The following is a 114,224-nucleotide window of genomic DNA, read 5'->3' as shown; positions in this document are numbered from 1 at the left end:
GAGGCTACGGCGGGCGCGGCCATCAGTTTTGAGTCTGCATTTGCGGACGTGAAAAAGGTTGTCGAAGCCAATGACGAACAGTTTGAAAACATGCGCCGCAGCATCCGGCGCATGTCCGGCGAAATCCCGCTGGCTGCAAACGATATTGCCGCTCTATTCGCTGCTGCTGGCGAAAGCGGCATTGCGACCGAAGACTTGCAGAGCTTTGCAGAAATGGCCGCGCGTGTCGGCATCGCCTTCGATCTCGGGGCGGGCAGGCGGGCGAAAGCCTTGCCAAGCTGAAAACGCAGCTTGGTTTGACAGTGGCCGAAACCGGCGACATGGCCGATGCCATCAACCACCTGTCGAACAACATGGCGTCCAAGGCAAAGGACGTGACCGAATTCATGTTGCGGGTCGGCTCCTTCGGTGAAATGGGCGGCTTCGCAAAAGAAGAACTTGCGGCCATGGGTAGCGCCATGATCTCCGCCGGTTCGGATGCCAGCACGGCGGGAACCGCCATGTTGAACGTCATCCGCAGGCTGACGAAAGGCGAGTTTGCTCAGAAGTCGCAGCGGGACGCCGCCAAGGCGCTCGGGCTGCACCTGCCGTCCATCGCCAAGGATATGCAGAAAGACGCGAAAGGCACCATGCGCAAGGTGCTGACGGCGATTGCGAAAGCGCCGAAGGATAAGCAGGTTTCTTTGCTGTCCGAATTTTTCGGCGACGAAGCCCGCGCCTTCATGCCGCTGGTCGGCAATATCAAGCTGCTGGATCAAGCGTTGGATAGCGTCGCCGACCGCACGAAATATGCAGGCTCGGCGTTCAACGAGTACATCCAGCGCGCCAGCACCACGCAAAACGTTCTGGACCTTCTCGGGAACAAGATTTCCAATGTCTTTGCGGAAATCGGTGACAGCATGTTGCCGACCATCCGCGAGGGCGCGCAGGGTATTGGCGAGGTGCTGGACACGCTCGGCAACCGCGTGACGATCTTCGACCAGATGACGAATTTCACGAAGGGGTTTGCGCAGGGCTTCGGGTATACGGGCGGCATGAAGGAATTCATGAACGATCTCGGTGACCTGTTGCTTGGTCCTGTCGATCCGAATGCCGCCGACCGTATTGGCGCAATCTTCATGCGGGCGAAGGAATGGGGCGCTTCCATCCGCGAGTTGAACGATGCGATAAAGGATAATCCAATCGCCAAGTTTTTTGCGGAAATGTCCGGTTATGGCTTCCAGCTTTTTGCGTGGGGAATGGGTATTTCCATGTTGGCTGGCACCATTCGCAAGCTCGCGGCGGCATTGTTCGTTTTGTCTGGTGCAAGCACCCTGATCGGCGCGCTCAAAGTCGCCGGGGCATCGCTGCTATTGTCGGCGGAAGTACCCCCGCTGCTGCCGCTGGAACCGGGGCAGCAACCGCAGCAACCGCCGCCGCCGCTGGCGGCGCTGCCGGTGGATGGTCCTCAATCCTCTTGGGCCTTGCCCGCATGGGTATTTACGGTGGGGCTGGTGCTGGCGCGTACGAACTAGGAAAAGCTGCCTATACGGGCGATACGCCATACAGCCAAGGGAAGGCGTGGTTGCCGGGCGTTGAGGATGCCCTTCACAGTATCGGCAAGTTTTTTTCATCTATTCCCAGCGATCCAGCGCCGCCATCGGTCTCCAGTCAATTTGCGTTGGATGCGGCGAGGACGGCAAGGGCTAACGGCTTCGGTGGAAGCACCGACAATCTCCCCGGCAAGACCGCTGATGATCTCGGTATCAAGTCTGTGAGGATTGATGCAGCGTCTCTTTCGGAAATGACTAGGCCGACAGCTACTCAGGATGTCCGGGTGGTGAACCCGCAGCCGCCGAATGTCACGGTGTATGCCACCGCGACAATAACAGGTGTCGCCGACTCCAAGGAAGCCGTCGCGGCTGCGGCTACCGATCTCGGCAACCAGATTGCGGCAGGCACGGAAGGGCTGTTTAGCGACTAGACAGACGGCATTAGGAAATAGAGGAACTGCCCATCTCTCTCTTCTATTGTGAAGGTGACGCCATACGTCTCGCCATTATCTGCCAGAACTTTTGCTGTACATGTTCGCTTCGCGTTCTCATTCGCCGTCTCCTTTACTTCGTTGACGGCGAGTGCATTCATCTTGCTAAAGTTCATCGGGAGTCGCGGGAATATTTCTTTCACTTGCGCAGTCGACGTCCGGGAGTCGCAGGCCGGAATTCCAGCGCCCAAATAGATGTCTGATCCGACCCAGCTGCTGCTGATCGCGATTGTCGCCGCCAATGAGGCGACAGAGGCGATGGTCAATGTATAGGACTTTTGAAGCCGCCTATCCCGCACTAGGTTGTACGCGATTGGCGTTAGTAAAATCCACGGGCCAAGTGTTCCCGTCTGTCTTTTTCTTCCGCCAAGCTCAATTACACGAAGGTCGAGCGTGACGAAAATCACATAAAGAACGAAGGAAATTATCGCAACGCCGCCGCCCATAGACTTTCCTGTGGTGTCTAGAATGAGCGCATCGACGATAGTTACCAGCAAAGGTGTCAGCGCCAGCAAAAATGCCCATTGGTCACCGATAGCAGATGCAGGGAGCGGGGCGGCTCGCTCCCGTTTGAACTCTTGAACTCTGTAATCGTGTCGAATCTTGCCCATTGATTCCCGAGTTGTTGATTCCAAAGCAACGTGTCGTCTGAAATCTCGCCTCGTTTGTGAAGGTCAATGATTGTGGCTCCGTCTACCGGGCCGTTTCGTTTGCCGTTCGAATTGTAGTGCCACACGGAAAACCCCTTTCCCCTAAACTCCCGTTTAACGGGTACACGTATTCTCACGCGGAGTCTTTATGTCTGGTTACACATCAATGATGCTAGGCGGATTTGCCTTTGAGGGGCTAGGGTTTGGATATCAAGGCGTGAAGCGCAAGGTGAATACGCCTTGGGTGGAAATTCCGGTCGGCCAAACTCTTAACCAGCAGCAATGGACCGGCCCCACTTCCGACGAAGTTACAATCTCGGGGTTCTTTTCCCCGAAGAATTCGGCGGGCAATCGCAGCTTGACGGTATTATCGCTGCGTCCATGGCCGGAACCGAGATGATGCTTGTAACCGGTGACGCGGCGCAAGGGGTCATCCAAGGTACGTTTACGGTCCAAAGCGTCGAAGAGGACCGCAGTTACATTAACCGCCGGGGCGAGGCAGGGCGCAACGCCTATTCCATCACGCTCAAGCGCTCTGGCTCCGCCACACTGCCAAGTGCGGGAGGTCTGGTGGATCGGGCCGCATCCTTCCTTTCCGAACTTTTCCGGTGACCCTATGGCGACAATTTACACTACACGGCAGGGCGAGACGGTTGATCTCGCCTGCCTTGCTTTCTATGGGCGAACGGCCAAAGTGGTCGAAGCCGTTATTGATGCCAATCCGGGTCTAGCTGCGCTCGGTCCTGTCCTTCCGCTCGGCACGAAAATCACCATGCCGGATATTCCTTCCACCAGCACGGCCAAGCCGTTGACCAGCCTTTGGGACTGACCATGAAGCCGCGCGTGGAGGTGAGTATCGACGGCGTGCCGGTGGCAGGCCATTTCTATGAGCGCTTGATCTCTCTGACCGTCACTGACGAAGAGGGCATGAAGTCCGATACGGTGGATATCGAACTTAATGACGGACCGCCGAACTTTCTGGCGATCCCGCGTAAGGGTGCCATCATCTCGGTCAAGATGGGTTTCGGTGATGATCTGGTGCCGAAAGGTGTCTTCACCGCCGACAAAGTCAACGTTGATTGCCTGCCCTATAAAATGTCTATCTCTGGCAAAGCTGCGGACCTGCGCAGCGGAAAGCTGAAAGAGCGGCAGGAACGGTCATGGGATAAAGCGAAGCTCGGCGATATCCTGTCTCGCATCGCCAGCGAAAGCGGGCTGACGCCTGCCATTGATGACGATCTTGCGGACTTCGAATATGAATGGCTGGCGCAACAGGACGAAAGCAATATCAATTTCCTGCGGCGGCTTGCGGAGCGGCATAACGGCCTCTTCGCCGTCAAGCAAAAGCGCCTGATTTTCACGCGGCTCGGTTCTGGTTTGTCTGCGTCCGGCGCGCCGCTCGGCTCCATCATCCTGACGCCTGAGAAAATCAAGGTCGGGAGCCTGAAAGTCGAAATCAACGACCGCACGAAATATAGCAAGGTCGTGGCCTACTATCAGGATTCCGACAAGGCTGAACGGGTGGAAATCGACGCCGATGCGGATGCTGACGGCGACAGCGTTTATCGTTTGCCGGAACCTTATGCATCGCCCGCCGAAGCCGATAAGGCGGCGCAGGCCAAGGCCAAGGAATTGCAGCGCGGCGAAGGTTCGGTGTCTGTCACCGTGATCGGCGATGCAGGTATTGATGCAGGCTTGCCATTGTTGTTCGCCGATGTTCGGCCCGGCGTTGACGGCGTGCCGTACATTATCAAGACGGCCAAAACGGCCTACACCAAAACCGGCGCTCTTGAAGTGGCGGTTTCGGGCAGGCTCTACGATGGCAAATCAGCAACCGAGAAATCGGCCGGCACGGAAAGCAGCAGTTCCAGCGCCGCCCCGGATGCTGCGAAAGCGACCGGTAAGGTTGCCCCGAACAGTGCGCCCGGCACCCCGGCCACGCCTTCCTCTTTCCTGACCCCGCGCCGCTTCGGGCGGACAGACGAGAACTAGAGCGCGGTCGCGCTCCCATCATTCTTCCACTAAAATCTCAAGGAGATATCCATGTCCGTTGTGACCACGTCACCGCGTGGGCGTACCTTTATGGACGCTCATGAAGGCAACCCCCTTACCTGTTATCTTGACCCTGTCCGCATTCCGACCATCGGGCGCGGCTTCACGATGCGAAGCCGGGCTGTTCGCCGCGAACTGGAAAAGATCGGTATTACAAAGCTGGTGCCGGGCAAAACGAAACTCACGTCAGCACAATCGGACTCCATTTTCGCGGCGGTGCTTCGCGATGAATTCGAGCCTGCCGTGGTCGCCAAGTCGCCGGATGCGCGCAAACAGCATGAAATGGATGCGGCAGTGTCGGCGATATTCAATCTCGGCACTGGCGCTATGGATTGGCAGTGGGCGAAGCTGTGGCGCGCAGGAAAACCCAAGCAGGCTGCGGATTACCTCGGCAGTCATCATAATACTGCTGGTGGCAAGAAGCTGCCCGGTCTCGTTCGCAGGCGCAAGGAAGAGGCCCTTTTGTTCGAAAAGGGTATCTATACGGGCGTCGGTGAAGGCGTACCGCGCTCCGCCCAAGAGAATGCGCCGACGCAGCCCGATCCGGTGGTGAAGGAAGCGCAGGCTATCCTTTCTGCGAAGGGCTTCAATCCCGGCGCAATTGATGGGTGGATGGGCGAAAAGACTGCCGCCGCAGTCAAGGCATATCAGTCTGCGCACCCGCACCTTGTTGCCGATGGCATCATTGGTCCCGCCACCTTGTCGCAGTTGCGTCGTGACGCTGCCGCCACGAAAGAGGCGGTGCAGGGCGGTGCAGGCTCGCTCTTCGGTTCCGGCTTTGCTGCATGGTCGCTCGGTTTGCCCTGGGGGTGGATCGCGCTGCTTACGGCGGCGGTGGTGCTCGGCGTCATCGCCTACCGCAAACGCGATGTCCTTTCCCGGCGGATCAACAGTTTGTTCGGTCGCGAGGTCGCGGTGTGATGGCGAAAACCGGATTTTATCTTTTGCTCGGGCTGGCGGCGGTGTCTCTCATCGCCACCGGCATCCTCTACATCGACCGCAACGCGACGTACCGCGCGGTCACCAAAACTGAAAGGCAGAATAATGCGGCTGGGGATCGGGCGGATGGTGCTCGTGGGCGTTTTGACGATTGCGCTGGCGGGGTGTGGGATTTCGGGGCCGGGCGATGTATCCGGCCTGCGCCGGGTGGTCGGGACTGACCTCATCGGCGCGCGTGGTGCAACGCCGGAAGATCAAAGAAAAATCGACAGGACTGTTGTGGGCCTTTGCGGCGGCGACGTCTGGAACCGGGACGAATGCGCCCGGCATGGCAAAGGGCGCTGATATGCCGGAAAAGTACACTTCTTTCATCGAACTGATGAATGCTTGGGTTGGCGGTGCCTTCACCACCATTATCGCCGCCTTGCTTGGGCGGTTCATGTGGCACGGCAACGAGGCCCGGAAGGGTCGCCGCAAGTTCTTCGGCATCGAACTGTTTTGGGAACTGCCGGTCGCGCTCGGCATGGCAGTCATCGGAGAAAGTGCAGCCGCCTACGCCGATCTTGGTCAGCCTGCATCAACCGGGTTGATTGCGCTTCTGGCCTATCTCGGGCCGCGCGGTGTCGAAGCGCTGTTCCATAAGTGGTTTGACAGGCGCATGGCCGGTTGATCAATCCCTACCATTGTCAAAAGCCGTCTGGTTCGCCGGGCGGCTTTTTGCGTTTGAGGGCCATCCGCTGGGTCAGCGCCTCCTTGCGGCGCGCCCTCTCGATTTCAAGCGCTTTGGCGGCGGGTGAGTCTCGCGGCGAATGATCCGGGCTTAAATTAGCTTGCCCTAACCCGTGGCAATACTGGCACCTCCAGCGCCTGTTGATGTAGCTTTGCTCGGGTGGCATCATCTCTAGATCGACTTTGACGACGCGGCTACACGGCGTGCAGTAGGCCGTCACGGTGTAGCAGTTGACCCACAAATAACCATAGGTGCCGGGCTGCGGCTCATAGTTCATGGCCAGTCCCTCTTTGCGCGCGCCAGAACGAAACTGTTTTTCTCGCGATTGCCGCAGCCAAGACACCTCAAGAGCGGTTCCATGGATATGATGGGCCGGAATTTTCCATAACGACGCTGTAGCGCCCACCTGTCCAACATACCGACGCGTTTGCAGCGCCAGCATTGCGCGCCGACGACATACCATTGCGGCAGATCGGCCAAGGTCGCCGAGTGATCGCGCTGCGGTACAAAAATGCCTGTCGGCTTTGGTGGCATGTTGTCATTATTGCCGCCGGTTAGATCGATGCCGCGACGATGGCGCATGTCATTCTCGTTCGGCGCTCGGCTTCCATCCGCGTGTATATCCCCGGCCCATCGCTGCGACGGCGATGGATAGCTGGTTTTGCAGATGGTGGATTTCGTCTAGCAAGGTTTCCACGGCGGCAACAGCATTGCCGTCATGGCACTGAATGACATAGGCCGCGATATCGTCCGGCTGTTTGATTGCGTTCGGGCGCACGTTTCCAATCTCCTGTTTCAGAGCCGCAAAGTTTCCCCTGTCATGAAAAGGCGCGCGCCCCCGCGCCGGTAAATCAGTCTGGCATAAGGTCGGCAATTTGGCCGTGCTGGACCAGCAGGCGAGGGTTAGCCATGCTGCCGCTTTCTTCGTCCACGGTAACGGCGTATGCCGCAACGCCGATATGACGCGGTGCCATGGCGCTAGCAATTTTTTCAGCGGATGCTTGGCTGGTTGCGGGTCGCATGTCGCCCGGCACAATGCCTCCGCGTCCCTTTTTGAACTGTACTACGATGATCTTTTCGGCGTCTGACATATCTCTTGCTCTCTCGTTTGTTCTATAAATGTTCTCATTTTAGAAGAGAGTCAATATGGAGTGGCTCCGCCATGTTTTAGGACTGGCAAAGTTTTACAGCGCTATTGAAAACATTGAGAGAATTTTGACGCGAGAAAACGAGTTTTACCCGCAAGTGCTTGAAATTCCTGACATAGATCGAGCTTCCCAAGCTGAATACGAGGGTTCGATTCCCTTCACCCGCTCCAGCTATCTTTCTTTACTCCAGCATGCGTCGCACTGAAGGTCATGCGTTCAGGTAGGACAAAATCGCAGCAGCGACGTCTGGCGACTGTTGAGACGTCGCCTGCGTCGTCGACGTGTCGGCTACGGTGGATGAGGCGATGGTTTGGGCGGAGCTGCTGACTGGATCGTCGCTGTTCAAAGCCACGACCTGCGCTGAACTCATGGCGGCGATCTGACCCGGTGTGAAGGCCGCCGCCTGCGAGGCCGTCAATGCGGCGAGCGCGCTGGTGCTCAATCCCGAGATCGCGTTTGAACTCAAGCTGATGATTTGCTCGGTGGACAATGCGGCGAGATCGTCTCCGCCAAATGCGGCTGTCTGCAGCGATTTAAGGGCGCCGACCTGCGTCAATGTCAGGGCTCCGATTTGCGCGGAACCCATTGCCGCCACCTGGCCGTAGCTCAGCGAAGCCACCTGGCTTGTCGTCAGTGCGCCTACACCCTGAGAGGAAAGGGACGCTATGACGCCGGTGGAAAGCCCCCTGATCGCCGACGAGTTGATCGCGGCGAGTTCCTCGGTGGTAAAGGTTGCCAGACCTTCCGCCGTCAACCCTGCTAGTGCGGCTGAACTCAACGCGGCGATCTGGCCGGTGGTGAGTGCCCGGATCTGCTCCTTGCCGAAAGCGCCGATCTGGTCGCTGGTCAATCCGGCGACGCCGGCTGTACTCAAGGCCGCAACGTCAGTGGAAGACAATGTGGCGATGAAGTCGGTAGACAATCCCCTTATCGCGTTCGAGCCAATCGCAGCGAGTTCCGCCGGCGAGAAGGTTTTCAGCATGGCCGGAGACAGGCCCGTGAGCGCCTCCGAACTCAACGATGCGATGTGGCGGGTGGAGAGCGCTTCGATCTGCCCACCACTCAGGGCGCCGATCTGTGCGCCGCTGAAGCCGGATGCAGCCAGAGCATCGAGAGCCGCTATCTGGGTTGCCGAGAATGAGGCGATGTGGGCGGGGCTGAGGACGGCAATCTGTCTGGAGGTGAGGGCACTAACCTGGGCATTGCTCAGGGTGTTCAACTGGCTACTGGTCAAGACGGCCACCTGCCCGGTGCTCAGCCCACTGATGGCATCCGGGCTCAATGCTGCGATCTGCGCTGCCGTCAGCGACGCTATGGTCTCCGTTGAAAGACCCGCGATCGCATTCATGCCGATTGCAGCCAGCTCGGAATTGGTAAATGTGACCAGATCATCGGCGCTGAGGGCCACGATCTGTTTCGAGTCGAGCGCGCCGATCTGAGCGCCGGTCAGAGCCTCGACCTGATCGTTGCTCAACGCCACAATCTGATCGCTGGTCAGGCCTGTTATGCCCGCCGTGCTGAGAGCGGCGATCTGGGCTGTTGAAAGCGAGGCGATGTCATTCGTGCCTAGCGCTGCAATCTGTTTGGAGGTGAAGGCGCCGATTTGGGCGTTGCTCATGGCCTCTACCTGGCTGGTGCCGAGCGCGCCAATTTGGTCGATGGTCAGGCTGGCTATCGCCGCCGTGCCGAAGGCGGCGATCTGTGCGGTCGTCAACGAAGCGATCGTGGTCGTCGACAAGCCGGGGATCGCATTCAGGCTGATTGCGGCCAGCTCCGCGGTCGTGAAAGTGCTGAGGTCATCAGCACCGAGGGCGGCAAGCTGTTTGGAGCTGAGAGCGCCGATCTGGGCACTGGTCAGGGCCTCGACCTGATCGGCGCTGAGCGCCGCGACCTGATCGGTGGTCAGGCCAGTCACACCCGCTGTGCCGAGAGCGGCGATCTGGTTTGCCGAAAGCGAGGCGATGTCGTCTGTACCCAGCGCTGCAATCTGTCTGGAGGTGAGGGCGCTGACCTGGGCGCTGGTCAGGGCGCCCACCTGATTGGTCCCGAGGGCTGCAACCTGGTCGGTGGTCATGCCCGATATTGCCGTGCCCAGCGCTGCGATCTGAGCCGTCGTCAGCAAAGCGACCGTTGCTGTCGACAGACCCCGGATCGCTGTGGAGCTGATTGCAGCCAGCTCGGCGGCGGTGAAGGTGTTGAGATCATCAGGACTGAGGGCGGCAATCTGTTTCGAGTTAAGCGCGCCGATCTGAGCGCTGTTCAGAGCCGCGACCTGATCGGTGGTGAGGGCGTCAATCTGATCAGGGGTGAGGCCCATAATCCCCGCAGCGCTGAGAGCGGCTATCTGGCTTGCTGAAAGCGAGACGATATCGTCCGGGCGCAACGCCGCAATCTGTCTGGAGGCGAGGGCACGGATTTGGGCATTGGTCAGCGCGTTCACCTGACCGCTGGTCAAGGCGGCCACCTGCCCGGTGCTCAGTCCACCAATGCCAGCGGAACTCAGGGCGGCAATCTGCATCGTCGTCAAGGAGGCTATGGTCTCCGTTGACAGGCCGGGGATGGCGCTGGCGCTGATCGCGGCAATATCCCTGGCGGAGAATGTTGCAATGTCCTCCGTGCTCAAGACGGCGATCTGTTTCGAGGTGAGAGCGCCGACCTGTGCGGTGGTCAAAGCCTCCACCTGTGCCGTCGTCAAGGCGGCAATCTGCGCGGTGGTCAGCGCGCCGATGCTTTGTGCGTTGAGAGCCGAAATCTGACCCGTTGTCATGGAGGCTAGGGTCTCGGTCGACAGACCTTGGATCGCGTTTAAGCTGATCGCGGCAATATCCTTGGTCGAGAATGTTGCAATGTCATCCGTGCTCAAGACGGCGATCTGCTTCAAGGAGAGCGCGCTGACCTGTGCAGGGGTCAGGGCAGCCACCTGAGCGGTGGTCAGGGCGGCGATCTGCGCCGTGCTCAGTGCACTGATGCTTTGCGTATTCAGGGCGGCGATCTGCGCCGTCGTCAGGGACACCATCGTTTCGGTCGACAAGCCCGGGATCGCCGTCGAACCGATGGCGGCAATCTCCCTGGGTGTGAATGTCGCGAGATCATCCGTGCCCAGTGCCGAAATCTGCGTGGAATCGAGATTGACAATCTGCGCGCCCGTCAGGGCGCTGGCCTGACCGGTGCTGAAGGTCGCCAGCTGCTCGGCGCTCAGTCCCATAATGCCTGCGGCACTTATGGAAGCGATCTGGTTTTTTGAAAGAGCAGCTATGTCGTCTGTGCCCAGACCGGCAATTTGCGCCGAGCTTAAGCTTGCCATCTGCCGGGTGGTCAGACGTGAAATCTGATCGGTGCTCAAAGCGGTGATCTGACTGGTTGAAAGTCCCGCGATGCCTGCGGCGCTTATGGCCGCGATCTGGACCGGCGAAAGTGATTTTATGGTGTCCTCGCTCACGGCCGCGATCTGCGCCGCGCTGAGCGCGCTGATCTGGACTGCGGTCAAGGCCGAAAACTGACCGACGCTCATGGCGGCAATCTGATCGGCGCTCAGGCCCCTGACACCCGCTGCACCCAACATTGCGGTTTGGCTGGTGGAGAGGACCGTCACATCGCTGCCAAGGGCAGCGACCTGCGCCGAACTCAACGCTTTAAGCTGCGCGGCGGAGAGAAGGCCGACCTGATCGCGACTGAGGGCTTCGACCTGATCGGTGGTCAGGCCCGTGACTGCGCTGGCGCTTAGAGCAGCGATCTGATCTCTGGTCAGCGCGGCGATAGCATCCACGCTCAGGCCCGGCAGGGCCTTGTTCGTGATTGCCGCGACATCAGCGGTCGAGAATGTCATCAGCTGCTCCAGACGCAGGGCCGCGAGTTGCGTCGAACTCAGCGACCTCACCTGCGCGGAGGACAGGGCCTCGACCTGACTGGTGCTCAAGATGTCGATCTGATCTGCTGTCAGGCTTGCGATCACGCCGGCGTTCAGGGCGGCAATCTGGGCGGTCGACAGGAGTTCGATCTGAGTGGCGTTCAGGACTTGAAACTGCGCTGCGCTGAGGGCGTTGAGCTGGGCTGTCGTCAAGGCTGCGATCTGATCATCGCTAAGCGAAGCGATCGCCTCCGTACCCAGGCGGAAGATTGCTTTGCTGTTGATCGCCGCGATATCAGCGGTGGAGAAGGTTGCTATATCCTCGGCGCCGAGGGCGGTGAGTTGCGCCGCACTCAACGCCTTCACCTGCGCCGGTGACAGGGCCTCGATCTGGCTCGTGCTGAAAGCCGAAATCTGTTTCGTCCCGAGTGCGGCAATCTGAGCCGTCGTCAAGGCTGCGATCTGATCGGTACTCAAGACTTCGATCTGATCGGTCGTCAGGCTTGCAATTACGCCCGTGCTGAGGGCAGCGGTCTGATCGGGGGTAAAGCCTGATAGCGCCTGCGTGCTCAGGCCCGGCACGGCTCTGGCCGTCACCGCCGCGAGGTCGGCGAGGGAGAAGGCCGCTATGGCATCCGTGCTGAGCACCGCGAGTTGCGCCGAACTCAGCGCCATCACCTGCGCCGGCGACAGGGCTTCGATCTGGCCGACGCTGAAGGCCGCGACCTGTGTCGTTTTGAGTGCGGCAACCTGAGCTGCCGTCAATGCGGCGATCTGATCGAGGGACAGGGCGGCGACACTATCCGTGGTCATGCCCGGCAGGGCCTTGGCGTTGATCGCCGCAATATCGGCGGTCGAGAAGGTTGCTATATCCTCCACGCTGAAGGCCGCGAGTTGCGCCGAATTCAGCATCCTGATCTGTGCGGGCGACAGGGCTTCGATCTGACCTGGACTCAAAACCGCGATCTGATCGGTCGTCAGGCTCGCAATGGCGCTTATGTTCAGAGCCGCGATCTGATCTGGGGTAAGCGCTGCGATCGCCTCCGTGCTCAAGCCGGGCATGGCTCTCGCGGCTATCGCCGCAATATCGGCGGTCGAGAAGGTCGCTAATTCCTCCGCGCTGAAGGCCGCAAGTTGCGTTGCTTTGAGGGCGCTCACCTGGGGCGCGGTCAACGCCTCCGCTTGATCGACCGTCAGCGCATCGATCTGCGTGGTGGTGAGCGCAGAAATCTGACCCGCACTCAGGCTCTTGATGGCGTATTGATCGAGGATGTTCAGCTGATCCAACGTCAAACCGATGATGGCGCCCTGTGAGATGGCGCTTAACTGTCGGGAGTTGAGGACTTTGACATCCTCTGCATCCAGTGCCGCGACTTGATCGGAAGAAAGCGCTTTAATCTGAGCCGTGGAAAGCGTCGCCACCTCATCGGTTGTCCAGGCTGCAACTGCTGCTGTCGAAAGATATTTGATCTGATTGACATTCAGGGAAGAAATGATCGAAGTCATGTCCGGAAAATCCTAAAGGCTAAGGCCAAATTCTCAACAGCAACAAATGATTTATTTGCCAATACCCCGAAGAGCGTCCGTTCAAGTCCATCACTTTGCAAAGGCTCATTACGCAATCGGGCTTGCCTGAGCCTGAAGTTGCTAAGCGTCAGCCGATCTCACCCTGCGTTGTCTTTTTGAAACGCTTCAGGCGCTGGTGTGCGAGCAGAGGCAGAGGAACGCTGTGTCGTGCGGGAGCGCATTGACGCCCTGGCAGTCGCGTGAATATGCGATTTAGCTTGACTACTATTAAATTGCACGTAATAGTTGATGCAGTCGTAACATGATGGGGAAATGTTATGAGTCGCAAGCTTCTTTCGGAATTTCTGGGTACCTTTTGGCTCGTGTTCGGAGGCTGCGGCAGTGCGGTTTTTGCCGCTGCTTTTCCTGAACTCGGCATTGGTTTTCTTGGTGTCGCTTTCGCTTTCGGCCTGACGGTTTTGACCATGGCCTATGCGGTTGGCGGCATTTCGGGCGGTCATTTCAATCCGGCCGTTTCCGTCGGCCTGTCGGTTGCCGGTAAATTTCCGGCAGCGAACCTCCTGCCCTATATAGTGGCGCAGGTTCTGGGGGCGATTGTCGCGGCCGCGGCGCTTTATGTCATCCTTACAGGCAAGGCAGGGGCGGACATTGGCGGTTTTGCCGCCAATGGTTATGGTGAACATTCGCCGGGTGGTTATTCTCTCGTCTCGGCGCTGCTGATCGAGGTCATCCTGACGGCCTTTTTCCTGATCGTCATTCTGGGATCGACGCATGGCAGGGTTCCATCCGGCTTCGCGCCGATCGCCATCGGTCTTGCCCTCACCCTTATTCATCTGATTTCCATTCCGGTCACCAACACATCCGTCAATCCGGCCCGCTCCACGGGGCAGGCCTTGTTCGTCGGTGGATGGGCGGTGCAACAGCTCTGGCTGTTCTGGCTCGCTCCGATCCTCGGCGGCGTCATTGGCGCCGTGGTCTGGAAAATCTTTGGCGAGGAAGAGAAGGCCGGCCACGCCGGTACCGTCCAGCCTGCGCAGACATGAATAAGAGGCTTTGTTTCCCCGAATGGTCGGGGAAACAAGTGAGGAGGATGACATGGATCTTACTTCGATATTGGCCCAAATCGTTGGTGGTGCGGTTGGCGGCACGGCAGGCGGAAAGATACTGAAGGATTCCGATCTCGGTTCGCTCGGAAACCTGATCGCCGGCGCCATCGGTGGCATCGGCGGCGGAACGGTTCTCGGATCGCTGCTCGGGACTGCAGGCACGGCGGCAGCCGGCGGCGTGGATATCGCCGCTCTTGCCGGCCAGCTCGTTGGTGGCGGTGTGGGCGGTCTGATCGTCCAGGTCATTGTCGGCCTGATCAAGAACAAGCTCGTCGCCAAATAAAGTTTTCAGCCGCTTCGGTGGCGAAGTGAAAGACCTTGCCGGGAGACAAGCCTCGTTCGGCAAGGCATTTTAAGTATTGCCGCTGCTATAGCGGCATCGCCGTCGAAGCCGGAATGGTTTTCCGATTGCGGAAGCGCGGACTGAAAGTATTCCATGTATCGTGAGAAAGCGCGAAGTAAGCGCTTCCCCCGGCTATGTCTCGTCACGCCGCATCTTTGACGACAGGCACATGCGGCGTCTTGTTCCAGACGAAAGGTCTGGTTTTCAGCTCCACCACGGCGCGCCAGGCGGCAACAGACATCATCAGCCAATAGAGCGGGATTGCCATCCAGCGACGTCCGATCTGTTGTTTTTCGTAGGCTATCATCCTGTTTCGGCCCATCAGCACGAAGATGGCGTAGCTGCCGAAAATATTCAGCGTATCGATGAGAAATAGAGCCCCCTGCCAGGAAAGTAGCATATCCGCGCCATTTTCACGGATCGCCACGACCATGAAAGCGAAGGAAACGAACAGCAGGGGATGCGTTAGCGACGACAGGAGCATCCCGCCGATCAGTAACTGAAAGACCGTATAGGCACCCCATCCCATGTGGCGTGCGGTCGTGAAGGGCGCGCGGGTCATCACCAGCCAGCTTTGCAGCCAGCCCTTGTACCATCGCGCACGCTGGTTCAGCCACACGGGAAGCGAGGTCGGCGCATCCTCCAGCGTCTGTCGCCGGATGACACCGCAGCGATAACCGAGCCTGTGCAGCCTGAGGCCCATATCGGCGTCTTCCGTCACATTGTACGGGTCCCAGGCGCCGACCCGGCGCAAGACGGCGGTGCGGAAATGGTTGGAGGTGCCGCCAAGCGGCAACGGCAGCCTGTGCGCGGCGAGAACGGGCAACATGCAGCGAAAGAGACCGGAATATTCCAGTGCGAAACAGGCGCTGAGCCAGGAGGAGCGCGCATTGCTGATGATAAGCGGCGCCTGCAGGCAGGCCACCTCTTCCGGCTGGTCGTGAAAGGCGGCATGGGCTTCGCGCAATTGCTGCGGATGCGGTCGGTCTTCGGCATCGTAAACGGCAACGAATGTGCCGCGTGCGCCGGAGAGTGCATAGGTCAGCGCCTTGGGTTTGGTGCGCGGCAGGGACGGCGGAACCCTTATGATCTCCACATGCGAACCCGGATTTGTCCGCTGGATAGCCTTAATCGTCGCGGCGTCGTCCGCCTCGCAGACGAGCTTGATGTCGAGCCGGGATTTGGGCCAGTCCAGCCGATCCAGCGCACCGACAAGCTGCTCGACGACCGCTTCTTCGCGATAAAGCGCCACGAGAATGGTGTAGACCGGCAGATCTCCGTCCTGCGGGAGCGGGACGATGGTTTTTGCATCGTTTTCTCTGGGCGCATGGACGAGCGCAAAAAGCCTGAAAAGCAGGGTGGAAAGATAAAGCATTGTCAGCGTGACGTGAATATAGACCAGGGTCGCCTGCGTATAAAACAGCAGCGACAGAACGAGCAGGGTAACGAGGACACCGCTTGTAAAACCCTGCTGCCCTTGCAGCGTGATTCTGGCCGAATGCTGCGGCGCCGCGTTGAAAAGCCGATGTCGCGTGTCCTGGCAGCGGCGCGCCTCGCCCGCCTTCCAGATTGCGCCGCGCATCGCCTTCGGTGTGGTCACAGCCAGTTCGTCGAAAAGCTGCGGACGCTGATCGAGCATGCTTTTCAGCAATTCCATCCGTGCCAGTTCCGGCACGATCAGCAGCATCGGTTTGCCGTTCAGTGATGCCAGCCGCAGAAGCCGTGGTTCGGCAAGTTGCACGTCCAGATGTTTGATGTCTGATACCCGGCCGGGATCGATTTCCGCAAGAAAAGGCAATCGCAAAAATCTGGCAAAGGCGCCGTAATAGGCATCCGCATCGACAAGACCGCTTGCCAGCAATTCGTCTTCCACGGTCGAGCCGTTTTTCAGGGCCCGTTCTTCGAATGTGCTGATATAGGGCTTGCCAAACCCCAGCGAAGAGAGAAAGCGCGTTGGTCCGGGCTCGTCCTGTTGGGGAGCCATCCAGAGCGGATTGTCACCAATGAGCGAAAACGCAATTTTTCGTCCCGCCGGCGTCGTGCGAAACGATTCTCGTGTATACTGCCTAAAATAATCCATGCATCGCCGCCGCTGTCATGGTAACGCGCCAATTCCTGCTACGGACAGTATAGATGAGAATGACGAATGTAACGCGGAATGTAAGTCTTGTTTTTACTTTAGTTGTCGCTTTACAATTTGTTGGCTTTTTTAGCAAAGTTCATGCGGAAGGTCTGTCGGACGGAAACCGCATGCCGGTGCTGTTTGATGCGCAGGAGCGGTTTCCGGGCGGCGATCTTTCTTCCGTTCCCCGCATCAGGTTTCTGATGTCGGTCGATTTCCCACCCTTCAATTTTACCGATCAGGAAGGCCGGCTTGCGGGTTTTCATGTCGATCTCGTGCGTGAAATCTGTGCCCAGCTGAAGGTTGAAAGCAAATGCCAGGTGCAGGCGCTGCCGTTTGACGAGCTGGAAGCGGCCCTCGAGATGGGGGAGGGGGAAGCGGTGATTTCCGGTCTCGCCACCACCGCCGATCTACGCAAGAGTTTCACCTTCTCACGCCCCTATCTGCTATTGCCCGCCCGCCTGGCCGTCAACAAGGCGGGGAAATTCACCGGTTCCGGCGCTGAAGCCCTCTCGGGAAAAAAGGTAGGCGTTGTCACGGGTTCGCGGCACGAGCAGATGCTGAAGGCATTTTTTCCAAAGGCCGCGGCTGAAGGTTTCGAGGGCTATGAACCCATGTACGACGCGTTGAAGACGGGCAAGGTGGACGCCGTTTTCGCCGATGGTCTGCGCCTGCCTTTCTGGGTTTCAGGAAGCGCGTCCGAAGGCTGCTGCTCGCTCTTCGGCGGGCCTTACATGTCCGACAGATTTCTTGGTGAAGGCCTGTCCATCATGGCTGTCGATCCGGACAATGTGCTTGTGCCGGCCTTTGATCAGGCGCTTGCCGCACTTTCCCGCAACGGCCGGCTGGAAGAAATCTACCGGCGTTATTTCCCCTATGGGCTTTATTAAAGAAAGCGCCGTCTATTTGGCAGGTGCAAAGGCCTCATCGTTGCGCCGCAGGCGCAGAAGCGCGATCCAGACGGCCGCGGCAATAGCGGATTCCACCAGGAAATAGCTGCCGATCGTTCCCGAAATGCTGAAGAACCAGGTGAAGACGGCGACGACAACGGAGCCGATAAGGTTGCCGCTGTTCCAGATCTTGGCGCGAATATCCTGCCGCCCGGATGCACCGAGTGCTTCAAGCGCCGTCGCCGCCACCGCCATCGGTAAAACGACCCAGCAAAGGACACGGGTAATGATGGGCAGCGAGACATATTCGTCGCCGAACAACAGGGGCAGGAAAGGCGCGATGATGAAGATCGCCAGCGCGCTGCCAACTGCGATAACGAGCGCCGCCTTCAGCACATTATAGGCGCGTTCTATGGTCTTTCCGATGCCCTGCAGAGCGGCCGAGGCCGAACCCGGATAGATCAGGCGGTTAAGGGCCTCCACCGAGAGGTAGGAGCTGTCGAGAATCCGCCGGGCGATGGAATAGCTGCCCAGGACCTCGGCGCTGGCAATGGCGCCGAGAACGAGAATATCGGCATTGCCGCGCACGGCCTTGAACAGGAACTGGGTGGAGAACAGAATGCCGATGCGGATTTCATCGCGAACGATCCGGAAAACCGGCTTGCCAAGCCTGCCGATCGCCTTGACCGAGATCACCGTCGCAATGGCGTGGGCGGCAAGGTTCCACAAGGCCCAGGCCTCGACCGTTTCTATCTTGAAGATGAGGCAGGCAACCACGGCGGCAATCGTGCGTGCGACGGCGAACATCACTTCCAGCTTGTTGGCTGAAGCGAAGTCGGAATGGGCGATGAAGCTCTGCGTGGAAAGCGAAATGACTTTCAGAAGAACGAGGTTCGTTATCAGGATCAGGAAGGTGGTGATGAGTGTATGCAGCAATGTTTCCGACGTCGGGAAAAACACCGGGATCGTCACCATGCCGATGAAGGTCAGTACCACGCCTGTCGCCGCACTGAGAAGATAGCTGTGGCCGAGCATGACGGGAAACATGCTGCGATCCTGCGCGACGCGGCGGATCAGAGATTCCTGCGAACCGATGCCGCAGATCTGCACGCCAAGATTGGTGACGGCCGTGATCGACGCATAGAGCGCGAATTGTTCGACGCCGAGATGACGGGCAAGCAGGGCGAATGTCAAAAGCTGGGCGGCGCTGGACATCAGCAGAGCCCCGCCGGACGCCATATAGGTCAATCCCAGTCTGACTAGATGGCCGAGCCGCGGCGTATTGAACGACACCTCATTCTCCATGTTTTCCGACATTGCCGGACGCATTCAAAAAATGACTGCCCTGCTTTGTAATATTTGGCGAACTGAAAGCCGGCGTCCGGCCAGTAATCTGAATGCCGGTGAACCGATGAATGACAGTTTCTTCTGTCTTAGCCTTCTTTGAGGTAAGAGAGGGTTAAAGCAATTACACAATAATGATGATAATGACTGTTTATGGTTGTTTGGACAGGGCCTGGTTTCAAAAAAAGGGTTTCGTCGTTCGTCCCAGAGCAGACCATAGATGATCCGATTATCCGTTCTCCGTACAGGCGACCATGCCGCGTTTTGCTGATACCCAGCCCATTTCTGCGCCAAGCAATGCCATGTCGCTTACGGGCAGCCGTCGTGACGCGATTTTTTTCGTCGGCACGATGCTTTATATCTGGATTTCCGTTGCCCCATTTGAAAATCTCGCGGCTGCGCCGGTGCCACATGCGGCCGCAAACCAGCTCACCGGGCTTGTCATTGCTTTGATTTTGGGTGTTTTTGCCCTGCGCCACCGGCTGACAGGACTTTTGCTGCGGCCGCGTCTGCCCATCCTCCTGTTGTTTTTCTGGCTGGTGATCTGCTCGGTGCTTGGCGAGCAGCCGGGGACCTCGCTGCAACGCCTGATCTTTACGGCCCTTCTCTGTTTCATCACCAGCGTCCTCGTCGTCATGCCCCGGGACCGGCGTCAATTTGACCGGATGATGGCCATCTTCGCCATCATCCTGCTGGCGCTCTGCTATTTCGGGGTGCTCTTTCTGAGCTCGCGCTCGATCCATCAGCCCTACGATCTCGATGAAACGTCGCTTGCGGGCGATTGGCGCGGCATCTTCAACCACAAGAACGCGGCTGCTCCGGCCATGATCATTCTTTTCATGGTCGGGCTTTACCTGCGTAATGCCTGGTCGACGGTTGGCGGTATCGCAATCACGCTCCTGGCAGGTTTCTTCCTCTGGAAAACCAATGGAAAAACCGCGGCGATGCTGTTGCCAGTCACCATCGCGCTGATCTGGATTCTGGAAAGACATGCAGGCCGCACATTGCTGATGATCGGCGGCCTTCTGGCCTTCTTCAACATCCTCGCAGTCGGCTCCACCTATTTTCCGAGCATACAGAATCTGGTCGAAAGTCTGGGGATCGATTCCACCTTTACCGGCCGAACGGACATATGGCGTCTGTCCTTCGACACCTTTGCGCAATCGCCGATTTTCGGGCAGGGTTTCCAGGCATTCTGGACGAGCAGCGCGCTCCTGTCGCAGGCCGATATCTCCGAAACCTGGGCGGTCACGGCCTCCCATGCCCATAACGGCTATGTAGAAAGCCTGCTGAATGGCGGCCTGCCGGCCTTTATTCTCATAGTCATATGGCTCGTCATCATACCTGCAAATGATTTTCGTATAGCGGTGGAAAGGGGAACCGATCCGGGATTGACGCGGCTTTTTGCCCGAATTTGGGTGTATGCACTGCTTTCTTCGTGTATTGAGAGTAATTTCTTTACTGGAACTGGGCCTATCTGGTCTTCTCTTCTGATCGCAATCTATTGTTTGAGGCATCAGGCTTACGACATACTTGAACAAGGGCAGTAATTTGCAGAAAGGCCGGGGGCTATGCATGGCGCAAAAAATCGGGACATTTGCGGACCGGATCAATAATCGGCTCGTACGCTATTTTCCGGGACCGGCGGCTCGGATCGAGACATCCGAACCGATCGTCTCCTTCACATTCGACGATGTACCCGCAACCGCCTGGACAAAGGGCGCACGCATACTGGAAAACGAGGGTGTTTGCGGGACGTTTTACATTGCGGGCGTTTTCATCGACACGCATGATGAGCAGCAGGAGATGATCTCCACGCAGGGCTGTTCGGAACTGGCAGCGGCCGGCCACGAGCTAGCCTGCCACACCTATTCTCACCGCAAACTCTCAAGCTTTTCGCGGCGCGGGCTTGAGGAGGATCTCGATCGCAACGAAAGCGTGCTCGGATCATTCAACCAAAATGGGCATAAACGGAATTTTTCCGTTCCCTTCGGCATGGCCTCACCCCTCATGCAACCATTGTTGCGGCGCAGGTTCAGGACGGCCCGTGGCATCACGGCCGGCATCAACCGGGGCAGCATCGATCCCTATAATCTGGCTGCGGTGGAATTGCGGCCCGATCAGAACTATCTCAACGCTGCCGATCGCTGGCTTGAGGATGTTTTGCAAAATGGCGGCTGGCTCATCATTTTCACGCATGATGTCTCGCCTGCGCCGAGCTTTTACGGTTGCCCGGAAGACAGGTTGCAAGGCCTTGTCCGCAGGGCGGTGTCCGGCGGTGCGAAGGTCATGCCGGTTGATGCCGCTGTCAGCGCACTCAGCCTGTAAAGGGATATTGGAGGCAGGGTGCGGAGAGGGTAGCGATGTAAGCGGGAGGCCCGCACGCTCATTGCCTATTGGCTGGCCCAGATGATGCGGGCGATCCATTCCACCTCGGCCATGTCGAAGCTGCGGTTCGGATGTTCGGGGTTGAGCGAAAGAAGCTCGATATTCTTGGGGCTTTGCCGCGCCAGCACCTTGGCCATCACTTCGCCGTCGCGGCTTTTCAGCACCACGCGGTCGCCGCGCCGCACCTGCGCGCCCGGCTCCACGATCAGGATGTCACCATCGCGGTAAAGCGGCATCATGCTTTCGCCCTGTACCTCCAGCGCATAGACGCCCTGCTTGCGTTCGGGAGAAGAGGGGAATTCCACCACATCCCAGCCCTGACCGGCCGGAAAACCACCATCATCGAAGAAGCCGCCGGAACCCGCCTGCGCAAAACCGAGCAGGGGTATGGCATTGTCCGCGCCGGAAGGCTGCATCGTCTGGGCGGCCTTGCCAAAAGCATAGCCGAAAAACTGGTCGACGCTTGCCCCCGTCGCCTCCAGCACCTTGGAGACGGATTCCGTCGAAGGCCAGCGTTTGCGGCCATCCGGGCCGAAGCGCTTCGATTTGTTGAATGAGGTCGGATCGAGACCGGCGCGCTTCGCCAATGCCGAGGGCGTCAGCTCATGGCGTTTGGCAAGCGTATCGATGGCGCCCCAGATCGTCTCGTGTGACAGCATGGTAAGAAAGCCCGCAGGTGGAGCCGAAAGCGGAAAAGCTCCTGTCATTTACTCCCGGAATCTAGACCATATCCGGCCCGGAGTAAAGAAAGGAAAGGAATAAAATCCTTGATCACGCCACCATGGCCGATGTGTTTATCTTGGCGAGCTGGATCACCGCCTGCGTGCGGCTGTCGACCTTGAGTTTCAGCAGGATCGCGGAGACATGCGCCTTGATGGTGGCTTCCGAAACATTCAGCTCATAGGCGATCTGCTTGTTCAGCAATCCTTCGGCCAGCATGCCCAGAACCCGGCTTTGCTGCGGCGTCAGCGTTCTGAGCCGGCCTATGAGATCAGCCACATCCGGGTCGTTTTCCTTGTCACCGTGGCTGCTCGCCGGTATCCAGACGTCCCCTTCCAGAACGGCGCGAATACCATCGCGAATATCGTCGATGCCGGAGGATTTGGAAATGAAACCGGAAGCGCCGAGTTCGATGGACCGGCGAACGGTGGTCGCATCATCCGTTGCCGAAACGATGACGATCGGCAGGCTCGAAAATTCCGCCCGGAGCGCCATCAGGCCTGAAAATCCGCTCACCCCCGGCATGGCGAGGTCGAGAAGCATCAGATCGGCGTCGTTACGCGCCGTCGCGGCACTTCGGGCGGCCTCGAAATCCCCGGCTTCTATGATGGTCTGCTGCCCGTCAAGACCGGATACGGCTTGTTTGAGGGCGCCGCGAAAAAGCGGGTGGTCGTCTGCTATGATAATGACAAGTTCCGACATTCTGGCCCCCTCCCAAGGGCGTTATGCGGTTCTTTCGCTGGTCTGATGCACTCCCATTTGCCGGCGGTCGAAACGCTACCGGCTCCTCCGCTCAAAGGTTGCTCCAATCGGTTACGCATTACAAGAAAAAGCTTGTGGACAGGCAGCCTTTGACGGCTTCAGCAATAAAAATGCGGTGGAAACTGTGGACAATCGACCCGCTTTGCGGCAAACCGCCCAGACTGAAAAGCCTTGGAAAGCCTTCGGAGAGCCCCATGCAGGAAACGCCCGCGATCATCTATAAAATCGTGCCGGAGACGTTGTGGAATGCGGCCAAAGCGAAGGGCGTCTTCGAAGGCGCCGCCATCGATCTGACCGACGGCTTCATTCATTTCTCGACGGCAAAGCAGGTGGCCGAGACCGCCGCAAGGCACTTTTCCGGCCAGGTTGACCTGCTTCTGATCGCGGTCGACGGGGGCGGGCTTGGCGACAAGCTGGTCTATGAACCCTCGAGAGGCGGCGATCTTTTCCCCCATCTTTATGCGTCTCTTCCCCTGACCGCCGTGCTTTGGGAAACGCCGCTTTCACTTGGCCATGATGGCCAGCACCAGTTTCCGGAGATTTTGTGATGAGCGGATTATTTTCCTCGATCGGCCGCAGGGGTCTGTTTCTGGTCGATGCGGAAAAGGCGCATGGCCTCTCCGTGGCGGCGCTGAAAAGCGGCTTCCTGCCGACCTGCATGGTGCCGCACGATCCGCGTCTGCAGCAGACCGTGGCAGGCCTCGTTTTTCCCAATCCGCTCGGCATGGCTGCGGGTTACGACAAGAATGCGGAAGTGCCGGGACCACTTCTGCGGCTCGGTTTCGGCTTTACCGAAATCGGTACCGTCACGCCGCGTGCGCAATCGGGCAATCCCAGGCCGCGTATCTTCCGTCTGGTCGAGGATGAGGGCGTCATCAATCGCCTCGGCTTCAACAATGAAGGCCATGCGGCCGCCCTGGAACGTCTGAAGCAGGCAAGGCTGCGCGGTATCGTCGGCGTCAATATCGGCGCCAACAAGGATAGCGAAGACCGCATCGCCGATTATGTGCAGGGCATCGAGGCCTTTTATTCGGTTGCATCCTATTTCACCGTCAATATCTCCTCGCCCAACACGCCGGGCCTGCGCGACCTGCAGGCGCGAGAAAGCCTCGCAGCACTTCTCGCCGCCGTGCTGGAACGCCGGAAAGTGGAGGCAGAACGCTTTGGCAAACGCATTCCGATCTTCCTCAAGATCGCGCCCGATCTGACCGAGGAAGGGCTGGATGATGTTGCAGAAGAGGCCTTGGCCCATGATCTCGATGGCCTGATCGTATCGAACACCACTCTTTCGCGCGAAGGCCTGCGGCCCGGTCCGCACAAGGGTGAGGCCGGCGGGTTGTCCGGCAAGCCGCTATTCGAGCTTTCGACCACGGTTCTCGCCAAGATGCGCCGTCGCGTGGGCGGCAATCTGCCCATCATCGGCGTGGGTGGGGTTTCTTCGCCGGAAACGGCATTGGAAAAGGTAAGGGCAGGGGCCGATCTGGTTCAGCTCTATTCCTGCATGGTCTATGAAGGCCCCGGCCTGCCGTCGTCAATCGTCAAGGGCCTGTCGAAGCTGGTCGCCCGCGAAGGCGTGGAGTCGATCCGCGACTTGCGCGACAGCGCGGTGGACCGCTGGGCCGACCGTAAGCTTGGCTGAGCATGATCTAAAGGTCGAGACGGTGCCGTCAGTTAAGAGGAGTGCTTCTTGTGGTGCGCCCTCCTCCTCATTCCTGTGACAGGCACAGGAATGAGGGTGGAGGGGTTTTAGCCCCCGCCCCATTATCTCACGCGCAGAGCACCATCGCCCAATAGGGCCGGTTGCGGCTGGCGGCATCATAGGCAACCGCGACGCCGAGGCCATTATAAGGCCCAAGCATGTTTTCGAGATGATGTTTAGAGCCGATCCAGGCCTTGACGACCCGCTCGACGCTGTCCTGACCTGCGGCCACGTTCTCCGCCGCTGGTAGCGGCACATTGCCGTCCTTCATGCGGATGAGGAAACTGTCGGTCAGGCCGATCAGATGCGCCATCTTCTGCGCCTTGACCATGCGGCCGGCCTGATAAGCGGCAGCACCGCTTGCTGCGCCATTAATGGCGAGTGGCGAAAGGCCCTTCGAGCGGCGCAACTCGTTAACCATCGGAAGCGCTGCCGCGGTCTCATCGCGGGTGCCGGACGGCATGCCCTTGTTGGTGGGCACGGAAACGCAGGCGGAAAGAACGGAGCCGGCGGAAATCAGCACGAAGCCGCGCCGGGTGAGCGTCTGGAATGATGTGTCGGTCATGTCAGCGGCGATAGCTCAGGAGACGCAGGATGATGAAAACGGGAATGACGATCGTAGCGCCGAGGATCAGATAGTCGCCGATTGCGCCCAGCGCATGGAAACCGCTGCGCCAGAGATCGACCACGAAATCGCGCGCGCCATAGATGATGTTCCACGGCGTCAATCCGAAGATCGCCATCAGAAAGCCGACGAGCAATGAAACCACCAGCAGCTTCACCACGGTACGGGCCACCGTATCACCCAGCATTTTGTTGACCTCACCGGCCATCAGCAAGTCTCCTGTTTTGTCCTGACATATGGGGCGCACCGCTTCGATGCAAGTTTTCGCGCACTATATCGCGCCATATTCGCCGCTGCCATGAAATAGGACTTGAGTTTTTTTATGGCTTGATAAATGACAGCCCGCATCTTCTCAGGAATCTTGAATGGCCCCAAACCAGTTTTCTTCCGGTGACGTCATTGCCGACCGCCGGGCGGACTATGCCCGCATGTTGGCGGAGAGCGGTGATTATCCCGCCGCCGCCGAACTCATGGAACAGGCGCTTGAACTTGCGCCACGGTGGACGGCGGGCTGGTTTCGCTTCGGGGAATATCACGAAAAGGCCCAGGAGACTGCAAAAGCCGTGGCGGCTTACGAGAAAGTCGCCACACTGGATACGGAAGGGCTGTTCGCAGCCGAACTGAAACTCGCGGTTCTCGGTGCCGCGGAAACACCCGAGCAGCCGCCGAGCCGTTATGTGGAAGGGCTGTTCGACGATTATGCCGACCGTTTCGAAACGTCGCTCGTCGAGAAACTGGATTACAGCGTACCGCAGAAACTGGCGGAGCTGATCGGCAGGGCGGCGGATGGCGGCGTCTTCGACACCATTGTCGACATTGGCTGCGGCACAGGCCTTCTCGGCATCGAAATCCGCTCCCTGGCAAAGCGGCTGGAAGGTTTCGATATCTCCCAGAACATGCTTGCCAAGGCCGAGGAAAAGGGTCTTTACGACCATCTCGGCCAGGCCGATCTTTCGCTGGACGCCGCCACCTCGGGCTGTTCAGCCCGGAAAGTGTGGAACACCGCGCCGGCCTTGTCGCCGCTGCCGATGTGATGATGTATCTCGGCAGTCTCGAAACCGTCATGCCGATCGTTTCAGCCCTGCTTGCGCCCTCCGGCTTCTTTGCCTTTTCGGTAGAGGATGCGGGGGATGAGGAGGGTTTCGTTCTGCGGGAATCTCTTCGTTACGCGCATTCGAAAAGCTACGTGACCGGCCTTCTGGAGCGGACGGGCTTTTCTCTCATCGAAATCCGCAAAACCACCATTCGCAAGGATGCCGGAAAACCCCTTTCCGGCATTCTTTTTCTTGCACGCGCCAAAGCCTGAACATCTCGTTTCTTGCCTTTTTCACGATAGGTCAGCCTTCCTTACGCATCCATCTTGATCGGCTGTTTTTTGCAGTGCAAAATACGCCGGAACCTGAGGGAAAAAAGCGTGAGCAGAACGAGAAGCGTTTACAGCATGTGGAGTTCGGACCCGGCGAAACATGCGCCGGTGGAAGACGTGCAGGGCATCGTCACCGGAGCCATCGTGTCGGCACTCGGCTTTTATCTGCTGAACAAGGTCGGCCTTCTGACCGGCGGCACCGCCGGCGTCGCCTTCCTCATTCATTATGCCTTCGGCATCAGCTTCGGCCTCCTGTTCTTTCTCGTCAATCTGCCGTTCTACTATCTTTCCTTCCGCCGCCTCGGTCTTGCCTTTTCCTTCAAGACCTTCATTGCCATCGGTCTCGTTTCGGTGCTGACGGAAGTGGAAGCGCGCTGGATGGTCATTGACAGCATCAACCCGCTCTGGGCGGCGCTGCTGGGCGGCTTGCTTTTGGGTTACGGATTGCTGGCGCTTTATCGCCACCGCGCCAGCCTAGGCGGTATCGGCATTCTGGCCATCTATATTCAGGATCGCTTCGGCATCCGTGCCGGTCTGATCCAGCTCGCCTTCGACGCTTTTGTGATGCTCTGCGCCTTCCTCGTCATCGATCCGGCCACCGTCGTCTATTCGATTGTCGGCGCTTTCGTGCTCAACATGTTTCTCGCCATTAATCACCGTTCGGACAGATACATCGTCGTGCGCTGAGTAAAGCCGCTTGAAATCCATCGCGCTTTTGCGCAATAGCTCGATCAAGGCCGGAAAATCAGGGGAACGGACATGGGCGATACGACTGTGCGCAAGCGCGTGAATATCTGGGCTTCCGCGCCCGATCGTCATTCGCTGCTCGAGGATGCCCAGGGCGTTCTGGCTGGCAGCATGCTCGTCTCGCTGGGTGTGACGCTGCTGTCCACCGCGGGCCTGCTCACCGGCGGCACGGTGGGCCTTGCCTTTCTGGCGCATTATTCCACCGGCTTCAGCTTCGGCGCGGTGTTCTTCCTCGTCAATCTGCCGTTCTATTATCTCGCCTTCCGCCGTCTCGGCCTTGCCTTCACGGTCAAGACCTTCTGCGCCATCGCCATGACTGCGCTTCTTTCCGAATATATGCCCGGCTTTTTCGCCTTTCAGAGCATCAATCCGGTTGCTGCCGCTCTCTTTGGCGGATTAACGGTCGCGGCCGGAATGCTGGCGCTGTTCCGTCATCGCACCAGTCTCGGCGGTTTCGGCATCCTCGCGCTTTATCTTCAGGATCGTTTCGGCTGGCGCGCCGGCCTCGTCCAGCTCGCCTTTGACGGCATGGTGCTGGCCTGCTCGTTCTTCGTGGCCACGCCTTTCGTCATCGTCTGCTCCATTCTCGGGCGCTGGTCATGAACCTGACGCTTGCCATCAATCATAGAAACGACCGCTACATCGCCATGTAGCGGCCGCCCATTTTGGGTTTAAGAGGTCACGCCGCCTTCGCAGCCGCATCGACCGGATGCTGCGAGCGGAAACCGACGGCGATGCGGTTCCAGGTGTTGATGGCGCCGATGGCGACCGTGATCTTCACGATATCCTCATCGGAAAAATGTGCTTTCAGCGTCTCGAAGGCGTCATCCGGGGCGCCGGTTTCGGCAATTTTCGTCACCGCATCCACCCAGCCGAGCAGCGCCCGTTCCTGCTGGGTATAAACGGGGGATTCCCGCCACACGCTCATCAGGTTGATCCATTGTTCGGAAAGCCCGTCATGGCGGCTCTCCTTCACATGCATGTCCACACAGAAGGCGCAGCCGTTGATGATCGAGGCGCGCAGCTTGATGAGATGAACGAAGCGACGCTCTAGCCCGCTGCCCTGAACGTAATTTTCCAGAGCCATGACGGCCTTGAAGGCTTCGGGCGATGCTTTGGCATAGTTGATACGGGTTTTCATGGGTCTCTCCATTGGTTGGGTCTGTTTGAAGTCATGCGTCATCGGTCCGGAAAGTGGCGAAGCTCTCCGGTGCAGGTCGATCTTTTTTTGGGGGCCTGTTTTCGGGTCTCAGCGCGTCATCGTCTTGCGCTCGTTCAGCTCCAGAAAGGCGCAGCCACGCGCGGCAATCCCGCCATCATCATTGGCGGCGAGATCGTCCAGAATATCGGCGATGGTAGTCTTGGCGAGTTCGGCCCGATAGGCCTTTTCCGCTTTCAGCATCGCGGCATTGATGCCGCAGGGCTTGGTGAAATAACGCCCCGGCAAGGGGTTTGGCCCGCGCTGGCGGATTTCTGCGCAGCGGAAGGCAGGCTGCGGCCCTTCGACGGCCAGCACGATATCGAGCAGGGTGATCCTGTCGGTCGCCCGAGCCAGACGGTAACCGCCCTTCGGCCCCGGCACGGTAGCAACAATCCCCGCACTGGACAGCGACTGGAGATGCTTGAGAAGATAGCTTGTGGAAACGCCGTGAAATTCCGCCAGCGCCGCTGCAGACAGCACGCCGCCTTCGGAAAGCCCCGCCAGCATGCCCACGCTGTGAATGGCCTGTTCCACGCCGTCGCCGAGTTTCATCCGACTTGTCCCTGTGCGGTTTGTTTCAGTATCGTGGATAAAATTTATCCGTGATTATGCTTTCTGTCAAGCGACCCCGTTCCGCCCTTCTTTTTTGCAGCTTTTTCACTACCTTGAAGACGTGAAACACACCGAGTCTCCCATTTCCGGCACCCATGTCGGCGCTTTGCCCCTTCCATTCCAGAAATGGTTTGCCGAAAAGGGGTGGTCTCCGCGCGCTTATCAATTGGAGCTGATGGCGCGGGCGCGCGGCGGCGAGAACATGCTGCTGATCGCGCCCACCGGCGCCGGCAAGACGCTGGGCGGCTTCATGGCCTCGCTCACCGATCTGGCAGAGCGCGGCAAGGTGCCGGCGGGCTCCGGCTTCGTCGGCGTGCACACGCTCTATATCTCGCCGCTTAAGGCGTTGGCGGTGGATATCGAACGCAACCTCACCAGGCCTGTCTCCGAAATGGGCCTGCCGATTTCCATCGAGACGCGCACCGGCGATACGCCGCAGGGAAAACGCCAGCGCCAGAAGGTCAACCCGCCGGATATTCTGCTGACGACACCCGAACAGGTCTCGCTGCTGCTCGCCAACAAGGAGGCCGAGCGCTTTTTCCGTGGCCTGAAATATGTGGTGCTCGACGAGCTGCATTCGCTCGTCACCTCCAAACGCGGCCATCTGCTGTCGCTGGCGCTCGCCCGGGTGCGCCGGCACGCACCCGATGTGCGCTTTATCGGCCTTTCGGCCACGGTGGCGGAGCCGATGGATTTGCGCCGTTATCTCGCGCCGCAGGGACAGGCTGAGCCGCCCGCCGGTCTCATCACCGTCGAAGGCGGGGCAAAGCCGGATATCTCCATCCTGAGCACGGAAGAGCGCATCCCTTGGTCCGGCCATTCGGCGCGTTACGCGATGAAGGATTTGTACGCCGCGCTGAAGGACCACCAGACGACGCTGATCTTCGTCAACACCCGCTCGCAGGCGGAGCTGATCTTCCAGGAACTCTGGACCATCAATGACGATAATCTGCCGATTGCCCTGCATCACGGCTCACTGGATGCCGGCCAGCGCCGAAGGGTGGAGGCGGCCATGGCCGAAAACCGGCTGCGCGCCGTCGTCGCCACCTCCACGCTCGATCTCGGCATAGACTGGGGCGATGTCGATCTTGTCATGCATGTCGGAGCGCCAAAGGGCGCGAGCCGCCTGGCCCAGCGCATCGGCCGCGCCAACCACCGCATGGATGAGCCGTCAAAGGCGATCCTCGTTCCCGCCAACCGTTTCGAGGTGATGGAGTGCCGGGCAGCCCTTGATGCGAACTATATCGGCGCGCAGGATACGCCCCCATTGCCGAAGGCGCGCTCGATGTTCTGGCCCAGCACATACTCGGCATGGCCTGCGCCGAGCCTTTCGATGCGGACGATCTCTATCGTGAAGTGACGAGCGCCTCGCCCTATGCCGATCTGCCACGCGCCACCTTCGAGCGGGTGGTGGATTTCACCGCCACCGGCGGTTACGCGCTGCGCACCTATGAGCGTTACGCCCGCATCCGGCAGATGAAGGACGGCCGCTGGCGCGTCTCCAATCCGGCGGTCGCGCAGCAATATCGCCTGAACCTCGGCACCATCGTCGAGGCGGCGGAACTCAATGTTCGCATGGTCAAGCGCAATGCCAAGGGCTCTGTCGGACGCGGCGGCATGTCGCTCGGCAAGGTCGAGGAATATTTCCTTGAACAGCTGGTGCAGGGCGATACGTTTCTTTTCGCCGGCAAGGTGCTGCGCTTCGAGGGTATCAGGGAGAATGAATGCCTGGTCTCCCAGGCCTTCTCCATGGACCCGAAAATTCCCTCTTATGCCGGCGGCAAGTTCCCGCTCTCCACCTACCTAGCGGATCAGGTGCGGTCCATGCTGGCAGACCCGGCACGCTGGCATGCCCTGCCGGATCAGGTGCGCGACTGGCTGGCGATCCAGAAGGAAAAGTCGATCATTCCCAAGCGCGACGAGTTGCTGGTCGAGACCTTTCCCTTCCGCAAGCGCTTCTTCATGGTCATGTATCCCTTCGAAGGGCGGCTGGCGCACCAGACGCTCGGCATGCTTCTGACGCGGCGGCTGGAACGGGCGGGCGCAAAGCCTATTGGTTTTGTCGCCACCGATTATTCGCTCGCCATCTGGGCCATGGACGATATCGGCAGCCGGCTGAAATCCCGCCGACTATCACTGGCGGACCTCTTCGACGAGGATATGTTGGGCGATGATCTGGAGGCATGGCTGGACGAGTCCTTCATGCTGAAGCGTACCTTCCGCAACTGCGCCGTCATTTCCGGCCTCATCGAACGCCGCCATCCCGGCAAGGAAAAGACCGGCCGTCAGGTCACTGTCTCGGCCGATCTTATTTATGACGTTCTTCGCAGCCATGAGCCGGATCATATCCTGCTGGAGGCCACGAGGCGCGATGCGGCCGCGGGACTTTTGGACATTGGCCGTCTTGGCGATATGCTGAAGCGAATCAAGGGCCACACCACCCACCGTGCGCTGGAGCACGTCTCTCCGCTTGCCGTTCCTGTCATGCTGGAAATCGGCCGCGAGACGGTGGCGGGCGAGGCGATGGATCAGGTTCTTGCGGAGGCCGCAGACGAGCTGATCGCCGAAGCCATGTCCTGAAGCATTAAACTGGAATGAAGGAACGAAGATAAAAGTGCTAAGCCGGCTGACATTGAGCGACAGGTTTTCGAATGGCTTCGAATGCCTCGGCAGCGAAACCGCCGTCAACGGCGTCGCCGCCTGGTGCGATCCGCTCGGCGGGCTTTACCTGCCGGACCTGTCTCTGCTCGTCGTTTCCGATCTGCATCTGGAAAAAGGTGCGGCCTTTGCCCGGCGCGGGCGCATGCTGCCCCTTACGACACGATCGCAACCCTCAAAATCCTGTCTTCGCTCGTCAGCCGCTACGATCCGAAGATCGTCGTCAGCCTCGGCGATAATTTTCACGACCGCGTCGGGTCCGAGCATCTGCCGCTTATGCTGCGCGAACTCATCCGCGAGATGGCCCGTAGCCGGGAATGGATATGGATCAACGGCAATCACGATCCTGATGGTACGGTCGATCTGCCGGGGTCTTCGGTGGACGAGATGTTTTATGGCAATCTCGTTTTCCGCCATGAGCCGAAGGTGGGAGATGCTGCAGGCGAAATCGCCGGCCACCTGCATCCCTCCGCCACGGTTCGCCGACGCGAAAAGACGGTGCGGCGGCCCTGTTTTGCTACGGATGGTTCACGGCTTTTGATGCCGGCCTTCGGGGTCATGAGCGGCGGGCTGGATTTGCGCCACAAGGCGATGCGCGGCCTTTTCGATCACGCTGAACTCGTGGCGCATCTGATGGGACGGGACCGCATCTATTCGGTGCGGTTTTCAAATCTGCTCGGCTGAGCGCAATCACTCCGCTTCGGCCGCCTATTGACGGTAGACCAGCACCGGTATCTTCGAGTTTTTCAGCACCTTGGCCGTGACACTGCCGAGAAGCATCTCGATGAAGCTTCTGCGACGGTGTGAAGCCATGGCGATGAGGTCGCAGCCGGTTCTGTCGGCGATTTCGATGATCGCCTCGTCCGGCCGCCCCGCCCGCGCCAGCAGCGCCTCGCAATCAAGCCCCATGGCTGCGGCGTGCGCCTGCGTGTCTCTCAGAAGATGCTCTGCCTCCTCGCAACGGTGGAATTCCTCTTCGGCAATGGCGGCAATGTCCTCGACATCGCTGGCAATCACGTGAAAGGGTTCGGATACCGTCACGACGGTCACCTTTGCGCCTGCCTCTCTGGCGAGAGCGAACCCTTGGTCGATTGCGATCTGCGCCAGCGGCGAGCCACGGTGGGAATGAGAATGTGCTTGAACATGACATTTCTCCTTTTCATCCCGGTCACAACCGCATTTGCCGCCATTAGCTGCGTGCGCGGTTGTAACATCTTGAATTTTACAGCAAACCCCGGAAGGAAGCGAATGCTATCTTTGCCCGCGCGGGCGGCAGACGCTCTCTTTTGCGCGATTGAAAACGCTCAGTCCTTGCGGAAGATGATGCTGGCGCCCCAGCCGGTGACGACGGCCAGCAGAACGCATAGCGCGCCATAGGCAAGCGGCGTCTGATGCGCCGCATCGGTGATCGCCTGTTCCATGCCGGTCTTGACGACGCGCAGTTTCAGCTCGCGCTGGGCGATGAACTTGCCGCTCTTGAACAGATAGGCACGGGCGGTGTGCACGCCGTTCGGCACGTTGGCCGGCAGGCGCAGTGTCGCCCAGAACAGGCCGGTGCGTTCCAGCCTCACCCCGGTCGTATCGTTGCGATAGATGCCGCTTGAAAGCTTGAGCCGACGATAGGCCTCCTGAAAATCGAAGACATTGTCAGGCACGCCGGAGAAGACCGCGCTTTTCAGCGACAGATGATCGACGCCAAGCCCCATGGCCCGCAAGGTGCCGGGAGAGGCAACGGCGCTGATATCGCGCGTGCTGGCCATGGAATAGGATTCCGGCAGGGGCGTGAAGGTGATGGCGCTGGTATTGATCCAGATGCCCGCCACCCGCTCCTTCTTGCGCACGGTCATATAGTCGCTCGGCCCTTCGAGCGTCACGACGATATCATATTGCCCGATGGCGAGCAGCAATTGGTCGGTATTGTTCAGCGCGCCGAAGAGAGTGAAATCCGCGCCGCGAAAATCCGAGGCGATGGGAATTTCTGTCGTTGAAGCGCCGATTTCGATGTTTTCCAGCAGGGATCGCTGTTGCGGACCGGGCGGCAAGGCAAGCGGCGGCGTCTGCGCCGACGCCATGCTCCCAAAGGCAAGGAATGGCACCAGAAAAAGTGCGGCAAACGACAGATGGCGGGTCAATAGCCTAACCCTCCGACGGCAACCGAAAACAGGTCTTCCGGGCGCACCACCAGCGATACTGCAAGGCGAAGGGCGACCGCGAGAACCAGCAGCGCCAGAAGCGCGCGCAACTGTTCGCCGCGCAATTTCTGCCCCACGCGCACGCCATATTGCGCGCCGATGACGCCGGCCACCATCAGGATGAAGGCCAGTACCACGTCGACGGAATAGTTCGTCGCGGCCTGGACGATGGTCGTATAGGCGGTCACGAAAATGATCTGGAACAGCGAGGTGCCGACAACCACGCTGGTCGGGATGCGGAGGAGATAGATCATCGCCGGCACCATGATGAAGCCGCCGCCGACACCCATGATGGAGGTGAGAATGCCGATGCCGAAACCCAGCGTCACGATGGGAATGATGCTGAGATAGATCTTCGATTTCTTGAACCGCATTTTCAGCGGCAGGCGGTGAACCCAGTTGTGATGGCCCGGGCGGCGCAGCGTTACGGTTTCGTTGCGGGCGGCGCGGCGCAGCGCGGAAATGCTTTCCTTCAGCATCAGCCCGCCAACGGTGCCGAGCAGGATGACGTAGAGCAGCGAGACAATGAGATCGAGCTGGCCGATGCTGCGCAGAAAGGAGAATATCCACACGCCGACCGTGGCGCCGACCAGACCGCCGACAAGCAAAACACTGCCGAGCTTGACGTCCAGCGTCCCGCGCCGGAAATGCGTGATGGAGCCGGAAACGGAGGAGGCCACCACCTGGTTCGCGCCGGTCGCAACAGCTACCACGGGCGGAATATTGTAAAAAATCAACAGCGGCGTGATCAGAAAGCCGCCGCCCACGCCGAACATGCCGGAAAGAAAACCGACAGCCGCGCCCATGCCGAGAATGATGAAAATATTCACCGACAGTTCTGCGATCGGCAGATAGACAGTCACGGCTCGGACCTCGGGCAAATGGTTCCGGGCGGCAGGGCTTGTCCGGGTGAGGGGGCCGCGCCGCGATTATACTTTCTGTCTGAAAAGACCGGGCATGCCCAGCCTTCATTCGTCATGCCCGCGAGGGTCTGACGTGTCAACATTCAACGGTAAATACGTTGATAATTTGGAAAGATAGAGACCAGGCGTGGGGCTGCGCCACATTCCGACGCCAAACTCAAGGGAAGCGGCCGCTGCGGCCGCTCCAACCGTTGCGGAACGGTTATTTGTTGCGGGCCAGCAGCGCGGTCACCAGTTCGTTGGTAATGCGCCCGTCAGGCGTCTGGCCCACGGATTTCTGGAAGTCCTTGATCGCGGTGACGGTGTTCTTGCCAAGCTTGCCGTCGGGCTGGCCGGCATCGAAACCGTTCTTGTTCAGGATTGCCTGAATGTTGCGGATCGCCTTTTCCATGTCCACGGAAGCGGTCTTGACGCCCTGCTTGCCGGCCCATTCCTCGGGCGGGTTGACGCTGTTGGCGTCTTCCGAAAGCGGTTTGACCTTCCATGTTTCCACTTTGGCCTGAGCGCTCTGAAGCTGTTGCGGGTTCATCGCTCCTGCAACCTCGTCGCGCTTCTGGGCAGCGTCGGCGTCGCCATCCTTGGCTGCAATCGCGAACCACTTGTAGGATTCCTCGATATCCTGCTTCACGCCGCTTCCGCGGGCGTAGAGAATGGCGAGGTTGAACTGGCTGTCACGGACACCGAGTTCGGAAGCCTTGATGAACCACTGTGCGGCGGCAGTGAAATCCGGTTGGCCGGCTGCGTCGGAGGCGAGCAGGACGGCGAGATTGTGCATCGCGCCGGCATTACCCTGATCTGCGGCCAGTGTGTAATAGCGCTTGGCTTCGGAAAGGTTACGCTCGACACCGTTTGCCTTCTCGTAAAGGTTGGCGAGACGATATTGCGCGGGCGCAAGGCCGCGATCCGCCGCCAGCTTGTACCATTTGGCGGCTTCCGCGCGATCGGCGGTCACACCACGACCGTCGGTGTAGCGTGCTGCAATCTCGAACAGCGCCTGTGTTTCGCCCTTGGCGGCCGCCTCGGCAAGCGATGCGGGCTCGATGCCGGCGGGAACCGTAATCGCGTCCTGCGCGGGGGTAGCCGTCGCAGCTGCTGGCGCCGGCGCCTGCGGCTCGTTCTTTGCAACCGTGTCAGGCGTCACCGTATCCACGACCGGTGCGTCGGCGACCGGTGGCTCGTCGGCAAGCGGTGCGCCGCCGATGGTGCGGGGATCAATGGTATTCTGCGGCGGTGCTGCGTTTTCGATGCTGTCGGCGGATGCCTGCTGCTGCGGATCGATGACGAGATCGGACGGGATTGTCACGGCCTTGTCGCCGGTCTCGGGCAGTGCGGAGACCGGAGCATTGTCCATTTTCTGTTCGATGAGCGGTGTCGGGGCTTCCGCGCCGCCGATCATCGTCTTGACGAGCGGCATGGCCATCATGGCGAGAAGAATGGCGCCGATACCGAGCAGCAGCGGGCGACGATAGCGCGACAGCGCAGAGGCGTCGGCCTTGCGGCTCTTCTTGCTGGTTTCAAGTTTCTCCGGTGACGTTTCCATGGCGGCGGCCTGAGCCGCGCGACGGGCAGCGGCAATGAAATCCGTCCGCCCTTCGGCGTCTGCAGCCTTGCCGCTGGCGGCAACCTGGCTGGCGCGCACGCGTTCCAGTATCTTCTTGATATCAGGCGCGCCCGAACCCGGCTCCAGTAGTTCGTTCTCCTGGCCGGCCGGCAGAACGTCGATCGGATCAAGCGACGGGGCCGGTTCAACCTGGGTGCGTGTCGAGGCGGCAGCCACGGGTTCTTCTACCGGTTTGGCGGTCTTTGCCGTGCCGGTTTTGAAACGTTTCGTCAGGCCGGCAAGCAGGCTTTTCTTTTCCGCTTTTGCGGGCTTGGCGGCAGCGGGCGGCACGATGGCATCCGCGTCGTTTTCGCCAGCGTCATCAGCGTCGAGAATGGCCTGCTCTTCGGCGATATAACCCTCTTCCGGGAAGATGCCAGCCGGCATTGGCACATCTTCGCGGGCGGAAGAGACCATATGCTGTGCGACATTGCGCGCGGCGGTCGTCTCCTGGCGATAGGCGGGGGCGGCATCGCGATTGTCGAGGCTGTCCAGCCGTCCGGCGATCTGCACCAGCGTCTCGTGCAGCGCCTCGAAGGTGCGGTGCGTGCGTTCCTCGGTGTTGCGGCTCAAGGCCTCCAGGCTGCGCAGATCGGTGGCAAGATCGGTCAGCATGGTCATGTCGGCGAGGTTTGCGCCGGAGGAGACATTATTGCGCGTAAAGGCGTCCAGAACGGCTTCGGCGGCCTGCCGTGCCGCTTCGATGATATATTCGTCGTTCGACGCCATATAGTCTTCGATCGCCGACATGCGGGCGTCGAGTTCGGGCGACATGCCCGCTGGCTGGTGGTGACCGGGCTGGCTGATCAGCGAGGAGAGGTGGGATATCTGGTTTTCGAGGCTTGCCAGCGCGCCGCTGTCGGCGGGTGCGGCATGGGCGGACTCGTCCAGACGGGCGGCGATATCGCCAAGCCGTTCTTCCAGGCGCGAAAAGGCGCTTTCGTTGAAACCGGATGCCGGCTGCGGCTGGCTGTAGCGATAGTCGAGATCCTCGATGCGCCGCGAAAGCGTATCGAGCCGTTCCGCCAGACCGTCATTGACGGCGCCGTGATCCAGCGCGTCGATCTTTTGGGAGATGTCGCTGAGGAAGGATGTCAGTTCCGCCTGTTGCGACGGGCGCTGCGAACGCTCCAGAAGCAGGGAAAGCTGGTCCAGCCGCTCATGCAGCTGTGCTGCGTCGCGCGCGGTGCTCAGCTCGTCGATCTTGCCGGCCAGCGTTTCGAGGCGGGCGGTCAGATCAAGAGCCGGTTCAGGCTTGGCGGCGGCAAGGCGGTTGATGTCATCAAGCTGTTCGGCAAGGCCGTTCAGACGGGTTTCCAGCCGCTGCGCCAGCGCGTTGTCCGTCGCCTGCGCATTGGAACGCGCGCCGGTCGCGGCAATCGCGCGGCTGATTTCGTCCAGCCGCTGGTCGAGACCGGAAAACTGTTCGGTAAAGGCAGCCTCATTGGGCTGCATATGTTTGCCAAGCTGCTCTACGGCGCTTGCAATCGCGATCAGCTTTTCCTCAAGCACGCGCACGGCCGGATTGTTGCTCATGCCGCCAAGCTGGGTCTTGATGTCGTCGAGACGATAGGCGAGCGAGACGACCTCATCCTGCAGCGAGGTCGCGTCGAAGCCGCGCAGCGTATCTTCCACATTGTTCCAGCGGCTTTCGATCCGGTGCACGCTGTCTTCACGCGCAAGCTGGTCGATCGTGAGGCGCAGGTCCTCGAATTCGTTGCGCAGGCCGTAGGCATCAGGAGCTGCGAGATTGCCGAGCTGGTCGATGCTGCCGGCAAGCCGTGCGATATCGTCGCGCAGATCGCCGATGAATTGCTGGTCTTCAGCGATGGCGCGAATGTTGCGAATTTCAGCGCGCAGCCCCTGCGCCTCGCGCGCTACGCCTTCGGAAATATCGTGCTTCAGCTCGTGGCGCAGGTTGACGAGCGCCTGTGCGATCTCCTGCAGGGCCGCGTCGTTACGCTGCTGCTCCTGATAGGGCGGGATGGAACGCGCACGCGGTGCGGCCGCCGCTGCCGCGGTCTGAACGTCGTTCGGGCGATATTCGGGCGCAAGCGGTCTGATGATGGTCCGTTCCGGGCGCGCAACGGGCTCCTGCGGGCGCTGGAAGCTTGATTCGAGCAGGCGCTGGCGCTGGCGGATTTCGTTGACGGGGTCGAGCTGCGGCGGGGTAATCGTGGCGCGTGGTTCGCGCGGCGCGGCGTAAGCCTCGGTTTTTGGTTCCGGCGCGGGGGTGGCCGCGCGCGGCTCGCGCGGGAACTTCTGGCTCATCAACCCCTCGATACGGGCTTCCAGGCCTTCAATGGTGCGATTGAGAGCATCAAGAGACGATCTGTCGCCTGGCTGTTGGGTTTTCGATCGCAATCCGTTCATCTTCTCGCTCGCTTCGCTTCCGTCCGGCGTGCCCGGTTGTTTGTCGCGACGGTTGCCTGTCTGGACATGCCGTCGCCGCAACAAGCAGCAATTCTAGAGCCGGTATTTGCCCCCTTTGAGGAAAATGCGCCGATGGACGAAGCAGTTACCTCTGTCGGGAGAATTCACGAAACGTGGTAAAGAAGTGGTTAACTATGGTCGGAATTTTTTAACTTTTGGGGCGCGTGGCCCTCTCGCGCGGGCGCAGACCATTCATTCGGCGGAAAGGGCGGGCGATAATCCGCCGGAATTTATTTGACGTTTACGCGCACGTCAAATATTGTCATCCCATATTGGCCGGATCGGCTCCGGCTTTCACGATGCGGAGGAACATCGGTAATGCCTGTTTACAAGGCCCCAGTCAAAGACACGCTTTTTATCCTGAACGACGTTCTCGGCCTCGAGCGGTATAACAACCTGCCCGGCTTCGAGGATGCAACCCCTGACATGATCGAGGCGATCACCGGTGAAGCCGCCAAGCTTGCCGAAGAGCGGCTTTTCCCGCTCAACCTTTCCGGCGACCAGCAGGGCTGCAAGCGCGCCGACGACGGTTCGGTCTCCGTGCCTGATGGTTTCAAGGAAGCGTACGACGCCTATTGTGAAGGCGGCTGGATCGGTCTTGCCGTTCCGCAGGAATTCGGCGGTCAGGGCCTGCCCTATACGCTTCATGCCGCGATCGGCGAATATATGTCGTCCGCCAACCTGTCGCTGATGATGTATCCCGGCCTGACGCAGGGTGCCATCGCGGCGGTTCTCGTGCATGGCACTCAGGAGCAGAAGCAGACTTATCTGCCGAAGATGGTCGAAGGCACATGGTCCGGCACCATGAATCTGACCGAACCTCATTGCGGCACCGATCTCGGTCTTCTGCGCACAAAAGCAGTTCCGCAGGGCGACGGCACTTACAAGATTTCCGGCCAGAAGATCTTCATCTCCGCCGGCGAACATTCCATGACTGATAATATCGTCCATCTGGTGATTGCCCGTATCGAGGGCGCGCCGGAAGGTACCAAGGGTATTTCGCTGTTCATCGTGCCAAAGTTCCTCGTCAAGGAAGATGGTACGCTCGGCGAACGCAATGGCGTCACCTGCGGTGCGATCGAGCACAAGATGGGCATTCACGGCAACGCCACCTGCGTCATGAACTATGACGATGCGACGGGTTATCTGCTGGGCGCGGAGAACAAGGGTCTCTCCGCCATGTTCGTGATGATGAACGAGGCCCGCCTCGGTGTTGGCCTGCAGGGTCTTTCCGTTGGCGAGATCGCCTACCAGAACGCGGTGGAATATGCGCGTGACCGCATTCAGGGCCGCTCGCTTTCCGGTGCCAAGTTCCCGGATAAAAAGGCTGATCCGATCATCGTGCATCCCGATATCCGCCGCACGCTGATGACCATCAAGGCCTATAACGAGGCCGGCCGCGCCTTTCTTCTGTGGACGGCGCTGCAATCCGACATCGCCCATCGCGCCGCCGATGAAAAGCAGCGGCAGGCGGCGGACGACCTGCTCGGCCTCGTCACGCCGATCCTGAAAGGTGTCTTGACCGACAAGGGCTTCGATCACGCCGTGATGGCGCAGCAGGTCTTCGGTGGCCACGGCTACATCGAGGAACACGGCATGAGCCAATATGTCCGCGATGCCCGCATCACCATGATCTATGAGGGCGCCAACGGCATTCAGGCGCTTGATCTGGTCGGCCGCAAGCTCGGCATGAATGGCGGCCGCGCCGTCATGGCGCTGTTCAAGGAAATCGGCGATTTCTGCGAGGAAAACCGCGCCGACGAAAAGCTGAGCCTCTACACCAAGGGCCTGAAGAAGGGCTTGAACGACCTGCAGGCCGCAACCATGTGGTTCATGCAGAACGCCATGGCCAAGCCAGACAATGCCGGTGCCGGTTCAACCGACTACATGCACCTCTTCGGCATCGTGTTGCTGGGTTACATGCAGGCCCGCATGGCGAAGGCGGCGAGCGAAGCCCTTGCGGCAGGTAGCACTTCGGACGAGGATTACCTCAAGACGAAGCTCGTCACGGCAAAGTTTTATATGGAGCGCATCATGCCGGAAACGGCGCTGCGCAAGGCCCGCATCGAAACCGGCGCGGACACCATGATGGAACTGGCTGCGGAAGCATTCTGACAGGGCGTTTCAAGCGCCGAGGGAGAGAGTTAATGACCGACGTTTATATCTACGACCATGTCCGCACCCCGCGTGGACGCGGCAAGAAGGATGGCAGCCTGCACGAGGTGCCTTCCGTTCGCCTTGCTGCCAAGACGCTGGAAGCCATCCGCGATCGCAACGGGCTGGATACATCTGCTGTCGATGACATCATCATGGGCTGTGTCGATCCTGTCATGGATGCCGGTGCGGTGATCCCGAAAGCCGCCGCCTTCGAGGCCGGTTATTCCAACAGGGCGCCGGGCATGCAGATCTCGCGCTTCTGCGCTTCGGGTCTCGACGCCATCAACTTCGCGGCCGGCAAGGTCAAGGCCGGGTCTGACGATATCGTCATCGCCGGCGGCGTGGAAAGCATGTCCCGCGTCGGCATGGGCATGTCGGGCGGCGCCTGGTACATGGACCCCTCGGTCAACTTCCCGGCCTTCTTCATGCCGCAGGGCGTCTCGGCCGATCTCATCGCCACCAAATACGGTTTTTCCCGTGACGATGTCGATGCCTATGCCGTGGAGAGCCAGAAGCGTGCGGCGCATGCCTGGGAAAAGGGCTATTTCAACAAGTCCGTCATTCCCGTGAAGGACCGCAACGGCCTGACGATCCTTGACCGCGACGAGCATATGCGCCCCGGCACGGACATGCAGGCGCTTGCCTCCCTCAACCCCTCCTTCCAGATGCCGGGTGAAATGGGCGGCTTCGAAGCCGTCGGCATTATGGCGCATCCGGAAGTGGAGCGGATCAATTACGTGCACCACGCCGGCAATTCGTCCGGCATCGTCGATGGCGCCGCCGCTGTGCTGATCGGCTCCAAGGCTGGCGGCGACGCGATGGGCGTGAAACCGCGCGCCCGCATCAAGGCTTTCGCCAATATCGGCTCCGATCCGGCGCTGATGCTGACCGGCCCCGTTGATGTGACGGAAAAGCTCCTGAAAAAGACCGGAATGTCGCTTGCCGATATCGATCTCTTCGAACTCAATGAAGCTTTTGCCGCCGTCGTGCTGCGTTACATGCAGGCTTTCGAGATCGACCACGACAAGATGAACGTCAACGGGGGCGCAATCGCCATGGGCCATCCGCTGGGTGCCACGGGTGCGATGATCCTTGGCACGGTGCTGGATGAGCTGGAGCGGCGCGACCTGAACACCGCGCTCGTCACACTCTGCATCGGCGCTGGAATGGGCACGGCGACCGTTATCGAGCGGGTTTGAGAGGCTTCGGCTGATACCGCAGCGGCTCCTCCGTCATCCTCGGGCTTGACCCGAGGATCTATCCCCGGTGCTTAGATCCTCGGGTCAAGCCCGAGGATGACGGAGAAAGCGAAGCGGCCATTAAGATTCAGGGAAGAGGAATCCCAAAATGAGCACTTACACCAATTTCACCATCGAGACGGACGCAGACGGCATTGCCCTCGTCACCTGGGACATGCCGGAAAAATCCATGAACGTCTTCACGTCAGAGGTGATGGACGAACTGAACGCCATTGTTGACGCGACTGTCGCAGATAGCGCCGTCAAGGGCGTTGTCTTCACCTCCGGCAAGAGCACCTTTTCCGGCGGCGCCGATCTTTCGATGATCAAGTCGATGTTCTCCTTCTACAATGACGAGAAGACGAAGAACCCGGATCAGGCGGCGGCAAAGCTGTTCGAACTGGTTGGCCGGATGACTGGCCTGTTCCGCAAGATCGAGACTAACGGCAAGCCCTGGGTTTCCGCCATCAACGGCACCTGCATGGGCGGCGCTTTCGAACTCTCGCTTGCCTGCCACGGCCGGGTCGCCTCCAGCGCCAAGAACCTCAAGATCGCCCTGCCGGAAGTCAAGGTCGGCATTTTCCCCGGTGCCGGCGGCACCCAGCGTGTGCCGCGCCTGACCGATGCGCAATCGGCGCTGCAGATGATGACGACGGGCCAATCGCTGACCGGCGCGCGCGCCAAGGCCATGGGTCTGGTGCATCAGGTGGTGGAGCCGGATCAACTGGTCGCCACCGCAAAGCAGATGATCAAGGACGGCCTGAAGCCGGTCGCACCCTGGGATGAAAAGGGCTTCAAGGCCCCGGCGGCGGCATCTGGACGCCCGCCGCTGCCCAGCTCTGGCCCGCAGCACCGGCGATCCTGCGCCGTGAAAGCGCCGGCAACTATCCGGCTGCACTCGCAATCCTCAAATGCGTCTATGAAGGCCTGCAATTGCCCTTCGACACGGCGCTGAAGGTGGAGCAGCGTTATTTCACGGAAATCCTTCGCTCGAAGGAAGCCTTCGGCATGATCCGCTCGCTGTTCGTGTCCATGCAGGAACTAGGCAAGGGCGCGCGCCGCCCGGCAGGCCAGCCGAAGACCGAGTTCAATAAGGTCGGCGTCGTCGGCGCGGGCTTCATGGGCGCTGCCGTCGCTTATGTCACCGCAGCCGCCGGCATCCCCGTTGTGCTGGTGGATCGCGATCAGGAGGCGGCCGACAAGGGCAAGGGCCATTGCGAGGAAAGCGTCAAGGCGGCCATCGGCAAGGGCAGGCTGACGCAGGAGGAGGGCAAGGCCCTGCTCGACCTCGTCACCCCCACGGCGGACTATGCGGCGCTTTCTGACGCCGATCTCGTCATCGAGGCCGTCTTCGAAGACCGGGATGTGAAAAAGGCCGTCATCGAGGCCGTGGAGGCCGTGCTGCCTGAAGGAGCGATCTTCGCCTCCAACACCTCCACCTTGCCGATCACTGGCCTGGCGAAGAACTCCAAGCGCCCGGCGGATTTCATCGGCATCCACTTCTTCTCGCCGGTCGAGAAGATGATGCTGACGGAAGTGATCCTCGGCAAGGAAACGGGCGACAAGGCGCTGGCCGTCGCGCTGGATTACGTGGCCAAGATCAAGAAGACGCCGATCGTCGTCAACGATACGCGCGGCTTCTTCGTCAATCGCTGCGTGCTGCGCTACATGGCGGAAAGCTACGACATGCTGATCGAGGGCGTACCGCCCGCCATGATCGAAAATGCCGCGAAATTCGCCGGCATGCCGGTCGGTCCGCTGGCGCTGAATGATGAGGTGGCCATCGATCTTTCCTACAAGATCCTGAAGGCCACCGTCGCCGATCTCGGCGAAAAGGCCGTCGACCCGCGCCATATGGAGCTGGTGAAGACGCTGGTGGAAGGCGAGGGCCGCTTCGGCCGCAAGAACGCCAAGGGCTTTTACGACTACCCGCCAAAGCCCGCCAAGAAGTCCCTCTGGCCCGGCCTGAAGAATCTCTATCCGCAGCAGAAGCCTGAGGATGTGGATATGGAAGTGCTGAAACAGCGCTTCCTCGTCACGGTCGCTCTGGAAGCCGCCCGCACGGTGGAAGAAGGCATCGTCACCGATCCGCGTGAGGCGGATGTCGGCTCCATCCTCGGTTTTGGCTTTGCGCCCTACACCGGGGGTGCGCTCTCCTACATCGACGGCATGGGCGTGAAGACTTTCGTGGCGCTCGCCGAAAAGCTGAGCGAGAGCTATGGCCCACGCTTCAAGCCGACGCCGCTTCTGAAGGACATGGCCGCCAAGGGCGAGACCTTCTACGGTCGTTTCGATCCCTATGCCAGCGCCGCCAAAGCGGCATAAGGCTTCAAGTAAGACATTCAACAGGCCCTTCGGGGCCTGTTTTATTGTGCCCGTCTCCCTGCTTTCCGTGCATCTTTTGCCCGCCTGAGGCGTTGAAAAGGCTGACAGGGCAAAAGCGCCCGCCGCCGCAATTCAGCGCGCCTCAGGAGACAGCGATGAAAGCACCACTGCGATCCCACGGTTTCGACAAGCCCTCGGACCTTGACGACCATCTGGCCGAACTGGACGAAGAGGCCGTGGAGAAGAAGGCTGCAAAACCCGCTGCTGCCCGAAGGGTGCGGGCCTCCGCCACACAGGAATCATCCTTGCGCGCGGAACTGGAAGATCTGCGCAAACAGCTAGAAAAGATTCGCCGCGACGTCAAACGGCTGGAAGCCGCCGCCAATCCGTCGCACCACAAAACCGCCGATGCCCGGCATGAGCGCGACCGCGAGAATTCGCGCCTGATGACGGTGGTGCGCTCCGTTGCCGTCACCTCGCTGGCAAGCCGCATCTTCGCCTCCTCGCCCGTCATGGCGGCGCTGGTGGCCGTTCTGCCAATCGCGCTTGGCCTTGCCGCACGGCGCAATGAGGGGGCATAAGCCATCCCCTGCCGCGCCACCGCCCGCTGGTCCGGCGGATGCCCAAGCGCTGGTTTTCCGCCGCAATCCGGCCTTCGCCGGGCAGACTTTTCAGCCATCCACAGGCGCCGTGAAAAAACTGTCAAAAAACTTCGCGATGGCGCTTGCCATGTCCGAACAAGATGTTATAACCCCGCTCACTTTCGGGGCACCAAACAGCCCCGCCCGCCAAAAGCGGAGGTTCTTCAAGGACCTGAAGTGCCCGGATAGCTCAGTTGGTAGAGCAGCGGATTGAAAATCCGCGTGTCGGTGGTTCAAATCCGCCTCCGGGCACCATTTTCTTTCAGTCATGTCCATCGTCTATGAAAATGCAGGATTCACTATCTGCTCAACGATGTGAGTAAATCAAACCAACCTATTTAACTATTCGTTCTTCGAACTAACCTCTTGCAAGAAGTGTGGCTAGGACTAAGTTTGCAAAACCGACGCGGCGCTGTTGACACAACAATCATGTGCTGGAACTACAGCATGGCGAGGGTACGTGATGGATGGACTGATTGGAGTTGGATTGTACACGCCGGCAGAAGCTGGAAGGCTTTTGCACGTCTCCCCGTCAAAGATATCTCGTTGGCTTAAGGGCCATTCAATCGCGGGCCGGGATTACCTGCCACTATGGGTGCCCGCAGTCGAATTCACAAACGAACGCACAATACTTGGTTTTCGAGACTTGATGGAGATACGGGTAGCAGATGCATTTCTGCGCGCGGGCGTTTCGGCTATTCAGGTGCGCGCCGCAATCGAATATGCGCGCGAAGTGCTTGACGAAAAATATCCGCTTTCTGCCGAGCGCTTTAAGACAGATGGCAGAAGCATTCTTTTGAGGGTTTTCGAAAATGATGCTGAAGGAATAGAGCGTGAGCGCTTGCTCAACCTTTTTCGTCGGCAATACGAATTTAAAGAGGTGATTGAACCTATCCTTAAAACTGTTGATTTCGATGATAGTGGGTCACCTCGGCTGTGGTATCCCGCCGGGCGAAGGATAAACATTCTCGTAGACCCGATGAGAGCTTTTGGGCAGCCAATCGATGGCATCACGAGCGTCCCTACAGCTGTCTTAGCTACCTCAGCAGCCGCGCTTGGGATTGAGGAGACATCAATTGCTTACGATGTACCCGAAGGCTCCGTACGTCGCGCCGTCGAGTTTGAACATTCCTTGAATTGACGGTGTAAGCGGTTGAAGGTCTTGTTTGACAACTGCACAGCCCCTCTCTTTGCGTCGACGCTTAATGGCTTCGTTAGCCACTATGGACATTCCGCAATTCACATCCGTGATGTCGAGGAGCTTCCGAATGGGCGCAATTCATCCGACCTCGAATGGATTGAGTATTTGCAGTCCTCAAACGAGGTTTGGACATTCATTTCCGGCGACGGACGAATATTGAAAAATCCAGCTGAGAGAGCAGCCTTGCGTTCAGCAGGTTTGCACGGATTTGTGCTAGCGCCCGGCTATCAGAAAACTCCTCTAAATCAGGTTGCTGCTATCCTTCTTTGGCATTGGCCGGAAATTCTTCGACTTACCGAAATTTTGGCGGCACCTTCCATGCATGAAGTACCTATTAAACGAATGACGCGGTTGAGAGCCCTACCGCTTTGAGCCGCTAGGTTGGAAATGCGGTTACTCTCGCGCATCACCGATTCTTCGGGAACGGATGGGCGGGACAGCTTCTCAATTGCAAAGTGTTTGCTCGACCTACCAAACTACCAAGGCGTTACAAATGCTCCCGGTTATCCGAATTCTGCTCCGCCCGGTCCCGGTAAAGCGCCGCACGCCCCAGCAGCATCAGCGACACCGGCGTCGTTACCGTCACGAAGATGCCGATGAAGATTTCGTGGAAGGCGAAGCGGTCGCCGGAGACGGAGAAATAGATGATCGAGGCCATGACGATGCCGCCGGTGCCCAGCTGGTGCCGAGTGTGGGCGCATGCAGGCGCTCATAGAAGCTGTTGAGCTTGGCAAAGCCAATCGTGCCGATCAGCGTCAGCGAGGCGCCGAGGAGTACGAAGAACGCCACGGCAATGGCGGCCCAGAGCGGGAATTCTGCGGCATTGCTCATTCGATCACCTCGCCACGCATCATGAATTTGGAAAGGGCAACGGTGGAGACGAAGCCGAGGATTGCGATGAGCAGCGAGGCCTCGAAATAGATGTCGTTGCCGGTGCGCAGGCCGAAAGTCAGGAGAAGCAGCATGGCGTTGACGTAGAGCGTATCAATGCCCAGCACCCGGTCCTGGGCCCGCGGGCCGATGGCGATGCGGTAGACGGAGATCGTCATGGCGATGGCCAGCATCAGCTGCGCAAGCGAAAAGGACCAGAAAAGGATAATCGAACTCATTCGAATATCTCCATCAGCAGTTTTTCATATCGGTTTTTGATAAGGCTTATCCAGGCCGCCTCATCGACGTCATCGAGAACATGAAGGAGAAGCGTGCCCTGGCTGGAATTATATTCGAGCCAGGCGCTTCCGGGTGTAGAGGTGAGGATCGTTGCCAGAACGGCAAGCCCCATCGGATCGCGAATCTCGAGCGGGACGGCAAGGAAGCCGGATTTGCGGTCTCTCTCGCGCTGGAACAGAATGATCCTCATGACCGAAATATTAGACCGGATGATGTCGTAAAGCACGATGGCAATCAGCTTGACGAGCTTGTGCCAGTTGCGGATGCGCGGTTTCGCGGGCCTGAGCGACGCCATCGCCCAGGAGGCGATGAGGGCCACACAGGTGCCGAGCAGCAGATGCCCCGGCGAAAAACTGTTGATCGTCATCCAGAAGAAGATCAGCGAGACCGTCAGCAGCGGGTAGGGCAGAACACGGCTCATCATGGCTGCGCCTCCGGATTGCTTCCCGCCCTCGGTGCGGAAATGACGCCCTGAATGTAGCTCGCCGGCAGATCGAGAATACGTGCCGTCTCCTGCATGTAGCGCATCACCGGCCCGGCCTGCACGGTCATGGCAAGTGTCAGGCCGAGCAGCAGCATGATCGGCGCGATTTCGATGACGAGAACGCGCGGCACCGTGCCTTCAATGGAGGCCCAGAAGGTGCGGATACCCGCACGCGTCATCGAGATCAGCGAGGCGAAACCGGCAAAGACGATCAGGAAGACAAGCCACCAGGAAAGCGTGGAGACGCTGTCATTGGCGCCGAGCCCGGAAGGGTTGAGAATGGCGGTCAGCATGGAGAATTTGGCGATGAAGCCCGAGAGCGGCGGCAGGCCGGCCAAAAGAATGCCGCAGGCTGCAAAACAAGCGCCGAGCACCGCCATGGTGCCGGGCATGGTCACGCCGACTTCCTCTTCCTCCTCCTCATCTTCGCCCTCGCCATAGGCTTCCATGGTGACGGCAAGAACGTTCGCGCCCGCATCCTGCCCGCGTTCGACGAGTTCGATCAGCATGAAGAAGGCACTGATGGTGAGCGTGGAACTGACGAGATAATAGAGCGCGCCGGCCGCCACCGTCGGGTTGCCTGTGCCCATGGCGGCGAGAAGCGTTCCCGACGATACCAGAACCGAAAACCCGGCCAGCCGGCCGAGCGCCTGCGATGCCAGAACGCCGATGGCCCCGAAGATGATGGTGGCGATGCCGCCGACAAGCAGGGCATCATGGCCGAAACCGGCGGATTCGCCGGCCGTCTGTCCGAAAAGCAGGAAGGACAGGCGGGCGATGACGTAAATGCCGACCTTGCTCATGATCGCAAACAGCCCGCCAACCGGGGCCGAAGCCGAGCCATAGGCGGAAGGCAGCCAGAAATTCAGCGGCCACATGCCGGCCTTGACCAGGAATGCGATGCCGAGGACCGCAGCGCCGGTTTCCAGCAGCATGCGCTGGTCCGGGTTGAGCCCTTCGATGCGATGGGCAAGGTCGCCCATGTTCAGCGTGCCGGTGACGCCATAGATGAGGCTGACGCCGATGAGGAAGAACAGCGCCGCCACGAGGTTGATGGCGATGTAATGCAGCCCGGCCTTGACGCGCTGCTGGCCGGAACCATGCAGCAGCAGGCCGTAGGAAGCCGCCAGCATCACTTCGAAGAAGACGAAGAGATTGAAGAGGTCGCCGGTCAGGAATGCGCCGTTGACGCCCATCAGCATCATCTGGAACAGTGAATGGAAATGGGCACCTGCCTTGTGCCACTTCGCCATCGAATAGATCAGCGACGGGATGGCAAGAAGTGCCGTCAGAAGCACCATCAGCCCGGAAAGACGATCGGCCACAAGCACGATGCCAAAGGGCGCGGGCCAGTTGCCGAGCAGATAGACGCCGCTCGAAACCACCGCTGCGATCTCCGTATTGACCGTCGAGTTCACCTCGCGGAACAGCAGAATGGCGACAACGAGCAATATGATTGTTGAGGCAAGGCTGATGGCGGCTTTCGCAACACGCTGGCGCTCATCAAAAAACAAAAGCAGCGCTGCGGTTATCAACGGCACCAGAATGGGGGCGATGACGATGTGGAAGGGGAATGACATCATTTCGACTCCCTCCCGTCCACATGGTCGGTGCCGGTAAGGCCGCGGGCGGCAAGCAGCACGACGAGGAACAATGCGGTGGTCGCAAAGCCGATGACGATGGCCGTCAGCACCAGCGCCTGCGGCACGGGGTCGGCGAGCGTGGAGCTGTCAACGCCATTGACCAGCACCGGCGGCGCATTGGTCTTGATGCCGCCGACACCGAAGATGAACAGGTTGACGGCGTAAGACAAAAGCGAAAGCCCGACAATGACCTGATAGGTGCGCGGGCGCAGGATAAGCCACACGCCGGAGCCGGTCATGATGCCGATGCCGATTGCAAGAATGAGTTCCATGACACGTCCTCCGCTTTTGCGGCTTCAGGCGTGCGAACGCGGTAGTTACGCAACGATTGGTGTGCCAGTGCTATCAGGATAAGAACGGTGGAGCCGACGACCAGCGAGAAGACGCCGAGGTCGAACATCAGGGCCGATGCCGTCGGCATTTTGCCGATATAGGGTATCTCCGTATACTGGAAATAGGAGGTCAGGAACGGGTAACCGAAATACCAGGAGCCGATACCCGTTGACGCCGCCATCAAGAGGCCAAAGCCCATCCAGCGCAGTGGCAGGATGCGGATGCGATCCTCCGCCCAGCGCGCGCCACCGGCGAGATACTGCAGCAGGAAGGCGATCGCCATGGTGATGCCGGCTGCAAACCCGCCGCCCGGCATGTCGTGGCCGCGCATGAACAGGAAGATCGAGAAGGTGATGATGACGGGGAACATCCACTGCATCACGATCGATGGCACATAGAGATAATCGCGGACCGTATCGCCTTTGCTACGATCCGGGCGCTCGGCATCGAAGGCGTTTTGCATCTGCTGTTGTTCCGGCACCCCGATGCTTTCATGCGCGGGACGGAAACGGCGAAGCAGCGCAAAGACGGTGAGCGCCACGATGGCCAGCACCGCGATTTCCCCGAAGGTATCGAAGCCACGGAAATCGACGAGGATGACGTTGACGACATTGGTGCCGCCGCCTTCCGAATAGGCGCGCTCAAGGAAATAGGTCGCGATGGCGTTCGGAACGGGCAGGGTCATGACCGCATAGGCGATGACGGACATGCCGATGCCGCTTGCGGCGGCCAGCAGGAAGTCACGCGCGCGGCGAAGCTGCGCCGGCAACTCGTCGCTGCTGTCGACCTTCTCGAAGCGTTTCGGCAGCCATCTGAGACCGAGCAGGATGAGAACCGTGGTGACGATTTCGACCAGCAGCTGGGTGATTGCGAGATCGGGCGCGGATAGCCAGACGAAGGTAAGGCAGGTAACCAGACCCGAGACACCAAGCATGACGAGGGCGGCGAGGCGATGATATTTCGCCTGCCAGGCGGCGCCCATCGCGGCGATCATGCCGATCAGCCAGAGAATGGCAAAGATCGGATCGAAGGTTGTTACGCGCGGCAGCGACAGGGAGAATTCCGAAAGGAACAGGGGTGAGAAACCGGCAAGAAGCGCCACGAGGATGAGGAGTCTCAGCTGCGGCTGCAGACGCCGCGTGCCGAGCCTGCTTTCCAGCCACCGCGCCCACTTCCAGGACACGGTGACGAGAATGCGCTCGAAGATGCGCTGTCCCCGCAAATGCCGGAAGACCGGCGGACCGTCGTCGCAACGCGAGAAATAACCGCCGAGCAGGACATAGATGGTAACGCCGCCGATAAGTGCCGCGATACTCATGATGAGCGGCAGGTTGAAACCGTGCCAGATCGACAGGCTGTAAACGGGCGTCTGCGGACCGAGAACGGAAAGCACGGCCGAATGCAGGAACGGGCCGATCGACAGGCTCGGAACGATGCCGACGATGAGACAGGCGAAAACCAGGAACTCGATCGGGAAACGCATCCAGCGCGGCGGCTCGTGCGGATTGGGGTTCGGCAGGTCAACGGGCTTGGGGCCGAAGAAGACCGTGTGAATGAAGCGCAGCGAATAGGCGACGGCGAATGCGCCCGACAGCGTCGCGACATAGGGCAGGGCCCGGTCCAGAAGCGAGTCGGCATGGGTCTCGACGGCCTCGGCAAAGAACATTTCCTTGGAGAGGAAGCCGTTGAACAGCGGCACGCCGGCCATGGCCGCACTCGCCGCCATGGCAAGCGTGGCGGTTGCCGGCATATAGGTATAGAGCCCGCTCAGTCGCCGCATGTCGCGGGTGCCGGTTTCATGGTCGATGATGCCCGCCGCCATGAAAAGCGATGCCTTGAAAGTGGCGTGGTTGACCATGTGGAAGATCGCCGCAACCGCCGCAAGCGGGCTGCCGAGGCTGAGCAGCGTGGTAATGAGCCCGAGGTGGCTGATGGTGGAATAGGCGAGCAAACCTTTCAGGTCCTGCTGGAACATGGCGAAATAAGCGCCGAGCAGCAGTGTGATGACGCCGGCCACGCCTACCAGCCAGAACCATTCCGGCGTGCCCGCCAGCACGGGCCAGAACCGCGCGAGCAGGAAGACGCCTGCTTTCACCATGGTTGCCGAATGCAGATAGGCGGAAACGGGCGTTGGCGCTGCCATGGCGTTGGGCAGCCAGAAATGGAACGGAAACTGCGCGCTCTTCGTCAGCGCACCGCCGAGAATGAGGATAAGCGCCGGCAGATAGAGAGAATGGGCGCGGATATCGGCACCGGCCTCGATGATCTTGTCGAGATCGTAGCTGCCCGCCATGTGGCCGAGGATGAGCAGTCCGGCCAGCAAGCTGAAGCCACCGATACCGGTCACGGTCAACGCCATGCGCGCCCCGTCGCGCGCACCGGCGTTCTGGTGCCAGTAGCCGATCAGCAGGAATGAGAAGATGCTCGTCATTTCCCAGAAGATCGACAGCAGGATGACGTTGCCGGAGAGGACGACGCCCAGCATCGAGCCCATGAAGGCGAGCAGAAAGGCGAAGAAACGCGGGATCGGGTCTTCTGCGGACATGTAGTACCGGGCGTAGAGGACCACGAGCAGGCCGATGCCGGTAATGAGGATCGCGAAGATCCAGGCAAATCCGTCCAGCCGAAGGGTGAAATTAAGCCCTAGCTGCGGCAGCCATTCCACATCATATTTCAGCGCCCCGCCGCCACTGACGGTCGAATAAAGAAACATGCTGGCGACAAGACCGAAGAGGGCGACAGCGCCGGCGACAGAGGCCGGACCGGCCGCCGCACCATCGCGCGGCATGAAAGCCGTCAGGAGAGCGCCGACGAACGGCAATGCGACAATAAATGGAAGAATGGTTGCAAGTGTCATATGCGGCGGCGGTTTTCTCTCTGGAATTGGAGCCTACGGCGGGTTTCCGACGACTCCGATCCCTCAAGGTTCATGATGAACCGAATGATGAGGACCGCCGGAATGACTAATAGATAATATGCGGGGGCGCTCTTGGAACCACGCTCGCAAAGTCTCGGAAAGCTTGTGGCACGACGGCAACAGGTGTGACCGCCGGCCTGGCTTCTGGCGTTATCCGCAGGGTGGATGAGGCGAAATCGCTGAGGCGAAAGCCCGAACCGGCGTCGCCGGCCTTGCAGCCGAAATCACTGCCGCTTGTGCATTCTTTGTCGCGAAGAGAAGGGGATCGGCCGAGATCCACCGTCTGCAAACGTTCCAGACGGCTGGCCTTCGAGATTGTCTTGACGCCGGAAGGCGCCTGAAAGCCGATCATGACGAGCAGGCTTGCGACCACGAGGCCGATCAACACTTGCGGATGGCGGCCTGAAAAGCGGCATTTCTCCATCCATAACAAGTTGGCATCTCCTTGATCGTAAAGGTCTCTTTAAAGCATCACCGCTGAGCGAATATCCCGTTGATTTGTTTTAGGGGAAGGCGGACACGCTTGTCCAGCGCACAGGCCGGAAAATCCGCCCGCAGCGTCCGATTCCTTTTCGTTTTTGCCCGTTTGCGGCAAAGTGAGGGCGACAATGGCTAAAAGCTTTTACAAATTTTACCGTTTGACGCCGATGCTTATGTTTCTTAACTTTCAAGCAAGGAATTAACCATAAAGATTGATGGTATTTCCACGGCGGAATGGGGTTCTCTCCCCTTCCAGGCATGACGCCGCACTGCCGTACCGGTGCCGATCCGGTATTTCGTTTCTTGGTTCAAGAAGGTCAGGCAAGCGTCGATGCCGCATCGTCCGCGATGGGTATGTTCGTTCAAAAATCCCCCTTAGGGTGCTGGCGTTCTGAACCTTGGCCAATTGGCCGGGTTTTACCGGCCGTCATGTTATTGGGGACGTCGGTTGGGGCAGGACTTGCCATCAGATCAAGCGCGCAGATCGGCAGGCGGAAGCCTGGCGGGGCGGCTGCGCTTTGCCGGCCTTGATGAGACGCAATCCGATTTCCTGCGCAATTATCGCGGCATGCTGGAACCCTACGTCAAGGCGGGCCTGCGTGACGTGATGAATCGTTTCCAGTCCATGCCGGACTGTTCGCCGTCTTTCGAAAGCGAAAACCAGCTCAACCGCCTGCACGATCTGCAATCCTCGCATTGGAGCGTTTTGACCGATGCGCGCTTCGATGCGCTTTATGCCGAGCGGGTAAAGGTTCTTTCCGACAATGCCAGCCGCATGGGCCTCGACCCGCGCTGGCAGATTGCCAGCCACGCGATCGTTCTGGAACATCTGCTCGGCGGGCTGGTGACCGAGCACGCCCCGCGTTCCATCCTTCCCGGTAATCGCAGGAAAAGCCGCGAGCTGGCGGAAGTCGTGAAGAACGTCGTCCGTCTGGTGATGGTCGATACCGAGATCGCCGTGTCGCTGCGCTTTAATGAATTGCGCCTGCGCCATGGCCGGGAACTGGCGGAACAGCGCGACAGCGACCGCTCCGAAGCGGCAAGCCTGCTGGGCGAGGCGCTGACAGCCTTTGCCGCAGGGAACTTGCAGGCCCGCATCGGTGGCAATGTGCCTGAGGCTTACGCGGACGTTGCTGTCTCCTTTAATGCGGCGCTCGAAACGATCGGCACCTCGCTGATATCGGCGCAAAACAGCATCGGCGAGGCCGAGGCGCTGAGCGCACGTTTTGCCGAGATTGGTCGTGCCATGGCGGAACGTTCCAGCCAGCAGGCCGCAGCCCTTGCCGAAACCTCCCGCGCCATCCAGGCGATGATCGGGACCGTGGCTGAAAATGGCGCGCGCATATCGGCGGCGGAAACGGCCGTTACCCGTGCCCGTGAGTCGGCAGTCGAAAGCGGCAAGGCGATCGGCGAAGCAATCGACGCCATGTCCGATATCGAGCAATCCGCCGAACAGATCGGCAGGATCATCGGCACGATCGACGAGATTGCTTTTCAGACGAACCTTCTCGCCCTCAATGCAGGCATCGAGGCGGCGCGAGCCGGGGACAGCGGACGCGGTTTTGCCGTCGTCGCGCAGGAAGTCCGGGCGCTCGCCCAGCGTTCCGCCGATGCGGCAAGAGAGATCAAGAGCCTTGTCGGCACCACGAAGACACAGGTCGAGGGCGGCGTGCGCATGGTGAACCGCACGCAGGAAGCAATCGGCGGGGTCGTCCGGCAGGTGTCGGGTATCAACGAGATGATCGCCGAAGTCTCCCGGCATACCGCTCAGCAGGCCGGCGAACTGCAATCGGTCGCCGCCGACATCGGCGAGCAGGAAAGGCATGCGAGCCGGATCGTCGCCGATATCGGCGCAAGTGCATCCGAGGCCGACACGCTTCAGACCGTCATTCTGGAACTCGGCCGCACCATTCGCGAATTCCGCATTGCCCGCCAGGGACAGCCAAGCGCGACGCCCGGCGCGGCGCGGCAGGACACATCATTTATGGCCCGTGAGGATAACCGCACGGATTACGGCCAGGATTACCAACAATTCAGACGCCAAGGAGTCATGTAATGGCAGCCAGAAAAGCAGCTGAGGCGACGCTGAAACTGTCACCGGTGCTGGATCTCAACGAGGCATCGGCGCTGCACGGCAAGCTGATGACGCTGAGGGGAGCACCGTTGTCGGTCGATGCGTCGGAGGTTGAGCGTATCGGAGCACTTTGCGTCCAGGTCCTCATGGCCGGCGCGAAATCCTGGGAAGAGGATGGCAAGCGGTTCGGTTTTGCCAGGGTGTCCGATGCATTCGACAAGACCATGAAACTGATAGGCGTCGATATCGATCATTTGCTCCTGAAGGAGATGCAAAAGTGAAGAAAAAAGTTCTGACCGTGGATGATTCCCGGACGATCAGGAACATGCTCCTGGTCACGCTCAACAATGCCGGTTTCGAGACCATTCAGGCCGAAGACGGCATCGAAGGTCTCGAAGTGCTCGAGCAGAGCAACCCCGATGTCATCGTGACTGATATCAACATGCCCCGTCTCGACGGTTTCGGCTTCATCGAGGGTGTACGGCGCAATGAAAAATACCGCGCCATACCGATCCTCGTCCTGACGACCGAAAGCGATGCAGAGAAGAAGAACCGCGCCCGTCAGGCCGGTGCGACAGGCTGGATCGTCAAGCCGTTCGACCCTGCAAAACTCATAGATGCCATTGAACGCGTAACCGCCTGATACGGGACATTTCACGATGGATATGAACGAAATCAAGGAAATCTTTTTCCAGGAATGCGAGGAGCAGCTCGCTGAACTGGAATCGGGGCTTCTTAAATTGAATGACGGCGACCGTGATCCGGAAACCGTCAATGCCGTTTTCCGTGCCGTTCATTCCATCAAGGGCGGGGCGGGTGCCTTCGGTCTCGATGATCTCGTGGCCTTCGCCCACGTTTTTGAAACGACCCTCGACTGCGTCCGTTCCAACAAGCTGGAGCCGACACAGGACGTCCTGAAAGTCATGCTGCGCTCCGCCGACGTGCTGGCGGACCTGACCAATGCGGCGAGAGACGGCGGCAGCGTCGATGAAAGCCGCACCCGTGGCCTCGTCAAGGAACTGGAAGCGCTGGCAAACGGGGAAACCATCCAGGTTTCCGCAGCAGTAGCAGCGCCAGCTGCTGCGAAGATGCCTGAACCCGTCGCGCCCAAGCCGACGGACGAGAGCGGTTTCGAGCCAATCCCATTCTCCTTCTCGGACTTTGCCGACGAAACCACGCCGTTGATGGAAGCACCGTCCTTCCAGATCGCGTTCAAGCCGCACGCATCGCTTTATTCGAAAGGCAATGAAGCAGCCCTTCTCCTGCGCGATCTTTCGCGCATCGGCGAGATGAGCATCAATTGCGACATGTCAGCGCTGCCTTCGCTCGACAAGCTCGATCCCGAAGCCTCCTATCTCTCCTGGACGGTTTCGATCACGACCGACAAGGGCGAGGAAGGTATCCGCAGCGTCTTCGAATTCGCCGAATGGGATTGCGACCTCGAAATCACCCCCGTTGTGTCGGATGCTGCCGCGGATGAGGAAGAACTTCCGATGATCCCGGTTCCGTTCGATCTCTCGGCTCTCGATAGCGGGCCGGAGGAAGAACCTGCCGTCGAAGCCGTCGCGGCGGAAGAACCTTTCGTTGCCGCAGCCGTCGAGGCGGCCGTCGCAACCACCCAGATCGCCCAGAGCGTCAATGCCGCCATCGAAAAGCGCGAAGCGGCGGCAGCGCCCGCCGCAGCCCAGGCGAACGCCAATGCGGCGGCCAATGCAAGCGCCGGCCAGACCATCCGTGTCGATCTCGACCGTGTCGACCGCCTGATCAACCTCGTCGGCGAGCTCGTCATCAATCAGGCGATGCTGTCGCAGAGCGTCATCGAAAACGATGCGAGCGGCACGTCCGCCGTAAACATGGGGCTGGACGAACTCCAGCAATTGACGCGCGAAATCCAGGACAGCGTCATGGCGATCCGCGCGCAGCCGGTCAAGCCGGTGTTCCAGCGCATGTCGCGTATCGTCCGTGAAGTCGCCGACATGATCGGCAAGCAGATCCGCCTCGTCACCGAAGGCGAGAACACGGAAGTCGACAAGACGGTCATCGACAAGCTGGCCGAACCTTTGACCCACATGATCCGCAATGCCGTCGACCACGGTATCGAAACGCCGGAAAAACGCGAAGCGGCGGGCAAGAACCCGGAAGGCACCATCAAGCTTTCGGCCAAGCACCGCTCGGGCCGTATCCTGATCGAGCTTCAGGACGATGGCGCGGGCATCAACCGCGAGCGCGTTCGCCAGAAGGCGATCGACAACGATCTCATCGCCGCCGATGCGAACCTGACCGATGAAGAAATCGACAATCTGATCTTCGCTCCGGGCTTCTCCACGGCGGACAAGATTTCCGACATTTCCGGCCGTGGCGTCGGCATGGATGTGGTCAAGCGTTCCATTCAGGCGCTTGGCGGCCGCATCAACATTTCCTCGCGCCCCGGCCATGGTTCAACCTTCACCATGAGCCTGCCGCTGACGCTTGCCGTTCTCGACGGCATGGTGGTGACGGTGGCCGGGCAGACACTTGTCGTTCCGTTGACGGCAATCGTGGAAACCCTGCAGCCGGAAGCGAAGAACATTCACTCCTTCGGCGCCAACCAGCGGCTGATCTCCATCCGCAACTCCTTCTGCCCGCTGGTCGATGTCGGACGCGTTTTGAACTTCCGCCCGACCCAGGCCGATCCGGTCGAAGGCGTCGCCCTTCTGGTGGAATCGGAAGGCGGCGGCCAGCGTGCCCTGATGGTTGATGCGATCCAGGGTCAGCGCCAGGTTGTCATCAAGTCGTTGGAAGCCAACTATACCCATGTTCCGGGCATTGCCGCCGCCACCATTCTGGGTGACGGACGCGTTGCGCTCATTCTGGATGTCGATGCCATCGTCAGCGCCTCGCGCGGACAGCCCCTGAAGCAGGAAATGTCGCTTGCGGCGACAGGTTGAAAGCGGAACATCCATGGCAGCACTTAATCTCAGCGACCAGCGCCAGTCTCCCGACGACGTCCTTGCCAGCGGCGAATATCCGCTGTCGAGGCGCGATCTGTCGGAGATCGCTGCGATGATCTACGCGGATGCGGGCATCTATCTCAACGACACCAAGGCGTCGCTGGTCTATTCCCGCCTGTCCAAGCACATCCGCAATCTCGGCCTGTCGGGCTTCCGCGAATATTGCGCATTGGTGTCCTCGCCCGAGGGCGCGCAGGCGCGGCGCGAAATGCTGTCGCATCTGACGACGAATTTCACCCGCTTCTTCCGCGAGAACCATCATTTTGAACATCTGCGGGACGAGGTCCTGCCGGGCCTCATCGCGCGGGCGAAATCCGGCGGGCGTGTCCGCATCTGGTCTGCGGCCTGTTCCGACGGGCAGGAGCCCTATTCGATCGCGCTTACCGTGCTCGCCATGTTTCCGAATGCGGCCGATTACGATTTCAAGATACTGGCGACGGATATCGATCCGAAGATACTGGCGCAGGCCCGTGCCGGCATTTACGACGACAATGCGCTGGAAACCGTCTCCCCAGCCATGCGCAAGCAATGGTTCACGGAAGTCGATGCCGGCGGTCGCCGCAAGTTCCGCATCGACGACAAGGTCAAGCGCCTCATCACGTTCAACGAACTGAACCTGATGACGCAATGGCCCTTCAAGGGCAATTTCGACGTTATCTTCTGCCGCAACGTCGTCATCTATTTCGACGAGCCGACCCAGATGCGAATCTGGTCACGCTTCGCCGGGCTGCTGCCGGAAGGCGGTCATCTTTATATCGGGCATTCCGAACGCGTGTCCGGTGATGCAAAGAACCTGTTCGATAATACGGGCATCACCACTTACCGCTTCATTGGTCACGCATCCGGGAGGAAGGCATGAGCGCACTCGCACGGGTACTCGTCGTCGATGATTCCCCAACCATGCGCGGCCTGATTTCGGCCGTCCTCAAGGCTGATCCGGAGGTCGAGGTGGTGGGCCAGGCCGGCAACGCCATGGAAGCGCGCGCCGCCATCAAGCAGCTCAATCCCGATGTCGTGACGCTCGATATCGAGATGCCGGAGATGAACGGTCTCGAGTTTCTCGAAAAGATCATGCGACTGCGGCCAATGCCGGTCATCATGGTCTCGTCCTTGACGCATCGCGGCGCGGATGCCTCGCTCGCAGCCCTTGAAATCGGCGCCTTTGACTGCGTCGGCAAGCCGGCGCCGGGCGATGCCCGCCCCTTCGGGGATCTCGCCGACAAGGTAAAGGCGGCTGCCCGCTCGCAGCACGCGGCCTATCGCGCGGCGCGCCCCGAAACCGTTGCCGCCCCGCAGCCGACCCCGGTCAGCGATTACCGCGCCGGCCGCAAGGTCGTGGCCATCGGCTCCTCCACGGGTGGTGTCGAGGCGTTGATCGCCGTGCTCCAGAAGTTTCCGGCCAATTGCCCGCCGACCGTCATCACCCAGCACATGCCGCCGACCTTTACCAAGAGTTTCGCGGAAAGGCTGAACCGCATCTGCGCACCTGTCGTGGAAGAGGCGACGGACGGCGCACGCCTCCAGACTGGCAAGATCTACCTTGCGCCGGGCGGCGAACGTCATCTGCAGATCGCCAATCGTGCAGCACCCTGCTGCCGCCTGGTCGAGCGCGATCCGGTCAATGGCCATCGCCCCTCCGTCGATGTGCTGTTCGATTCGGTGGCCGAGCTTGCCGGCCGCAACGCCGTCGGCGTCATTCTCACCGGCATGGGCCGCGATGGTGCGGCCGGGCTGCTGAAAATGCGCCATGCCGGCGCACGCACGGTCGGTCAGAACGAAAAAACATGTGTCGTTTACGGCATGCCGCGTGTGGCCTATGAGCTTGGCGCCGTGGAACAGCAATTGCCGTTGGCCTCCATCGGCGAAGAAATCCTGAAACTAACCACTGCCCGTAAAGAAGGTGCTGACTAATGTCTCTCGCAGAAAAGATCAAAGTTCTGATCGTTGACGATCAGGTGACCAGCCGGCTGCTCCTCAGCGATGCGCTGACACAGCTTGGCTTCAAGCAGATCACTGCCGCTGGCGATGGCGAGCAGGGATTAAAGATCATGGAGCAGCAGCCCCATCATCTCGTCATCTCCGACTTCAACATGCCGAAGATGGACGGTCTTGGTTTCCTGCACGCCGTGCGGGCCAACCCGACCACCAAGAAGGCCGCCTTCATCATCCTCACCGCGCAGGGTGACCGCGCGCTGGTGCAGAAGGCAGCCCAGCTCGGCGCCAACAACGTGCTCGCCAAGCCCTTCACCATCGACAAGATGCGTGCAGCCATCGAGGCGGTTTTCGGATCGCTGAAATGATTGAAACTGCGGCCAAGCGCGTACATATCATTCAGGGCGAGTATAAGGTTGTCAGCGATCCCGACGTGGTTCTGACGACGATACTCGGTTCGTGCGTGGCCGCCTGTCTGAGAGACCCCGTTGCCGGCCTCGGAGGCATGAACCACTTCCTGCTGCCGGGAACCGGCAATGTGACCGGTGGAGATGCGACGCGTTATGGCGTGCATCTCATGGAATTGCTGATCAACGGCCTTCTGAAGAAGGGCGCCCGCCGCGACCGGCTGGAGGCGAAGGTTTTCGGTGGCGCAAAGACGATCGCCAGCTTCTCCAATGTCGGCGAGCAGAATGCCATCTTCGCCATGCAGTTTCTGAAGGATGAAGGTATTCCGGTCATAAGCTCCTCCACGGGCGGGGAACATGGCCGCAAGATCGAGTTCTGGCCGGTCTCCGGTCGTGCGCGACAGCATCCGCTGAGCGGCGCGGAAACCCAGAAGACGGTTGCGATGGAAACGCGTCCGGTGCCGGCGCCCAAACCCGTCGCCAACGACATCGAATTTTTCTAGTCACGGAGTTTCCAATGCAGATTGCAGACCACACCGGCACCACTCCGTTCGAAGAAGCCCTGCCGGATGTTCTCATGCGCGTGGTATCGGAGCTGCACGACGTCGCCTATCTCATCGAACGCATCGAGCCGCAATTGCTGGAAGCGACCAGCGGCCAGTTGTCCGGTGACGGCGTCAAACTGCTGCAGGGCATCGACCTTGCCGTTCAAAAGACCCGCGGCCTTGCCGAGTTCATCGATACCATCACGGGCTCTATCCCCGGTGAGTGGATCGTGGACGTCTCGACCGCACTCAGCCTCGTCAAGCTTGCTGAGATGCAGAAGGCGCTGGGCGCGGCCTTCCGCCACGGCCATTCCCAGCCGCTCGACAAGGCCTCCGGCGACTTCGATCTGTTCTAGACGCTACAGCAGCCATTCATCCCTCCTTCGCGGATAACGGAGAAAGGCAACGCTCGCGCAAGCTTCGCACCCTATTGTCACCACGGGGCCAAAAGGTCTCGGACTCTATGAATGACGGTGCGGAACAGAATGAATCTGTTAAATCAAATCCCTCAGGTCTTGAAGAATGTCGCGGCTCTCGGTCAGACACGGCTTCTGATGCTGGGCGGCGTGGGCGTTCTGTCCATGGCCGTTATCCTTGCAGCGGCACTCTATGTGAACCGTCCCACCTACGAGACTCTCTATGTGGGACTTGAAAAGAGCGACCTCAACAAGATCAGCATTGCGCTTGCTGAATCGGGGCTGGACTTTCAGGTCGGAACCGATGGTTCGAGCCTTCAGGTTCCCGTCGGGCTTACCAGCAAGGCACGTCTGCTGCTGGCTGAGCGTGGCCTGCCCGACAGCGCCAATGCCGGTTATGAGCTTTTCGACAATGTCGGTTCTCTCGGCCTGACCTCCTTCATGCAGGAAGTGACGCGGGTTCGCGCCCTCGAAGGCGAGATCAGCCGCTCCATCCAGCAGATTGACGGGATTGCGGCCGCACGCGTCCATATCGTCATGCCGGATGTCGGCAATTTCCGCCGTGGCGAACAGAAGCCCACCGCATCGGTCATGATCCGCGCCAGTGCCACCGCCGGGCGCAAGGCGTCTGCCTCCATCCGTCACCTCGTCGCCTCGGCCGTTCCAGGTCTTGAAGTCGATGACGTGACGCTGCTCGATTCGACCGGCCAGCTTCTGGCTTCCGGCGACGATGTCACCAATGCCGCCATGAACCGCTCGCTGACGCTGGCGCAGAACGTCCAGCAGGAAATCACAACCAATATCGACAAGGCGCTGGCGCCTTTCCTCGGCATGGACAATTTCCGCTCGAGCGTGACTGCGCAGCTCAATACCGACAGCCGCCAGATTCAGGAAACCGTCTACGATCCGGAATCGCGCGTCGAGCGCTCCGTCCGCACGGTGAAGGAAGACCAGAAGTCCCAGGAAACGCAGCCCGACACGGCAGCGACCGTGGAGCAGAACGTGCCGCAGGCAGCGCCGCAGGGCGGTGCCGGTGGTCCACAGTCTTCCGACCAGTCCGCGAAGAAAGAAGAACAGACCAACTACGAGATCAATTCCAAGACGGTCGCCACCGTTAAGAACGGTTATACCGTCGAGAAGCTTTCGGTCGCCGTGGTCGTCAACAAGGGTCGCATTGCCAAGATGGTCGGTGAACCCGCCGATCAGGCCAAGATCGATGCCTATCTTGCGGAAATGCAGAAGATCGTAACCTCGGCTGCGGGCATTTCTTCCGATCGCGGCGATATGGTCACGCTGACGGCCATGGACTTCCTCGAAACGCAGCTGCTCGATGAAGCCGCAAGCGGACCGGGCATCATGGAAGTGCTGAGCCGCAATTCGGCAGGCATCATCAACTCGCTCGCCTTCGTCGCCGTCGCCTTCCTCGTCATCTGGCTCGGTGTACGTCCCCTGGTCCGCTCGGTTGCCGGCAACGGTGCAGCGGCAGCCCAGCTCAGCCAGGAGGCCGCAGGTCTCGAACTGCCTGATTTCTCCCCGGGCATGGATGCCGGCGCAGGTGGTCTCATGGAAGGTTTCGGGGCGGATTTCGGCTTCGACAGCACCGACGACCTTCTGGCTGGCGGCGACAGCGAAGGCACCTTCAACCGCCGCGTTCGCGAAGGACCCGAGCGCAGGCTCTCCCGCATGGTGGAAATCAGCGAGGAAAGAGCAGCCAAGATTCTTCGCAAATGGGCGGTGGAAAAAGCCGCGTGATATTGAAAAAGGCCGGGTTTACCCGGCCTTTTGCGCATTTAGGGGCTTTTTGATATGCTGGCAGGCGCGCGATTGCATTCTCGTTTCAGGACACTGTTTACAAAAAATTCAGCAACGATACAGTTTGCTGGGAATAGGTTGAGAATGCCGTTTATGGATTGGCCAGCTTTTCAGTATGTTTTTTTAGCAATAGACGAGCAGGGAAATACGTGGAAAGGCTGTTGTCAGGTAATGGCAAATTCCGGTCGGTTCCATAAAATGAAGTGATTCGGTCTCCGGGGGTGCGCCATCCCGTTTTGGTAAGCTTCTCGAATGGAATGATTCCATCCCGATGTATAATCTCCCGCTGGGAGCAAGAGGGCGTAGGCGATTGAAAGTCGATGTTGATATCCGCAGGCTGTCTGCCAAGCCTATGGAGGGCATGGGTAAGCCCTTGCCGCGCGACCAGCTTGCCAAAAACGTCGCTGCTACGGCCGCTGCCGGTAACGTTTCAGGCGCGCTGGATCTGCTCGTAACCTACGCCGGCGCCTCGCATTATCTGCTGGCGCGGGATGATCTTCTCGAAGAAACCGGGCTGAAATTTATCGTCACGTCCGACTGGCCCTTCGATCTGGTGCGTAGGCTCGGTGTTGAACTGACGAACAGCCAGAACAGATCAAGCGAAATGGAAAAATGCCTTTCGCTTCTGCGGCCGAAATTGCTTTTCCTTCCCGACGATGTGTCCGTTCCCTACGGCATCGACCGGCAATATTCGGCCCTGTCCTTCTGCGTGGGCCGCATCCGGCTTTCGCTGCTATTGCTGTTTCCTGAAAATGCGGTACCGTTACCCGAACGTTTGCGCGAAATCGCCCTGCTGACAGGGTATTGCGTCAGTTTCGGCATCGCCAGCGAAGCAAAAGCGGTGCGGGATATCGATCTTACCGAACGTGAGCTTGAGTGCCTGTTCTGGATCGCCGAAGGCAAGACCAGTGACGAAATTGCGATGATCCTTGGCATTTCTCGCAATACGATCAATAATTACATTACAAGCGTGATGCGTAAAACAGCGACGAAAACCCGCTCGGAGGCAATCGCCTACGCCGTGCGCAACAACCTTGTATAGGCATCGAACGATGGTACAGACGAAGGACAATGAGGGCTTTGGTCAAACGGGGATGTTTCACCGCAGCCCGGTCGTGACAACCCGGTCGGACCTGTTTCCGAAACTCGTCGCCATGCAGAAGGTGGTCGGCGCGCGGAATTTCGTGGTGACGAAGGCCGCCGCTTCCGGTTTCCCCAACAAGAAGAAGATGACCTGCGAGCTGGAAAATTGGGGCATGAATGCCGCAGAACAGAGCACGCAGTTCATCCGCGCTGTCGGTGACATTCTTCTCGATCATATCGAGACCTCATTGCTGCCGGTCATCTGGCGCAACAAGAACGCCGGCGGCTTTGCCGATCTTCCCGACGTGCCGGCGCTGCTGCGCCGGATCGAGAATGACACATTGCCCTATGCGGGCCTGGCCCTGCCGGTGCGGCTCGGAACCATCGGCAACGGCTACATCGTTTTCTGCGGCAGCAATCTCGTTCTCGACAATGAAGTCGTCATCGAGCAGCACATTAAATGCTGCGAGATCATGGTCGACATGCTGGCGCTGGACGAGCGCAAGGCGGCACCTTCGGAAGCCTTGAGCGAGAGGGAAATCGCCTGCCTGCAACTGGCCGGTGATGGCCGTATCAGCGAAGAGATCGCGGTCAAGCTCGGGCTTTCCGTGCATACCGTCAATGCCTATCTCGGTTCGGCGACGATCAAGCTCGATTCCGTCAACCGCATTCAGGCGATCGCAAAGGCGATCCGTCTCGGTTACATCCATTGATCGCGGACGGGCCTCCCCCGTCCTCCTTGTCCGGCTCGCCTCGCGCAGGCCGAGGGTAGGATCCCTGCTGCGGAACGCCTTATTTCCCCGGTCATTTCGCGTTTTTTAACAGTTGCCAACTAGAACTGTCACAGGTTTGGCTTTGGGGAACTGTTTCATGCACAACCGGCTCTTTAAGTCCGTTGCGGGTAAAGTCGTCGCGCTCACGCTTGGTCTGATCATGCTGAGTGTCGCAGCAGTCGGTGTTTCCACCTATATGCGGTTGAAAGACAATATTATCGCGACCGCATTGCGCGATACGCAGAGTGCAATGCGCGGCATGGCTATCCTCTACGAGATGAAGGTCGGCGGTGTTGCCCTCGACATGGGTGACGGCGAGCTGAAGAGCGTCGGCCGCGCCAGCATCGGAACCTTGCGCGATAACGACCTTGTCGACCGCACGGCGGCTGGAAACGGCGGCATCGCCACCGTTTTTGAAACCAAGGCCGGCGAATACGTTCGTGTCACCACCAATCTGAAAAATGAAAAGGGTGAAAGGGCAGCAGGCACGAAGCTGGCTACCGATCATCCTGCTTTCGAAAAAGTCACCAAGGGTGAAGCCTATTTCGGCCCGGCCACGCTTTTCGGCGTCAATTACATGACCGGTTACATGCCGGTCGTTAACAAGACCGGAGCAACCGTCGGCATCCTTTTCGTCGGCGTTCCGATGGAAGTCTATGAAGCCCAGATATACGGGCTGCGCGACTTGATGCTGATCTGCGGTGGCCTCGCCATGGTCGGTGTGGGGCTGCTCGCTTATTTCGTTATCAGGCGCACCCTGCAGCCGTTGAGCAGGCTTGCCGATGCGGTGAAGTCTCTTTCGGATGGCAATCTCGATACGCCGATCCCCTATGCGACGAACAGCAACGAGTTCGGCAACATTGCCCGCGCTCTTGTGATATTCCGCGAGAATGCGCTTGAGAAGCTCGCGATCGAGGGGAAAAGTGCCGAGGAACGCTCAATGGCGGAATCGGAACGTCACCGCAACGATACCGAGAAGCAGGAGCTGGACGGCCAGATCGAATTTGCGGTCGGGGAGATCGCCTCCGGACTTGGCAGGCTTTCGCGCGGTGATCTGAGCCGCACGATCGAAACGCCGTTTGCCGGCCGTCTGGACCGGCTGCGCACGGATTTCAACGAATCCCTTCTCAACCTGCGCGATGCGCTGGGCCAAATCCGCGAGCGCACGCTCATCATCCAGCACAGCGGCTTTGAAATCGAGCAATCGTCGGTCGATCTGTCGAAGCGCACCGAAAACCAGGCAGCCTCTCTGGAAGAGACCGCCGCCGCCGTCGACGAGATCACGGTGACTGTCAGATCCTCGGCCGAGCGTGCGCGGGAGGCCAATGAGGCCGTTCGCGTTACCAAGCAGAGCGCCGACAGTTCCGGTTCGGTCGTCAGCAATGCCGTTGACGCCATGGGCCGCATTGAAGACGCCTCACGCAAGATCGAGCAGATCATTGAGGTCATTGACGACATCGCCTTCCAGACCAACCTTCTCGCGCTGAATGCCGGCATCGAGGCGGCGCGTGCGGGTGAAGCGGGCAAGGGTTTTGCGGTCGTGGCGCAGGAAGTGCGCGAGCTGGCACAACGCTCTGCCGATGCGGCGCGTGAGATCAAGCAGCTCATCAACCAGTCGACACAGGAGGTCAACTCGGGATCGAAGCTGGTTCAGGAGGCAGGCACCGTACTTTCCGCCATCAGCCGGCAGATCGTCACCGTCAGCCAGCACGTTGAAACCATTGCGACGGCAACGCAGGATCAGTCCTCGGCACTCCACAACGTCAACAGCTCCGTCAACCAGATGGATCAGATGACCCAGCAGAACGCAGCCCTTGCCGAACAGTCAAGCGCAGCGAGCAGGGTACTGTCCGGCGAGGTGGAGGCGCTGCTCGATCTGGTTCAGCGGTTCCAGATGGAGCAGGGCTCTGCGACTGGCAGGGATCGATTGAGCCGCGCGGCCTGACGGGTGCATTCGGAGCATACAGTGCGGCAGGCTCGAAGCTTGCTTTCGTCCGCGGCGTTCTCTTCGCCCCTCATCCCTGTGCTTGTCACAGGGATCCAGCCAGCCCAAGTCCTTGGGCTGAAAAGACTTTTCCCAACGCGCAGACGCGCGTTGACTGGATTCCTGTGACAGGCACAGGAATGAGGAGGGTGGGGCTGCGCTAACAGACAAACCTTTGTGTCGTGTACCGTGGATTCCGTTTAAACTGGACGTACTCTAGAAAACCGACACCGCCCGGATCGCAAGGTCTGGGAGTTTTTCATTCCGCCGCCGCGCGGGCCGTGCTGGATATCTGGTTGATATAGGCGCGCAGGGCAGCCGGCTTGACCGGCTTGTGCTGGACGGAAATCCCGTATTTCTCCGCATCGCTTCGCACTTCCGGGCTGCGGTCTGCCGTCAAAAGCAGGGCAGGGATCGCCTTGCCGTAAAAAGTCCTGATGAAGCGGATGGCGCTGATGCCGTCGCCATCGTCCAGATGGTAATCGGCGACGATAACGTCAGGTGCTGCGGTCAGGGTCAGGAAGGGTTCCTCCAGTGCCGCAACGGAGCCTGCGGGTAACACCTCGCAGCCCCAGCCCGAGAGCAGGAGGGTCATGCCCTCAAGGATTTTCGGCTCGTTGTCGATGCACAGGACCCTGATACCGTGAAGGCGATCGCTCGCCGCCGGATTGACGATTGCACCACCGGCTTTCGCGGGTGCGATCCGGTCCGCCTCGCGCGGCAGGTGGATGCGGAATGTCGTGCCCTTTCCGGGCGTTGAAATGAGCTGCACCGGATGGTGCAGCATGCGCGACAACCGATCGACGATGGAAAGGCCGAGCCCGAGACCGGACGCCGTTTTCGCACCTTCGTCCAGACGGGCGAATTCCTTGAAGACCGTACGGAATTTGGACGCCGGTATGCCGATGCCGGAATCCGTCACCTGAATGACGACCTCGCCGCCCCGACGACGCGCCCCGACGACGACCTTACCCGTCAGCGTATATTTGATGGCATTCGAGACCAGATTCTGTATCAGCCGGCGCAGGAGATTGGGGTCCGAGCGCACCGTCAGCGACGTGGGCATGACCACCAGATCGAGGTTCTTCTCCTGCGCCATAGGCGCAAAATCGGTCTCGATTCGTTTCAGCAGCTCATTCAGCGGCACCGATGTCATGCGCGCCTTCATCGACCCCGTGTCGAGGCGGGAAATGTCGAGCACTGCGCCGAGAATGGTCTCGACCGATTCGAGCGCTGAATCGATATTCTGCACGAGATCGCTTTCCCCCGATGCGCCAAGCCGCTCGACAAGCGAGGAGGAATAGAGGCGCGCTGCATTCAGCGGCTGGAGGATATCGTGACCGGCAGCGGCGAAAAAGCGTGTCTTGCCGATATTCGCTTCATCGGCAGATGCTCTCGCCTCCGCCAGTTCGCGGTTGACGCGGGTAAGCTCCACGGTGCGTTCCGCCACGCGCTGCTCCAGCGTTTCATTGGCCTGTTTCAGTGCCTGGTCGCTCGCCACCCGCTGCGTGATGTCGGTGAATGTGGCGACGATGCCCTTGTCAGGCATGGTGTTGGAACGCACCTCGATAATCCGCTCGCCGCCCGCAAGCACCAGCGAAAAGGGCAGGTCCATGGTGAGGAAGCTGGTAATAAGCTCATTCGTATCGCCGGCCGGCATGTCACCGCGTTCCTGCAGCATGGCGACGATATCCGTGAGCGGCACGCCCACCTGACCGAACTGCTCGGGCAAATCCAGAAGGGTGCGGAAGCGCCGGTTCCAGATCGTCAGCTGCTGCGAACTATCGAAAACGGCGATGCCCTGATCCATCTGCGCAAGCGCCGTCTGCAGCATGTCCTGATTATATTGCAGGGCTTCGCTTGCCTGATCCAGCAGCCAGGCGGTGTCTGCGCTGGTATCCTCCGCCTTCTGGAGAATGATGGACAGCACAAGACGGGCGGAGGAAGAGCCGATGGCGCTGCCGAGCAATTGTTCGGAAAAATGGATGAGCGCCATATCCGCCGGCTGGTCGTCATTGAGCTTCCTGCCCGCCGTCTTTTCATAGGTCGCCAGGGAGCGCAGCATGCGCTCTTCGCCGAGATAACGGGCGATCGCGCTTTTGAGATCGCCGACGCTGACGCGGGTTTTCCAGCCGCGCGTGGCAAATTGCGATTTCGAATGGCGCTTGACGAAGATGCCGGACTGGATGCGCTCCACCGGCCGTGGATTGCGCGAGAGCGAGCCCAGTACAAAGGCCAGACTGTTGACGAGCAGGCTGAGAATGACCGCATTCACGAATGGGTCTGCCTCCGGACCGTTGAAGACCGTACTTCCGGAAAACAGGAAGCCGAGAATGTTCGCCGCGACCTCGGAATTGTCAGGCCCGCCGAAGCTTGGCAAAAACAGCAGATAGGCCCAGACAAAAAAGCCCGAGCTGAGACCCGCAATCGCGCCGCGCGCATTGGCCCGCCGCCAGAACAGGCCGCCGAAGAGGGCAGGCGCCATCTGGGCGATGGCGGCGAAGGCCAGAAGGCCGATGGAGGCGAGTCCCGTGGCGCTGTCGGCGGCGCGGTAATAACCGTATCCGAGAAGCATCACCGCAAAGATCGCCGTCCTGCGGATGTTCAAAAGCGTTTTGGCGAAGTTGTCCCGGTGCGGTGAACGGTTCAACAGTTTCTGCCGCAGAAAGATCGGCATGACGATGTCGTTGGAGATCATGATCGACAGCGCGACAGAGGCGACGATTACCATTGCTGTCGCCGCCGAAAACCCGCCGATGAAGGTGATCAGCGACACGACCGGCATCTGATGGGCGAGCGGCAGTTGCAAGACGTAAAGATCGGCATCGCCATTTGCGCCGAGCGTCAGAATGCCGGCAAGCGCGATCGGCAGAACGAAGATGTTGATGGCAATGAGGTAGAGCGGCAGCAGGAACCCCGCCATGCGCAGCTCTTCCGGCGTGCGGTTTTCCACCACGGTGACGTGGAACTGACGCGGCAGAAGGATGATGGCGAAGCCGGAAAGCAGGGTCATCACGATCCAGCGGCTGATGGGCGTATGGTAGGATATGGCCTTCATGGCCTGTTCATTGCCGGAGGCGAGCTGCCATAAATGCGAGGGACCGTCGAAGAGAACGAACAGGACGTAAAAGCCGACCGTGCACATGGCGACCAGCTTGACGAGCGATTCCATCGAAATCGCCAGAATGAGGCCGTCCTGATGTTCGGTGGCATCGGTGTGGCGGGTGCCGAACATGACGGCGAAGCCCGCCATGACGATGGTGACGACCAGCGGCAGATCGAGGAAATAGAGATTGCCGCTGCCAATGCCGTAATCGCCGGGATCGACCATCGTCGCCACTGAATTGGAGACGGCTTTCAGCTGCAGCGCGATATAGGGAATGGCGCCGACAAGCGCGATGATGGCGACGATCATCGCCACAGTGGAGTTCTTGCCGTAACGGGCGGCGATGAAATCCGCAACCGATGTCAGCTTTTCCGTTTTGGCCAGCTCAACGATGCGGCGAATGATCGGCATGCCGATGGTGAAGGCGAGGATCGGCCCGGTATAGATGCCAAGAAATTCCAGCCCCCTGTCGGCGGCAAGCCCGACGCCGCCGAAATAGGTCCATGAGGTACAGTAGATCGCCAGGCTCAGCGCATAGACGAACGGTCGCCCTTTTTTCGGGGCGTTTCTTTTGCGGCTGTTCCTGTCCCCGTAGCTTGCAACCGCAAACAGCAGCAGGACATAAGCGAAGGCCGAACCGAATATGATCCACCCAGGAAGCACGCATCCTCCCCATGCCGGAATTCCCGAAGAGGAGCATAGGCGAATTCCGGGCCGTTGAGAATGAGTGCGGTCTGATCATAAAGTTCAAGATGAGAGCATTTCCCACTAAAAGCGTGTAGCGGTTTTATGCCCGGAAAATGCGCAGAAACAGGGTGCTGGCGTACAAAAAAGCTAATAAATGCAATCTTGACGAATTCCAAATGGGGTAAGGAAGCTATATGGTTGAGCGTGTAGGGACAGTCACATAGCTTCAGCTCGCGAAGCAGGAGAGAGGGACAACTGAATGCTTAATGAATTTAAAACCTTCATTGCCCGCGGCAATGTCATGGATCTGGCCGTGGGTGTGATCATCGGAGCGGCTTTCAGCAAGATCGTAGATTCCGTCGTCAACGATCTCATCATGCCGATCGTCGGCGCGATTTTCGGCGGCTTCGACTTCTCGAACTACTTCCTGCCGCTGAGTTCCAGCGTCACCGCCCCCTCGCTCGCCGCCGCCCGCGATCAGGGCGCCGTTTTCGCCTATGGCAACTTTCTCACGGTTCTTATCAACTTCCTCATTCTGGCCTGGATCATTTTCCTGATGGTCAAGGGCGTCAACAAGCTGCGGGCCTCGGTCGAGACCAAGAAGGTCGAGGAGAAGGCGGAAGCAGCGCCGCCGCCGGAAGACGTCAAGCTTCTCACCGAAATCCGCGATCTGCTCAAGACGCGTTAAAATCGGAAGTATCCCCGGCCTGATTGCCGGCCCATGTGGGCGGCGATCTCCGGCCGGGGATCGATCCATAAAGAAAATCCATGACCGCCTCACGGAATATCATGCATATCGGCTGCTCCATGGGATAAGAAGACACCAAACGGAGTGTCTTTAATGTCCATTTTGAACAGTCTGAGTGCACGCTCTCTGGCGGCTCCCGAGAGCGGCATTGTCGAGGTCGTGAATTATGCCCGGGGACGGGACAATCTTCTGCCCCTTTGGGTCGGCGAAGGTGATCTGCCGAGCCCCGACTTCATCAACAAGGCTGCCATCGACGGGCTCAACAATGGCGAGACCTTCTACACCTGGCAACGCGGCATTCCAGAATTGCGACAGGCGCTCAGCAGCTATTACGAGCGTCACTTTGCAGCCTCTCTCTCCCCTGAACATTTTTACGCAACAGGTTCCGGCATGCAGGCGATTGCGCTTGCCGTGCAGGCGCTGACCTCGCCGGGCGACGAGATGGTCTATCTCACGCCGACCTGGCCGAATATCGTCGCTGCCATCGGCGTGGCGGGCGCAAAGGCCGTTCCTGTCGGCATCGATTTTCACGATGGCCGCTGGGATCTCGACATCGGCAAGCTGGAAAGCGCGATCACCGGCAAGACCAGGGCGTTGTTCATCAACACGCCGTCCAACCCGACCGGATGGACCGCGACGCGCGACAATCTTCGCGATGTTCTGGCGCTTGCCCGCAAGCATGATCTGTGGATCGTGGCGGATGAGATTTATGCGCTTTATCACTATGCCGGCACCCGCGCGCCGTCGTTCCTCGACGTCATGGAACCGGATGACAAGATCGTCTTCGCCAACTCCTTCTCGAAGAACTGGTCCATGACCGGCTGGCGCGTCGGCTGGCTCGTGGCGCCGCCCGCCATCGGGCAGGTGATCGAGAACCTCATTCAATATTCCACCTCCGGCGTGGCGCAGTTCATGCAGCGCGGCGCGGTCGCCGCCCTCAATCATGGTGATGGTTTCGTCCGCGAAAACTATGAGCGCGCTTTGACCTCCCGCGACATACTTTGCGATGCCCTGATTGCAACGAACCGTGTCGAAACCCTGAAGCCGGACGGCGCCCTTTATGCCTTCCTCAAGATAGACGGCGTGACGGACAGCCGCGCCACGGCGCTGGATATCGTCGACAAGACCGGCGTCGGCCTCGCGCCTGGCACCGCCTTTGGCAAAGGCGGAGAACTGTTCCTGCGCGCCTGCTTCCTGCGCAACCCCAAACAGATCGAAGACGCCGCCGATCGGCTGGCGTCCTACATTCTCGGCAGGTAAATCTTCGCCCTGCCGCGCCGCGCATCATGCTGCGCGGCAGGTGCAAATCTGCCCCAGAAATCACGATGAGCTGCGAAAACTACAACCCCACGGCGTAGCCATCGACGTGAGCGCATTTCTATGCTATGCGCTGATTGTTCCTTTTATGAGAACATTTTCATCTAATAAATAAAAAGCACTTTATTGCGCTAACCAATCGTAAGCCACCTTTTCAGAGGGCTGAGGGTTTGATGGCGTATTCGCTGTGCAAGTAATCAATGATGAAGAATTATTGGCTTTGATGGGATCAAGAAAAGCAAACAGGGAAGTAATGTCATGGCTGTTCTTGTTACCGGTGGGGCCGGTTATATTGGAAGCCACATGGTGTGGGCTCTGCTCGACGCCGGGGAAGAGGTCGTTGTTGTCGACCGGCTTTCGACGGGATCGCGCTGGGCGATAGCACCGGCGGCGCGTTTCTATCTGGGCGATGCGGCGGATCGCACATTGCTCGGCCAGATATTCGAAGAAAACCAGATCGAGACCATTTTCCATTTCGCCGGCTCCGTCAGCGTTCCTGAATCGATCAGCCGGCCACTCGAATATTACGAAAACAATACTGGCACGACCCGCGCCCTCGTTGCGGCAGCGGTCGGCCACGGTATTCGCAACTTCATCTTTTCCTCGACAGCAGCCGTCTACGGCAACCAGCCCTTTGATGGCCCGGTTCCCGAAACCGCGATCCTCAGCCCGGAAAATCCCTACGGCCTGTCGAAACTCGCCTCCGAAATCATGCTGCGCGATGTCGTGCAGGCGCATGATTTCAACTATGTGGCGCTGCGCTATTTCAACGTTGCGGGCGCTGACCCGCAGGGCAGGGCAGGGCCTTCCCCCACCGGTGTTGCGAACCTCATCAAGGTAGCGTGCGAAGCCGCGACCGGCCGACGCGACCAGGTCGAGGTTTACGGAACGGATTACCCGACCGCGGATGGCACGGGCGTTCGCGACTATATCCACGTCAGCGATCTGATTGACGCACATATGCTGGCCATGGCGCATCTGCGCGCCGGTGGCGGCACAAGAACGCTCAATTGCGGTTATGGTGTGGGTTATTCGGTGCTGGATGTGCTGCACACGGTGCAGCGGCAATCCGGGCATGATTTCCCGATCATCCATTGTCCGCGCCGTGCGGGTGATATTGCGACGATGGTGGCGGATTCCGCTCGCATCCAGTCGGAGCTGAACTGGCGTCCGCGCTTCAACGATCTGGAAACCATCGTTCGCACCGCGCTTCAATGGGAAGCCAAGCGTCAGGCACAGCAAAATGACAGAATCCCGCCGGTCCGCCGCAAACTGGCGGCGATAGGCTAAGCCATCTTGCACTGACAGCTGTGGTTATCCTACGGCCGATAGAGTGTCGGTTTATCCGAAACGGTTGCGGCGGGAAGCCATTTCTCCGTGTCGAAAAAGCTGCGTGTCAGCTTCAGCCCCGGGGATTGTTCTGTTGCCAGCAAAATGATGTTCAGGCGATGCGGCGCAACCGGTTCCGGCTTTATGGAGACCGAAATACCAAAGTGCTGTGCCTGATAAGGCTGCCTGCTGCGTGCGGGTTCAAGGATGCTGGCTAGGTCGGCCCAGCGGGTTTGCCTGATGATCAGGGCCAGCGCCTCTTCAAGCTTTGTCAGAATAGCGCTGCCGTCCGGTGTCTCAGGCGCAACGGCCTTCATCCTGATGGAGCGAACCTCGCCGGAGGCCCCACCTCTGATGTCAAGGAAAAGCGATGCCCGTTCGGCAGACCCTGCCGCATTCTCCATCACGAGTTCGGCCATGCATTCGAAATTGCGGGTGTTCACCGTGCTGACGTGCCAGCCTTGCGGGGTGGAAAAACCCTGCGCGATAAAGCGGTTGCAGAGGTCTTTGCCGGAAAGAACGAAGTCGCGTGCAAAGGATGCCCTGCCGCCGGCTTGCTCGAATTTCAGCAAATGGGGTGGTAGATCGAGCTTCGGCGCAGGGAGTTTTTGCCGCTTGACGGGCTTCATTCGGGCAGGCTGCTCGACGGCACGAGTGGCAGGAACAAGGTTGAGATAGGTCAGCAGGTTTTTGAGGTGCTTTTTGTCATTGGCAAGCAGCACCGTCGCCGATATGGCGAGACAGACGGCCAGCACCGCAAACAGCAGCGCGCCATGGCTCACTCTTTTTTGCAAGCTCGCGTCCATCGGGGAACCTTAATGGCTGCCGGGGGAGGACGCCAGCCGGGTTTCAATATGGCTTTTCGGGCTATGAGTGGCCCTGTGAATATATTGCGGGCGAAAGCCCTGAAAATAATATGCAATTCACCGCCGGAACTTCCGGCGGCGCGTGATGTTATTCGGACGTATTCTTGCCGGTATCCTGTCCACCGGCGCTGCTCTCATCATCCGCGACGGGAATGGCATAGGAGCCGTTCAGCCAGCGGGAGAGATCGAGCGAACGGCAGCGATCGGAACAGAATGGATAATCGTCCCGGGTCGAGGGTCGCCCGCATTCCGGGCATGGCTGTGATTTCCGAAGCGGCGTGACATTTCCCACGCTTTCCTGGGATGGTTTTGCCATGGTCTATCCTTCGAGCCAGCCCGACGTCACCTCAAATCCTTCACCGGAAAGAAGCGATATGGTCTCGTAGAGCGGCAGGCCGACGACATTGGTATAGGAACCGGTCAGTTTCTGAACGAACGAACCGGCAATACCCTGGATGCCATAGGCACCCGCTTTGCCGCGCCATTGCCCGGAGGCGATATAGGCTTCGATCTCACGCGTGGAGAGGCGTTTGAAGCGCACCTTGGTTTCCACAACCTTCTGACGGATTTTGCCGCCGGGTGTCACAAGGCAAATGCCGGTATAGACCCAATGGCTGCGCCCGGAGAGAAGATGCAGCGCCGCCGAGGCTTCCTCGGTATATTCCGCCTTGCCCACAATGCGGCGACCCACGGCTACAACCGTGTCGGAACCGAGAACGTAAGCGTCTTTCCAGGCCTGCTCGCTTTTCAGCGCCGCATGGGCCGCCTCGGCCTTCTGCTGCGACAGGCGACGACACAGCGTGCGCGGATGCTCAAGCTTCGCGGGCGTCTCATCGATGTCCATCGGCATCAGACGTGCCGGCTCGATGCCGATCTGATGCAGCAGTTCCAGCCGCCGCGGCGAGCCGGATGCCAGAACGAGCTTTTGTTTTGATATTGTCATTGCGCTGCCCGGGCGTCCGATGCTGAAACGGATTACTTGAAGCGGTAGGTGATGCGGCCCTTGCTCAGGTCGTAAGGCGTCATTTCGACCAGCACCTTGTCGCCCGCCAGAACGCGGATACGGTTCTTGCGCATGCGGCCAGCGGTGTGGGCGATGATTTCGTGCTCATTCTCAAGCTTCACGCGGAATGTTGCGTTCGGCAGCAATTCGGTTACGATGCCCGGGAATTCAAGGACTTCTTCTTTTGTCATGTAAGGGTTTTCTTCCTGTTGATAGTGCCGGACATATCGAGTCCGGGAAAATTGCGCGGAAACTACACAATCCCGGCACATTTGTGAACCTCTAAAGCATCGGCTTGAAAATCGCGATTGATTTTAACAGGCCAAGGCGGTTTTCAGTCTTTTGAAAGCGTATCCGCCACCGGTTGCTGCCGCCTCGGCAGTCGTTCCGAGATCAGCTTTGCCAGATGGTCCCGCACCTCGCGATAGGCGTCGAGAATCTGCTCGCGCGTACCGGTGATCACCGTCGGGTCCATGGTCGGCCAATAGACCACATCGAGCGAATTCGAGCGGGTCAGTTCCAAGGCTGCGTGATGGGCTTCGGGTGTTAATGTAATGATCAGATCGAAAAAATCATCCTCGATCTCGTCCAGAGTGCGCGGCTTGTGCTTGCCGAGCGAGAAACCCTGTTCTTCCAGCACCGCATCCACGAAGGGATCGCGCTCTCCCGCCCTCACACCGGCCGACTGTATATAGATGCCGGGCGCCACCAGCCGTTTGGCGATGACCTCGGCCATGGGAGAGCGGATGGAGTTCATGCCGCACATGAAGAGAACCGATTTGGGCGCTCGTCCCTCATTTGGCGCTGCGGCAGGATCGCTCATCTCTAACCCCGCCAATAAAGCACGCAGACAAGGGTGAAGAGGCGGCGCGCCGTGTCGAAGTCCACTTTGATCTTGCCGGAAAGCCGGTCCATCAGTGTCTGCGACCCGTCATTGTGAATACCCCGCCGGCCCATGTCGATCGCCTCGATCTGGCTGGGCGTGGAGGAGCGTATCGCCTCGTAGTAGCTTTCGCAGATCAGGAAATAATCCTTGATGATGCGGCGGAACGGCGTCAGCGACAGGATATGGGTCGAGACATCCTTTTCGTCTTCGGTTTTGATCGAGAAAACCAGCTTGGCGTCGACCAGCGAGATATGCAGCCGGTATGGACCGCCTTCATGGCCGAACGGTTCGAACGTGTTTTCCTCGATCAGATCGAAGATGGCGACGGCGCGTTCATGCTCCACGTCGGGCGTGGACCGGCCGATGCTATCGTCCAGAACCACATCGCAGAGCCGGAAATCGCCTGAAGCCATCTCTTAACTTTCCGGGTTGAGGCGAATGGAGACGGACCGCGCATGCGCGTCCAGCCCTTCCGAGCGCGCAAGGGTGATCGCTGCCGGCGCAAGCTGCCGCAGCTGCTCCGGACCGAGGCGCAGGATCGAGGTGCGCTTGACGAAATCCAGCACCGAAAGGCCGGAGGAGAAGCGTGCCGAGCGTGCCGTCGGCAGAACGTGGTTGGAGCCGCCGACATAGTCGCCGATAACCTCAGGCGTATGGCGTCCGACGAAGATCGCGCCCGCATTGCGGATGTGGGTCATCAGCGCATCCGGATCGTCGACGGCAAGTTCCAGGTGCTCGGCGGCGATGCGGTTGGCCAGCGGAATGGCATCGGTGAGCTTGTCGACCAGAATGATCGCGCCGAAATCGGCCCAGCTTGCCGCCGCCGTCTCGGAACGTGACAGACGCTTCAGCTGCAGCTCGACAGCAGCCTCAACCGCCTTGCCGAGTTCGGCATTGTCGGTGATCAGGATGGATTGCGCGCCGCGATCGTGCTCCGCCTGGGCGAGAAGATCAGCTGCCAGCCAGTCCGGATCATTGTCACTGTCGGCAATGACGAGCACTTCGGAGGGGCCGGCGATCATGTCGATACCCACAGTACCGAAGACCTGGCGCTTGGCGGCCGCCACATAGGCGTTACCTGGACCGACGATCTTCGCGACCGGCGCGATGCTTTCCGTGCCATAGGCAAGAGCTGCGACAGCCTGCGCCCCGCCGATGCGATAGATTTCCTCTACGCCCGCAATACGCGCCGCAGCCAGCACCGCCGGATTGACCGCGCCGCCATTGGCCGGCACGACCATGACGATGCGTTCCACACCGGCAACCTTGGCCGGTACGGCATTCATCAGCACCGAGCTTGGATAGCTGGCGGTGCCGCCCGGCACATAAAGGCCAACGGCTTCAATGGCGGTCCAGCGCGAGCCGAGGCCCACGCCGATATCGTCCTCGTAGATGTCGTCCTTCGGCATCTGCCGTGCATGGTGTTTTTCGATACGCCGGGCTGCGAGTTCGAGGGCCTCGATCACACTCTTGTCGACGGCGGCAAAGGCCGCATCGATCTCATCCACTGTTACCCGCATCGAGACCTTGGAAAAATCGATGCCGTCGAATTTCAGGGAATAATGGGCAAGGGCCGCATCGCCGCGGTGGCGGACATCGTTGATGATGTCGCGAACGGTCGCGTTGACGTCTTCGGAAACTTCTCTCTTGGTTGTCAGGAAGGCAGCGAATTTCTGTTCGAAATCAGCCGATGCCCGCTCCAGCCAGATTGCCACGCCATTACCCTTTCATTGTCCCCGCGGGTAATCCCCGCGAGGTGCACGAACTTACCGCAGCAATATTGCGGCTCTGGTATGTGGCATAGATCGAAACGGTTACGAAAGGCAACCGTTGCAGTGGCGTGGAGCGCTTATTCGCTATCGGGATGATGCGGTTTGGCGGCCGTTTCCCAGGCACCGCTCACATCGGTCAGCTGGGCCTCGATGCATTCCACGTCGAGCGCGATTGCGCCGCCGCCCGAAAGCGTCAGTTCGACAGCGCCATCCGGCCCTTCGCCATTCTGCACGAAGCGGATGGCGAGAAGCGAAAGCACCTGTTCCTTGTCGTCGCGGTTGATGCCATGCGAGCGAACGGCGGAGACCCGCTTCAGGAAAACCACGCTGCGGCAGCGCTCCGGCGGCAGGTTCTTTTTCTCGGTGCTTTCCCAGACGAAGCGGTTGGCGGACAGCGAAAATTGGCCGTGCTTCGGCTCGAAGGAGACATCCTTCAGCTTGAAGACGCTGTCCTGCATATGCGTTGAAATGACGGAGAGATCTTCATTATCCAGCGCGAGCAATTTCAGGCCGCTCATCGTTTCTTTCCTTTTCCGCGGGCCACGGCCCGCAATGTCTATTTCTTGCTATTGAAATAGGCAGTCGCGGGCCGCTCTGCAACGGGTAGAAACGGATGAGCGGCGATGAAAGGATCAATCGCTGACGCGTTCAACCAGCGCACCGCAGCGGGTGAGCTTTTCTTCAAGACGTTCGAAGCCGCGATCGAGGTGGTAGACGCGCGACACCATGGTCTCGCCTTCCGCCACCAGACCAGCAATCACCAGCGACACCGAGGCGCGCAGATCCGTCGCCATGACGGGCGCACCCTTCAGGCGGGAAACACCCTCGATGCGGGCCATCTGTCCGGAGAGCGAAATTTTCGCGCCGAGACGGGCCAGTTCCTGCACATGCATGAAGCGGTTTTCGAAGATGGTCTCGGTGATATGCGAGACACCCTGCGACCGGGTCATCAGCGCCATGAACTGCGCCTGCAGATCGGTTGGGAAGCCGGGGAAAGGTTCGGTGACGATATCGACCGGCTGAATGCCGTTGCCGTTGCGCACGACGCGCAGGCCGGTTTCCGTGTCGCTGATGCCAACACCCGCAAGCCGCAGCGTGTCGAGCGCATTGTCGAGCAGCGAGGCGCGCGTGCCTTCCAGCACCACGTCGCCACCGGCCATGGCAACGGCCATGGCATAGGTGCCGGTCTCGATACGGTCAGGCAGAACCCGGTGGCGTGCGCCGGAGAGCGAGGTGACGCCTTCAATGGTGATGGTGGAGGTGCCGGCACCCTCGATCTTCGCGCCCATGGCAGTCAGGCACTGCGCCAGATCGACCACTTCAGGTTCGCGGGCGGCGTTATGGATGACGGTGGTGCCTCTGGCAAGGCTTGCGGCCATCAGCATCACATGCGTCGCGCCGACGGAGACTTTCGGGAATGTGTAGACAGCGCCGATCAGGCCGCCCTTAGGAGCCGTGGCGTTGATGTAGCCGCCGTCGATCTCCATCGTCGCACCCAGCGCCTCAAGACCCTCGATGAACAGGTCGACCGGGCGCGTGCCGATGGCGCAGCCGCCAGGCAGGGAAACGCGGGCGCGGCCCTCACGGGCCAGAAGCGGGCCGATGACCCAGAAGCTGGCGCGCATCTTGGAAACCAGCTCGTAAGGGGCGGTGGTGTCGACAATGGTGCGGCACGTGAAGTGCACGGTGCGGGAATAGGCCTCGCCCTGGCTTTCGCGGCGGCCATTGACGGAGATATCGACGCCGTGATTGCCGAGAATACGGATGAGCTGCTCCACATCAGCCAGATGCGGCACGTTTTCAAGCGTCAGCGTATCGCTGGTCAGAAGCGATGCGATCATCAACGGCAAGGCGGCGTTTTTCGCGCCGGAGATGGGAATGATGCCGTTGAGCTTGTTGCCACCCGTAATTCTGATGCGATCCATGCGTCCCTACGGGCCTGCGCCCGCCTTTCTTTATCTGCCTTGCGGAAAGGCGCGTCCTTAGACGAGTTTCCGCGGCGTTTCAATTTTATGCTCGTGAATTCTCTATGAGGATGATTCGTCCGTTTTTGCGGCAGGCAGGCCAATCGTTTCATCCGCATCGCCGGCGCGGCGCGCACGAACCTGCTGTTTGCGCTTCTGAAGGTTTTCACGCAGCTTCTTTGCCGCCCGCGCCTTGCGCTCCGCCTCGCGCTGGCGCGCCTTCTCGCCGGGACCAGCTTGCGCGTTGCCGTTTGCCGCAAAGGCGGATGGCTCTGCGGAAGCATCCGCGGAAACCGCTGCCTTTGCCTGTTTGTCATGATGTTCGTTCATAAATTCAGCAATATCCGAAAAATACCTTTTTCAACAGGGGCACGCTTTTTTGCCCCGCTTGATCAAGAATATCGTTTTGCGACTTGCGCTCGTCAAAAACCTATGGCAATAGGCCGCCACGCTTGATGCTGAAGCAAACGCTTCGGCACCGGATGCTGCTATAGCTCAGGGGTAGAGCACTCCCTTGGTAAGGGAGAGGCCGAGAGTTCAAATCTCTCTAGCAGCACCATTTTATCCCAGTAAAATCAAAAATTTATGCCGGTACACAAGGCGCACGCCTCAGCCTGTACGCAATCTTTTCTTGCTCTCTTGGGCGCTCCGAGAGGTCTCGGCAAACGGGAAAACCGCGCCTCTTGCGAAGCGCGGTTTCCGTATCCGAATATTCTGTTGCTGCCAGAGCGGGACGAAACCGCCCGTAGCCAACGGGCGCCGCTTACTGACGGAATAGCGACAGGATATTTTCGGAGCTGGTATTGGCGATGGAGAGCGACTGGATTGCCAGCTGCTGCTGTGTCTGGAGAGCCTTGAGTCTGGTGGATTCTTCGTTCATGTCCGCATCAACGAGGCGACCAATGCCCTTGTCGATGGAGTCAGTCAGCTTCGAAACGAAATCTTCCTGCAGGTCGAGACGCATCTTGATGGAGCCGAAATCGGCGCTGGCGCTGATGACCGATTCCAGTTGCGTATTGACGAACTGGATCATGTTGTCGAGACCGTCATTGTCGGTCAGTGGCTGACCGTTGGCATCCGTCAAGCCGCTGAGATGTTTGGTGATATCGAGGTCGATCAGCGAATAATTGAGCTTCTGGGCCATCTGCGAATCGGCAGCAGCGGTTTCGAGGTAGATATTATTGTTCGACGAACCGCCCACTCCGATTGCTGTTACGGTGGTGCCGGTAGCGGGCGCAGCATTATTCGCCTTAACATACAAGGCTTCGCCGGCGGCGTTTTCACCGATCTTGAAGTAGGTGCCGTTATTTTGTGCCGCTGTCGCATCGGCGACGGTCACAAGACCGGTTGCCGCATCCGCAGCCGAAACCGTGGTTGTCGTAGCTGATGGGAAGGCGAGGAACTGAGCCTCTGTGAATACTTTTGCAGTCAGCAATGTGGTTGTGGATACACCAGCAGTTGTTGTGGTGATTGCGAACTGTCTCAGAACGCCCGTGTCGGAGTAATAAGCGGCACTGTCGAGAATGCCGTTCTTTGTCGTACCGGTCGTGGTGTCGAAAAGCGCGGTCTTGTTGTCGACCTGAACATCGATTGTCTTGACTGCCACATTGCCCGCACCATCGCGGATAAAGGAACCGACGACCTGTTTGGTGATCGGCGTCAGGTTACCTGCGGCATCGCTGATTTTGCCTTTAAGCCAGTTTTCACCGGAAAAGGAGGCTGATTCGCCGATACTCTTCAGCTGATCCTGAAGCTGGGTGATTTCTTCCTGGATCTTCGCCTTGTCGACGCCTGCTTCACGCGCCGCAACCAGCTTCTTGCTGATTTCCTTGACGACATCGACCGTGGTTTCCATGGCGGAATAGGCAGTATCGACCTTGGCAGCGCCAAGGCCGAGAGCGTCCTGAACGGCGGAAAGCGCACCATTGTCAGAGCGCATGGTGGTCGCGATGGACCAATAGGCGGCGTTGTCGGAGGCCGTCTTGACGCGCAGGCCGGAGGAAACACGCGACTGCGTTTCTTCCATGCTGCTGCCAATGGCGCGAAGGGTCTGCAGGGCGGACATCGCCGCGACGTTTGTCAAAATGCTGGTCATAATTATTTGCCCCTTGATTGGCTGAAATGAAAAGGGACATTCCGGATTGTCACCGGGAACGATCGCGCGGCTTGATGCCTGTTAACCTCTTTTTCGTCTTGGTTAACCAATCGTTTCGATGACTAGGTTTTAGGTCGCAAATGGTTAACAAAGCCTAAATCAACGGCGGAAGAAATTAAGGAACGATAATTTTTCTTAACGATAACGAAAAAAGCCGCGCTTAGAGCGCGGCTTTTCAATTCCGAATGGTCTTTTCCGATTAGCGGAAGAGCGACAGAATGTTCTGCGAGTCGCTGTTTGCAATCGAGAGCGACTGGATCGCCAGCTGCTGCTGCGTCTGCAGGGCCTTCAGCTTGGTGGATTCTTCGTTCATCTCGGCGTCGACGAGGCGGCCGATACCGCTGTCGATCGAGTCGGACAGCTTGGAAACGAAGTTTTCCTGCAACTTGAGGCGGGAGGATACGGCACCCAGTCCAGCGGCAGCACTTGTCGCTGCTTCCAGCTGGCCGTCAACATGCGAGATCAGCTGGTCGAGAACGTCTTCGCTGGTTGCTGTTGCACCCAGGCCGAATGCGGTCTTCATGGTGTCGAGCTTGGTGATGTCCAGATCGAGAACCGACGTGTTGGCAGCGTAGACAGTTGCGATTGTCGTCTGTTCGGCAGGAGTGCCGCCAAGCGTCGCGCCGGTGGCATCAGTTGTCTGGAGCCACTTGTTTTCGCCGACCTGCTTGTAGAAGTCCGTACCGTCGCTCCAGATGCCATTTGCGCCTTCGGAGAAGGTGTTAGCCAGCGTCGTCGTTGCAGTGTAGAACTTGCCGTCGGTCCACTTTGCGACGTCTGCCCGAAGGGCGTTCGAGTCAAGGATACCCTGCTTGTTGCCACTGACATCGACGAGAACGTTGGAGCCGTCCAGAGCGACGTCGATGGACTGAACCTTGACGTTGCCGTCAGAGCTGCGGGTAAAGGAACCGACGATCTGCTTGTTGACAGAAACGCCGGTTGCGAGGTCGCCGGCGGTTGCGGCGGCTTTGCCGATAACACCCTTGAGCCAGTTTTCACCGGAGAAGGAAGCCGAGTCGGTGATGGACTTCAGCTGATCCTGAAGCTGCGTGATTTCTTCCTGGATCTTGGCGCGGTCTACGCCTGCTTCACGCGAAGCGACCAGTTTATTCTTGATTTCCTTGACGACGTCGATCGAAGATTCAAGACCGGCATAAGCGGTGTCAACCTTGGCGGCGCCGAGGCCGAGAGCGTCCTGAACTGCGGAAAGAGCGCCGTTGTCCGAACGCATGGTGGTCGCAATCGACCAGTAAGCGGCGTTGTCGGAAGCCTGGCCAACGCGGAGGCCGGACGAAACACGGTCCTGAGTGGATTCCATGTTCTGGCCGATGGAACGCAGTGTCTGGAGAGCAGACATAGCCGCGATGTTGGTAAGAATGCTAGTCATGATTAATTTGCCCCTTGAATGGCTGATTAAAGAAGGGACATTCCGGTCTCACCGGGAACGGCGCACAGCATCATGCCTGCTAACCGGCTGATTTTTAAAGGTTAGCTCACCGTTTCGATGGCTTTAGCTAATCCCGTTTTGGTTAATGAAGCCCTAAGGTGAAAGTAAAAACGCACATCTTTTGATTTAATTTCTCAACCTTTGCGCGTGCGCGCGCGTATCGAAAAGACATTAAAAAACAGATAAGGCCGCATCCTTTTTTAAAAGATGCGGCCTTTGTCTGTATGGTTGGCTCAGCCTCCAACCATTTTTTCCTATCGTACCAGATGCCCGGTCAGCCCCCGCGCACTTGGTCTCGATATTGGATCCCCCAGCCCCAAAGGGCTATGAGATGGCGTCTCTTAACGGAAGAGCGACAGGATGTTCTGCGAGTCGCTGTTTGCGATCGAGAGCGACTGGATTGCCAGCTGCTGCTGCGTCTGCAGGGCCTTCAGCTTGGTGGATTCTTCGTTCATGTCGGCGTCGACGAGGCGGCCGATACCGCTTTCGAGCGAGTCAGACAGCTTGGAAACGAAGTTCTGCTGCATATCCAGTCGCGAAGATACGGCGCCCAGCTTTGCGGCTGCGCTTGTCGCTGCTTCCAGCTGGCCATCAACATGCGAGATCAGCTGGTCGAGAACGTCTTCGCTGGTTGCTGTTGCACCCAGGCCGAATGCGGTCTTCATGGTATCGAGCTTGGTGATGTCCAGATTGAGAACCGACGTGTTGGCAGCATAGACAGTTGCGATCGTCGTCTGTTCGGCAGGAGTGCCGCCAAGCGTCGCGCCGGTGGCATCAGTTGTCTGGAGCCACTTGTTTTCGCCGACCTGCTTGTAGAAGTCCGTACCGTCGCTCCAGACGCCATTTGCGCCTTCGGAGAAGGTGTTAGCCAGCGTCGTCGTTGCAGTGTAGAACTTGTCGTCGGTCCACTTTGCGACGTCCGCCCGAAGGGCGTTCGAGTCAAGGATACCCTGCTTGTTGCCACTGATATCGACGAGAACGTTGGAACCGTCCAGAGCGACGTCGATGGACTGAACCTTGACGTTGCCTTCAGAGTTGCGGGTAAAGGAACCGACGATCTGCTTGTTGATGGTAACGCCGGTTGCGAGGTCGCCGGCGGTTGCGGCGGCTTTGCCGATAACACCCTTGAGCCAGTTTTCACCGGAGAAGGAAGCCGAGTCGGTGATGGACTTCAGCTGATCCTGAAGCTGCGTGATTTCTTCCTGGATCTTGGACTTGTCAGCCGTCGATTCCTGCGCGGTGATGAGCTTGTTCTTGATTTCCTTGATGACGTTGATCGAGGATTCAAGACCGGAAGAGGCGGTGTCGACCTTTGCAGCGCCGAGACCCATCGCGTCCTGGACGGAAGACAAAGCGGCATTGTCCGAACGCATGGTGGTCGCAATCGACCAGTAAGCGGCGTTGTCGGAGGCAGAGCTTACGCGCTGGCCCGTCGAAATGCGGCTCTGCGTATCTTCCATGCTGGAGGAGATCGAGCGCAGAGTCTGAAGAGCGGACATTGCGTTAATGTTGGTGAGAATGCTTGCCATAGTAGATGTGTCCCTTGTTTTTACGAGATACTGGAGTGGGGACATACCGGGCTTCGTATTACCGGTCACAACGTTTCGGCTTCATGCCACTCGGTTCAGAAATAACTAGTTTCGGAAACCAAACCCGCTGCGTGTGGAGAGAATGTCGCAGCGAAGAATTGCGCATTTATTAATTTGATCACTAAGAAATACTCGAAAATATCTATGGTTACTTTTGAGTATATTTAAATGGTAAGCTTTTTATTGAGAAATATAGTTACCAATTTGTCAGAAAAACTGGTAACTAAAGCGTTAAAACGCAAAAACCCCGCGGCCATGGGCACGCGGGGTAAAAGAGCTGGGTTAAGCGGTATCAGGCCGGCACAAATGCCGTCAGTTGAAAGATCTGACGAGGCTGCCGACAAGCAGGTTCCAGCCGTCGATCAGCACGAAGAACAGGATCTTGAACGGCAGGGAAATCGAGGTGGGCGGCAGCATCATCATGCCCATCGCCATGGTAATGGTGGCGACGATCAGATCGATGACCAGGAACGGCAGGATGATCAGGAAACCGATCTCGAAACCGCGCCGGATTTCCGACAGCATGAAGGCAGGAACCAGCACGCGGTAGTCGACGACATTGTTGGTCATCACTTCCTGTCCGCGCTCGCGGGCGATATCGACGAAGAGCTTCAGATCCTTGTCACGCGTATTGGCGTTCATGAAGGTGCGGAAGGGTTCGGCGATGCGCTCGACGGCCTGCTGCTCGTTGATCTGGTTTTGCAGAAGCGGCTGCACGCCGTCCGTCCACGCTTTGTCGAAGGTGGGCGACATGACGTAGAAGGTCATGAACATCGCCATCGACAGAAGGATCATGTTGGACGGGGTCGACGCAAGTCCCATGCCGGAGCGCAGGATCGAAAATGCGATCACGAAGCGCGGAAAGCTCGTGACCATGATCAGGATACCCGGCGCGACGGAGAGAACCGTCAGAAGGCCGAAGGTGCGAATGATCCATGCCGCGACGGACCCGTCTATCTGCGTATTGAACAGATCGGACGGAAATTGCTGGGCATTGGCAAGGCCCGGCAAAGCAAGGAGGACAGCGATGGTAACAAGAAATCGAATCATTCGATGACAAAGGTCCGGAACATGACCTTGGATACGCGCCCTTGAGAGCGCAGGTCAACTCGTTCCTGAATGTCATCCTTAAGATATTGAAAGCCGCGTGGCCCTTCCAGCTGCTGCAGGGAAACGGTGCGGACATAGGCCATGATGTCCTGGTGGATATCTTCCGCCAGACCCACCTCGACCGGCCCCTTGAACATCAGCGCCACTTCCAGTCGCACCCAGTTCGTCGCGGGGTAAGCGAGGTTGGTGGTGATGGGGTCGAGCTGGACGATGCCGTTCGCTTCGGCCGAGATTTTCTCGATGCCCTCACCGCCCTTGCCACCCTTTTCACCGGCGGCTTCCGATGCTTTTGCGGCCGTCTCGGCACCGGCGATCTTCGGGGCGACCATGCCGCCCACGAACCAGCCGCCACCCGCGCCGAGCAGCGTGAGGATAGCGACGCCAGCGATCGTCATCACCAGCGACGAGGACTTCTTTTTGCTGTCAGCCTGTTCGTTTTCCATGGGTCAGTCCCGCTCCCGCATGCCGGCGTCAGAGCGGCGAGAACAGGTCGACGACCTGCTGACCGACCGGGGGCTGCTGCACTTCCGTCAGACGGCCGCGGCCGCCATAGGAGATGCGCGCCTCGGCGATGCGCTCGTAGGAGATGATGTTCTGCGCATCGACATCCTGCGGTCTGACGATACCGCCAACATTGAGGATGCGGATTTCGTGGTTTACGCGCACTTCCTGGGAACCGCTAATGATGAGGTTGCCGTTTTCGAGAATGCCGGTCACCACGGCGGCCACCAGGAGCGTCAACTTTTCAGAGCGCTTGGTTTTGCCCTTGGCCTGAGTGTCGGTGTCGGAGCCGTATTTGATGTTCGAATCGGCCTCCGGCGTCCAGCCGAGGATTTCCGCCTTCGCCTTCCAGTTCAGTCCGCTGGAATTTGTGCGGTTGCGCTCGGTCTCGTTGTCGAAATCGGCCTTGTCGTTGATCTGGATGTTAACGGTCAGGATGTCGCCGATGTTCAGCGCCCGCAAATCCTTGAATAGGGCTCCCTGGCTGTCGCTCCACAGCGAATAGCCGCTGGCCATATGTTTCGGCTGCTTGGGATACATGCCCATCTGCGGCGTCTGGCTGAATTGCAGGCCGCTGCCGATCGGGCTCATCGCGGGGGCGTTGCCGATTTCCTTCAGGGTCTGGTTGTTCTGGCAGCCGGCAAGCAGGGCGAGCGGCAGGAGGAGGGCCGGAAGACGCGGGGTCATGAAGGATCCTTCGAAGTGTTTTTGTCGGTTGCCTGCGACATGATGCCGGCGACGGTTGCGGCTTTCTGCGCATCCATTTCGCTAAGGATGAGACCGGATTGGCGCGGCGGCAGCTGCATGATGATGGCGGCGGCAATCTCCACATGCATCTTTTCAAGCTGGGGTGCTGCGGCATCCGCCTTCATCGTCTTGTAGATGTCGACGAGATTGCTTTTTGCCTGATTGAGGAAATGCTCGCGCCGCGCCAGCCAGTCCTCATATTCCGCCTTGCGGTCTTCCAGCACGGCAATGCGCTCGTTGACGTCCGACTGAAGCTTTTCAAGCTCCTGCTTCTGCATCAGATAACGCTGGTCGCGGGCGGCATCGGCGATATTGGTACAGAATTTCTGGATTTCATCCTGCGTACTGAGTTCGGAGACCACTTTTTGCTGGCTCTCAGCACCGGCGGCCGGCAGCAGGAACAGCAGCGATGCCACCGCTGCGAAGCGTGCAAGGCCATTCGAGAAATGGTTTTTCTTCAGACTTTTCATCATTGCAGCACAAGCTCCGCCTGAAGGGCGCCGGCGGATTTGATGCCTTGCAGAATGGCGATGATGCCATCCGCCTTGAGCCCGATGCTGTTGAGACCGGCAACCAGCGTGCGAAGGTCAGGCCCTTCGACGATGGCGACCTTGCTGCCTTCCTGCATTGCCATGATATCGGTCTGCGGCTGCACGGCGGTCTGGCCGCGCGAGAATGGCGCCGGCTGGATGACCTGCGGCGATTCGGTCACCTGCACGGTCAGCGTTCCGTAACTCACGGCAACGCGGGAAATGCGCACATCCGCACCGATGACGATCGTGCCCGTTCGTTCGTTGATCACGACTTTTGCCGGCGTATCCGTCTCGACGGTCAGGTTCTCGATTTCGGCCATCAGGCGGGTCAGATCGACGGTACGGGGTTTCTGCACCGCGATTTCCTGCGAATCGCGCGGCTCGGCGATCGGATCGCCGTAACGGGCGCGGGCAAAGGCGTTGACGACGTCGGCGACCCTGACCGCAGTCGAAAAATCGGGATTGCGCAGCTGAAGCACCAGATTGACCGAATCCTTGAACTTGGAGGGCAGTTCGCGCTCGATGATCGCGCCGTTCGGCACGCGTGCGGAAGTTGTCACGCCCTGCGTCAGTGTCGCAGCGTCACCCTGGGCCGAAAAGCCGTTGACGATCAGCGCCCCCTGGGCAACCGCATAAATCTGGCCGTCCGCGCCGGAAAGCGAAGTCATGATGAGCGTGCCGCCGCGAAGCGAGTTGGCGTCGCCCAGCGAGCTGACGGTCACATCGACGCGGCTGCCGGGGCTTGCGAATGGCGGCAGATTGGCCGTCACCATCACGGCGGCAATGTTCTTGGCGTTCGACTGACCGCCCTGCGTGGTGATGCCAAGGTTCTGCAACATCGCGCGCATGGATTGTTCGGTAAAGGGTGAGGATCGCAGGCTGTCGCCCGTGCCCTGCAAACCGACGACGAGACCGTATCCGATCAGCTGGTTGTCGCGTCCGGCCTGCAGCGATGCGATATCCTTGATGCGGGACGTATCGGCATGGGCTGCGGGGACGGAAAGGAACGGCTGGGCCGAAATCAGAATGGCCGCGGCTATGATACGAAGCATTCTCATTTCGCCATCACCTGAATGGTTCCGTCCCTCATGACAGTGCCGCTGACCATCACGCCGGAATCGATATTGCGCACGCGCACGACCTCGCCGAGCGAACCGTCGGTCATCGGCGTTCCCGAAGCCATCAGCGTCATGTTGCCGATCGTGAAGACGAGTTTGACGCTCGTTCCGCGTACCACCAGCGAGGGTTCGCGCAGTGCGGCGACGGGGATGGTGCGTCCGGGAAGCAATGTCTGTTTGGAGATCATGCCTTCGACTTCGCTGATGTCGGTCGCATAACCCGAGGAAATGTTGGGATTGGTCACTTCCACCGGCTTCACTTGTTCCGGCGTGATCGTCTCGCCGGGATAGATGGTGCGTGTGGGAACGAGCGCCATCGGCGCCTGAGCAAGAGCAGGCGCCAGTGCACCCATTGAAAAGGCAGACGCCAGGCACATACGGACGAGCGCCGTTCTGTAGCTGTTATGTTTCCGGCCAAACCTCATGTTCGCCTGCCTTTCCGTTCTTACTTCAGGTTCTTGCTGACAATCGAAGCCATTTCGTCAGCGGTGGTGATGACCTTGGAATTCATCTCATAGGCGCGCTGCGCCGTGATCAGGTCGGTGATTTCCTTGACGGCGTCGACGTTCGAGCCTTCAAGGTAGGATTGCTTGATGTAGCCGTAGCTCGGATCGTCGGGCACGCCGATGACCGCGTCGCCGGAAGCCGGCGTCTGGGAGAAGAGGTTGTCGCCGAGCGGCTTCAGGCCGGCCTCGTTGGCAAAGTTTGCGATGGTCAACTGGCCGAGTTCCGTGAAATCGGCGGCGTTGCCGATACGAGCCGTCACCTGACCCGTGCGGGTGATGGTGATGTCCTGCGCGTCGGTCGGGATATTGATGTTGGGAATGACATTGTAGCCATCGACCGTCACCAGATTGCCGTCGGCATTCTTGTTGAAGGCGCCGGCGCGGCTGTAGAGCGTCGAACCGTCAGCCGCTTCGATCTGGAACCAGCCCTGACCGATGATCGCCACGTCGAGCTTGTTGCCGGTCTCGATCAGGTTGCCCTGAGTGTGGATGTTGCGCACGGCAGATGTCTGTACGCCGAGGCCGATATTGGCGCCTTCCGGCACGATTGCCTGGTTGGCCCGGTTCGGCACGCCCTGCATGCGCTCGGTCTGGTAGAGCAGATCGGTGAACTCCGCACGCGCGCGCTTGTAGCCGGTGGTGTTGATATTGGCGATGTTGTTGGCGATGACTTCCAGATTGGTCTGCTGGGCGTCCATACCGGTGGCAGCGATGGCAAGAGCTCTCATGTCAATATCCCTGCTGGGCTAGATCTGCATCTTGGTAATGTCGAGATAGGCCGACACGATCTTGTCGCGGAGCGCGATGGCGGTCTGCAGCGATTGTTCGGCCGAAAGCATGGCATCGACCACTTCACGCGTATTCGCCTTGCCCTGAATGCCCTCGAAGGAAGCGACTTCCGCCTTCTTCAGATTGTTCATCGCGTCAATCGATACGTTGCCGAGAACGCTGGCGAAGCTTGCGCCCGTCTGCTGCGCGGGTGTCGTCTGCTGCTGGCCGCCAAAAAGGCTTTCCGTCAGCGAAGAGACGCCGCTTGCGCCGCGGGTAAGCGAAAGGGAGCTGACTTGCTTAATACCGTCGATCATTGCGATGCCTTCAGAAGGTCGATTGTGGAGGCGACGAGGTCGCGTGTCTGGCGGATCACCTGAAGGTTGGCGTCGTAGCTGCGGTTGGCTTCGCGCATGTCAGCCATTTCGATCAGGATGTTGACGTTCGGCATCTTCACCATGCCGTTGCTGTCGGCGGCCGGATTGCCGGGGTCGTATTCGTTGACGAAGTCGCCACGGTCGACGCCGAGTTTCTTCACCGTCACGCGCTCCACGCCGCTTGCGCGGTCGAGCTCCGAGCCGAAGGTAACCGTCTTGCGGCGATAGGGGTCTGCACCGGGCGTGTCGCCCGTCGATCTTGCGTTGGCAATGTTTTCCGAAACGATGCGCAGTCTGGTGGACTGCACTTCCAGGCCGCTGCCCGCGATCTTGCTGGCCGCACTCAAGGGATCCATGGCTTACCTCTTTACCGTCATCAGCATCATGCGATGGAAGGATTTGACGAGATTGGCGTTCAGGTCATATTGCCGCTTGATCTCGCCGGTCTTGGTCATTTCTTCCGCAAGCGCGACCGAATTGCCGGATTCCTGCATGCCGATCTCGTTATTGACCGGGTTGTCGCGCAGAGCGATGTTTTCGCTGAGTGCGCTCGCACCGAAATGGGCGGGATGGGTCTTCGCCATACCGACCTGCTGGTCGGTGGCCTGCATCACGGCTTCAAAAGGGCTGACATCCTTGGCGCGGAACTTCGGTGTGTTGGCGTTGGCGATGTTGGTCGCCACGACTTCCTGCCGCACGCTCAGCCATTCCGCTTGGCGGGATGCCAGATCGAACAGTTGAATCGGTTGCATAGACTTCTCCATCTCGTATGGCCCGAACCTACGGCGCTAATCTTGCGTCAGACTTGCGGGGAGGGCGAAGATGCGGAGAAGGGGAGAATGTGATCTCGAAGGCTGTCGTGGAAACGAAAAAGGCACACCGCAGATGCGGTGCGCCTTGGGATATCAAACCTCCCCGTCATGCCGGACTAAATCCAGCATCCAGCCCGGTGTGCGGATGCTAAATCATTGCCAAATCTGACAGCAATACAGGCTGAATGATCTGACTATTTCTCGGGATGATAGGTCTTCCCGGAAGAGGTCTCTATCAGCCATTGGCCACCGCGCTGCTCGATCTTCGTCAGGCGCGCATTGTCCGGCAATGTCGAACCCACCCGCACCACATACATTCCCGATCCATCCTCGATGAGCGCGCGGCCGTTGGAAACATGCAGCAGACGGAATGAGGTCTGGCCGGGGAAGGGCTGGTCTTCAAGCCCGGCGGCGAGATTGTTCTGTTTTTCCTTGCCGTTCCCGCTGACTGTTGCCGTCGTCAGCATATCCGGCAGTTCGGCCGGTGGCGGCATGTCTTCCTTGTTGCGGTTGGTCATGGCCATCGGCGAAACGCTGAAGACTTCACGCGGGCCGGTATGGGGCAGGTCGCGCGTGCGATCGCCGCTCGCGACCTTTATTCCGAACTTGTCCTCGTTGAAGAACACGTACCAGGGAAAGAAGGCGGCGGCGGCGGCAAGTCCGATTCCCGTCCATGCCAGAATGCGGTCGAGTGTGAAAAACGGAGGCTGCGGCCGTACGTCCCCGACATCGCCATTGTCGATCTGTTTCTTCTTCACGGGTCAGCCTCTCATTCTCGGATTTACCTGCGGCTGATTATTTTGCGCTCCGCCGCGCAGCGCAGTTGCCAGATCCGCGTAGGCGTCCTGCGCCGCCGGTTCGTTCGGAAGCTGTTTCAGCGTTTCATAGATGATCGGAACCTGCTTGATCGCCATGTCGAGATCGGGATCGGTGCCGGGGCGATAACCGCCGATCAGCCGCAAATCCCGGGTTTCCTCGAAGCGGTGCACCAGCGCTTTGAGGCGCGAGACCAGCTTTTCCTGATCCGGGGTCCAGGCCTTTTTGGCAAGACGCGAGATCGAGGCCAGAGGATTGATCGGCGGATAGCGGCCTTCTTCCGCAAGGCTGCGGTCAAGCACGATATGGCCGTCGAGAATACCACGGGTCGAATCGGCAATCGGATCGTTGTGATTGTCGCCGTCCACCAGAATGGAGACGATGGCGGTGATGGTGCCGGTGCCTTCGGCGCCCGGTCCCGCCCGTTCCAGCAGGCGCGGCAGCTCGGTGAAGACGGAGGCGGGATAACCGCGCGCCACCGGCGGCTCGCCAGAAGCGACCGCCACTTCACGGATCGCATGGGCGAAACGGGTCACGCTGTCTATGATGAGAAGGACGTTGTCGCCCTGGTCGCGAAAATGTTCTGCAATGGTAACGGCGGATAGCGGGGCCATCTTGCGCAGCATCGGGCTTTCGTCGCTGGTCGCAACGACCGCGATCGACTTGCTCATATTGTCGCCCATCGTATCTTCGATGAATTCGCGCACTTCACGTCCGCGTTCGCCGACAAGCGCAATCACCACCTTGTCGAAAGCGTCGGCCTTGGCGAGCATCGACAGCAGCGTGGATTTGCCCACACCCGAACCGGCGAAAATGCCGAGACGCTGCCCGAGGCACAGAGGCGAGAAGATATCGATTGCGCGCACGCCGGTCTTAAAGGGTGTTTCCACCCGTTTGCGCGTCATCGACGGCGGCGCATTGTTTGAAATCGAACGGCGCTCGATGCCGGCGGCAAGCGGTCCCTGGTTATCAATCGGCTCGCCAAGCGCATTGATGGTGCGCCCGCACCAGCTGTCGTCGGGCGCGACGCGGAAAGCGCCCTTCCTTATGACGGTGTCGTGGATACCGATAGGCTCGCCCGGTTCGATGGGGCAGACATAGCAGATCTCCGGCTCCACGCGCACCACTTCACCGAGATGGATGCCGGTCGCGCTGCGATGGGCGACGAATTCACCGAGCCGCACATGCCGCGAAAGACCGGACACCGTGTAGTGCCCGGCGGCAATGGTGCGGACGTGCCCGCCCGGCGCCACCGAAAATTCCGGATCGGCATAGTGACCGGCGAGGCTCGCCAGCTGGGCGAGCTTCGGTGAAATGGCTCCAGCCGAGAGCATGGATTCCGGCATTTTCATTACTCAGTTCCTCAACGCGCGCCGCCAAGCGTCTTGATCCCCTCGCCGAAGGTGGATTCGGTTTCGCGCATCATCGACGAAATGCTCTCAAAGGCCCGGTTGACCTGAATAAGCTGCGTCATCTGCGAAATGCCGTTGACGTTCGATTGTTCGAGATAACCCTGAACGACGCCAACCTCGTGGTCGTTGACAACAGGTGTCGGCTGGGCCACGGGCTTCACGCCGCTATTGGGATGACGCAGGAACCCCTGCGAGAAATCCGCCTGGAAGATGCCGAGCGTGGCGACGATGTTTTCATTCTGGCGAATGGCGCCATCGAGACCGACGGTGATCGGGCCGCCATTCGCATTGAGCTGGATGGGACCGCCGCCGGCATCAAGAACCGGATAACCGCTCGAAGAGATGAGCGCGCCGTCCGGGCGCATGGTGAAGCGGCCGTCGCGTGTCAATATCTGGCCATCGGGCGTATCCAGCGAGAACCAGGCATCGCCCTTGATGGCGAAATCGAAGGAATTGCCGGTCTGTTCGAAGGCGCCCTGACGGGTCGAGAGATAGTCGTTGCCCTGCGAAACGAACGCCACCTTGGCATTCATGTCATTGTGGTTCTTGGCGACCATTTCGTCGAATTTCACTTCGGAGCCGCGAAAGCCGACCGTGTTCACATTCGCCATATTGTCGGAAATGGTGGTGAGACGGCGCTCCAGCGCGATCTGCGAGGACAGGGCGACGTATAGTCCGGATTGCATATCATTTGCCTCCGAGTTTCAGGGAGTTGATGGAGATCAGCAGATCAGGGGAAATACCGTAGCCGCTGGAGGAGCCGAAAACGGCCAATGGATCGTAGGTCGTCGAGGGGTTTTGCATTTCCCACATGATGGTGAAACGCTCGAGCAGCTTGCCGACCTTTTCGGGATCCTGCAGATCCTTGATCTTGATGGTTTTTTCGATGAGAGCAGCCTGTTTCTCGACATCCGCTGCGGCAAATTCGTCGGGCAGGTTGTAGGCGGTGCGGAAAACCTGCGCGAGCGCGTCATCGGCCAGAAAGTCGAGACCCGATTTGATCGTCGGCGCTTTGCGTTCGAAATAAAGGGCAAGGCGGACGCCGTTATTGTCGTCGCCCGCTTCCTGTTCAAGCGTCTGGCGGGTGTATTTGGTAATGATGCCGGACTTGGCCGCGTCAACCGAAGTCGCCGCCGCGCCAAGCCCTGCAAAATCCAGCGATTTTGCAAAATCCGCATAACGGCTGTCGGAAAGCTTGTTGGCGAAAGCGTTCTTGTCGGTCGTGCCTTCCGTCAGCACCTTGCGGATGAAGGCTTTCGCATAGGCCATGTCCTCGAGGCCGTGGGCTTTCAGCGCATAATTGTAAAGACGGGTATCGGCCATGAAATCGTCGATGGATTTCACATCGCCGATCTTTGCCCGGTAATATTCGGTCTCGCGCGCCACATCGGGCTGCTTCGACACGCGCTCAAGCGACCTGCCGATGTCCTGACTGATCAGTCTGTAGCTGGTGTAGGTGGAAGTCACTGAACCGCCGCTCTCGTTTGATCCCGATCTCAAGGCGCACGTCCGCCTTTGTCGGGATAATGCCGCAGGTTGCTTGCGCGAAACTGGCTGCCGGGGAAGCGTGAAAGAGGCCTCGCGGACAGGTTCACGCAAGCCACATTTTCTAGAGATGGCGGCATGGAACACTGTTCGGGCGTGGTCGATCAATGAATATTGTAATTGGACTTATAATCACCTTCGGCTGCATCATCGGCGGCTACATGGCGATGGGCGGCCATCTGGACGTGCTTGTGCAGCCGTTCGAACTGGTGATCATCGGCGGGGCGGGTCTCGGCGGTTTCATCATGGCGAACCCGATGAAGGTCGTGAAGGATTCGGGCAAGGCGCTCGGCGAGGCCTTCAAGCACTCGGTGCCGAAGGAGCGCAACTATCTCGACGTGCTCGGCGTGCTTTATTCGCTGATGCGCGATCTGCGCACGAAATCGCGCAACGAGATCGAAGCGCATATCGACAATCCCGAGGAATCCTCGATCTTCCAGAGCGCACCCTCGGTCCTGAAGAACAAGGAGCTGACGTCGTTCATCTGCGACTACGTCCGCCTGATCATCATCGGCAACGCCCGCAGCCACGAAATCGAAGCGTTGATGGATGAGGAAATCGAAACCATCCTCAACGACAAGCTGAAGCCGTATCACGCGATCACCACCATGGGCGATTCCTTCCCCGCCATCGGTATCGTCGCGGCGGTTCTCGGCGTCATCAAGGCCATGGGCAAGATCAACGAATCGCCTGAAGTTCTGGGCGGCCTCATCGGCGCGGCCCTGGTCGGCACCATGCTCGGTATCATCCTGTCCTATTCGATCTGCAACCCGCTCGCCTCGCAGGTGAAGATCGTCCGCACCAAGCAGCACCGCCTCTACATCATCGTCAAGCAGACGCTGATTGCCTACATGAACGGCTCGGTGCCGCAGGTCGCGCTTGAATACGGCCGCAAGACCATCTCCAACTATGAGCGGCCGTCCATCGATGCCGTCGAGCAGGAGATGATGAATCCCGGCGGCGAAAACAAGGCGGCATGATCATGGCAAAAGCTGCAGCGCAGAAAGCCCCGGCCATCGACACCGCCCTGCTCGCGAAACTCACGGGAGGGCTTTCCGACCGCAAGACGATTGCGAAGATCGGTTCGGATATCGGCCATCTCTACGGCGAATTCCTGCCGGACATCTTCCACAGCGAAACGGGCATCGCGATAGACGTCGAATATATCGGCTCCGAATCGGGGCTGATGACCGATCTCATCGCCAATGCCGGCCAGAATGTCTCGGTCGCCGATTGTTCCTTGCGCAACTGGTGCCCCAATTTCATGATGACTGTCGGCAACGGCTTCGTCATTGCGCTCATGGAACGCATGCTCGGCGCGGCCCCCGAAACGATCGGCGAGCCGGACGAGCGCAGCCTGTCCCATATCGAACTCGACCTTGCAGCCATGGTTCTCGGTCGTATCGCCGGTGTCCTGCGCTCCGGCGTCAACGCACCGGGCGGCTTTGAGGCGACAATCGATCCGCCTTTTAACGCCAACGGAAAAAGCGCCTTCGAGGAAATGATCGCCGGCCTTTACGGCGTAACCATCCGCATGAAGATCGATATCGGCAAGGTCTCGTCGGAATTCTCTCTCATCGTGCCGCAGCGTCCGCTGCTCAAGACCTCCATCGTCGCTCCCAAGGCTTCGGCCCAGGCGCTGAAGAAGCAGGAGGAATGGATGGAGATGATTTCGCAGCAGGTGAAGAGATCGCAGGTAACGCTTGAGGCGCGCATCAAGCTCGAAACGCTGACCCTGCGGACGATCTCCCGATTGGTGGCCGGCGATGTCATTCCGTTTCAGGATCTGAAGCAGGACGATATCGGCGTCGAGGTCAGCGCCAACGGCTCCAAGCTTTATAATTGCGAATTCGGCAAGTCCGGCGACCGCTACATGGTTCGGGTGAAGAACAATGTCAGCACGGACGACGAGATTCTGCGACATTTGATGGGTTAAATCCTGCCCGCCCTCTTGGGGTTTTGGGCAGGCTGACGCAAGTTTCAAAGGGAATAATCAGCGCATGGCTACGAAGAAAACACCTGTGACCGATGACGCGGCGCTGCCGTCGCTTGAAGATGGCGGCGACATCGATCAGGCTATCGGCGATCTGCGTGGCGTCCTCAAGACGGATGCGGAAGGTTCGCTGTCCGATTTTGGCGACTTCGGCGATTTCGGAAGCGTGGACGATGCTTCTGCGGAGAACGACCTTTCCGCCTTTGGTGGCGGAGCGGCCGATTTTGCGATGGACGATTTCGCCGCCGCCCCGCAGGTCGCGGGCGTCAGGGCGCCGCTCGGCAGCGGATTGTCCGACAATATGGACCTGATCATGGATATCCCGATCGATGTCCAGATCGTTCTCGGCACCAGCCGGATGCTGGTTTCGGGTCTGATGAGCCTTGAAGAAGGTGCGACGATTGCGCTTGACCGCAAGATCGGCGAGCCGGTGGAAATCATGGTGAATGGCCGCCGTATTGCGCGCGGTGAAATAACAGTACTTGAAGACGACGATACGCGCTTCGGCGTAAAATTGATTGAAGTAATGAGTACGAGAAAAGCCTGATCCCTGTGGGGACGGAGAGGAAAGACCATGATGGACTTTGAGGATTTCGGTAACCCCCTGGCAGGGAAGCCGTTGTCTCAGACTGACAAGGCGGCCGCGGTGCTTCTTGCCATGGGCAAGGGCGTCGCCGGCAAGCTGCTGAAGTTTTTCACGCAGCACGAATTGCAGATGATCATTTCCTCGGCCCAGACCCTGCGTGTCATTCCCCCAGACGAACTCGCCCAGATCGTGGCGGAATTCGAAGACCTGTTCACGGAAGGAACGGGTCTGATGGACAATGCCAAGGCAATCGAAAGCATTCTCGAAGAAGGCCTGACACCGGAAGAGGTGGACAGCCTTCTTGGCCGTCGCGCCGCCTTCCAGGCCTACGAGGCGTCGATCTGGGACCGCCTGCAGGAAGCGGAGCCGGAATTCGTCGGCAAGTTCCTGCTGCGCGAGCACCCCCAGACCATCGCCTATATCCTCTCCATGCTGCCTTCCTCCTTCGGTGCCAAGGTTCTTCTTACCATTCCTGAAGAACAGCGTGCAGACATCATGAACCGCACGGTGAACATGAAGGAAGTCAGCCCCACGGCCGCGCAGATCATCGAGAAGCGCGTGGTCAACCTCATCAACGAAATCGAGGCCGAGCGGAATGCGGGCGGTTCGACAAAGGTTGCCGATCTGATGAACGAGCTGGAAAAGCCGCAGGTGGACACGCTGCTCAGCTCGCTCGAAACGCTCAGCAAGGAAGCCGCCAACAAGGTCAAGCCGAAGCTCTTCCTCTTCGACGACCTTATGTTCATGCCGCAGCGCAGCCGCGTTCTGCTCCTCAACGATGTTTCGGCGGATGTTCTGACCATGGCCCTGCGCGGCGCCACGATGGAAATCAAGGAATGTGTCCTGTCCAGCATCAGCCCGCGCCAGCGCCGCATGATCGAATCGGATCTTGCGGTACCGCAGGCCTCGCTCAACACCCGCGAAGTGGCGATCGCGCGCCGCGCCGTGGCGCAGGAAGCCATCCGGCTGGCCAATTCAGGCCAGATCCAGCTAAAGGATGTGTCCGCAGACGAACAATTTGCGGCGGCCTGAGCGGAAGCCGGTTGATAACCCGCCCTTACGCCAGGGCCGGCCATTGCGACGGTCGGCCGCGGGCGTTAGTTTCGGGATGACGGCCTGCCGGGATCGGCGGGCCTTTTTCATTCCGGGAACGTGCCTTGGCAGACGATCAGGACAAGGACAGTAAAACAGAAGACCCGACGGAGAAAAAACTCCGTGATGCGGCAGAGAAGGGCAACCTTCCCTTTTCGCGCGAAGTGCCGATCTTTGCCTCGTCGCTCGCCTTTTATTGTTACCTGGTTTTCTTTCTACCCGATGGCGCAGGCCGCATCGGCGTGACGCTCAAAGACCTGTTCGGCCAACCTGAGCAATGGGACCTCAGCACCCGGCCGGATGCCCTGTCGCTGCTTTATTTTCTCGGCACGTCGATGGCTTACCTGCTGATGCCGGCCATGATCATGTTCATCGTCTTCGGCCTTGCCTCGTCGTTTTTCCAGAACCTGCCGTCACCGGTGCTCGAAAGGGTGCGTCCGCAATGGTCGCGCATCTCGCCGGCGAAGGGGTTCACACGCATCTACAGCAAGCAGGGTTTCGTTGAGTTCGGCAAATCGCTGTTCAAGATATTGATCGTTTCGGTGATCATGTTCCTCTCCCTGCGCAGCGATTTCTACGGTCTCATCGACCTGATGTTTTCCGATCCGCAGGTGATTTTCGTCAAGGTTGTCGAGATCGTCAAAAAAATGATGGTCGTGATCCTGCTTTCGACCGCGCTGCTTGCCGCAGTCGACCTCTTGTGGACGCGACATCACTGGTTCAGCCAGCTGAAAATGACGAAGCATGAGGTGAAGGAAGAATACAAACAGTCGCAGGGCGATCCCGTCGTCAAATCCCGCCAGCGCTCGATTGCCCGCGATCGCGCCCGCCGCCGTATGATCAATAATGTGCCGCGCGCGACGCTTGTCATCGCAAACCCGACACACTTTGCGGTGGCGCTGCGATATGTCCGGGAAGAAAGCGACGCGCCCATCGTCGTCGCCAAGGGCCAGGACCTTATCGCATTGAAAATCCGCGAGATTGCGGAAGAAAACAATATCCCCGTTTTTGAAGATCCGCCCCTCGCACGCTCCATGTTTGCGCAAGTCTCGATCGATAGTGTGATTCCACCAGCTTTTTACAAGGCTGTGGCTGAGCTCGTTCATCGGGTTTACGCCATGAAGTCATCGAAAATACGGGTTCAATAAAACCAATGAAAAAATCCGCCTATTCTGAACAGCGGGAAATGATCGTCGCAGAGGCGATCAACCCGATCGCCACCGAACTACGCCTGCTAGACCCGGCCGACCTGATTTCGCTGCTCAGATTCGAGTGCAATGGCAGCATCGCTGACCTCGTCTCGTCTGCCGCGGAACTTTATTATCATCCCGGTACGATCAATTTCGGTGCGGGTGGCGAATATAAGCTCGAATGGGAAGGGGCGCCGGAGATCGTTCTTGATCTGGAGATCAAGCCGAAGGGCGTCACGATCTATGCGCGCCTCATTCTGGCGAATGAACATGCGGCGGTCGAGATCAACCATGTTTCGTTTCAGAACCCTTCGGAAAACCCGGATGAAAATACCGAATTCCTGCGCCAGAGCCTGAGGGCCGCGCGATTCGTGCCAACCCGTCAGGGCGAAGCAGCCTGAATCAGCCCACCAAACACGTCATCGATTATCCGTCACGCCTGCGAAAATCACTGGCGCGACGGCTTCTTTGCGGCACTTTTTTGCCCGAGCTTGCCTGAAGCCTGCCGGTTTATGCAAAACCGTTCTGTGAAGCAAAGGAACGCCTTGCAAATCAGCGTTGTTGTTTGTTACCTATCAAATTAACGATTTGTTAACGAACGACAGGTCGCGGTGGCCGGTTTCAGCCACTGCCGATGCGCATGATGCCCCTGCTCGTTTTCGGCGAAGCGCCGGATTTTTTCTTACATTTTGAATTGGGTGGAACCCATGACCAGTATTTTGACCAATGCGGCGGCAATGGCCGCGCTGCAAACCCTGCGTATGATCGACAAAAGTCTGGAAACCACGCAGGCGCGCGTGTCGTCCGGCTACCGTGTCGAAACCGCAGCGGACAATGCTGCCTACTGGTCTATCTCGACGACGATGCGCTCCGACAATGCAGCGCTTTCGGCGGTGCAGGATGCTTTGGGCCTGGGGGCCGCGAAGGTCGATACGGCGTACGACGCGCTTGAAAGCACGATCGAGGTCGTCAAGCAGATCAAGTCAAAGCTCGTCGCCGCCTATGGCGTCGGGGCTGACCGCGGCAAGATCCAGGATGAAATCAAGCAGCTTCAGGAGCAGCTGAAGAGCATCTCCGAATCGGCCTCCTTCTCCGGTGAAAACTGGCTGCAGGCCAGCATCAGCAATGGCGGCACACCTCCGGCCGAAGAGCCCATTACGAAAAAGGTCGTTGCATCCTTTACGCGTACGGGCTCGGGCAATGTCGGGGTCACGACGGTCGATTATGTGCTCGACGGCAGCACCGTCCTTTTCGACCTCAGTGGCGGAAAGCTCGGGATTCTCGACAAGAACGCTGTTTTTGTCGCCAAGACGGAGCATGAGGTCACCCAGAGTTCGACGACTGCCGGGAAGGTGACGGAGACGGGTTATGTCGTCCCGAAGCTCACCGATGCGCAAGTTGGCGCGCTGAATGCCACGACGGCGGATACAAATAACGATCCGAACGTCTATAGTGATGGAACCGATACTTACCTCCGCCTTGCGGAAAATGCCTGGGTCAAAGTAACGGCGACAGACCCATCGAGCGGTGGAACGGCCGTCGCTCCAGCCTATCGTGATACCGGTGGCAATGACTGGTTTTACGATACCAGCAGCGGTCAGACTTCAGTCGCTCGTTCCCTCGGTTTTTCCGTCTCCACTCTCGACCTCGGTAAGCTCGATATCGTCGCCGCAGCCATGGGCGGGTTTGCAGGCGCTGGCACGACCTATACCGACGCCGACGCCATCGACATGATGATGTCCTTCGTCGACAAGCAGCTTGAAGCGATGACCAGCACGGCTTCCAGCCTCGGATCGCTGCAGAGCCGCATCGACATGCAGGAAAACTTCGTATCCAGCCTGATGGATGTGATCGACAAGGGCATAGGCCGTCTCGTCGACGCGGATATGAACGAGGAATCCACCAGGCTGAAAGCGCTGCAGACGCAGCAGCAGCTGGGCATCCAGGCGCTCTCCATCGCTAACGCCAATGCGGAAAACATCCTCCAGCTCTTCAAATAATGGCTTCGGTGGGCGTGGGCGCGCGGATGATCGGGCGCATGCTTCCTGATCAAGGCCGCCTTCATCCTCGCACAAGTTTGAACGCCTAACGTCGGGGCAATATCGGGTGGATCGCATGGCGTGATCCGCCCGGAAATCACGGAAGAGACGGGCAGGGTAGCAAGGATGACGGTGGTGCCGCCAAACGGCTTAGAGCATTTCCAGGAAAAGTGGACACCGGTTTTCCGCCCGGAAATGCGACAGAACGCTCTGGATCGCAGGCAGCGAAACATGTCTTGCCCCTTTGGTCTGTTTTGCCGGGGGCGGGCATGAGCGCGTCCATTTCACGATATCTCAAGGATTTCGGTGACACGCAGCCCGCGGGGCTGGCGTTTGGCGATCCTCTGGCGGATGCCGAACAGGTTTCCGGTTTTGATGATCTTGCCGCCGGTTTCGATGAATTCGCGACTGTCGACGTGGAAAGTGAAAAACAGGCGGCCTATGCCCGTGGCCACGACGACGCCACCCGCGAAATCACCGAAAAGATGCAGGCCGAGCAGGAAGAACTCCTGGCGGCCCACAAGGCTGAGCTTGAAGACCTGCGTTCGGTCTATCTGGAAGAGACCGCCGTTTTTCTGTCCCGCCGTCTGCGCGATGGCATCGACGCGATCGCCGCCAATCTCAGCGAACAGACAGCCAATATCCTTGCGCCGCTTCTGACGGAAAAGCTGTCGGTCAAGGCGGTCTCGGCGCTGGCGGATGTGGCGCGGTCTTCCATGCCGGATGGCGAGGCGGTCACGATTGTCGTGAAAGGCCCGAAAGATTTGTTCGAGAAGCTGAAAACACAGCCGGGCTTTGAAGAAGAGACGATGAAATTTACCGAGACCACGGACATCGACCTTACCGTCGAGTTGGGTGAAAGCGTGTTCGTCACGCGCATGTCCGCCTGGGCATCCAGTCTTCGCAAGGTGATGAAATGAGTGAAGGCGAAAATCACCACCACGGCAAAAACGAGATCATCATCGTCAAGCGCCACAAGGGCGGGCACGATGGTGCCCATGGCGGCGCGTGGAAGATTGCCTATGCCGACTTCATGACGGCGATGATGGCGTTCTTCCTCGTCATGTGGCTGGTCAATGCCGCGAATGAGGAGACCAAGGCCTCGGTCGCCAGCTATTTCAATCCGATCAAGCTGTCGGACGAAAAACCCTCTTCAAAGGGGCTGGAAAAGCCGGCGGACAAGGAAGAGGGCGTCCAGAAGAAGGACCAGTCCAACATCCAGGCGGAAAAGACCACCAAAGGCTCCGCCGCGGCGACGGGCGAGGACCTGACCTCCCAGACCGGAGAGCAGTCGAACTTTTCGGAGGCCGACTTCTTCGAGAACCCCTATTCGGTGCTGGCGGAAATCGCCCAGCAGGTTGGGCAGCAGGCCAATGTCAGCGCCAAGGGCGAGGGCGGGGCAGCCGATTCCGGCCCGGCGACGGGTGCGAGCGGCGGCGAAGCTTACCGTGATCCTTTCGATCCCGATTTCTGGACGCAGCAGGTGAAGATCACCCGCGCCGACCAGCAGCAAAATCCGGTTGAGCCTCAGCAATCTGCCGAGAACAGGAAGGATACGGAAGCGAAGGATGGCAAAGCGATTGAAACTGCTCAATCGCAGACACCGGCCGACAAGGCTCAGGACGGCAAGCCGATGGAGGTTGCCGCCGTTGTACCGCAGCAGCGTCCGGATGCCGCAGAGCAGGCAGCGCTCGCCAAACCCACCATGCCGGATCAGCAGCAAGCCAGCGAAGCCGAATGGCAAAAGGCGGACACGCTGCGCGAAGAGATCGAAAAGCAGATATCGGGAATAACCGGCAAGCTCTCCGAAGGTCTGGTGGTAACCCCCGCAGAAGGCGGATTGCTGCTCACCATTTCCGACCAGACGGAAACGCCGATGTTCAATGTCGGATCGGCCGTGCCCCGGGGCGAATTGGTTCTGGCCATGGAAAAGATCGGCAAATTGCTTCAGGAGCGGGGCGGCAGCGTGGTTATCCGCGGCCATACCGACGGACGGCAGTTCAAGGGCCAGGCTAATGACAACTGGCGGCTTTCCATGGATCGCGCGCACAGCGCCTATTACATGCTGGTTCGCGGTGGCCTTTCCGAAGAGCGGGTGAAGCAGGTCTCTGGTTTCGCTGACCGCAGATTGCAGGTGCCGGCTGATCCCCTGGCGGATGCGAACCGCCGTATTGAAATCCTGCTTGAGGCTGATCGGGGGTGAGTGTGACGAAATCCTCGAAACGCTGGCTTCTTCTTGCGGCGACGCTATGCGGTCTCGGCTCCGAGCCGAGCAAGGCGTTTTCGCAATCGCAAGATAATCTCATGCCCTATGCCATGTTGCGTTCCCTGCAATTCGTGCAGGATTCGGTGGCCATGGGAGACCACTCCGCGACTGAGATGCAACGGTTCCTGCTCCAGACCATCGACGAGCGGCTGAAAAGCGCCCCTCGGCGATCTTCAAGGATCCGCGCAATGTCGATGCGGCGCTTATCTATGCGATGAGCGGCGGCAATCCGGCCACGCTCGAATTGCTGGTCGCGCGCGATGTGGATGGTAATTTCGACAGCCGCGTTGCCGATATCCTGCGCAAATATCTCTCCGGCAAGGGAACGCTGGTCGCCCAGAGCATCGCCGCCATGGTGCCCGAATATCGCGGCACCCGGATTGGCGCCTATCTTGCATTGATCGGCGGTAACGTGACCATCCCGCGCGATCCGCTGGCTGCTCTTGGTTTTTATGACATTGCCCGGCTGGAAGCGCCCGGCACCATCGTGGAAGAGGCCGCACTTCGCCGCTCGCTGGCGATTGCCGTCGAAGACGGCGATGCCGGACGCGGTGTCGAATATGCGCAGCGCTACGCGCGGCGGTTCCTGCATTCGCCCTATGCCAGCCAGTTCGCGGACCTCCTGGTTGCCTTGGTGGTCAAGCGCGCCGATTCCATCGGCGAAGAAACGGTGCAGGAAACATTCGCCATGATGGACGCGGAGAGGCAGAAGGAAGCCTATCTGCGTTTATCGCGCCTTGCGGCGATCAGTGGCAAGGATTCGCTGGCGCGTATGGCGGCACTGAAAGCGAAAGCATTGTCGCCCGCCATGCCGGATCAGCCGGAAGTCCAGGCGAATCTCTATGAAAGCCTCTCCAACATCGGCACGCCCGACGTGGTGAGCGCGATCGAAGCAATCGGGCAAATTCCCGAAGCGCAGCTTTCGGATCGTGACAGGGCCTTGCGAGATGCGGCAAGGGCAATCGCCGAACAGGTGGTTCGCCCTCCCTCGCTGCAGCCGGGCGCGGATGCCGCCGTTGCAGCAGGAGCGGGTGCCGGGCACGATGCGCCGCCAAAAGAGGCGGGCAATGCCGAGGCGAAGAGCATATGGCGGGTTGAAACCCATAAGGTTGACGATGAGAGCGACAACGTCCGGCAGCTCGTAACGAGTGGCCGCAGCAAGCTCGATGAAATCGACAGCCTGTTGAAGAAAGGCGAGGGGGCACCATGATCGACGGAACCACTAACGCGATGGTGAATGCACCATATTCGGATCCACGCGCCGGCAGCGCCGGTGTGAGGGACGATGCTAAAAGCGGAAGCTTCGGCGATGCCCTCTCCACCGTCCGCGACGAGCGGCCGCCGCACGCACCGCATTCGCGGCATCATGAGGCAGGATCGTCCGAGGAACAGCACGCGCAGCCCGATGGCGACGCGGAGAAGACCGATACGCCGATCAAGCGGCCCGGGACCTTTCTGAATGTGATCGTCAAGAACCATTCCGGAGAGGGCCGTGGCCAAGAGGCGATGGCCGATCTTGAGAACGCCGTCAAAAAAGCGCACGCATCGCCTGAAAACGGCAAGCCCGGCAAGAAGGTCAAGAACGAGACCGACAAGGACGGCGAGACGGCGGCGGATGCGATTGATCCGAAGCTTTCCGATATTGAAGCGGTGACGGCCAATGCCGGCAATATCGCCACTGCCAAGACGCCCCTTGAGGAAATCGCGCAGGCGATCGCCGGCAAGGCCGATCCGGTGAAGTCCGACAGGCTCGAGACCGTCCGTGGCAAGGCTGAGCCTTCCAAGGACATGCCGACACGGGCCGAACTTACCGGCAACGAGGCTGAATCCGGTTCGGACAGCGAAGGCGATGCTTCGGCATTCCGCTTCGCTTCTTCGCGTCCCGGCACGGCCCGCGCTCTCGATATCAGCACGGTTCAGCGCGAAGGCCGCGTCGAATTCGAAGCCCGGGAAAGCACCGGCAAGTCTGCTGAGACCATCACGGTTCTCGATTCACGACGCTTCATCGGCCTCGCGCCCTCGACCAATGCTTCCGCCCTGACCGGCCTGATCGCCAACGATCCCGAATGGGTCAGCGCCATGCAGCCCGGTTCGGCGCTCTCCAACGCGGCAGCCCAGAGCAGCACCGGCAAAGTCGTCCATACGCTGAAGCTGCATATGACGCCAATCGAGCTGGGATCGGTGACGATGTCGCTGCGTCTTGCCGGCGATGAGCTCGCGGTTCACATGACCGTGGAGAGCATGGCGGCCTATAAAAAGCTCCAGGAAGACAGCAAGAGCATCCTTGACGGGCTGAAGGCGCAGGGTCTGACGGTCGATAACATCACCATCAGCATCGCTTCTTCCGACAAGAGTGACCAAACGGGCACACAAGGCAACAATCAGCAAAATCAGCAGGCGCAGCAGCAGGGCCAGCAGGCCGCCGCAGGGCGCAACCGTGACGAGTCCGGCGCACGGGGCGGCCGTCAGGGCAATGGTGATAATTTGGGGGTACATAATGAAGGCATGGATGGCGCTCTCGGCTCTGGCCGTTCTTCTGCTGACAATGGCGTCTACCTCTGAAAACGCACAGGCTTCCGCAACGTCCGGCGCCTGCGAAAGGGAAATCCAGTCCGCGGCACGCAAATATGGTGTGCCGGAGGGAATTCTCTATTCCGTCGGTCTGACAGAGACGGGCCGCAAGGGGAAGCTGGACCCCAACGCCATGAATATCGAAGGAAAACCGGTATTTGCCGCATCCACGGAGGAGGCGCTGACCACTTTCGAGGCGGCAAAGCGTAACGGCGCCAAGCTGATCGACCTCGGATGCATGCAGATAAACCATTATTTTCACGGCGAAAACTTCACTTCCACCCGTGAAATGTTCGATCCACGCCGTAATGTCGAATATGCCGCCATGTTCCTGCGCAATCTCCACAACAGGCATGAAACCTGGACCATGGCCGTTGCCCGCTACCATGCCGGCCCCAACAATGACCCGGCGCAGAAGAAATATGTCTGCCGGGTCATCGCCAACCTGGTGGCGACGGGCTATGGGAAATGGACTCCCAACGCGAAAAACTTCTGCGATGGCTAGCAATCTTTGGTTGCGTTAACCGCGCCGAGACTCGCAATCTGAAATGTGGCGAGAGATTGATCGAAAAAAGGCGCTTCAAGCGGTTTTTTCGGAATTTTAAAATTTTTGCACAAAAATTTTGTACCATATATGGTTAACAACCACTATATGTAGATCAAATCGGCACAAAATAGTTAATCAATTATTAATAACTATCGATGATTTCCTACAGTTGTCGCTGAATCCTCCGATTCGTACCAATGCCACATTGGAAAACACCACACTGATTCGGAGGCGGACGAATGATCGTAGTGGTTGATGAGCGCGAGCTCGTTAAGGACGGCTATACTTCTCTATTTGGGCGTGAGGGCATCCCCTCGACCGGTTTCGATCCGGTCGAATTCGGGGAATGGGTCTCGACGGCGGCGGACAGCGATCTGGCGGCCGTGGAGGCCTTCCTGATCGGCCAGGGCGACCGGAGCTTCTCCTTGCCGAAGGCGATCAGGGATCGCACGACGGCGCCGGTGATCGCGGTCAGCGACCAGCCCTCGCTGGAATCGACCTTGGCGCTGTTCGACAGCGGCGTTGACGATGTCGTGCGCAAGCCGGTTCACCCCCGTGAAATCCTGGCGCGTGCGGCGGCGATCCGTCGCCGGCTACAGGTCATTTCGAACTTCACCGATGCGGGCCAGATCAGGGTTTTCTCTGACGGTCGCGATCCCGAAGTCGGCGGCGAAGTCTTCCCCTTGCCGCGCCGCGAGCGACGCATCCTTGAATATTTGATTGCCAATCGCGGACGTCGCGTTTCCAAGGCGCAGATTTTCAATGCGATCTACGGCATCTTCGATGATGACGTCGAAGAGAACGTCGTTGAAAGCCACATCAGCAAGCTGCGCAAGAAGCTGCGCAAGAAGCTCGGCTACGATCCTGTCGATTCCAAGCGTTTCCTTGGCTACAGCATTGATTGGCAATGATCTTCATTGACCCGCGTGGTCTTTTTCAAACGCGGTATTTCAGACAGCTTCACGCAAGCCAAACGCTTTACCTTCTCCCTGAAGATGACCACGAGGGTTTTTGAATGAGTATTTTCGGCACTATGCGAACCGGTGTGTCCGGCATGAATGCGCAGGCGAACAAGCTGGGCACCGTTGGCGACAACATCGCCAATGCGAGCACCACCGGCTACAAGCGCGCATCGACGTCGTTCTCCTCGCTCGTTCTGCCCTCCTCGTCGGGCAGCTACGCTTCTGGCGGTGTGCAGTCCAACGTTCGTTACAGCATTTCGGAACAGGGCAACCTGTCCTACACCACGTCGAGCACCGACCTTGCCATTCAGGGCAACGGCTTCTTCGTGGTTCAGGACGGCGCGGGCACGCCCTATCTCACAAGAGCGGGATCCTTCCAGAAGAACTCGGAAGGATATTTGCAGAATGCGGCAGGCTTCCTGCTGATGGGTTACCCCTATGGCGCCAACCCGCCGGCAGCCGTCGTCAACGGCTTTACCGGCCTTGAAGCCATCAACATCAATGATTTCGGCCTGACGGCATCTCCTTCCACGCAGGGCAGCTTCCCGGCCAACCTTAATCGCGACGAAGCAATTGTCGCTGCGGGATCACGTCCGAGCGACAACGTCGCGACGTCGACGATTGGTGCCAAGACCTCGCTCACGGCGTTCGACAGCGGTGGCGCCAAGGTTCTCTACGACTTCTATTACACTCGGATCGACAATGATGCTTCCGGCAATCCCCAATGGGAAGTGTCGGTCTATCGTCAGGATCAGTCAACCAATGGCGGGTTCCCATACACGGCAACTGCCCCTGCCACGCTTGTGAAGGAAAGCGTCACGCTGACCTTCGACCCGGCGACAAACAAGCTCGCGACTGGATCGCCAGCGTCCATCACTATCAATGACGGCAATAGTGGCGTGGCGCAGGCGATCGAGATCGACCTGTCGCAAATGACGCAATTCTCCTCGAAGTTCACGCCTGGTACCGCTGTTCTGAACGGTAACGGCCCGAGCCAGATCAAGGACGTCGAAATCGGCAAGGATGGCCTGGTAACGGCGGTCTATCAGGATGGCGGTCGTCGCAACATCTACCAGCTGGCGCTGGCTACGGTCCCAAGCATCGACAATCTGAGCCCGCAGAACGGTAACGTCTATCTGCCGAGCAACGAGTCTGGCGTTGTCACCATCGGTTTCGCGCAGACGGGTAGCTTCGGCTACATCCAGAAGGGTGCGCTTGAAGGGTCGAACGTCGACATCGCCAGCGAACTCACCGACATGATTGAATCCCAGCGTATCTACACAGCGAATTCGAAAGTCTTCCAGACCGGTTCGGATTTGATGGACGTCCTGATCAATCTGAAGAGATAAGAATTCTCACGAGGACAGATGAATGTCGCTCACGTCAGCAATGAATACTGCGCAGTCGATTTTCAATAATACAGGTAAGCAGACGGACGTTACCTCCAAAAACATTGCCAATGTCGGCAATGCGAACTACGTCAAGCGAACCGCCATTCTCGGCACGACCATGGCAGGAGCGAGTATCGTCTCCAATGGCCGTGCCCAGAATGAAAGTCTTCTCAGGCAGACCATCTCCAGCTCCTCGCTTGCTTCCGGTCAGAGTACCGTTCTGGCCGGCCTTGAGCAGATCAAGAGCCTTTTCGGCGGTAACGATTACGAGACCTCGCCGGCCACCTATATGAAGGAACTGCTGAAGAGCCTTGACGGTTATGCCGCCAAGCCGAGCGATGCCGCTCTTGCGGCGACGGCAGTGACTGCGGCCAGCGATGTTGCCAATTCCCTGAATACAGCATCTGCCGAACTGCAGGCCATGCGGCTTCGTGCCGACAAGGACATCTCCCTTCAGGTCGACAAGCTGAACGGTCTTCTTGCAAAATTCGAGGAAGCCAATAACGAGGTGAAGGCGCAGACCGCCATCGGTGGTGATCCGAGCGATGCTCTCGATCAGCGCGAGACCTTGTTGAAGGACATCTCTGCCATCATCGGCATCAATGTCGTCAACCGCGAAAACAACGATGTGGCGCTCTATACGACGGAAGGCGCGACACTGTTTGAGGTCGTGCCGCGCAAGGTGACCTTCAACGCTCAGCCCGGCTACGATGCGACCACCACCGGCAACGCGATTTATGTCGACGGCGTGGCCCTCAAGGCAGGCAGCGGCAGCAACACGACGGCGGCGGGTTCGCTTCAGGGTCTGATGCAAATTCGCGACGACCTGGCGCCAACCATGCAGAGCCAGCTCGATGAAATCGCGCGCGGCCTGATCACCATGTTCGCGGAAAAGCCGGCGGATGCGACAAGCGGCCTGCCTGACATGCCCGGTCTCTTCACGTACGGCTCGCCTGCGGCAACCACCATTCCGGCGGCTGGTGTTGTCTCGCCCGGGCTCGCCGCGAGCATTACCGTCAACCCGGCGTTAATTATTTCCAAAGGTGGCAACCCGGAATTGTTGCGTGACGGGGGCATCAACGGTACCGATTATGTGATCAATACTACAGCGACGGGCGGAACTGGCTTTTCCGCTTTGATACGCAGCTATGTGACCGCATTTGACGCGCCCATGAGCTTTGCCGCGTCGACACGTATCGATACGAATACCAGCATCCTGAAATACGGCACCAACTCCATGGGTTGGCTCGAACAGGAACGCTCCGGTGCAACGTCGGCAAACGAGGCGAAGAGCGCGCTCTATGAGCGCTCCGCCACCTCCTACTCCAACAACACCGCCGTCAGCCTGGATGAGGAGCTTTCGCTGCTCATGGATATCGAGCAATCCTACAAGGCGGCGACGAAGCTCGTGACCACCATCGATGAAATGCTCAAGTCGCTGATGGATATGGTGAGGTAACAGATGAAAACGTCCTTCATTTCATCGCTGGCGATGCAGAACAGCATGCGCAGCACCATCCTCAAGGCTCAGCTGGAGATGACCAATCTCAACACTGAGCTGACGACCGGCAAGCATGCGGATATCGGTGCCACGCTCGGTGCTAACACGGCCCGCAGTCTTGATCTCAATCGCGATATCGATCGTATTACCTCTCTGGTCAGCGTCAATTCCATCGCCACCCAGCGCCTCAAATCCTCCCAGACGGCGCTTGACGGCATGGCCAAGGCTGCGCAGGAAATCCAGAAGGTTCTCGTTCCCAATACCAGCAGCGAAGCGCCGACACTGACGACGGTCGCCAAAACCATCTCGAACGCCTTCAACAACTTCACCAGCTTCGCCAATACGGCGGTCAATGGCGAGTTTCTGTTCTCCGGCATCAATACGGATGTGAAGCCGGTCGATGACTACTTTGCCGAAGGGTCGACACTGAAGGCAGCCTATGAGGTGGAGCTGAACGCGTTCATGGCGGCGCAGACGCCGCCGGTTGGCAATGTCGAGAGCTTGTCGAAAGATCAGGCTACGGCATTCATGAGCCACATCGAAGGTGTGTTCAACGGCACCACGACCGTGACGAACCCGCCACACGCCGATCTGACGGCCGGCCAGAACTACGATTTCTGGACGACCTATGGTTCCAAGGCGAGCGACACGAACATGACGAGCCGCATCAGCCAGAATGAAGTGGTCGAGACATCGACCAACAGCAATTCCCAGGGCATGCGTTATTTCGCAATGACGGCCATGACTGCGATGACATTCCTTGACGAAAAGGTCAGCAGCGACGTCCGCGAAATGGTGGCGACCAAGTCTGTGACCAATATCGGCACGGCGATTAGTGGTTTGAACCAGCAGCAGAGCCAGCTCGGCCTCTCTGAAAGCCGTGTTTCGAAAGCCAACGATTCACTGGCGGCGCAGAAGAAGATCATCGAAACGCATCTGCTGGATATCGAGGGATCGATACTTACGAGGCGAAGACCCGCCTTGATCTGCTGCAGCAGCAGATTGAAATCGCATACAGTCTCACGTCGCGTCTGCAAAAAATGAGTCTGGTTAACTACCTCTGATGAACAGGGGTGGCGGCAGATAAAGGATACATGAATGTACCAGTTTTCCTACGCCGAAATCATGGAGGATGGTGTCGCCAACGCGAAGGATCGCGAGCGGCAGGCGTTGACAAAATCGATCGAACTTCTGGTGGAGGCAAAGGATTCTTCTTCGCAGCGCCATACGATCGAAGCGCTTTTTTACACTCGAAGGGTCTGGATCCGCTTCATTGAGGACCTCAAGCAACCCGATAACCAGCTGGCCATGGAACTCAGAGCCAATCTGATCTCGATCGCGATCTGGATATTGAAAGAGTGCGAACTGATCCGGAAACGTCAGTCGACGAATTTCCAGGGCATTATTGACGTGACAACCATCATCAGGGATGGACTGAAATGAAAAGTACACTTCGAATTTCGCTGAAATCGGGCGAAAAGATTTTCATCAACGGGGCGGTTTTGCGTGTGGATCGCAAGGTGGCGCTCGAATTCCTGAACGATGTCACGTTCTTGCTCGAAAACCACGTTCTGCAGCCGGAGCAGGCGACCACGCCGCTGAGGCAGCTCTATTTCATCGCGCAGATGATCCTCATCAATCCGGAAGGGCGCGAACAGTCGACGAACATGTTCCGCAAGTCCGTAAGCATGTTGCTGAATTGCTTCCAGCACGATGAGGT

104 protein-coding genes, 2 tRNA genes and 11 pseudogenes (2 of these 117 only partly in view) are annotated in these 114,224 nt (G+C 59.1%); 63 read left to right on the top strand and 54 right to left on the bottom strand.

All coding sequences use genetic code 11. The features are described from left to right. Both G3A56_RS28840 and G3A56_RS28835 read left to right on the top strand, forming a co-directional pair. Positions 1-1,514 (top strand): annotated as a pseudogene (locus G3A56_RS28840) (phage tail tape measure protein); it begins 258 nt to the left of the window's first position. Then, entirely contained in the window at positions 1,472-1,963 is a 492-nt protein-coding gene (locus G3A56_RS28835) for a hypothetical protein (RefSeq protein WP_246230922.1), read from the top strand. The pseudogene G3A56_RS28840 and the gene G3A56_RS28835 overlap by 43 nt, the downstream one beginning before the upstream one ends. Here G3A56_RS28835 and G3A56_RS08765 read toward each other — a convergent pair. Together G3A56_RS08765 and G3A56_RS29595 are read right to left on the bottom strand one after the other, a co-directional pair. Next, positions 1,960-2,634 (bottom strand): hypothetical protein, encoded by a 675-nt coding sequence (locus G3A56_RS08765; protein ID WP_164055983.1) that lies wholly within the window; start codon positions 2,632-2,634, stop codon positions 1,960-1,962. The two genes, G3A56_RS28835 and G3A56_RS08765, sit on opposite strands and share 4 nt — an antisense overlap. After that, the gene (locus tag G3A56_RS29595; protein WP_164056254.1) at positions 2,526-2,759 is read right to left on the bottom strand and encodes a DUF4339 domain-containing protein; all 234 of its coding nucleotides are present in this window, start codon (positions 2,757-2,759) and stop codon (positions 2,526-2,528) included. The genes G3A56_RS08765 and G3A56_RS29595 overlap by 109 nt, the downstream gene beginning before the upstream one ends. 62 nt (positions 2,760-2,821) lie before the next feature. Here G3A56_RS29595 and G3A56_RS08755 point away from each other — a divergent pair. From G3A56_RS08755 to G3A56_RS08730, 6 genes and pseudogenes are all read left to right on the top strand, one after another. Further along, positions 2,822-3,285 (top strand): annotated as a pseudogene (locus G3A56_RS08755) (phage tail protein). A gap of 4 nt (positions 3,286-3,289) precedes the next feature. Then, complete coding sequence (locus tag G3A56_RS08750; RefSeq protein ID WP_010970908.1) at positions 3,290-3,502, top strand: tail protein X; 213 nt, start codon at positions 3,290-3,292, stop codon at positions 3,500-3,502. 2 nt (positions 3,503-3,504) lie between these two features. After that, a complete protein-coding gene (locus G3A56_RS08745; RefSeq protein WP_164056253.1) occupies positions 3,505-4,665 on the top strand; it encodes a phage late control D family protein in 1,161 nt (386 codons plus the stop codon). Positions 4,666-4,716: 51 nt separating this feature from the next. Beyond that, positions 4,717-5,646 carry a glycoside hydrolase family protein gene (locus G3A56_RS08740; protein ID WP_164056252.1) on the top strand — a complete coding sequence of 310 codons (930 nt, stop codon included), beginning with the start codon at positions 4,717-4,719 and terminating at the stop codon, positions 5,644-5,646. 123 nt (positions 5,647-5,769) lie between these two features. Beyond that, positions 5,770-6,009: a hypothetical protein gene (locus G3A56_RS08735; protein WP_164056251.1), complete on the top strand. Its 240-nt coding sequence runs from the start codon at positions 5,770-5,772 to the stop codon at positions 6,007-6,009. 1 nt (position 6,010) lies between these two features. Continuing rightward, complete coding sequence (locus G3A56_RS08730; protein ID WP_164056638.1) at positions 6,011-6,334, top strand: phage holin family protein; 324 nt, start codon at positions 6,011-6,013, stop codon at positions 6,332-6,334. A 16-nt stretch (positions 6,335-6,350) separates the two neighbouring features. Here G3A56_RS08730 and G3A56_RS08725 read toward each other — a convergent pair whose 3' ends face one another. The 4 genes from G3A56_RS08725 to G3A56_RS08710 form a co-directional block, all read right to left on the bottom strand. Beyond that, positions 6,351-6,671: a hypothetical protein gene (locus G3A56_RS08725; RefSeq protein WP_164056250.1), complete on the bottom strand. Its 321-nt coding sequence runs from the start codon at positions 6,669-6,671 to the stop codon at positions 6,351-6,353. Continuing rightward, positions 6,668-6,976, bottom strand: a complete 309-nt coding sequence (locus G3A56_RS08720) for a hypothetical protein (protein WP_111797784.1) — start codon at positions 6,974-6,976, stop codon at positions 6,668-6,670. The genes G3A56_RS08725 and G3A56_RS08720 overlap by 4 nt, the downstream gene beginning before the upstream one ends. A gap of 1 nt (position 6,977) precedes the next feature. Continuing rightward, complete coding sequence (locus tag G3A56_RS08715) at positions 6,978-7,172, bottom strand: hypothetical protein (protein WP_246230916.1); 195 nt, start codon at positions 7,170-7,172, stop codon at positions 6,978-6,980. Positions 7,173-7,245: 73 nt separating this feature from the next. Beyond that, positions 7,246-7,485, bottom strand: a complete 240-nt coding sequence (locus G3A56_RS08710; RefSeq protein WP_080841924.1) for a hypothetical protein — start codon at positions 7,483-7,485, stop codon at positions 7,246-7,248. Positions 7,486-7,540: 55 nt separating this feature from the next. On the opposite strand from G3A56_RS08710, the gene G3A56_RS08705 reads away from it, so the two are divergent. Beyond that, positions 7,541-7,747 (top strand): hypothetical protein, encoded by a 207-nt coding sequence (locus G3A56_RS08705; protein ID WP_164056249.1) that lies wholly within the window; start codon positions 7,541-7,543, stop codon positions 7,745-7,747. A gap of 3 nt (positions 7,748-7,750) precedes the next feature. Here G3A56_RS08705 and G3A56_RS08700 read toward each other — a convergent pair whose 3' ends face one another. After that, on the bottom strand, positions 7,751-12,895 hold the full coding sequence (locus G3A56_RS08700) for a beta strand repeat-containing protein (protein ID WP_137067521.1): 5,145 nt from the start codon (positions 12,893-12,895) through the stop codon (positions 7,751-7,753). A gap of 338 nt (positions 12,896-13,233) precedes the next feature. Between G3A56_RS08700 and aqpZ the strand changes: the two genes are divergently transcribed. Then, positions 13,234-13,959: an aquaporin Z gene (gene aqpZ, locus G3A56_RS08695; RefSeq protein WP_035241567.1), complete on the top strand. Its 726-nt coding sequence runs from the start codon at positions 13,234-13,236 to the stop codon at positions 13,957-13,959. A gap of 52 nt (positions 13,960-14,011) precedes the next feature. After that, positions 14,012-14,305, top strand: a complete 294-nt coding sequence (locus G3A56_RS08690) for a hypothetical protein (protein WP_035227544.1) — start codon at positions 14,012-14,014, stop codon at positions 14,303-14,305. 202 nt (positions 14,306-14,507) lie between these two features. Here the strand turns inward: G3A56_RS08690 and G3A56_RS08685 are convergent, their stop codons facing one another. Beyond that, complete coding sequence (locus G3A56_RS08685) at positions 14,508-16,445, bottom strand: glycosyltransferase family 2 protein (protein ID WP_164056248.1); 1,938 nt, start codon at positions 16,443-16,445, stop codon at positions 14,508-14,510. A 170-nt stretch (positions 16,446-16,615) separates the two neighbouring features. Between G3A56_RS08685 and G3A56_RS08680 the strand changes: the two genes are divergently transcribed. Next, positions 16,616-17,377 carry a transporter substrate-binding domain-containing protein gene (locus G3A56_RS08680; RefSeq protein ID WP_082183673.1) on the top strand — a complete coding sequence of 254 codons (762 nt, stop codon included), beginning with the start codon at positions 16,616-16,618 and terminating at the stop codon, positions 17,375-17,377. A gap of 12 nt (positions 17,378-17,389) precedes the next feature. Here the strand turns inward: G3A56_RS08680 and uppX are convergent, their stop codons facing one another. Further along, positions 17,390-18,682, bottom strand: coding sequence for a Wzx-type polysaccharide biosynthesis protein UppX (gene uppX, locus G3A56_RS08675; protein ID WP_003493725.1), 1,293 nt, complete (start codon positions 18,680-18,682; stop codon positions 17,390-17,392). 293 nt (positions 18,683-18,975) lie between these two features. Here uppX and uppY point away from each other — a divergent pair, with 293 nt between their 5' ends. Next, the gene (gene uppY, locus G3A56_RS29315) at positions 18,976-20,271 is read left to right on the top strand and encodes a Wzy-type polysaccharide biosynthesis protein UppY (protein WP_082183675.1); all 1,296 of its coding nucleotides are present in this window, start codon (positions 18,976-18,978) and stop codon (positions 20,269-20,271) included. 25 nt (positions 20,272-20,296) lie between these two features. Further along, the gene (locus G3A56_RS08665; protein ID WP_082183676.1) at positions 20,297-21,049 is read left to right on the top strand and encodes a polysaccharide deacetylase family protein; all 753 of its coding nucleotides are present in this window, start codon (positions 20,297-20,299) and stop codon (positions 21,047-21,049) included. A 65-nt stretch (positions 21,050-21,114) separates the two neighbouring features. On the opposite strand, the gene G3A56_RS08660 is transcribed toward G3A56_RS08665, so the two are convergent. Both G3A56_RS08660 and G3A56_RS08655 read right to left on the bottom strand, forming a co-directional pair. Next, positions 21,115-21,768, bottom strand: coding sequence for a S24 family peptidase (locus G3A56_RS08660; RefSeq protein ID WP_003493732.1), 654 nt, complete (start codon positions 21,766-21,768; stop codon positions 21,115-21,117). Positions 21,769-21,880: 112 nt separating this feature from the next. Further along, positions 21,881-22,531 (bottom strand): response regulator, encoded by a 651-nt coding sequence (locus tag G3A56_RS08655; RefSeq protein ID WP_003493733.1) that lies wholly within the window; start codon positions 22,529-22,531, stop codon positions 21,881-21,883. Between the two features lie 254 nt (positions 22,532-22,785). Between G3A56_RS08655 and G3A56_RS08650 the strand changes: the two genes are divergently transcribed. Beyond that, positions 22,786-23,139, top strand: a complete 354-nt coding sequence (locus G3A56_RS08650; RefSeq protein WP_082183678.1) for a DUF952 domain-containing protein — start codon at positions 22,786-22,788, stop codon at positions 23,137-23,139. Next, positions 23,139-24,230, top strand: a complete 1,092-nt coding sequence (locus G3A56_RS08645; protein ID WP_082183680.1) for a quinone-dependent dihydroorotate dehydrogenase — start codon at positions 23,139-23,141, stop codon at positions 24,228-24,230. Before G3A56_RS08650 ends, G3A56_RS08645 begins: the two co-directional genes overlap by 1 nt. Before the next feature lie 127 nt (positions 24,231-24,357). Here G3A56_RS08645 and G3A56_RS08640 read toward each other — a convergent pair whose 3' ends face one another. Beyond that, entirely contained in the window at positions 24,358-24,855 is a 498-nt protein-coding gene (locus G3A56_RS08640; protein ID WP_082183681.1) for a CAP domain-containing protein, read from the bottom strand. Position 24,856: 1 nt separating this feature from the next. After that, positions 24,857-25,123: a DUF6460 domain-containing protein gene (locus tag G3A56_RS08635; protein ID WP_003493739.1), complete on the bottom strand. Its 267-nt coding sequence runs from the start codon at positions 25,121-25,123 to the stop codon at positions 24,857-24,859. 157 nt (positions 25,124-25,280) lie between these two features. Here G3A56_RS08635 and G3A56_RS08630 point away from each other — a divergent pair. The 3 genes and pseudogenes from G3A56_RS08630 to G3A56_RS08620 all read left to right on the top strand — a co-directional run bounded on the left by G3A56_RS08630 (position 25,281) and on the right by G3A56_RS08620 (position 27,681). Beyond that, positions 25,281-26,221, top strand: a pseudogene (locus G3A56_RS08630) (class I SAM-dependent methyltransferase). Between the two features lie 135 nt (positions 26,222-26,356). Then, a complete protein-coding gene (locus G3A56_RS08625; RefSeq protein ID WP_003493741.1) occupies positions 26,357-26,968 on the top strand; it encodes a YitT family protein in 612 nt (203 codons plus the stop codon). 72 nt (positions 26,969-27,040) lie between these two features. Then, a pseudogene (locus G3A56_RS08620) lies at positions 27,041-27,681 on the top strand (YitT family protein). A gap of 26 nt (positions 27,682-27,707) precedes the next feature. Here the strand turns inward: G3A56_RS08620 and G3A56_RS08615 are convergent. Beyond that, a complete protein-coding gene (locus G3A56_RS08615; RefSeq protein WP_035227571.1) occupies positions 27,708-28,169 on the bottom strand; it encodes a carboxymuconolactone decarboxylase family protein in 462 nt (153 codons plus the stop codon). Positions 28,170-28,277: 108 nt separating this feature from the next. Then, positions 28,278-28,781, bottom strand: coding sequence for an RrF2 family transcriptional regulator (locus G3A56_RS08610; RefSeq protein ID WP_082183685.1), 504 nt, complete (start codon positions 28,779-28,781; stop codon positions 28,278-28,280). Positions 28,782-28,902: 121 nt separating this feature from the next. On the opposite strand from G3A56_RS08610, the pseudogene G3A56_RS08605 reads away from it, so the two are divergent. Both G3A56_RS08605 and pdeM read left to right on the top strand, forming a co-directional pair. Then, positions 28,903-31,421: pseudogene (locus tag G3A56_RS08605) on the top strand (ligase-associated DNA damage response DEXH box helicase). A gap of 34 nt (positions 31,422-31,455) precedes the next feature. Beyond that, positions 31,456-32,183: pseudogene (gene pdeM, locus G3A56_RS08600) on the top strand (ligase-associated DNA damage response endonuclease PdeM). 24 nt (positions 32,184-32,207) lie between these two features. On the opposite strand, the pseudogene G3A56_RS08595 reads toward pdeM, so the two are convergent. The 4 genes and pseudogenes from G3A56_RS08595 to podJ form a co-directional block, all read right to left on the bottom strand. Further along, a pseudogene (locus tag G3A56_RS08595) lies at positions 32,208-32,644 on the bottom strand (universal stress protein). A gap of 159 nt (positions 32,645-32,803) precedes the next feature. Then, entirely contained in the window at positions 32,804-33,631 is an 828-nt protein-coding gene (locus G3A56_RS08590; RefSeq protein ID WP_003493748.1) for a TIGR02186 family protein, read from the bottom strand. Continuing rightward, positions 33,628-34,554, bottom strand: a complete 927-nt coding sequence (locus G3A56_RS08585; protein ID WP_003493749.1) for a sulfite exporter TauE/SafE family protein — start codon at positions 34,552-34,554, stop codon at positions 33,628-33,630. The genes G3A56_RS08590 and G3A56_RS08585 overlap by 4 nt, the downstream gene beginning before the upstream one ends. 262 nt (positions 34,555-34,816) lie before the next feature. Beyond that, the gene (gene podJ, locus G3A56_RS08580) at positions 34,817-38,587 is read right to left on the bottom strand and encodes a cell division protein PodJ (protein WP_082184583.1); all 3,771 of its coding nucleotides are present in this window, start codon (positions 38,585-38,587) and stop codon (positions 34,817-34,819) included. A 378-nt stretch (positions 38,588-38,965) separates the two neighbouring features. Here podJ and G3A56_RS08575 point away from each other — a divergent pair, with 378 nt between their 5' ends. From G3A56_RS08575 to G3A56_RS08545, 7 genes and pseudogenes are all read left to right on the top strand, one after another. Beyond that, positions 38,966-40,762 (top strand): acyl-CoA dehydrogenase C-terminal domain-containing protein, encoded by a 1,797-nt coding sequence (locus G3A56_RS08575; RefSeq protein WP_082183689.1) that lies wholly within the window; start codon positions 38,966-38,968, stop codon positions 40,760-40,762. A gap of 32 nt (positions 40,763-40,794) precedes the next feature. Then, complete coding sequence (locus G3A56_RS08570) at positions 40,795-42,003, top strand: acetyl-CoA C-acetyltransferase (protein WP_003493753.1); 1,209 nt, start codon at positions 40,795-40,797, stop codon at positions 42,001-42,003. A gap of 148 nt (positions 42,004-42,151) precedes the next feature. Further along, positions 42,152-44,367, top strand: a pseudogene (locus G3A56_RS08565) (3-hydroxyacyl-CoA dehydrogenase NAD-binding domain-containing protein). Between the two features lie 155 nt (positions 44,368-44,522). Further along, on the top strand, positions 44,523-44,948 hold the full coding sequence (locus G3A56_RS08560) for a hypothetical protein (RefSeq protein ID WP_003493755.1): 426 nt from the start codon (positions 44,523-44,525) through the stop codon (positions 44,946-44,948). Positions 44,949-45,187: 239 nt separating this feature from the next. Further along, positions 45,188-45,263, top strand: a tRNA-Phe gene (locus G3A56_RS08555). Between the two features lie 208 nt (positions 45,264-45,471). Further along, complete coding sequence (locus tag G3A56_RS08550; RefSeq protein WP_035227590.1) at positions 45,472-46,149, top strand: hypothetical protein; 678 nt, start codon at positions 45,472-45,474, stop codon at positions 46,147-46,149. Positions 46,150-46,161: 12 nt separating this feature from the next. Beyond that, complete coding sequence (locus G3A56_RS08545) at positions 46,162-46,581, top strand: PIN-like domain-containing protein (RefSeq protein WP_080600149.1); 420 nt, start codon at positions 46,162-46,164, stop codon at positions 46,579-46,581. A 115-nt stretch (positions 46,582-46,696) separates the two neighbouring features. On the opposite strand, the pseudogene mnhG reads toward G3A56_RS08545, so the two are convergent. The 7 genes and pseudogenes from mnhG to G3A56_RS08510 all read right to left on the bottom strand — a co-directional run bounded on the left by mnhG (position 46,697) and on the right by G3A56_RS08510 (position 53,180). After that, a pseudogene (mnhG, locus tag G3A56_RS08540) lies at positions 46,697-47,040 on the bottom strand (monovalent cation/H(+) antiporter subunit G). Continuing rightward, complete coding sequence (locus G3A56_RS08535; RefSeq protein WP_003493758.1) at positions 47,037-47,318, bottom strand: K+/H+ antiporter subunit F; 282 nt, start codon at positions 47,316-47,318, stop codon at positions 47,037-47,039. Before G3A56_RS08535 ends, mnhG begins: the two are co-directional and overlap by 4 nt. After that, positions 47,315-47,803 (bottom strand): Na+/H+ antiporter subunit E, encoded by a 489-nt coding sequence (locus G3A56_RS08530; RefSeq protein ID WP_003493759.1) that lies wholly within the window; start codon positions 47,801-47,803, stop codon positions 47,315-47,317. Before G3A56_RS08530 ends, G3A56_RS08535 begins: the two co-directional genes overlap by 4 nt. Beyond that, on the bottom strand, positions 47,800-49,446 hold the full coding sequence (locus G3A56_RS08525) for a monovalent cation/H+ antiporter subunit D (RefSeq protein WP_003493761.1): 1,647 nt from the start codon (positions 49,444-49,446) through the stop codon (positions 47,800-47,802). Before G3A56_RS08525 ends, G3A56_RS08530 begins: the two co-directional genes overlap by 4 nt. Then, positions 49,443-49,778, bottom strand: coding sequence for a Na+/H+ antiporter subunit C (locus tag G3A56_RS08520; RefSeq protein WP_003493763.1), 336 nt, complete (start codon positions 49,776-49,778; stop codon positions 49,443-49,445). Before G3A56_RS08520 ends, G3A56_RS08525 begins: the two co-directional genes overlap by 4 nt. Next, positions 49,742-52,696, bottom strand: coding sequence for a monovalent cation/H+ antiporter subunit A (locus G3A56_RS08515; RefSeq protein WP_164056247.1), 2,955 nt, complete (start codon positions 52,694-52,696; stop codon positions 49,742-49,744). The genes G3A56_RS08520 and G3A56_RS08515 overlap by 37 nt, the downstream gene beginning before the upstream one ends. Before the next feature lie 106 nt (positions 52,697-52,802). Further along, complete coding sequence (locus G3A56_RS08510; RefSeq protein WP_003493767.1) at positions 52,803-53,180, bottom strand: hypothetical protein; 378 nt, start codon at positions 53,178-53,180, stop codon at positions 52,803-52,805. A 516-nt stretch (positions 53,181-53,696) separates the two neighbouring features. Here G3A56_RS08510 and G3A56_RS08505 point away from each other — a divergent pair. The 13 genes from G3A56_RS08505 to G3A56_RS08445 all read left to right on the top strand — a co-directional run bounded on the left by G3A56_RS08505 (position 53,697) and on the right by G3A56_RS08445 (position 67,213). After that, complete coding sequence (locus G3A56_RS08505) at positions 53,697-55,292, top strand: globin-coupled sensor protein (RefSeq protein ID WP_246230902.1); 1,596 nt, start codon at positions 53,697-53,699, stop codon at positions 55,290-55,292. Beyond that, positions 55,292-55,591, top strand: coding sequence for an STAS domain-containing protein (locus G3A56_RS08500; RefSeq protein ID WP_082183693.1), 300 nt, complete (start codon positions 55,292-55,294; stop codon positions 55,589-55,591). The genes G3A56_RS08505 and G3A56_RS08500 overlap by 1 nt, the downstream gene beginning before the upstream one ends. Further along, the gene (gene cheY1 / locus G3A56_RS08495; RefSeq protein WP_003493773.1) at positions 55,588-55,953 is read left to right on the top strand and encodes a chemotaxis response regulator CheY1; all 366 of its coding nucleotides are present in this window, start codon (positions 55,588-55,590) and stop codon (positions 55,951-55,953) included. Before G3A56_RS08500 ends, cheY1 begins: the two co-directional genes overlap by 4 nt. 16 nt (positions 55,954-55,969) lie before the next feature. After that, complete coding sequence (locus G3A56_RS08490) at positions 55,970-58,237, top strand: chemotaxis protein CheA (RefSeq protein WP_082183694.1); 2,268 nt, start codon at positions 55,970-55,972, stop codon at positions 58,235-58,237. Positions 58,238-58,250: 13 nt separating this feature from the next. After that, a complete protein-coding gene (cheR, locus tag G3A56_RS08485; RefSeq protein WP_082183695.1) occupies positions 58,251-59,159 on the top strand; it encodes a protein-glutamate O-methyltransferase CheR in 909 nt (302 codons plus the stop codon). Continuing rightward, positions 59,156-60,211 (top strand): protein-glutamate O-methylesterase CheB, encoded by a 1,056-nt coding sequence (cheB, locus tag G3A56_RS08480; RefSeq protein ID WP_082183696.1) that lies wholly within the window; start codon positions 59,156-59,158, stop codon positions 60,209-60,211. The genes cheR and cheB overlap by 4 nt, the downstream gene beginning before the upstream one ends. After that, the gene (gene cheY2, locus G3A56_RS08475; protein ID WP_003493781.1) at positions 60,211-60,600 is read left to right on the top strand and encodes a chemotaxis response regulator CheY2; all 390 of its coding nucleotides are present in this window, start codon (positions 60,211-60,213) and stop codon (positions 60,598-60,600) included. Before cheB ends, cheY2 begins: the two co-directional genes overlap by 1 nt. Continuing rightward, positions 60,597-61,142 carry a chemoreceptor glutamine deamidase CheD gene (gene cheD / locus G3A56_RS08470; protein ID WP_082183698.1) on the top strand — a complete coding sequence of 182 codons (546 nt, stop codon included), beginning with the start codon at positions 60,597-60,599 and terminating at the stop codon, positions 61,140-61,142. Before cheY2 ends, cheD begins: the two co-directional genes overlap by 4 nt. 14 nt (positions 61,143-61,156) lie before the next feature. After that, positions 61,157-61,540 carry a chemotaxis protein CheT gene (gene cheT, locus G3A56_RS08465; protein ID WP_082183700.1) on the top strand — a complete coding sequence of 128 codons (384 nt, stop codon included), beginning with the start codon at positions 61,157-61,159 and terminating at the stop codon, positions 61,538-61,540. Positions 61,541-61,669: 129 nt separating this feature from the next. Then, complete coding sequence (gene fliF / locus G3A56_RS08460) at positions 61,670-63,352, top strand: flagellar basal-body MS-ring/collar protein FliF (RefSeq protein WP_164056246.1); 1,683 nt, start codon at positions 61,670-61,672, stop codon at positions 63,350-63,352. Positions 63,353-63,722: 370 nt separating this feature from the next. Further along, positions 63,723-64,454 (top strand): transcriptional regulator VisN, encoded by a 732-nt coding sequence (gene visN / locus G3A56_RS08455; protein ID WP_035241582.1) that lies wholly within the window; start codon positions 63,723-63,725, stop codon positions 64,452-64,454. A 52-nt stretch (positions 64,455-64,506) separates the two neighbouring features. Continuing rightward, positions 64,507-65,208 (top strand): transcriptional regulator VisR, encoded by a 702-nt coding sequence (gene visR / locus G3A56_RS08450; RefSeq protein ID WP_003493793.1) that lies wholly within the window; start codon positions 64,507-64,509, stop codon positions 65,206-65,208. A 157-nt stretch (positions 65,209-65,365) separates the two neighbouring features. Then, positions 65,366-67,213, top strand: coding sequence for a methyl-accepting chemotaxis protein (locus G3A56_RS08445; RefSeq protein ID WP_082183703.1), 1,848 nt, complete (start codon positions 65,366-65,368; stop codon positions 67,211-67,213). A gap of 298 nt (positions 67,214-67,511) precedes the next feature. Here the strand turns inward: G3A56_RS08445 and G3A56_RS08440 are convergent, their stop codons facing one another. Continuing rightward, entirely contained in the window at positions 67,512-71,021 is a 3,510-nt protein-coding gene (locus G3A56_RS08440) for a PAS domain-containing hybrid sensor histidine kinase/response regulator (RefSeq protein ID WP_082183705.1), read from the bottom strand. A 283-nt stretch (positions 71,022-71,304) separates the two neighbouring features. Between G3A56_RS08440 and mscL the strand changes: the two genes are divergently transcribed. The 3 genes from mscL (at position 71,305) to galE (ending at position 74,400) form a co-directional block, all read left to right on the top strand. Beyond that, positions 71,305-71,733, top strand: a complete 429-nt coding sequence (mscL, locus tag G3A56_RS08435) for a large conductance mechanosensitive channel protein MscL (protein ID WP_082183707.1) — start codon at positions 71,305-71,307, stop codon at positions 71,731-71,733. 153 nt (positions 71,734-71,886) lie between these two features. Continuing rightward, entirely contained in the window at positions 71,887-73,053 is a 1,167-nt protein-coding gene (locus G3A56_RS08430) for a pyridoxal phosphate-dependent aminotransferase (protein WP_082183708.1), read from the top strand. A gap of 315 nt (positions 73,054-73,368) precedes the next feature. After that, entirely contained in the window at positions 73,369-74,400 is a 1,032-nt protein-coding gene (galE, locus tag G3A56_RS08425; RefSeq protein ID WP_035241584.1) for a UDP-glucose 4-epimerase GalE, read from the top strand. Positions 74,401-74,429: 29 nt separating this feature from the next. Here the strand turns inward: galE and G3A56_RS08420 are convergent, their stop codons facing one another. The 10 genes from G3A56_RS08420 to G3A56_RS08375 form a co-directional block, all read right to left on the bottom strand. After that, entirely contained in the window at positions 74,430-75,245 is an 816-nt protein-coding gene (locus G3A56_RS08420) for a DUF6030 family protein (protein WP_082183710.1), read from the bottom strand. 148 nt (positions 75,246-75,393) lie between these two features. After that, complete coding sequence (gene yacG, locus G3A56_RS08415; RefSeq protein ID WP_082183711.1) at positions 75,394-75,621, bottom strand: DNA gyrase inhibitor YacG; 228 nt, start codon at positions 75,619-75,621, stop codon at positions 75,394-75,396. A gap of 3 nt (positions 75,622-75,624) precedes the next feature. After that, positions 75,625-76,248 carry a Maf-like protein gene (locus tag G3A56_RS08410; protein WP_003493812.1) on the bottom strand — a complete coding sequence of 208 codons (624 nt, stop codon included), beginning with the start codon at positions 76,246-76,248 and terminating at the stop codon, positions 75,625-75,627. Positions 76,249-76,280: 32 nt separating this feature from the next. Beyond that, positions 76,281-76,499 carry a translation initiation factor IF-1 gene (infA, locus tag G3A56_RS08405; protein WP_003493814.1) on the bottom strand — a complete coding sequence of 73 codons (219 nt, stop codon included), beginning with the start codon at positions 76,497-76,499 and terminating at the stop codon, positions 76,281-76,283. A gap of 143 nt (positions 76,500-76,642) precedes the next feature. Further along, positions 76,643-77,131 (bottom strand): arsenate-mycothiol transferase ArsC, encoded by a 489-nt coding sequence (locus G3A56_RS08400; protein ID WP_003493816.1) that lies wholly within the window; start codon positions 77,129-77,131, stop codon positions 76,643-76,645. 2 nt (positions 77,132-77,133) lie between these two features. After that, positions 77,134-77,607, bottom strand: coding sequence for a UPF0262 family protein (locus tag G3A56_RS08395; protein WP_003493818.1), 474 nt, complete (start codon positions 77,605-77,607; stop codon positions 77,134-77,136). Positions 77,608-77,610: 3 nt separating this feature from the next. Next, complete coding sequence (hisD, locus tag G3A56_RS08390; protein ID WP_082183713.1) at positions 77,611-78,909, bottom strand: histidinol dehydrogenase; 1,299 nt, start codon at positions 78,907-78,909, stop codon at positions 77,611-77,613. Positions 78,910-79,043: 134 nt separating this feature from the next. Further along, positions 79,044-79,484 (bottom strand): DUF2948 family protein, encoded by a 441-nt coding sequence (locus tag G3A56_RS08385; protein ID WP_082183715.1) that lies wholly within the window; start codon positions 79,482-79,484, stop codon positions 79,044-79,046. A gap of 114 nt (positions 79,485-79,598) precedes the next feature. Then, on the bottom strand, positions 79,599-80,891 hold the full coding sequence (murA, locus tag G3A56_RS08380; RefSeq protein WP_082183717.1) for a UDP-N-acetylglucosamine 1-carboxyvinyltransferase: 1,293 nt from the start codon (positions 80,889-80,891) through the stop codon (positions 79,599-79,601). Positions 80,892-80,993: 102 nt separating this feature from the next. Further along, positions 80,994-81,260 (bottom strand): hypothetical protein, encoded by a 267-nt coding sequence (locus G3A56_RS08375; RefSeq protein ID WP_082183718.1) that lies wholly within the window; start codon positions 81,258-81,260, stop codon positions 80,994-80,996. A gap of 154 nt (positions 81,261-81,414) precedes the next feature. Here G3A56_RS08375 and G3A56_RS08370 point away from each other — a divergent pair. Then, positions 81,415-81,489 (top strand) — tRNA-Thr (locus tag G3A56_RS08370). Between the two features lie 204 nt (positions 81,490-81,693). Here G3A56_RS08370 and G3A56_RS29310 read toward each other — a convergent pair. From G3A56_RS29310 to G3A56_RS08285, 17 genes are all read right to left on the bottom strand, one after another. Next, positions 81,694-83,025 (bottom strand): flagellin N-terminal helical domain-containing protein, encoded by a 1,332-nt coding sequence (locus G3A56_RS29310; RefSeq protein ID WP_003493827.1) that lies wholly within the window; start codon positions 83,023-83,025, stop codon positions 81,694-81,696. Positions 83,026-83,284: 259 nt separating this feature from the next. Continuing rightward, positions 83,285-84,472, bottom strand: coding sequence for a flagellin N-terminal helical domain-containing protein (locus tag G3A56_RS08360; RefSeq protein WP_035241591.1), 1,188 nt, complete (start codon positions 84,470-84,472; stop codon positions 83,285-83,287). 401 nt (positions 84,473-84,873) lie between these two features. Next, complete coding sequence (locus G3A56_RS08355; RefSeq protein WP_003493831.1) at positions 84,874-86,061, bottom strand: flagellin N-terminal helical domain-containing protein; 1,188 nt, start codon at positions 86,059-86,061, stop codon at positions 84,874-84,876. Positions 86,062-86,433: 372 nt separating this feature from the next. After that, a complete protein-coding gene (gene fliP, locus G3A56_RS08350) occupies positions 86,434-87,171 on the bottom strand; it encodes a flagellar type III secretion system pore protein FliP (RefSeq protein WP_003493833.1) in 738 nt (245 codons plus the stop codon). Then, entirely contained in the window at positions 87,168-87,674 is a 507-nt protein-coding gene (locus G3A56_RS08345) for a flagellar basal body-associated FliL family protein (RefSeq protein ID WP_003493835.1), read from the bottom strand. Before G3A56_RS08345 ends, fliP begins: the two co-directional genes overlap by 4 nt. A gap of 28 nt (positions 87,675-87,702) precedes the next feature. Further along, positions 87,703-88,419 carry a flagellar basal body L-ring protein FlgH gene (gene flgH, locus G3A56_RS08340; RefSeq protein ID WP_003493837.1) on the bottom strand — a complete coding sequence of 239 codons (717 nt, stop codon included), beginning with the start codon at positions 88,417-88,419 and terminating at the stop codon, positions 87,703-87,705. Beyond that, a complete protein-coding gene (locus tag G3A56_RS08335; protein ID WP_164056245.1) occupies positions 88,416-88,952 on the bottom strand; it encodes a MotE family protein in 537 nt (178 codons plus the stop codon). Before G3A56_RS08335 ends, flgH begins: the two co-directional genes overlap by 4 nt. Beyond that, a complete protein-coding gene (locus G3A56_RS08330; protein ID WP_003493841.1) occupies positions 88,949-90,064 on the bottom strand; it encodes a flagellar basal body P-ring protein FlgI in 1,116 nt (371 codons plus the stop codon). Before G3A56_RS08330 ends, G3A56_RS08335 begins: the two co-directional genes overlap by 4 nt. 2 nt (positions 90,065-90,066) lie before the next feature. After that, on the bottom strand, positions 90,067-90,555 hold the full coding sequence (flgA, locus tag G3A56_RS08325) for a flagellar basal body P-ring formation chaperone FlgA (protein WP_082183720.1): 489 nt from the start codon (positions 90,553-90,555) through the stop codon (positions 90,067-90,069). A gap of 20 nt (positions 90,556-90,575) precedes the next feature. Continuing rightward, positions 90,576-91,364 (bottom strand): flagellar basal-body rod protein FlgG, encoded by a 789-nt coding sequence (gene flgG / locus G3A56_RS08320; RefSeq protein ID WP_003493845.1) that lies wholly within the window; start codon positions 91,362-91,364, stop codon positions 90,576-90,578. 18 nt (positions 91,365-91,382) lie between these two features. Continuing rightward, a complete protein-coding gene (gene fliE, locus G3A56_RS08315; RefSeq protein WP_003493846.1) occupies positions 91,383-91,721 on the bottom strand; it encodes a flagellar hook-basal body complex protein FliE in 339 nt (112 codons plus the stop codon). Continuing rightward, positions 91,718-92,137 (bottom strand): flagellar basal body rod protein FlgC, encoded by a 420-nt coding sequence (gene flgC, locus G3A56_RS08310; RefSeq protein WP_003493849.1) that lies wholly within the window; start codon positions 92,135-92,137, stop codon positions 91,718-91,720. Before flgC ends, fliE begins: the two co-directional genes overlap by 4 nt. Before the next feature lie 3 nt (positions 92,138-92,140). Next, positions 92,141-92,533, bottom strand: coding sequence for a flagellar basal body rod protein FlgB (flgB, locus tag G3A56_RS08305; protein ID WP_003493850.1), 393 nt, complete (start codon positions 92,531-92,533; stop codon positions 92,141-92,143). A gap of 254 nt (positions 92,534-92,787) precedes the next feature. Continuing rightward, positions 92,788-93,351 (bottom strand): hypothetical protein, encoded by a 564-nt coding sequence (locus tag G3A56_RS08300; protein WP_137037110.1) that lies wholly within the window; start codon positions 93,349-93,351, stop codon positions 92,788-92,790. A 3-nt stretch (positions 93,352-93,354) separates the two neighbouring features. Beyond that, positions 93,355-94,761 (bottom strand): flagellar protein export ATPase FliI, encoded by a 1,407-nt coding sequence (fliI, locus tag G3A56_RS08295; protein WP_003493855.1) that lies wholly within the window; start codon positions 94,759-94,761, stop codon positions 93,355-93,357. An 11-nt stretch (positions 94,762-94,772) separates the two neighbouring features. Next, positions 94,773-95,507 (bottom strand): flagellar basal-body rod protein FlgF, encoded by a 735-nt coding sequence (gene flgF, locus G3A56_RS08290; RefSeq protein ID WP_003493857.1) that lies wholly within the window; start codon positions 95,505-95,507, stop codon positions 94,773-94,775. Position 95,508: 1 nt separating this feature from the next. After that, positions 95,509-96,288 carry a DUF1217 domain-containing protein gene (locus G3A56_RS08285; RefSeq protein ID WP_137067571.1) on the bottom strand — a complete coding sequence of 260 codons (780 nt, stop codon included), beginning with the start codon at positions 96,286-96,288 and terminating at the stop codon, positions 95,509-95,511. Between the two features lie 185 nt (positions 96,289-96,473). On the opposite strand from G3A56_RS08285, the gene motA reads away from it, so the two are divergent. From motA to flbT, 18 genes and pseudogenes are all read left to right on the top strand, one after another. Then, positions 96,474-97,346: a flagellar motor stator protein MotA gene (gene motA / locus G3A56_RS08280; protein ID WP_003493861.1), complete on the top strand. Its 873-nt coding sequence runs from the start codon at positions 96,474-96,476 to the stop codon at positions 97,344-97,346. After that, entirely contained in the window at positions 97,343-98,302 is a 960-nt protein-coding gene (locus G3A56_RS08275; RefSeq protein ID WP_164056244.1) for a FliM/FliN family flagellar motor switch protein, read from the top strand. The genes motA and G3A56_RS08275 overlap by 4 nt, the downstream gene beginning before the upstream one ends. A 64-nt stretch (positions 98,303-98,366) precedes the next feature. Then, on the top strand, positions 98,367-98,906 hold the full coding sequence (fliN, locus tag G3A56_RS08270) for a flagellar motor switch protein FliN (RefSeq protein WP_035241597.1): 540 nt from the start codon (positions 98,367-98,369) through the stop codon (positions 98,904-98,906). 27 nt (positions 98,907-98,933) lie between these two features. Continuing rightward, on the top strand, positions 98,934-99,977 hold the full coding sequence (gene fliG, locus G3A56_RS08265; protein ID WP_082183721.1) for a flagellar motor switch protein FliG: 1,044 nt from the start codon (positions 98,934-98,936) through the stop codon (positions 99,975-99,977). Positions 99,978-100,102: 125 nt separating this feature from the next. After that, on the top strand, positions 100,103-101,185 hold the full coding sequence (flhB, locus tag G3A56_RS08260; RefSeq protein WP_082183722.1) for a flagellar biosynthesis protein FlhB: 1,083 nt from the start codon (positions 100,103-100,105) through the stop codon (positions 101,183-101,185). Positions 101,186-101,190: 5 nt separating this feature from the next. Next, positions 101,191-101,628 carry a hypothetical protein gene (locus tag G3A56_RS08255; RefSeq protein WP_003493871.1) on the top strand — a complete coding sequence of 146 codons (438 nt, stop codon included), beginning with the start codon at positions 101,191-101,193 and terminating at the stop codon, positions 101,626-101,628. Between the two features lie 306 nt (positions 101,629-101,934). Next, complete coding sequence (locus G3A56_RS08250) at positions 101,935-103,227, top strand: flagellin N-terminal helical domain-containing protein (RefSeq protein ID WP_082183724.1); 1,293 nt, start codon at positions 101,935-101,937, stop codon at positions 103,225-103,227. 308 nt (positions 103,228-103,535) lie between these two features. After that, positions 103,536-104,186, top strand: coding sequence for a hypothetical protein (locus G3A56_RS08245; RefSeq protein ID WP_082183725.1), 651 nt, complete (start codon positions 103,536-103,538; stop codon positions 104,184-104,186). Next, complete coding sequence (locus G3A56_RS08240) at positions 104,183-105,469, top strand: MotB family protein (RefSeq protein ID WP_082183726.1); 1,287 nt, start codon at positions 104,183-104,185, stop codon at positions 105,467-105,469. Before G3A56_RS08245 ends, G3A56_RS08240 begins: the two co-directional genes overlap by 4 nt. Continuing rightward, positions 105,466-106,742 (top strand): annotated as a pseudogene (motC, locus tag G3A56_RS08235) (chemotaxis protein MotC). Before G3A56_RS08240 ends, motC begins: the two are co-directional and overlap by 4 nt. Next, on the top strand, positions 106,739-108,094 hold the full coding sequence (gene fliK / locus G3A56_RS08230) for a flagellar hook-length control protein FliK (RefSeq protein WP_082183728.1): 1,356 nt from the start codon (positions 106,739-106,741) through the stop codon (positions 108,092-108,094). The pseudogene motC and the gene fliK overlap by 4 nt, the downstream one beginning before the upstream one ends. Then, complete coding sequence (locus G3A56_RS08225; protein WP_035241606.1) at positions 108,042-108,608, top strand: lytic transglycosylase domain-containing protein; 567 nt, start codon at positions 108,042-108,044, stop codon at positions 108,606-108,608. Before fliK ends, G3A56_RS08225 begins: the two co-directional genes overlap by 53 nt. A gap of 281 nt (positions 108,609-108,889) precedes the next feature. Next, on the top strand, positions 108,890-109,561 hold the full coding sequence (locus G3A56_RS08220; RefSeq protein ID WP_003493888.1) for a response regulator transcription factor: 672 nt from the start codon (positions 108,890-108,892) through the stop codon (positions 109,559-109,561). A 104-nt stretch (positions 109,562-109,665) separates the two neighbouring features. Beyond that, the gene (locus G3A56_RS08215; protein WP_035241609.1) at positions 109,666-110,961 is read left to right on the top strand and encodes a flagellar hook protein FlgE; all 1,296 of its coding nucleotides are present in this window, start codon (positions 109,666-109,668) and stop codon (positions 110,959-110,961) included. 22 nt (positions 110,962-110,983) lie between these two features. Next, positions 110,984-112,462, top strand: a complete 1,479-nt coding sequence (gene flgK, locus G3A56_RS08210; RefSeq protein ID WP_035241612.1) for a flagellar hook-associated protein FlgK — start codon at positions 110,984-110,986, stop codon at positions 112,460-112,462. A 3-nt stretch (positions 112,463-112,465) separates the two neighbouring features. Next, positions 112,466-113,568 (top strand): annotated as a pseudogene (locus G3A56_RS08205) (flagellar hook-associated family protein). A gap of 34 nt (positions 113,569-113,602) precedes the next feature. Continuing rightward, positions 113,603-113,947, top strand: a complete 345-nt coding sequence (gene flaF, locus G3A56_RS08200; protein WP_003493897.1) for a flagellar biosynthesis regulator FlaF — start codon at positions 113,603-113,605, stop codon at positions 113,945-113,947. Further along, positions 113,944-114,224 carry the 5' portion of a flagellar biosynthesis repressor FlbT gene (gene flbT, locus G3A56_RS08195; RefSeq protein WP_003493899.1) on the top strand. The gene runs 169 nt beyond the window's last position, so the window shows 281 of its 450 coding nt (coding positions 1-281); its start codon is at positions 113,944-113,946; the stop codon falls past the right edge of the window. Before flaF ends, flbT begins: the two co-directional genes overlap by 4 nt.

It is taken from the genome of Rhizobium oryzihabitans, assembly GCF_010669145.1.
Classification (GTDB): Bacteria; Pseudomonadota; Alphaproteobacteria; order Rhizobiales; family Rhizobiaceae; genus Agrobacterium; species Agrobacterium oryzihabitans.
Note: the sequence above shows the minus strand (reverse complement) of the source record. Positions and strands in the feature narration are given on the sequence as shown.

Coding starts and splice junctions, on each gene's coding strand:
- G3A56_RS08490 (WP_082183694.1), top strand. CDS start 55,970: ATGGATATGAACGAAATCAAGGAAATCTTTTTCCAGGAATGCGAGGAG.
- podJ (WP_082184583.1), bottom strand. CDS start 38,587: ATGAACGGATTGCGATCGAAAACCCAACAGCCAGGCGACAGATCGTCT.
- fliP (WP_003493833.1), bottom strand. CDS start 87,171: ATGATTCGATTTCTTGTTACCATCGCTGTCCTCCTTGCTTTGCCGGGC.
- G3A56_RS08740 (WP_164056252.1), top strand. CDS start 4,717: ATGTCCGTTGTGACCACGTCACCGCGTGGGCGTACCTTTATGGACGCT.
- G3A56_RS08520 (WP_003493763.1), bottom strand. CDS start 49,778: ATGGAACTCATTCTTGCAATCGGCATCGGCATCATGACCGGCTCCGGC.
- flgG (WP_003493845.1), bottom strand. CDS start 91,364: ATGAGAGCTCTTGCCATCGCTGCCACCGGTATGGACGCCCAGCAGACC.
- G3A56_RS08550 (WP_035227590.1), top strand. CDS start 45,472: ATGGATGGACTGATTGGAGTTGGATTGTACACGCCGGCAGAAGCTGGA.
- visR (WP_003493793.1), top strand. CDS start 64,507: ATGTTTCACCGCAGCCCGGTCGTGACAACCCGGTCGGACCTGTTTCCG.
- G3A56_RS08690 (WP_035227544.1), top strand. CDS start 14,012: ATGGATCTTACTTCGATATTGGCCCAAATCGTTGGTGGTGCGGTTGGC.
- cheR (WP_082183695.1), top strand. CDS start 58,251: ATGGCAGCACTTAATCTCAGCGACCAGCGCCAGTCTCCCGACGACGTC.
- G3A56_RS08220 (WP_003493888.1), top strand. CDS start 108,890: ATGATCGTAGTGGTTGATGAGCGCGAGCTCGTTAAGGACGGCTATACT.
- murA (WP_082183717.1), bottom strand. CDS start 80,891: ATGGATCGCATCAGAATTACGGGTGGCAACAAGCTCAACGGCATCATT.
- cheT (WP_082183700.1), top strand. CDS start 61,157: ATGCAGATTGCAGACCACACCGGCACCACTCCGTTCGAAGAAGCCCTG.
- mscL (WP_082183707.1), top strand. CDS start 71,305: ATGCTTAATGAATTTAAAACCTTCATTGCCCGCGGCAATGTCATGGAT.
- cheD (WP_082183698.1), top strand. CDS start 60,597: ATGATTGAAACTGCGGCCAAGCGCGTACATATCATTCAGGGCGAGTAT.
- G3A56_RS08400 (WP_003493816.1), bottom strand. CDS start 77,131: ATGAGCGATCCTGCCGCAGCGCCAAATGAGGGACGAGCGCCCAAATCG.
- G3A56_RS08535 (WP_003493758.1), bottom strand. CDS start 47,318: ATGAGTTCGATTATCCTTTTCTGGTCCTTTTCGCTTGCGCAGCTGATG.
- G3A56_RS08360 (WP_035241591.1), bottom strand. CDS start 84,472: ATGACTAGCATTCTTACCAACATCGCGGCTATGTCTGCTCTCCAGACA.
- fliK (WP_082183728.1), top strand. CDS start 106,739: ATGATCGACGGAACCACTAACGCGATGGTGAATGCACCATATTCGGAT.
- uppX (WP_003493725.1), bottom strand. CDS start 18,682: ATGGAGAATGAGGTGTCGTTCAATACGCCGCGGCTCGGCCATCTAGTC.
- flgC (WP_003493849.1), bottom strand. CDS start 92,137: ATGGATCCCTTGAGTGCGGCCAGCAAGATCGCGGGCAGCGGCCTGGAA.
- G3A56_RS08420 (WP_082183710.1), bottom strand. CDS start 75,245: ATGGACGCGAGCTTGCAAAAAAGAGTGAGCCATGGCGCGCTGCTGTTT.
- G3A56_RS08245 (WP_082183725.1), top strand. CDS start 103,536: ATGAGCGCGTCCATTTCACGATATCTCAAGGATTTCGGTGACACGCAG.
- fliF (WP_164056246.1), top strand. CDS start 61,670: ATGAATCTGTTAAATCAAATCCCTCAGGTCTTGAAGAATGTCGCGGCT.
- aqpZ (WP_035241567.1), top strand. CDS start 13,234: ATGAGTCGCAAGCTTCTTTCGGAATTTCTGGGTACCTTTTGGCTCGTG.
- G3A56_RS28835 (WP_246230922.1), top strand. CDS start 1,472: ATGGGTATTTACGGTGGGGCTGGTGCTGGCGCGTACGAACTAGGAAAA.
- G3A56_RS08575 (WP_082183689.1), top strand. CDS start 38,966: ATGCCTGTTTACAAGGCCCCAGTCAAAGACACGCTTTTTATCCTGAAC.
- yacG (WP_082183711.1), bottom strand. CDS start 75,621: ATGGCAAAACCATCCCAGGAAAGCGTGGGAAATGTCACGCCGCTTCGG.
- uppY (WP_082183675.1), top strand. CDS start 18,976: ATGCCGCGTTTTGCTGATACCCAGCCCATTTCTGCGCCAAGCAATGCC.
- G3A56_RS08525 (WP_003493761.1), bottom strand. CDS start 49,446: ATGATGTCATTCCCCTTCCACATCGTCATCGCCCCCATTCTGGTGCCG.
- G3A56_RS08430 (WP_082183708.1), top strand. CDS start 71,887: ATGTCCATTTTGAACAGTCTGAGTGCACGCTCTCTGGCGGCTCCCGAG.
- G3A56_RS08250 (WP_082183724.1), top strand. CDS start 101,935: ATGACCAGTATTTTGACCAATGCGGCGGCAATGGCCGCGCTGCAAACC.
- G3A56_RS08330 (WP_003493841.1), bottom strand. CDS start 90,064: ATGCTTCGTATCATAGCCGCGGCCATTCTGATTTCGGCCCAGCCGTTC.
- G3A56_RS08500 (WP_082183693.1), top strand. CDS start 55,292: ATGGCAGCCAGAAAAGCAGCTGAGGCGACGCTGAAACTGTCACCGGTG.
- cheY2 (WP_003493781.1), top strand. CDS start 60,211: ATGTCTCTCGCAGAAAAGATCAAAGTTCTGATCGTTGACGATCAGGTG.
- flgB (WP_003493850.1), bottom strand. CDS start 92,533: ATGCAACCGATTCAACTGTTCGATCTGGCATCCCGCCAAGCGGAATGG.
- flaF (WP_003493897.1), top strand. CDS start 113,603: ATGTACCAGTTTTCCTACGCCGAAATCATGGAGGATGGTGTCGCCAAC.
- G3A56_RS08745 (WP_164056253.1), top strand. CDS start 3,505: ATGAAGCCGCGCGTGGAGGTGAGTATCGACGGCGTGCCGGTGGCAGGC.
- G3A56_RS08615 (WP_035227571.1), bottom strand. CDS start 28,169: ATGAAAACCCGTATCAACTATGCCAAAGCATCGCCCGAAGCCTTCAAG.
- fliE (WP_003493846.1), bottom strand. CDS start 91,721: ATGATCGACGGTATTAAGCAAGTCAGCTCCCTTTCGCTTACCCGCGGC.
- G3A56_RS08410 (WP_003493812.1), bottom strand. CDS start 76,248: ATGACAATATCAAAACAAAAGCTCGTTCTGGCATCCGGCTCGCCGCGG.
- G3A56_RS08375 (WP_082183718.1), bottom strand. CDS start 81,260: ATGAACGAACATCATGACAAACAGGCAAAGGCAGCGGTTTCCGCGGAT.
- G3A56_RS08730 (WP_164056638.1), top strand. CDS start 6,011: ATGCCGGAAAAGTACACTTCTTTCATCGAACTGATGAATGCTTGGGTT.
- flgA (WP_082183720.1), bottom strand. CDS start 90,555: ATGAGGTTTGGCCGGAAACATAACAGCTACAGAACGGCGCTCGTCCGT.
- G3A56_RS08240 (WP_082183726.1), top strand. CDS start 104,183: ATGAGTGAAGGCGAAAATCACCACCACGGCAAAAACGAGATCATCATC.
- infA (WP_003493814.1), bottom strand. CDS start 76,499: ATGACAAAAGAAGAAGTCCTTGAATTCCCGGGCATCGTAACCGAATTG.
- G3A56_RS08570 (WP_003493753.1), top strand. CDS start 40,795: ATGACCGACGTTTATATCTACGACCATGTCCGCACCCCGCGTGGACGC.
- G3A56_RS08700 (WP_137067521.1), bottom strand. CDS start 12,895: ATGACTTCGATCATTTCTTCCCTGAATGTCAATCAGATCAAATATCTT.
- G3A56_RS08640 (WP_082183681.1), bottom strand. CDS start 24,855: ATGACCGACACATCATTCCAGACGCTCACCCGGCGCGGCTTCGTGCTG.
- G3A56_RS08395 (WP_003493818.1), bottom strand. CDS start 77,607: ATGGCTTCAGGCGATTTCCGGCTCTGCGATGTGGTTCTGGACGATAGC.
- fliG (WP_082183721.1), top strand. CDS start 98,934: ATGATGGACTTTGAGGATTTCGGTAACCCCCTGGCAGGGAAGCCGTTG.
- G3A56_RS08655 (WP_003493733.1), bottom strand. CDS start 22,531: ATGTCGGAACTTGTCATTATCATAGCAGACGACCACCCGCTTTTTCGC.
- G3A56_RS08215 (WP_035241609.1), top strand. CDS start 109,666: ATGAGTATTTTCGGCACTATGCGAACCGGTGTGTCCGGCATGAATGCG.
- G3A56_RS08705 (WP_164056249.1), top strand. CDS start 7,541: ATGGAGTGGCTCCGCCATGTTTTAGGACTGGCAAAGTTTTACAGCGCT.
- flgF (WP_003493857.1), bottom strand. CDS start 95,507: ATGCAATCCGGACTATACGTCGCCCTGTCCTCGCAGATCGCGCTGGAG.
- G3A56_RS29310 (WP_003493827.1), bottom strand. CDS start 83,025: ATGACCAGCATTTTGACAAACGTCGCGGCGATGTCCGCCCTGCAGACC.
- G3A56_RS08345 (WP_003493835.1), bottom strand. CDS start 87,674: ATGGAAAACGAACAGGCTGACAGCAAAAAGAAGTCCTCGTCGCTGGTG.
- G3A56_RS08680 (WP_082183673.1), top strand. CDS start 16,616: ATGCCGGTGCTGTTTGATGCGCAGGAGCGGTTTCCGGGCGGCGATCTT.
- flgH (WP_003493837.1), bottom strand. CDS start 88,419: ATGACCCCGCGTCTTCCGGCCCTCCTCCTGCCGCTCGCCCTGCTTGCC.
- G3A56_RS08665 (WP_082183676.1), top strand. CDS start 20,297: ATGGCGCAAAAAATCGGGACATTTGCGGACCGGATCAATAATCGGCTC.
- G3A56_RS08515 (WP_164056247.1), bottom strand. CDS start 52,696: ATGACACTTGCAACCATTCTTCCATTTATTGTCGCATTGCCGTTCGTC.
- G3A56_RS08765 (WP_164055983.1), bottom strand. CDS start 2,634: ATGGGCAAGATTCGACACGATTACAGAGTTCAAGAGTTCAAACGGGAG.
- G3A56_RS08725 (WP_164056250.1), bottom strand. CDS start 6,671: ATGAACTATGAGCCGCAGCCCGGCACCTATGGTTATTTGTGGGTCAAC.
- G3A56_RS08720 (WP_111797784.1), bottom strand. CDS start 6,976: ATGCGCCATCGTCGCGGCATCGATCTAACCGGCGGCAATAATGACAAC.
- G3A56_RS08650 (WP_082183678.1), top strand. CDS start 22,786: ATGCAGGAAACGCCCGCGATCATCTATAAAATCGTGCCGGAGACGTTG.
- fliN (WP_035241597.1), top strand. CDS start 98,367: ATGGCTACGAAGAAAACACCTGTGACCGATGACGCGGCGCTGCCGTCG.
- G3A56_RS08625 (WP_003493741.1), top strand. CDS start 26,357: ATGTGGAGTTCGGACCCGGCGAAACATGCGCCGGTGGAAGACGTGCAG.
- G3A56_RS08510 (WP_003493767.1), bottom strand. CDS start 53,180: ATGGAGAAATGCCGCTTTTCAGGCCGCCATCCGCAAGTGTTGATCGGC.
- motA (WP_003493861.1), top strand. CDS start 96,474: ATGAATATTGTAATTGGACTTATAATCACCTTCGGCTGCATCATCGGC.
- G3A56_RS08560 (WP_003493755.1), top strand. CDS start 44,523: ATGAAAGCACCACTGCGATCCCACGGTTTCGACAAGCCCTCGGACCTT.
- G3A56_RS08335 (WP_164056245.1), bottom strand. CDS start 88,952: ATGATGAAAAGTCTGAAGAAAAACCATTTCTCGAATGGCCTTGCACGC.
- galE (WP_035241584.1), top strand. CDS start 73,369: ATGGCTGTTCTTGTTACCGGTGGGGCCGGTTATATTGGAAGCCACATG.
- G3A56_RS08685 (WP_164056248.1), bottom strand. CDS start 16,445: ATGGATTATTTTAGGCAGTATACACGAGAATCGTTTCGCACGACGCCG.
- G3A56_RS08735 (WP_164056251.1), top strand. CDS start 5,770: ATGCGGCTGGGGATCGGGCGGATGGTGCTCGTGGGCGTTTTGACGATT.
- G3A56_RS08750 (WP_010970908.1), top strand. CDS start 3,290: ATGGCGACAATTTACACTACACGGCAGGGCGAGACGGTTGATCTCGCC.
- G3A56_RS08610 (WP_082183685.1), bottom strand. CDS start 28,781: ATGAAACTCGGCGACGGCGTGGAACAGGCCATTCACAGCGTGGGCATG.
- G3A56_RS08660 (WP_003493732.1), bottom strand. CDS start 21,768: ATGCTGTCACACGAGACGATCTGGGGCGCCATCGATACGCTTGCCAAA.
- G3A56_RS08385 (WP_082183715.1), bottom strand. CDS start 79,484: ATGAGCGGCCTGAAATTGCTCGCGCTGGATAATGAAGATCTCTCCGTC.
- G3A56_RS08255 (WP_003493871.1), top strand. CDS start 101,191: ATGAAAAAATCCGCCTATTCTGAACAGCGGGAAATGATCGTCGCAGAG.
- G3A56_RS08645 (WP_082183680.1), top strand. CDS start 23,139: ATGAGCGGATTATTTTCCTCGATCGGCCGCAGGGGTCTGTTTCTGGTC.
- G3A56_RS08530 (WP_003493759.1), bottom strand. CDS start 47,803: ATGATGAGCCGTGTTCTGCCCTACCCGCTGCTGACGGTCTCGCTGATC.
- fliI (WP_003493855.1), bottom strand. CDS start 94,761: ATGAAAATGCCGGAATCCATGCTCTCGGCTGGAGCCATTTCACCGAAG.
- flgK (WP_035241612.1), top strand. CDS start 110,984: ATGTCGCTCACGTCAGCAATGAATACTGCGCAGTCGATTTTCAATAAT.
- cheB (WP_082183696.1), top strand. CDS start 59,156: ATGAGCGCACTCGCACGGGTACTCGTCGTCGATGATTCCCCAACCATG.
- G3A56_RS08275 (WP_164056244.1), top strand. CDS start 97,343: ATGATCATGGCAAAAGCTGCAGCGCAGAAAGCCCCGGCCATCGACACC.
- G3A56_RS08445 (WP_082183703.1), top strand. CDS start 65,366: ATGCACAACCGGCTCTTTAAGTCCGTTGCGGGTAAAGTCGTCGCGCTC.
- G3A56_RS08355 (WP_003493831.1), bottom strand. CDS start 86,061: ATGGCAAGCATTCTCACCAACATTAACGCAATGTCCGCTCTTCAGACT.
- G3A56_RS08635 (WP_003493739.1), bottom strand. CDS start 25,123: ATGGCCGGTGAGGTCAACAAAATGCTGGGTGATACGGTGGCCCGTACC.
- G3A56_RS08710 (WP_080841924.1), bottom strand. CDS start 7,485: ATGTCAGACGCCGAAAAGATCATCGTAGTACAGTTCAAAAAGGGACGC.
- G3A56_RS08225 (WP_035241606.1), top strand. CDS start 108,042: ATGGCGCTCTCGGCTCTGGCCGTTCTTCTGCTGACAATGGCGTCTACC.